The sequence below is a fragment of the Falsibacillus albus genome (assembly GCF_003668575.1).
Lineage (GTDB): Bacteria > Bacillota > Bacilli > Bacillales > DSM-25281 > Falsibacillus > Falsibacillus albus.
The window spans coordinates 1-115,343 of the sequence record NZ_RCVZ01000011.1 but is presented as its reverse complement, the minus strand read 5'-3'; the positions used below and the strand labels follow the sequence as shown (position 1 = coordinate 115,343).

At 40.9% G+C, this 115,343-nt stretch carries 98 protein-coding genes and 3 tRNA genes (1 of these 101 running past the window's edge); 20 read left to right on the top strand and 81 right to left on the bottom strand.

Annotated features, from left to right (window positions below; all coding sequences use genetic code 11):
* The 13 genes from thrB to D9X91_RS15480 form a co-directional block, all read right to left on the bottom strand.
* Positions 1 to 160: the start of a homoserine kinase gene (thrB, locus tag D9X91_RS15545; protein WP_121681564.1), read on the bottom strand. 764 nt of this gene lie to the left of the window's left edge; 160 of the gene's 924 nt are visible here — the first part of the coding sequence; it begins with the start codon at positions 158 to 160; its stop codon lies beyond the left edge, outside the window.
* A complete protein-coding gene (gene thrC / locus D9X91_RS15540) occupies positions 147 to 1,220 on the bottom strand; it encodes a threonine synthase (RefSeq protein ID WP_121681563.1) in 1,074 nt (357 codons plus the stop codon). The genes thrB and thrC overlap by 14 nt, the downstream gene beginning before the upstream one ends.
* A gap of 1 nt (position 1,221) precedes the next feature.
* A complete protein-coding gene (locus D9X91_RS15535) occupies positions 1,222 to 2,520 on the bottom strand; it encodes a homoserine dehydrogenase (protein ID WP_121681562.1) in 1,299 nt (432 codons plus the stop codon).
* A gap of 438 nt (positions 2,521 to 2,958) precedes the next feature.
* A complete protein-coding gene (locus D9X91_RS15530; protein ID WP_121681561.1) occupies positions 2,959 to 4,368 on the bottom strand; it encodes an MDR family MFS transporter in 1,410 nt (469 codons plus the stop codon).
* Positions 4,369 to 5,087: 719 nt separating this feature from the next.
* The gene (locus tag D9X91_RS15525; RefSeq protein WP_121681560.1) at positions 5,088 to 5,660 is read right to left on the bottom strand and encodes a hypothetical protein; all 573 of its coding nucleotides are present in this window, start codon (positions 5,658 to 5,660) and stop codon (positions 5,088 to 5,090) included.
* A gap of 13 nt (positions 5,661 to 5,673) precedes the next feature.
* A complete protein-coding gene (locus D9X91_RS15520; protein ID WP_121681559.1) occupies positions 5,674 to 6,864 on the bottom strand; it encodes a ParM/StbA family protein in 1,191 nt (396 codons plus the stop codon).
* Between the two features lie 853 nt (positions 6,865 to 7,717).
* Positions 7,718 to 8,197: a PaaI family thioesterase gene (locus tag D9X91_RS15510; RefSeq protein ID WP_121681557.1), complete on the bottom strand. Its 480-nt coding sequence runs from the start codon at positions 8,195 to 8,197 to the stop codon at positions 7,718 to 7,720.
* A 95-nt stretch (positions 8,198 to 8,292) separates the two neighbouring features.
* The gene (locus D9X91_RS15505; RefSeq protein WP_121681556.1) at positions 8,293 to 9,015 is read right to left on the bottom strand and encodes a glycerophosphodiester phosphodiesterase; all 723 of its coding nucleotides are present in this window, start codon (positions 9,013 to 9,015) and stop codon (positions 8,293 to 8,295) included.
* Between the two features lie 33 nt (positions 9,016 to 9,048).
* Positions 9,049 to 10,413, bottom strand: coding sequence for an ABC transporter substrate-binding protein (locus D9X91_RS15500; RefSeq protein ID WP_121681555.1), 1,365 nt, complete (start codon positions 10,411 to 10,413; stop codon positions 9,049 to 9,051).
* A gap of 50 nt (positions 10,414 to 10,463) precedes the next feature.
* Entirely contained in the window at positions 10,464 to 11,276 is an 813-nt protein-coding gene (locus D9X91_RS15495; protein WP_121681554.1) for a carbohydrate ABC transporter permease, read from the bottom strand.
* Positions 11,273 to 12,202 (bottom strand): carbohydrate ABC transporter permease, encoded by a 930-nt coding sequence (locus D9X91_RS15490; RefSeq protein WP_121681553.1) that lies wholly within the window; start codon positions 12,200 to 12,202, stop codon positions 11,273 to 11,275. The genes D9X91_RS15495 and D9X91_RS15490 overlap by 4 nt, the downstream gene beginning before the upstream one ends.
* The gene (locus D9X91_RS15485) at positions 12,199 to 13,308 is read right to left on the bottom strand and encodes an ABC transporter ATP-binding protein (RefSeq protein ID WP_121681552.1); all 1,110 of its coding nucleotides are present in this window, start codon (positions 13,306 to 13,308) and stop codon (positions 12,199 to 12,201) included. Before D9X91_RS15485 ends, D9X91_RS15490 begins: the two co-directional genes overlap by 4 nt.
* Positions 13,305 to 13,910, bottom strand: coding sequence for a glycerol-3-phosphate responsive antiterminator (locus D9X91_RS15480; RefSeq protein ID WP_121681551.1), 606 nt, complete (start codon positions 13,908 to 13,910; stop codon positions 13,305 to 13,307). The genes D9X91_RS15485 and D9X91_RS15480 overlap by 4 nt, the downstream gene beginning before the upstream one ends.
* A gap of 530 nt (positions 13,911 to 14,440) precedes the next feature.
* Here D9X91_RS15480 and D9X91_RS22375 point away from each other — a divergent pair.
* Both D9X91_RS22375 and D9X91_RS15470 read left to right on the top strand, forming a co-directional pair.
* Positions 14,441 to 14,902, top strand: a complete 462-nt coding sequence (locus tag D9X91_RS22375; RefSeq protein WP_158598342.1) for a hypothetical protein — start codon at positions 14,441 to 14,443, stop codon at positions 14,900 to 14,902.
* A 213-nt stretch (positions 14,903 to 15,115) separates the two neighbouring features.
* Positions 15,116 to 15,634, top strand: coding sequence for a DoxX family protein (locus tag D9X91_RS15470; protein ID WP_325050527.1), 519 nt, complete (start codon positions 15,116 to 15,118; stop codon positions 15,632 to 15,634).
* A gap of 61 nt (positions 15,635 to 15,695) precedes the next feature.
* On the opposite strand, the gene D9X91_RS15465 is transcribed toward D9X91_RS15470, so the two are convergent.
* Both D9X91_RS15465 and D9X91_RS15460 read right to left on the bottom strand, forming a co-directional pair.
* A complete protein-coding gene (locus tag D9X91_RS15465) occupies positions 15,696 to 16,031 on the bottom strand; it encodes a hypothetical protein (RefSeq protein WP_121681548.1) in 336 nt (111 codons plus the stop codon).
* Positions 16,032 to 16,190: 159 nt separating this feature from the next.
* A complete protein-coding gene (locus tag D9X91_RS15460) occupies positions 16,191 to 17,519 on the bottom strand; it encodes a DUF2252 domain-containing protein (RefSeq protein WP_121681547.1) in 1,329 nt (442 codons plus the stop codon).
* 159 nt (positions 17,520 to 17,678) lie between these two features.
* On the opposite strand from D9X91_RS15460, the gene D9X91_RS15455 reads away from it, so the two are divergent.
* Positions 17,679 to 18,239 carry a cysteine hydrolase family protein gene (locus D9X91_RS15455; RefSeq protein ID WP_121681546.1) on the top strand — a complete coding sequence of 187 codons (561 nt, stop codon included), beginning with the start codon at positions 17,679 to 17,681 and terminating at the stop codon, positions 18,237 to 18,239.
* A gap of 110 nt (positions 18,240 to 18,349) precedes the next feature.
* Here D9X91_RS15455 and D9X91_RS15450 read toward each other — a convergent pair whose 3' ends face one another.
* From D9X91_RS15450 to D9X91_RS15375, 16 genes are all read right to left on the bottom strand, one after another.
* Positions 18,350 to 19,768, bottom strand: a complete 1,419-nt coding sequence (locus tag D9X91_RS15450; protein WP_233569819.1) for an ATP-binding protein — start codon at positions 19,766 to 19,768, stop codon at positions 18,350 to 18,352.
* A gap of 228 nt (positions 19,769 to 19,996) precedes the next feature.
* The gene (locus D9X91_RS15445; RefSeq protein ID WP_148709081.1) at positions 19,997 to 21,460 is read right to left on the bottom strand and encodes a serine hydrolase domain-containing protein; all 1,464 of its coding nucleotides are present in this window, start codon (positions 21,458 to 21,460) and stop codon (positions 19,997 to 19,999) included.
* A gap of 338 nt (positions 21,461 to 21,798) precedes the next feature.
* Positions 21,799 to 24,141: a glycoside hydrolase family 2 TIM barrel-domain containing protein gene (locus D9X91_RS15440; RefSeq protein WP_121681543.1), complete on the bottom strand. Its 2,343-nt coding sequence runs from the start codon at positions 24,139 to 24,141 to the stop codon at positions 21,799 to 21,801.
* A gap of 84 nt (positions 24,142 to 24,225) precedes the next feature.
* Entirely contained in the window at positions 24,226 to 25,236 is a 1,011-nt protein-coding gene (locus D9X91_RS15435) for a Gfo/Idh/MocA family protein (RefSeq protein WP_121681542.1), read from the bottom strand.
* A gap of 41 nt (positions 25,237 to 25,277) precedes the next feature.
* A complete protein-coding gene (locus D9X91_RS15430; protein WP_121681541.1) occupies positions 25,278 to 26,612 on the bottom strand; it encodes a glycoside hydrolase family 30 protein in 1,335 nt (444 codons plus the stop codon).
* 24 nt (positions 26,613 to 26,636) lie between these two features.
* Positions 26,637 to 27,248, bottom strand: a complete 612-nt coding sequence (locus D9X91_RS15425; protein WP_121681540.1) for a YesL family protein — start codon at positions 27,246 to 27,248, stop codon at positions 26,637 to 26,639.
* An 87-nt stretch (positions 27,249 to 27,335) separates the two neighbouring features.
* Complete coding sequence (locus D9X91_RS15420) at positions 27,336 to 28,934, bottom strand: type 2 periplasmic-binding domain-containing protein (RefSeq protein WP_121681539.1); 1,599 nt, start codon at positions 28,932 to 28,934, stop codon at positions 27,336 to 27,338.
* 128 nt (positions 28,935 to 29,062) lie between these two features.
* A complete protein-coding gene (locus tag D9X91_RS15415; RefSeq protein ID WP_121681538.1) occupies positions 29,063 to 29,950 on the bottom strand; it encodes a carbohydrate ABC transporter permease in 888 nt (295 codons plus the stop codon).
* A gap of 15 nt (positions 29,951 to 29,965) precedes the next feature.
* Entirely contained in the window at positions 29,966 to 30,934 is a 969-nt protein-coding gene (locus D9X91_RS15410; protein WP_407644198.1) for an ABC transporter permease, read from the bottom strand.
* 46 nt (positions 30,935 to 30,980) lie between these two features.
* Positions 30,981 to 32,021, bottom strand: a complete 1,041-nt coding sequence (locus D9X91_RS15405) for a LacI family DNA-binding transcriptional regulator (RefSeq protein WP_121681537.1) — start codon at positions 32,019 to 32,021, stop codon at positions 30,981 to 30,983.
* Between the two features lie 394 nt (positions 32,022 to 32,415).
* The gene (locus D9X91_RS15400; RefSeq protein ID WP_121681536.1) at positions 32,416 to 34,536 is read right to left on the bottom strand and encodes a glycoside hydrolase family 3 N-terminal domain-containing protein; all 2,121 of its coding nucleotides are present in this window, start codon (positions 34,534 to 34,536) and stop codon (positions 32,416 to 32,418) included.
* 52 nt (positions 34,537 to 34,588) lie between these two features.
* A complete protein-coding gene (locus D9X91_RS15395; protein ID WP_121681535.1) occupies positions 34,589 to 35,974 on the bottom strand; it encodes a family 4 glycosyl hydrolase in 1,386 nt (461 codons plus the stop codon).
* Positions 35,971 to 36,897, bottom strand: coding sequence for an ROK family protein (locus tag D9X91_RS15390; protein WP_121681534.1), 927 nt, complete (start codon positions 36,895 to 36,897; stop codon positions 35,971 to 35,973). The genes D9X91_RS15395 and D9X91_RS15390 overlap by 4 nt, the downstream gene beginning before the upstream one ends.
* Positions 36,898 to 36,919: 22 nt before the next feature.
* Positions 36,920 to 37,633, bottom strand: coding sequence for a 6-phosphogluconolactonase (locus D9X91_RS15385; RefSeq protein WP_121681533.1), 714 nt, complete (start codon positions 37,631 to 37,633; stop codon positions 36,920 to 36,922).
* A 21-nt stretch (positions 37,634 to 37,654) separates the two neighbouring features.
* Positions 37,655 to 38,818: an ROK family protein gene (locus tag D9X91_RS15380; protein WP_233569818.1), complete on the bottom strand. Its 1,164-nt coding sequence runs from the start codon at positions 38,816 to 38,818 to the stop codon at positions 37,655 to 37,657.
* A 111-nt stretch (positions 38,819 to 38,929) separates the two neighbouring features.
* Positions 38,930 to 39,820, bottom strand: coding sequence for an endonuclease/exonuclease/phosphatase family protein (locus tag D9X91_RS15375; RefSeq protein WP_121681531.1), 891 nt, complete (start codon positions 39,818 to 39,820; stop codon positions 38,930 to 38,932).
* Positions 39,821 to 39,954: 134 nt separating this feature from the next.
* Here D9X91_RS15375 and D9X91_RS15370 point away from each other — a divergent pair, with 134 nt between their 5' ends.
* Positions 39,955 to 41,205 carry an Nramp family divalent metal transporter gene (locus D9X91_RS15370; RefSeq protein WP_121681530.1) on the top strand — a complete coding sequence of 417 codons (1,251 nt, stop codon included), beginning with the start codon at positions 39,955 to 39,957 and terminating at the stop codon, positions 41,203 to 41,205.
* A 128-nt stretch (positions 41,206 to 41,333) separates the two neighbouring features.
* Here D9X91_RS15370 and D9X91_RS15365 read toward each other — a convergent pair whose 3' ends face one another.
* The 4 genes from D9X91_RS15365 to D9X91_RS15350 all read right to left on the bottom strand — a co-directional run bounded on the left by D9X91_RS15365 (position 41,334) and on the right by D9X91_RS15350 (position 46,471).
* Positions 41,334 to 42,845, bottom strand: a complete 1,512-nt coding sequence (locus tag D9X91_RS15365) for a malate:quinone oxidoreductase (protein WP_267900818.1) — start codon at positions 42,843 to 42,845, stop codon at positions 41,334 to 41,336.
* A 281-nt stretch (positions 42,846 to 43,126) separates the two neighbouring features.
* Entirely contained in the window at positions 43,127 to 44,110 is a 984-nt protein-coding gene (locus tag D9X91_RS15360) for a Gfo/Idh/MocA family protein (RefSeq protein ID WP_121681528.1), read from the bottom strand.
* 90 nt (positions 44,111 to 44,200) lie between these two features.
* On the bottom strand, positions 44,201 to 45,319 hold the full coding sequence (locus D9X91_RS15355) for a hypothetical protein (RefSeq protein ID WP_233569817.1): 1,119 nt from the start codon (positions 45,317 to 45,319) through the stop codon (positions 44,201 to 44,203).
* 189 nt (positions 45,320 to 45,508) lie between these two features.
* Complete coding sequence (locus D9X91_RS15350; protein WP_121681527.1) at positions 45,509 to 46,471, bottom strand: helix-turn-helix transcriptional regulator; 963 nt, start codon at positions 46,469 to 46,471, stop codon at positions 45,509 to 45,511.
* Positions 46,472 to 46,577: 106 nt separating this feature from the next.
* Here D9X91_RS15350 and D9X91_RS15345 point away from each other — a divergent pair, with 106 nt between their 5' ends.
* Positions 46,578 to 47,057 (top strand): GyrI-like domain-containing protein, encoded by a 480-nt coding sequence (locus D9X91_RS15345; protein WP_121681526.1) that lies wholly within the window; start codon positions 46,578 to 46,580, stop codon positions 47,055 to 47,057.
* 14 nt (positions 47,058 to 47,071) lie between these two features.
* Positions 47,072 to 47,536, top strand: a complete 465-nt coding sequence (locus D9X91_RS15340; RefSeq protein WP_121681525.1) for a phage tail protein — start codon at positions 47,072 to 47,074, stop codon at positions 47,534 to 47,536.
* Between the two features lie 85 nt (positions 47,537 to 47,621).
* On the opposite strand, the gene yiaA is transcribed toward D9X91_RS15340, so the two are convergent.
* Positions 47,622 to 48,092, bottom strand: a complete 471-nt coding sequence (gene yiaA / locus D9X91_RS15335; RefSeq protein ID WP_121681524.1) for an inner membrane protein YiaA — start codon at positions 48,090 to 48,092, stop codon at positions 47,622 to 47,624.
* Positions 48,093 to 48,574: 482 nt separating this feature from the next.
* On the opposite strand from yiaA, the gene D9X91_RS15330 reads away from it, so the two are divergent.
* Positions 48,575 to 49,573 carry a tRNA dihydrouridine synthase gene (locus tag D9X91_RS15330; protein WP_121681523.1) on the top strand — a complete coding sequence of 333 codons (999 nt, stop codon included), beginning with the start codon at positions 48,575 to 48,577 and terminating at the stop codon, positions 49,571 to 49,573.
* Between the two features lie 108 nt (positions 49,574 to 49,681).
* On the opposite strand, the gene D9X91_RS15325 is transcribed toward D9X91_RS15330, so the two are convergent.
* Positions 49,682 to 50,806 (bottom strand): DUF2515 family protein, encoded by a 1,125-nt coding sequence (locus D9X91_RS15325; protein ID WP_233569816.1) that lies wholly within the window; start codon positions 50,804 to 50,806, stop codon positions 49,682 to 49,684.
* Positions 50,807 to 50,950: 144 nt separating this feature from the next.
* On the opposite strand from D9X91_RS15325, the gene shc reads away from it, so the two are divergent.
* Both shc and D9X91_RS15315 read left to right on the top strand, forming a co-directional pair.
* Complete coding sequence (shc, locus tag D9X91_RS15320; protein WP_233569815.1) at positions 50,951 to 52,837, top strand: squalene--hopene cyclase; 1,887 nt, start codon at positions 50,951 to 50,953, stop codon at positions 52,835 to 52,837.
* A gap of 55 nt (positions 52,838 to 52,892) precedes the next feature.
* Positions 52,893 to 53,468, top strand: coding sequence for an HXXEE domain-containing protein (locus tag D9X91_RS15315; protein ID WP_121681520.1), 576 nt, complete (start codon positions 52,893 to 52,895; stop codon positions 53,466 to 53,468).
* 536 nt (positions 53,469 to 54,004) lie between these two features.
* Here the strand turns inward: D9X91_RS15315 and D9X91_RS15305 are convergent.
* The 4 genes from D9X91_RS15305 to D9X91_RS15290 all read right to left on the bottom strand — a co-directional run bounded on the left by D9X91_RS15305 (position 54,005) and on the right by D9X91_RS15290 (position 59,289).
* Positions 54,005 to 55,597 (bottom strand): UvrD-helicase domain-containing protein, encoded by a 1,593-nt coding sequence (locus tag D9X91_RS15305; protein WP_121681518.1) that lies wholly within the window; start codon positions 55,595 to 55,597, stop codon positions 54,005 to 54,007.
* Positions 55,578 to 57,479 carry an ATP-dependent nuclease gene (locus D9X91_RS15300; RefSeq protein WP_121681617.1) on the bottom strand — a complete coding sequence of 634 codons (1,902 nt, stop codon included), beginning with the start codon at positions 57,477 to 57,479 and terminating at the stop codon, positions 55,578 to 55,580. Before D9X91_RS15300 ends, D9X91_RS15305 begins: the two co-directional genes overlap by 20 nt.
* Before the next feature lie 164 nt (positions 57,480 to 57,643).
* The gene (locus D9X91_RS15295; RefSeq protein ID WP_121681517.1) at positions 57,644 to 58,618 is read right to left on the bottom strand and encodes a hypothetical protein; all 975 of its coding nucleotides are present in this window, start codon (positions 58,616 to 58,618) and stop codon (positions 57,644 to 57,646) included.
* Positions 58,619 to 58,644: 26 nt separating this feature from the next.
* Positions 58,645 to 59,289 carry a hypothetical protein gene (locus D9X91_RS15290; protein ID WP_121681516.1) on the bottom strand — a complete coding sequence of 215 codons (645 nt, stop codon included), beginning with the start codon at positions 59,287 to 59,289 and terminating at the stop codon, positions 58,645 to 58,647.
* Between the two features lie 228 nt (positions 59,290 to 59,517).
* Between D9X91_RS15290 and D9X91_RS15285 the strand changes: the two genes are divergently transcribed.
* Entirely contained in the window at positions 59,518 to 60,603 is a 1,086-nt protein-coding gene (locus D9X91_RS15285; RefSeq protein ID WP_158598341.1) for a GTPase, read from the top strand.
* Between the two features lie 252 nt (positions 60,604 to 60,855).
* Here D9X91_RS15285 and D9X91_RS15280 read toward each other — a convergent pair whose 3' ends face one another.
* The 15 genes from D9X91_RS15280 to D9X91_RS15210 all read right to left on the bottom strand — a co-directional run bounded on the left by D9X91_RS15280 (position 60,856) and on the right by D9X91_RS15210 (position 74,670).
* Positions 60,856 to 61,713 (bottom strand): hypothetical protein, encoded by an 858-nt coding sequence (locus D9X91_RS15280; protein WP_121681514.1) that lies wholly within the window; start codon positions 61,711 to 61,713, stop codon positions 60,856 to 60,858.
* A gap of 4 nt (positions 61,714 to 61,717) precedes the next feature.
* Entirely contained in the window at positions 61,718 to 62,782 is a 1,065-nt protein-coding gene (locus tag D9X91_RS15275; protein ID WP_121681513.1) for a DUF3696 domain-containing protein, read from the bottom strand.
* Positions 62,766 to 63,926 carry a DUF262 domain-containing protein gene (locus D9X91_RS15270; protein ID WP_158598340.1) on the bottom strand — a complete coding sequence of 387 codons (1,161 nt, stop codon included), beginning with the start codon at positions 63,924 to 63,926 and terminating at the stop codon, positions 62,766 to 62,768. The genes D9X91_RS15275 and D9X91_RS15270 overlap by 17 nt, the downstream gene beginning before the upstream one ends.
* A 234-nt stretch (positions 63,927 to 64,160) precedes the next feature.
* Entirely contained in the window at positions 64,161 to 64,640 is a 480-nt protein-coding gene (rlmH, locus tag D9X91_RS15265; RefSeq protein WP_121681511.1) for a 23S rRNA (pseudouridine(1915)-N(3))-methyltransferase RlmH, read from the bottom strand.
* Between the two features lie 94 nt (positions 64,641 to 64,734).
* The gene (locus D9X91_RS15260) at positions 64,735 to 64,893 is read right to left on the bottom strand and encodes a CxxH/CxxC protein (RefSeq protein WP_121681510.1); all 159 of its coding nucleotides are present in this window, start codon (positions 64,891 to 64,893) and stop codon (positions 64,735 to 64,737) included.
* A 193-nt stretch (positions 64,894 to 65,086) separates the two neighbouring features.
* Positions 65,087 to 66,304, bottom strand: a complete 1,218-nt coding sequence (locus D9X91_RS15255; protein WP_121681509.1) for a S1C family serine protease — start codon at positions 66,302 to 66,304, stop codon at positions 65,087 to 65,089.
* Between the two features lie 405 nt (positions 66,305 to 66,709).
* Entirely contained in the window at positions 66,710 to 67,504 is a 795-nt protein-coding gene (locus tag D9X91_RS15250; RefSeq protein WP_121681508.1) for an MBL fold metallo-hydrolase, read from the bottom strand.
* Between the two features lie 8 nt (positions 67,505 to 67,512).
* Complete coding sequence (locus D9X91_RS15245; protein WP_121681507.1) at positions 67,513 to 68,307, bottom strand: two-component system regulatory protein YycI; 795 nt, start codon at positions 68,305 to 68,307, stop codon at positions 67,513 to 67,515.
* On the bottom strand, positions 68,294 to 69,628 hold the full coding sequence (locus tag D9X91_RS15240; RefSeq protein ID WP_121681506.1) for a YycH family regulatory protein: 1,335 nt from the start codon (positions 69,626 to 69,628) through the stop codon (positions 68,294 to 68,296). Before D9X91_RS15240 ends, D9X91_RS15245 begins: the two co-directional genes overlap by 14 nt.
* The gene (walK, locus tag D9X91_RS15235; RefSeq protein WP_121681505.1) at positions 69,625 to 71,442 is read right to left on the bottom strand and encodes a cell wall metabolism sensor histidine kinase WalK; all 1,818 of its coding nucleotides are present in this window, start codon (positions 71,440 to 71,442) and stop codon (positions 69,625 to 69,627) included. The genes D9X91_RS15240 and walK overlap by 4 nt, the downstream gene beginning before the upstream one ends.
* 3 nt (positions 71,443 to 71,445) lie before the next feature.
* Entirely contained in the window at positions 71,446 to 72,159 is a 714-nt protein-coding gene (gene yycF / locus D9X91_RS15230) for a response regulator YycF (protein ID WP_199738122.1), read from the bottom strand.
* Positions 72,160 to 72,381: 222 nt separating this feature from the next.
* Positions 72,382 to 73,860, bottom strand: coding sequence for a peptidoglycan DD-metalloendopeptidase family protein (locus D9X91_RS15225; protein WP_121681504.1), 1,479 nt, complete (start codon positions 73,858 to 73,860; stop codon positions 72,382 to 72,384).
* A gap of 361 nt (positions 73,861 to 74,221) precedes the next feature.
* Positions 74,222 to 74,294: transfer RNA gene (locus D9X91_RS15220), tRNA-Phe, on the bottom strand.
* Positions 74,295 to 74,465: 171 nt separating this feature from the next.
* Positions 74,466 to 74,542 (bottom strand) — tRNA-Asp (locus D9X91_RS15215).
* A gap of 53 nt (positions 74,543 to 74,595) precedes the next feature.
* A tRNA-Glu gene (locus tag D9X91_RS15210) sits at positions 74,596 to 74,670 on the bottom strand.
* 317 nt (positions 74,671 to 74,987) lie between these two features.
* Between D9X91_RS15210 and D9X91_RS15205 the strand changes: the two genes are divergently transcribed.
* Positions 74,988 to 76,004 carry a potassium channel family protein gene (locus tag D9X91_RS15205; protein ID WP_233569814.1) on the top strand — a complete coding sequence of 339 codons (1,017 nt, stop codon included), beginning with the start codon at positions 74,988 to 74,990 and terminating at the stop codon, positions 76,002 to 76,004.
* Positions 76,005 to 76,478: 474 nt separating this feature from the next.
* Here the strand turns inward: D9X91_RS15205 and D9X91_RS15200 are convergent, their stop codons facing one another.
* The 14 genes from D9X91_RS15200 to D9X91_RS15135 form a co-directional block, all read right to left on the bottom strand.
* Positions 76,479 to 77,765, bottom strand: coding sequence for an adenylosuccinate synthase (locus D9X91_RS15200; RefSeq protein WP_121681503.1), 1,287 nt, complete (start codon positions 77,763 to 77,765; stop codon positions 76,479 to 76,481).
* Between the two features lie 430 nt (positions 77,766 to 78,195).
* Positions 78,196 to 79,560 (bottom strand): replicative DNA helicase, encoded by a 1,365-nt coding sequence (dnaB, locus tag D9X91_RS15195; RefSeq protein WP_121681502.1) that lies wholly within the window; start codon positions 79,558 to 79,560, stop codon positions 78,196 to 78,198.
* Positions 79,561 to 79,720: 160 nt separating this feature from the next.
* On the bottom strand, positions 79,721 to 80,170 hold the full coding sequence (gene rplI / locus D9X91_RS15190; RefSeq protein ID WP_121681501.1) for a 50S ribosomal protein L9: 450 nt from the start codon (positions 80,168 to 80,170) through the stop codon (positions 79,721 to 79,723).
* On the bottom strand, positions 80,167 to 82,140 hold the full coding sequence (locus tag D9X91_RS15185) for a DHH family phosphoesterase (protein WP_121681500.1): 1,974 nt from the start codon (positions 82,138 to 82,140) through the stop codon (positions 80,167 to 80,169). The genes rplI and D9X91_RS15185 overlap by 4 nt, the downstream gene beginning before the upstream one ends.
* A 33-nt stretch (positions 82,141 to 82,173) precedes the next feature.
* Positions 82,174 to 83,118, bottom strand: coding sequence for a YybS family protein (locus tag D9X91_RS15180; protein ID WP_121681499.1), 945 nt, complete (start codon positions 83,116 to 83,118; stop codon positions 82,174 to 82,176).
* 179 nt (positions 83,119 to 83,297) lie between these two features.
* Entirely contained in the window at positions 83,298 to 85,310 is a 2,013-nt protein-coding gene (locus D9X91_RS15175; RefSeq protein WP_121681498.1) for a methyl-accepting chemotaxis protein, read from the bottom strand.
* A gap of 485 nt (positions 85,311 to 85,795) precedes the next feature.
* Positions 85,796 to 86,032, bottom strand: a complete 237-nt coding sequence (rpsR, locus tag D9X91_RS15170) for a 30S ribosomal protein S18 (protein ID WP_121681497.1) — start codon at positions 86,030 to 86,032, stop codon at positions 85,796 to 85,798.
* Positions 86,033 to 86,074: 42 nt separating this feature from the next.
* Positions 86,075 to 86,608: a single-stranded DNA-binding protein gene (gene ssb, locus D9X91_RS15165; RefSeq protein WP_121681496.1), complete on the bottom strand. Its 534-nt coding sequence runs from the start codon at positions 86,606 to 86,608 to the stop codon at positions 86,075 to 86,077.
* 74 nt (positions 86,609 to 86,682) lie between these two features.
* Positions 86,683 to 86,970, bottom strand: coding sequence for a 30S ribosomal protein S6 (gene rpsF, locus D9X91_RS15160; protein WP_121681495.1), 288 nt, complete (start codon positions 86,968 to 86,970; stop codon positions 86,683 to 86,685).
* A gap of 138 nt (positions 86,971 to 87,108) precedes the next feature.
* Complete coding sequence (locus tag D9X91_RS15155; protein ID WP_121681494.1) at positions 87,109 to 88,254, bottom strand: glycosyltransferase family 4 protein; 1,146 nt, start codon at positions 88,252 to 88,254, stop codon at positions 87,109 to 87,111.
* 21 nt (positions 88,255 to 88,275) lie between these two features.
* Complete coding sequence (locus tag D9X91_RS15150; RefSeq protein WP_121681493.1) at positions 88,276 to 88,794, bottom strand: phosphatase PAP2 family protein; 519 nt, start codon at positions 88,792 to 88,794, stop codon at positions 88,276 to 88,278.
* 679 nt (positions 88,795 to 89,473) lie between these two features.
* Positions 89,474 to 90,574, bottom strand: a complete 1,101-nt coding sequence (gene ychF / locus D9X91_RS15145) for a redox-regulated ATPase YchF (protein WP_121681492.1) — start codon at positions 90,572 to 90,574, stop codon at positions 89,474 to 89,476.
* A gap of 187 nt (positions 90,575 to 90,761) precedes the next feature.
* Complete coding sequence (locus D9X91_RS15140; RefSeq protein ID WP_121681491.1) at positions 90,762 to 90,962, bottom strand: DUF951 domain-containing protein; 201 nt, start codon at positions 90,960 to 90,962, stop codon at positions 90,762 to 90,764.
* Positions 90,963 to 90,973: 11 nt separating this feature from the next.
* Positions 90,974 to 91,885 carry a mechanosensitive ion channel family protein gene (locus tag D9X91_RS15135; RefSeq protein ID WP_121681490.1) on the bottom strand — a complete coding sequence of 304 codons (912 nt, stop codon included), beginning with the start codon at positions 91,883 to 91,885 and terminating at the stop codon, positions 90,974 to 90,976.
* A gap of 236 nt (positions 91,886 to 92,121) precedes the next feature.
* On the opposite strand from D9X91_RS15135, the gene yyaC reads away from it, so the two are divergent.
* Positions 92,122 to 92,742, top strand: a complete 621-nt coding sequence (gene yyaC, locus D9X91_RS15130; protein WP_121681489.1) for a spore protease YyaC — start codon at positions 92,122 to 92,124, stop codon at positions 92,740 to 92,742.
* Positions 92,743 to 92,868: 126 nt separating this feature from the next.
* Here yyaC and D9X91_RS15125 read toward each other — a convergent pair whose 3' ends face one another.
* From D9X91_RS15125 to rpmH, 11 genes are all read right to left on the bottom strand, one after another.
* On the bottom strand, positions 92,869 to 93,582 hold the full coding sequence (locus D9X91_RS15125) for a DUF554 domain-containing protein (RefSeq protein WP_121681488.1): 714 nt from the start codon (positions 93,580 to 93,582) through the stop codon (positions 92,869 to 92,871).
* Between the two features lie 132 nt (positions 93,583 to 93,714).
* Complete coding sequence (locus tag D9X91_RS15120; RefSeq protein ID WP_121681487.1) at positions 93,715 to 94,566, bottom strand: ParB/RepB/Spo0J family partition protein; 852 nt, start codon at positions 94,564 to 94,566, stop codon at positions 93,715 to 93,717.
* Positions 94,559 to 95,320 (bottom strand): ParA family protein, encoded by a 762-nt coding sequence (locus tag D9X91_RS15115; RefSeq protein ID WP_121681486.1) that lies wholly within the window; start codon positions 95,318 to 95,320, stop codon positions 94,559 to 94,561. The genes D9X91_RS15120 and D9X91_RS15115 overlap by 8 nt, the downstream gene beginning before the upstream one ends.
* 292 nt (positions 95,321 to 95,612) lie before the next feature.
* Positions 95,613 to 96,479, bottom strand: a complete 867-nt coding sequence (gene noc, locus D9X91_RS15110; protein ID WP_121681485.1) for a nucleoid occlusion protein — start codon at positions 96,477 to 96,479, stop codon at positions 95,613 to 95,615.
* A 118-nt stretch (positions 96,480 to 96,597) separates the two neighbouring features.
* The gene (rsmG, locus tag D9X91_RS15105) at positions 96,598 to 97,317 is read right to left on the bottom strand and encodes a 16S rRNA (guanine(527)-N(7))-methyltransferase RsmG (protein ID WP_121681484.1); all 720 of its coding nucleotides are present in this window, start codon (positions 97,315 to 97,317) and stop codon (positions 96,598 to 96,600) included.
* 21 nt (positions 97,318 to 97,338) lie between these two features.
* The gene (gene mnmG, locus D9X91_RS15100; RefSeq protein WP_121681483.1) at positions 97,339 to 99,228 is read right to left on the bottom strand and encodes a tRNA uridine-5-carboxymethylaminomethyl(34) synthesis enzyme MnmG; all 1,890 of its coding nucleotides are present in this window, start codon (positions 99,226 to 99,228) and stop codon (positions 97,339 to 97,341) included.
* 21 nt (positions 99,229 to 99,249) lie between these two features.
* Complete coding sequence (mnmE, locus tag D9X91_RS15095; protein WP_121681482.1) at positions 99,250 to 100,635, bottom strand: tRNA uridine-5-carboxymethylaminomethyl(34) synthesis GTPase MnmE; 1,386 nt, start codon at positions 100,633 to 100,635, stop codon at positions 99,250 to 99,252.
* 496 nt (positions 100,636 to 101,131) lie between these two features.
* Positions 101,132 to 101,767, bottom strand: coding sequence for an RNA-binding cell elongation regulator Jag/EloR (gene jag, locus D9X91_RS15090; protein ID WP_121681481.1), 636 nt, complete (start codon positions 101,765 to 101,767; stop codon positions 101,132 to 101,134).
* Complete coding sequence (gene spoIIIJ, locus D9X91_RS15085; protein ID WP_121681480.1) at positions 101,764 to 102,552, bottom strand: YidC family membrane integrase SpoIIIJ; 789 nt, start codon at positions 102,550 to 102,552, stop codon at positions 101,764 to 101,766. The genes jag and spoIIIJ overlap by 4 nt, the downstream gene beginning before the upstream one ends.
* A gap of 38 nt (positions 102,553 to 102,590) precedes the next feature.
* Positions 102,591 to 102,971, bottom strand: a complete 381-nt coding sequence (gene rnpA / locus D9X91_RS15080) for a ribonuclease P protein component (protein WP_121681479.1) — start codon at positions 102,969 to 102,971, stop codon at positions 102,591 to 102,593.
* 273 nt (positions 102,972 to 103,244) lie between these two features.
* The gene (gene rpmH, locus D9X91_RS15075; RefSeq protein ID WP_121681478.1) at positions 103,245 to 103,379 is read right to left on the bottom strand and encodes a 50S ribosomal protein L34; all 135 of its coding nucleotides are present in this window, start codon (positions 103,377 to 103,379) and stop codon (positions 103,245 to 103,247) included.
* Between the two features lie 1,324 nt (positions 103,380 to 104,703).
* On the opposite strand from rpmH, the gene dnaA reads away from it, so the two are divergent.
* The 8 genes from dnaA (at position 104,704) to D9X91_RS15030 (ending at position 115,091) form a co-directional block, all read left to right on the top strand.
* The gene (dnaA, locus tag D9X91_RS15065; protein WP_121681476.1) at positions 104,704 to 106,050 is read left to right on the top strand and encodes a chromosomal replication initiator protein DnaA; all 1,347 of its coding nucleotides are present in this window, start codon (positions 104,704 to 104,706) and stop codon (positions 106,048 to 106,050) included.
* A 203-nt stretch (positions 106,051 to 106,253) separates the two neighbouring features.
* A complete protein-coding gene (dnaN, locus tag D9X91_RS15060; RefSeq protein WP_121681475.1) occupies positions 106,254 to 107,390 on the top strand; it encodes a DNA polymerase III subunit beta in 1,137 nt (378 codons plus the stop codon).
* 216 nt (positions 107,391 to 107,606) lie between these two features.
* Positions 107,607 to 107,822 (top strand): S4 domain-containing protein YaaA, encoded by a 216-nt coding sequence (yaaA, locus tag D9X91_RS15055; RefSeq protein WP_121681474.1) that lies wholly within the window; start codon positions 107,607 to 107,609, stop codon positions 107,820 to 107,822.
* Positions 107,823 to 107,841: 19 nt separating this feature from the next.
* Complete coding sequence (gene recF, locus D9X91_RS15050) at positions 107,842 to 108,960, top strand: DNA replication/repair protein RecF (protein WP_121681473.1); 1,119 nt, start codon at positions 107,842 to 107,844, stop codon at positions 108,958 to 108,960.
* Between the two features lie 11 nt (positions 108,961 to 108,971).
* Positions 108,972 to 109,223: an extracellular matrix regulator RemB gene (gene remB / locus D9X91_RS15045; RefSeq protein ID WP_121681472.1), complete on the top strand. Its 252-nt coding sequence runs from the start codon at positions 108,972 to 108,974 to the stop codon at positions 109,221 to 109,223.
* 142 nt (positions 109,224 to 109,365) lie between these two features.
* Positions 109,366 to 111,291 carry a DNA topoisomerase (ATP-hydrolyzing) subunit B gene (gene gyrB, locus D9X91_RS15040; RefSeq protein ID WP_121681614.1) on the top strand — a complete coding sequence of 642 codons (1,926 nt, stop codon included), beginning with the start codon at positions 109,366 to 109,368 and terminating at the stop codon, positions 111,289 to 111,291.
* 107 nt (positions 111,292 to 111,398) lie between these two features.
* Positions 111,399 to 113,912, top strand: coding sequence for a DNA gyrase subunit A (gene gyrA / locus D9X91_RS15035; protein ID WP_121681471.1), 2,514 nt, complete (start codon positions 111,399 to 111,401; stop codon positions 113,910 to 113,912).
* Between the two features lie 78 nt (positions 113,913 to 113,990).
* Complete coding sequence (locus tag D9X91_RS15030; RefSeq protein ID WP_121681470.1) at positions 113,991 to 115,091, top strand: HD-GYP domain-containing protein; 1,101 nt, start codon at positions 113,991 to 113,993, stop codon at positions 115,089 to 115,091.
* Positions 115,092 to 115,343: the final 252 nt, after the last annotated feature.

Genomic DNA, 115,343 nt, shown 5'->3' with positions numbered 1-115,343 from the left:
TCCCGTTTAGATTCCCCCCTCTCAAATGAATGAAAGTCCTCTCAGCCCTTTTCATCTTGATGGTTGTATAAAGCTGCAGCGCCATCCCGATCGTATCGAATCCCGGTCCGAGGTTGGCCGTACTGCCCGGCACCTTGACTTCTACTTCAAACGACTCCATGGGAATCACCTGCCAATTGCCTGATGGCGTTCAATACTTCATCGTAATCATTGTTGACCTTCCATGGCTGAACTGCTGCCTTTTGTATGGCAGAATCAGGATCCTTCAAACCGTTTCCAGTCAGCACACAGACAACCTTTTTCCCGGCTTCAATCCTGCCCTGCTGCTTGAGCTTTATGATCCCTGCAAATGAAGCTGCAGAAGCTGGCTCAGCAAATATACCTTCCATTGATGCAAGCAGGTGATAAGCTTCCAAGATTTCTTCATCCGTAACTTCATCAATGAGGCCACGGGATGACTCGAGGGCTTCTTCCGCCTTCTCCCAGCTCGCCGGATTTCCAATTCTAATCGCAGTGGCTACCGTTTCAGGGTTTTGGACGATGCTTCCTCTTACAATCGGTGCCGCACCGGAGGCTTGAAAGCCGAACATTTGCGGCAGCTTATCAATCACGCCGCTTTGATAATATTCATTAAACCCTTTCCAATAAGCCGAAATATTTCCTGCATTTCCGACTGGGATCGCTAGAATATCAGGAGCCCCCATCAAATCATCACATACTTCAAATGCAGCCGTTTTTTGCCCTTCCAACCGATATGGGTTCAATGAATTGACGAGCGTGATGGATTCCTTGGATGTAATCTCCTTGACAATGGATAAGGCTTCATCGAAGTTCCCTTTGATCGCCATGATCTTTGCCCCATATATCATGGCCTGCGCCAATTTCCCAAGGGCGATATGGCCATCTGGAATCAGCACAAAGCAATTGATATTTGCCCGTGCCGCATATGCAGCAGCAGAAGCTGACGTATTCCCTGTGGAAGCACACATGATCGTGTGACTCCCCTCCTCCACCGCTTTGGCGACTGCCATCACCATCCCCCGATCTTTGAAGGACCCCGTGGGATTCAGCCCTTCATATTTGAAATGAAGCTCCAAATCCAGCCGTTCAGATAACCTTGGAGCAAATAATAAAGGTGTACTCCCCTCATGGAGCGTCAGCCCTGGAGTATTCTTGGTAACGGGTAAATAATCGGCATAATTCCTAAGGATTCCGGCCATATCAGTCACTTCCTTCCACGCGATAGCAGCTTTTGATTTCATCGACAAAATCCAGTTCCTTCAGCTGAGCCAAGATTCCGTTGATGCTCTTCTTGGAGGAGGAATGTGTCACCATGATCAGCTCTGCCTTCTCTCCGCTGTTATACGGCTGTTGGATGACCTGCTCCAAGCTGACTTCATACTCTGCGAGCTTGCTTGTCAGCTGCGCCAATACACCGCTTTTATCATCGACTATCAATCTCATAAAATATTTTGCCCAAATTTGCTCTTCTGATTTAAGTTTTTTCTCCTTGTAAGGGGCAACCATCCCTCTTCCATTCACGCCAAGCTTCAGGTTTTTCACAACCGTCACCAAATCGGAGACCACGGCTGTCGCAGTCGGGAGTTCCCCTGCCCCTGGACCATAGAACATCGTTTCCCCCACCGCTTCTCCGTACACATAGACGGCATTGAAAACTCCATTCACAGAAGCGAGTGGATGGGACTGCTTCACCATTGCCGGCTGGACACTCACTTCAATCAATCCATCATCCTGCTTGGCGATGCCGATCAGCTTCATCGTATACCCAAGCTTCTTCCCGAATAGAATGTCTTCCTTTGTAACTTCAGAGATCCCTTTGCACTCCACTTCCTCCAAATTCATGCCGACATGGAATCCAAGTGTACTGAGGATGGACATTTTCCTGGCCGCATCCAAGCCACCTACATCAGAGGATGGGTCAGCTTCCGCATAGCCCAGTTCTTGTGCTTCTTTTAAGACATCTTCATACGCTGCTCCCTCTTCCGTCATTTTCGTTAAAATATAGTTTGTTGTCCCATTGACGATTCCCATCATCTTCGTAATGCGGTCGGATGAGAAACCCTCTACTAGCGCCCTTAAAATGGGTATGCCGCCTGCAACACTGGCTTCATAAAACAAATCGCACTCTTTCTCCGCAGCTTTCTTCAGCAATTCTGCCCCGTGCAGCGCCACGAGGTCTTTATTGGCTGTAACGACATGCTTTCCGTGCTCAAGTGCTTCCAATATGTATGATTTGGTCGGTTCAATGCCTCCCATTACTTCAACGATTACATCGATTTCAGGATCATGAAGAAGCTGATATGGATCATCCGTGATCAACTCTGAATGAACAGACAGAGCCCTTTCTTTACTGGGATTCTGCACAAGAATGCGGGCAATATCCATTTCCATTCCTGTTTGATTGTGCAAGTCCTCTTTATGGCCATTTACGAGGCGGATGACCCCGGTGCCGACCGTACCCATGCCCATTAATCCAACCTTCACTTTCTTTCCACTCATCCTGATCACCCCTATGAATTAGTTATTTACCATTGTTGTTGATTAATAGTCTTTTTGAGAAAGACATTTGTTTGTTTATAGAGGACATTATAAGTGGAATTTTTACGTATTACAACCCCGAATTTTAAGGAAGCGTTTTCAATGAAAGAGAATGCTTTTCCCGTAATGGATCCTGCTATTGAATAAAAGTAGTGCAAAGTTGATTTCCGCGGCAGGATGCTCGCTTTCCGAGGGGCGGACGGTGAGCCTCTCGCTCCGCTGCGGGGTCTCACCCAGTCCGCTGATCCCTCCTGAGTCTCACACCTTCCGCTCCAATCAACCTCAAACTGTCAAAAGAAAAATAAAAACAGCCCCGGCGAGATAATCCGAGACTGTTTAAAATAACTGTACTAACCATTAACCATTAGTTTTTACAAAGCTTTATGATTTACCATAATATTATGCTGCTTCATTTTCTTCGGCAGGAGGGTACGTTCTTTTTATATAAAAGGACAAAATCAAGCCGATGAGGGTTAGGGCGGAAATGACCTGGAACCCTACATTGACCCCATGAATATACGGATGGGCAATTACCGCATGCACTTTTGCATGCTGCGCTGTCGTGGTCATGACTGTCACGATGATCGCTGTTCCGATTGATGCCGCTACTTGACGCATCGTATTGCTCATGGCAGCACCATGGGGAATCAACCGTTTCGGCAGCTGATTAAGCCCTGCCGTCGTTGCAGGCATCATTACCATCGATAACCCAAACATCCGGATCGAATACATGATCATGATGAACATGAATGACGTCGATGGGGTTAAAAAGGAGTAGCCCCAAGTGGTCGCCGTTACAATCGTCAAACCTGTAATGGCCAGCCAGCGTGCCCCCACTTTATCAAAGATGCGGCCGGTAATCGGCGACATCGCCCCCATCACCAATGCACCGGGAAGGATGGCTATTCCCGATTCCATGGCAGAGAAACTCCTCATATTTTGCATATAGAGAGGAACGAGGGTTTCCACACCAATCAATCCCATGAAACCGACCATTCCAATGATTGTCGAAATCGTAAAGATAAAGTACTTAAATACCCTGAATTCGAGCATCGGGCGCTCCATGGACAGTTGGCGAAGGATGAAAATGACCAGAGCAATTGTCCCTGCCGTTAAGGAGGCGATAGTCATGATGTCTCCCCAGCCATTATTGCCTGCACTGGTGAACCCATAAAGCAGACCGCCGAACCCGAATGAAGAAAGGATGATCGAAGGTACATCGACTTTCGGACGAGTCAATTCCGTAACATTCCGCATGGCAAAATAAGCAATGATCATATCGATGATGGCAATCGGCAAGATGATAAAGAATAATACCCGCCAAGAATAATGGAATAGGACCCATCCGGAAAAGGCTGGACCGATGGCTGGCGCGAATGAAATGACCAATCCGACCATCCCCATCGCCGCTCCTCTTTTGTTGACTGGAAAAATCAATAAAAAGACGGTTTGCATCAATGGTAGTAATATCCCTGCTCCACTTGACTGGATGATCCGTCCAATCAGAAGCACCCCAAAATTAGGGGCTAAACCAGCCACAATCGTCCCACCGATAAATATCCCCATCGCCGAAAGGAACAGCTGTCTGGAAGTGAAACGTTCAAGCAAAAAGGCGCTGATCGGGATCATGACGCCATTGACAAGCATAAATACCGTTGTCAGCCATTGCGCAGTATTGGCTGTAATATGCATTTCCTTCATAATTGGAGGGATTGCTGTAATCATCAATGTCTGATTCAAAATGGCAATAAACGTTCCTGCAATCAGGAGGGCTACGATTGAAGCTTTGTTGTAGGATTCGGGTTTCATGCATATCCTCCTCTCCGCATCCGCTGCATTCGCTAAGATTTTGTTTCTTGATATCCAAGGAACTATGATACTCTTATTGTTTTTATTTGGAAAGGAAAATGAATTGGAAATTTCAATAATCGGACTTTGGTCTAATAATTGATATTTTCACATGAGGCGGTGCTGATTTTATGGTGTTTTTGCTAGACAATGAGGATCATGAGCCTGTAAATTTTTGTCGAATAATGTAGAATAATCGATATATTGAATTTTTCGCAGATAAATACTGCTATTTCGAGGATATATTGAGCTTTTCGCTGATATATTGGTGAATTTCGTCGATATCAGCATCGAATATTCCATCGATAACTGCTCAATAGTTCTTTTTGTCATCATTTCCGTTCTTTCCTAACAACGTTTAACAGCCCAACAAAAAACGGGAAGCCCAGCCTCCCGTTTTACATTTATTTAAGCTGTTTTCGCATGGTTTACTGCTAAGTTGATTTCCGCGGAAGGATGCTCGCTTTCCGAGGGGCCTTACACGAAATGAGGTCGTTCGATGTTGGCACATGACGTGTCGAACTTAATCGAACATCCGCCTTACCTCTCCTCGCTCCGCTGCGGGGTCTCACCCTGCCCACGAATCCCTCCGGAGTCACGCACCTTCAGCTTCAATCAACAGCAATTGATCAATGATTTACAAGAAAAACGATCACAATAACAACTTTTGAAAAAATAATTTATTTATTCATTTTGGAAAGGAAATCGCCCAGTAAATCGTCGGCGTCTTCCTCTTCATCATTGTCTTCTTCCGTCGAAGCATGCCCATGTTTGGCTTGATCCCAATCAAAGTTCATCAAATCATCTTCGAAATCAGCGTTATCAACGGATGGTGAATCATCTACAATTTCTTCAAATTGCACGTCTTCATTTTCTTCAATTTCTTCCTGAAGATAAAGTGCCTCATCTATATCGATCGCACCGCTGTTCAATGACGCCAATACAGATGTCGCTCTCATCGGATCCGCCAATAATTGATAAATGATGCTGCCAAGCAATGCTTCAGAATGGGAATGGCGCAGCCAATTACGCTGCTCCTTGCTTAATTGCTTCGGCAGAGGGATGGTGACCGTCTCCCTCTCCTTTGATAGCGAATTATTGACCCCTTCCAAAATGAATTGGGCAATCGTACTCGAAAAGTTCCTTCTTTCTGTTTCCTTCAGCTTCTGTAATTGCTTCAGGATATGGTCTGGTGTGTCGGAAGGTAGGCGAAAAGTGATGGCCTGCCCCCTTTCAATTCCCTTTTTCGTCATGAAATCACCTTATTTATTTGGCTGCAGCCTGCTTTTCTTTTTCTTTAGGTTTAGGTTGTTCTTTATTGTTCTTCCTTACAAAATCCGAGATGAGTTTATAGTAGGCATTGGCCATCATCCAAATGCTTTCTTTTTCATCCTCAAAGAAATCGATGTTGTAGCCATCAAGGTTATTATTCAAGGTTTTGAGGTAATCCTTCAATACCATGGAACCTCCGCCGACAAAGTAGCAGATCTCCGTTTGGGAGTTCTTTTGCCATACATTGCGCAAGAAACGGTATTGTTTTTTCGCCAACTCAAGCAAAATGCGGTCGGTGATATCGTGGACGCTTGTCCGGCTTCCTTTCACCATGATATGATTTCGGTCATTTTTGCGTGTGATGATGTCAACGACATCCCTGCGGCTATCAAGTTCGACGCCATGCTTTGACCTGATTTCTTCACGGATTTGTTCAAGTGCTTCGGATACGCCGATGTTAAAGCCTTGTGCTTTGTCATCGTCGACATTGCGGTTTTTAATGACTGCCACATCTGTAGACAAACCGCCGATATCCTGGATCAAGATGCGTTTATCGATCAAATCGCGATTGATGATGTTTAAGTCGTTATCCATTACGAGGTTGATATAAGCTGCAAAGCCTTCCGGATACACTTTCACTTGGTCAAATTTAATATTTACTTTTAGCCCTTGATATTTTGGCGTCACCAAAAACTCTACCTGATGGACAGAGCTCAATAATTGAGCACGGTAGCCAACATCCTTTCCTTCCTTTACTTCACGAAGAGGAAGCCCCGTACCAAGCGTGTAGTTTGCATCGATTACATTATTTGACTTTTTGAAAATTTCCGAATTTTCTTCTCTGACTGCGTCCAACGCAAGAGAGGCAAAAAGCATAACCAATGTTTGATCTTCTTCGGATTTGCTGCTGCCAGGATCTAATTCTGTCGGATTATCACTTTTTGTTGCCAGATTTCCAACACGGTAAATGACATTATTTTCTTTTAAAGCAGGGGAGTGAACGCGGATATGAATACCATCGAGCGGATCCTTGTCATTTAACTCTTCGATTCCAATTACCGGACGGTCCTCTGTATCACGTGCGATTACATTAGGTATGTATAATTCATGGTCGAATTTCCCAAATATTGCTTTTACACAATCATTTCCTACATCAATTGCTGTAACTCTTGATTTGCTGCTCATTTTATCATTCCTTTCGAAAAATAAAGATCGAGAGTCTAATAGTTTCCTATCAGCCCGTTAATTCAAGATTATCGAAGGGGGAGGACGGTGTCAATGATTCTTAAGTTGTATTCAAAACGAATACTTGTAATCTTTTCTGTATACTTGTATTACATTTTGTACACATCCCTTAAAATCAACATGTGTACGCATTTGTATACATGTGTACATCATTGTACACTCAATGTTTTCTTTTTGTATTCTTGTGTACAAAATTGTATACATCCACTTTCATCCAAAAATATTCAACAAATATCCCCCCTTCTTCCGCAGTAAGGTGCTGCAATTTCGTAATTATTATTCTTTTTTTGCAAATTGAAATGAACGGATGTGAGAGGCTAAGTGAGGAAAATAGCACAAAAGGAGAAGGGAATTCTTTTGAAAAGGCTCTTTTCTCGAAGATTGTTGTTTTTAACAGTTTTTCTTTAAAATGACTCATCATACGAAGTTGATCGGAGCCGGAGGTGCAAGACTCCGATGGGAACAGCAGACCGGTTAGCTAGACAGATGCAACCACGCAGCGAAGCGAGGAGGTATTAGGAAGTTCGATTAAGTTCGGCAGCGACCCATCGCACGAAGTGTTCCTTGTCCTGTGCCAACATCGAATGACCTCACTTCGTGTGAGGCTCCTCAGAGAGCAAGCATCCTGAAGCGGAAATCAACCGTGCACAAACTCAATATATAAAACAGCTACTAAAAATAGTTTTAAAGAGGAAGGAAGCAAAATAGAAGAAAAGGAGAAGTGGGTAATTGACCATAGAACAGAAAAAAAAGACTGTTCAAATGAAAGGAACAGTCCAATTGTGAAAGTCTATCATTTTGTAAATGTGCTGGGCATGACGACCGCTACGACTTCACCCCGAGCACACAAATGATCGTTGGCATACACCTCAGTCATTACTTTAAATTTCTTCGGATGAATTTCTTCAACTTTTCCTATCGCCTTTAATGGTATGTCTTGAGGAGTGGGTTTTAAAAAGTCGACATGGAGAGAAGCGGTGACGAAACGAGGCGGCTCGGTGTCATCCCCGATTTCATGGCCATTTTTTTGATGGAGTGCAATCGCAGCTGAGCCTGTTCCATGACAGTCGATCAATGAAGCAATCATTCCGCCATAAACAAACCCTGGAAGGGCCATATGCTCCTTTTGAGGGGTATAAACCGTAATGGTCTGATTGCCTTGTATGCCTGTACGAAAATGATGGCCATGTTCATTTAGACGGCCACATCCATAACACCATGCAAAATCATCCGGATATTGATCTTGAATTGCCTTCGTAATATTTTCAGCCACTTTTTCATTCCCCCTTTTTCAGAATAGTATAACATATATCATGGTAAGAACTGATGAAAGAGGCTGACCACTATTTGGCCAGCCTCTTTTACCAACTATTCACGCACAATCTTTAATGCTTCCAACGGATAATCTGTAAAGACATCATATTGATCTTGAATTCCCCATTCACCTAGTTCTGTTGGGGAATTCATTGTATAAATTCGATAGTGCAGCCCTTTCCCCTCTTCTTTCATCAACATTTCCCGGTAAGCTTCCAATGGACAATGAATGGCTGCCGCGCCGATACTTGCCATTGATTCTTTCGGATTTTGAAGAGGGCTTTCTGAAAGAATGGCTAACTCCACCTCGGGGAACATCTTTGAAAATCTTGATAATGACCGGTGATTGAAAGAGGAAATCACCACTTGTTTTTCCAATCCAAATCGCTTCAAAGATTCATAGACATCTTGTTCAAGATCGGGATAGTCGATCAAGTCATTTTTCATCTCAACATTAAGGATGATGGATGTCCCTTTTAAAGCCTCTAATACTTCATCGAAGGCCGGGACCTTCTCTCCTTTGAATTTTGGAGAGAACCAGCCGCCGGCATCCAGGGAATTCAACTCGTCCCATGTTAAATCCTTGATAAGCCCCTTCCCATTGGTAGTCCGGTCGACTGCTTCATCATGCATGACCACCAACGTTCCGTCCTTCGCTTTTTGGACATCGATTTCAATCCCATCCACATCAGCCTCAATCGCTGCATGGATGGCAGCCATTGTATTTTCAGGATGTGTTCCACTGCACCCGCGATGGGCAAACACCATTTTCTTCATAAATTCTCCCGCCTACGTTATTATTCTAAAAAGTTACTTTTTCGTTTTGTTGGCAATCTCCATCGCCCGATCCGTATCTTTTGCTGCTTCATCAAGAAGCTGTTGAGGATCTCCGCCCTGATAGAGTTTTTCAAGGGCTGTCACCACTTTTTGGCGCGATTCAGGGAAAACGGAAATCAATGCGCCTTGAGTTGCCGGTGTACTCTTCGTATCATGGAGCTGGTTTACAGTTGTTTCAAGCTGAGGATACTTCTTATGCTGTTCCTTCACAATCTCGCTGTCATATGCTTTCGGATTGATGGCAAAATATCCGCTCTTCGTATGCCATTCTGCCTGCACTTCAGGAGAAGCAAGGTACTTCATGAATTCCCATGCTGCTTGCTGCTTCTTATCGCCGATTCCTTTTGACATCCATAGTGAAGCTCCTCCGATGACGACACCTTGAGGATCTTTACCGTCCGGGTGAGGCAGGTAGCCTGCTCCGACAGAAAACTTTGAGTTATCGACAATGCTGTTGATGCCAGAGGAAGAGTCAAGATACATGGCCACTTTTCCGGAAACGAATGCGGCACGGATATCATCCCAGTTGGAACCTACATTAAAGAATGAACCGTCTTTATTCATATTATTCAATAGATTGAATACTTTTACACCTTCAGGTCCGTTAAAGGCTGCTTTCGTCGCTTGTTTAGCACGGCCATTTTTATGATTTACATAGTATGCGCCCTGTTCTGCCAGCAGCTCTTCAAAAAACCAGCCATAGTTTAACATGGAGAATCCATATTGTGCTGTTTTGTTTCCACTTTTCACAGTCAGCTTTTTGGCATCTTCCATAAGCTCACTATACGTTTGAGGCGGCTTATTCGGATCTAGGCCAGCTTTTTTGAATGCATCTTTATTATAAACTAAAACCGGTGTAGAAGAGTTGAACGGCATAGAATACTGTTTTCCATTTACCTGGTAATATTTACGGATATTCGGTTCCCATTGATTGATATCATAATGGTCTTGATCAATGAATTTTTGAACAGGCTGTATGTACCCGCTGTCGATCATATATTTTGTTCCCACTTCAAAAGTCTGGATGATCGCTGGTGCATTTTTCGTACCACCGACACTGCGGTATTTAGTCAGCGCTTCTTCATATGTTCCTTGAAAAACAGGATCCACTTCAATATCAGGATGTTTTTCATTAAACTTTTTCACTATATTTTCAAGAACAGGCTTGAGGTCGCCGCCCATCGCATGCCAGAATACCACTTTGGTTTTGCCATTATCACTGCCATTTTTCGCATCACTGCCCTCACTATTCTGTCCGGATGTTTGATTTCCACACCCTGATAATACGGCTAATGACAACAAAAATAAAATCATGAAGACGTTTGTCATTTTTCTCATGTTTTCCACTCCTTAGATAAAAGTTTGACTGTTTTGTCCTATTGCAAGCACTACTTCAGTGCTCCGTCCATCAACCCTTTTTGCAGCTGTTTTTGACCAGCGAATAATAGAATTAATGTGGGCAGTATCACAATGATGACTGCCGCCATTACCACCCCCCATTGTGTTGCAACTTCTTGGGATTGCATTTCTTTTAACCCGATTTGAATCGTTCTCACCTTGTCATTGTTCGTGACCAGCAGCGGCCACAGATACATATTCCAGGTTGTAAGAAATCCATAAGCCCCCAATGATACCAGGCTTGTCTTCGAAATGGGCAAGACTACACGAATAAAGAATTGAAATCTATTCATTCCTGCAATTTGTGTCGCTTCATCCAGTTCCTTAGGGATCGTCTTGAAATTTTGCCTTAATAGGAATGTCCCAAATGCCAATGCAAAGAATGGAACGGTCAACCCAGCGATGGTATTGATCCAGCCAAAGTTGGAAACCGTGATGAAATTCGGGATCATTGTCGCTTCCCACGGAATCATCATCGTCGATAAAAAGAGAAGGAACATCGCATTCCTCCCTTTGAATGGAATGAAGACAAAAGCGAAGGCGGCCAAGCTGGACACGATCAGCTGTCCGACCATTACAACAAGAGAAACAATGAAACTATTGACTAAATAATGAAGGAGGGGAACCTTTTGAAAAGCGCTCCGATAGTTTTCCAACGTCATATGCTCCGGCAGAAAATGGCCTTGAAGCACTTCCCCCCCTGTCATGAAGCTGACCATTAACGTATATACAATAGGAAAAAGAATAAGACTTGCGCTGACCAACAGGAGGCTGTATACAATTATGCTTTTGACGATTCTCATTGGTAATGCACCTTCTTTTCACCTAACTTAAATTGAATGAACGTAATGAAGATCATACAGAAGAACAGTAATACAACTTGGGCGCTTGCTTCACCTAAACGATAATTGACAAATGCGTCCTGATAGATGGAATAGACGATCAGGTTGGTTGCATTGCTTGGGCCGCCCTTCGTCAAAATATCAATTTGTCCGAATGTCTGAAAAGCATTGATAAGTGTAACCGTTGAAATAAAGAATAATGTTGGAGAAAGCATGGGAATCGTGATTTTAAAGAGTTGATACCAATATCCCGTGCCAGTCACATTAGCCTGCTCATATAAATCAGCTGGGATATTCTGAAGTCCCCCAAGCAATATAAGATAGGCAAAACCAATGTTCATCCATACAGTCGTAATGGAAACCGCAATGATCGCAGAATCCGGGTCCTGAAGCCAATGAAACGTCGGAAGATGAAACATAGTCAAAATCTGATTCAGCATCCCGATGCTCGGATTGAATAGAAACAGCCAAATGACCGAGGAAGCTGCCACACTGATTCCCATCGTGGATGAAAATAGTGTTCGAAATAGACCGATGCCTTTCAACTTTTCATTGGTTAGCAATGCCAAAAAGAGCGCAATGATTATGCTCGACGGTACAGTATAGAGGACGAATAGAACCGTGGCCTTAAAGCTATGTAAAAAGCCTGGATCCGTCAGCAAATATCGATAGTTTTCAAGTCCAACATATGCAGCGGGATTCCCTTGCTGATCCGTTAAAAAAACACTTAAATAAAATGTCTTTATCATGGGGTAAAAGATGAAAATACCCAACAGCAATAAAGACGGGAGCAAATATAAAATCCCAATGAAAAAATCCTTGAATCCTCTTAAATTCAATGCTATTTTATTTTGAACGTTTAATTCAGCAGTATTTCCGGCCTTCATCCTACCCTCACCTTATTTCCTTCGTTTCTTTTTGCCTGAAGAGAATCGCCATTGCTATCGAAAAATTGAATATATTCCTCAGGAAATGAAACCGCAACCTCTTGTCCAGGTGAAAACAACTGTTGACCGGATTGGCGGACCAAACACTTTACTGGCCCTAATTCTACGTCTGTTATCGTTTCATTTCCCAGGATTTCAGAATGATAGACGATTCCACGAAGGGTATTCGGCGTATCATCTTCTGAAGCGAAGGTAATGTGTTCAGGACGGATACCAATGAAAACATCCATATCAGCCTTAAAATCATGAGAAAACGAAGTTAACGCCCTTTGTTCATCTATCAATAATTGATTTGATCCTTTATCATAGACAGCCGGCAGTATATTCATAGGTGGTGTCCCGATGAATTCTGCCACAAAACGATTGGCAGGACGGTTGTAAATATCAAGCGGCTTGCCGACTTGCTGAATCTTCCCATCCTTTAAAATCATCATGCGATCTGCCATTGTCATGGCCTCCACTTGATCGTGCGTGACATAAATAAGCGTCATTCCAAGCTTTTGTTGTAGATGTTTAATTTCTGAACGCATATGGGCACGCAGCTTCGCATCAAGGTTGGACAATGGCTCATCCATCAAGCATATCGGCGATTGACTGGCAATGGCCCTTGCCAAGGCCACCCGTTGCCTTTGTCCCCCTGATAGCTGCTTCGGTTTCCGTTTTAAATAGCTGGCAAGGCCGAGCATCTCTGCAACCTCTTCGCACCTATTCTTGCGTTCTATCTTATTTAATCCCTTAGTATGCAGACCAAATGCAATATTTTGCTCTACGGTTAAATGTGGATACAAGGCATAATTTTGAAAGACCATTGAGAGATCTCTCTTGCTTGGCGGCAAGTGGGTAGCCGTTTTTTCGCCAATCCTCAATTCACCTTCCGTGATGGTCTCAAGTCCGGCGATCATGCGCAGCATGGTGCTTTTCCCACACCCTGATGGACCGACCAATACAAAGAATTCCCCTGGTTCAATTGTCAGATTAATGTCAGAAACCGCTAGATGTTGATTATCATAGCGCTTCACAATATTTTGAAGCTCCACTTTCTTCATGTTTCTTCACAACCTCTCTTCTTGGACAAAATGTCCTTGCACAACTTTAAATTACTGGTTGAAACCGCGAATGCCCCGTGATCCAAGGCCGTTTGGATTTGTTCCTGATTTTGGATAAGGCCGCCGGTAATAAAGACTTGATCAACCTTTTCGGCAATCGCTTGGCACATCGATGGAATGATCCCAGGCATCGCTTCAATGAAATCGGGCTGATACTCCCTCGTGATTTCCAAACCATTACGGACCGCATCGGAATCTACCAGGAACAATCGTTGAACCGTCAAGAAACCAAGGTTTTTAGCCGAAATAATCAGCTGTTTTTTCGTCGTGATGATTCCATGCGGCTTTATATAATGTGATAAAAATTTCAATCCTTCAAGATCATTTCGGATCCCCTGGACCATATCCAAATGAAGGAAGACAAACTTATTCCTTCGTTTCATTTCCTGCACATATCCTTGCAAGTTATTGATATTGCCCATCAGCAAAAAAGCTGTGGAAATATCCGATTCCAGGAATTGATCCAAGGTTTTTGGATTTTTAATCGAAACGATCAATTGCTCCCATTTCAGTACTTTCAATAAGTCCTCTTTCACTCCCATTACTTTTCACTCCAAACAAAAAGAGAAATCTTCATGGCTAAAAAAATCTATAAGGATCCTCATAGAATTTTGTGCTGAAAGATTTCTCTAATATCTCCGAGTTCTACCTATTTACTTGGCAATTCTAATGTAACGCTCGAATATTAACGAAGTATTGAAACAAAGTTAATAGTTTGTATGGATCGTGTAAAGGGTGTCTTGAATTTTATACGAATTTCTATAATCCCTGCATCAAAAATTGTTTACAAACTAAATAAATTATACTATCATTCTTTATAAAGAACGTTTTTTTCTTCTTAACGAATGAAATGAGGGGGTCCGTGCGTATTTGAAAATAATAATTAGACTGGCAACATTGATAATAATCGTAAGTTTATTATTCTTCCCTTCTTCTGCGTATGCATCAAGTACTACTTCTCACTCAACTTCCAATAATGGACTCTTCCAAGCTTTTTCTTACCTCTTATCATTCACTTCTCAAAAGACAGCGAGCGATTATCAAAAATATGAAAAGCAAGAAGATAGTTATTATGGGAACTACGATGGTGGGAATAAGGATAATTGGTGGGATGACTTTTGGAATTGGTGCAATAATGGGGGAAAAGGTGGAGATGATAACGGGGGGCATGATGGCCACCATGGCGACGATGACTGTGGTGACAATAAATATCATTGGGGCAACGAAGATGGCTGCACAAGCTCCGCAGATATTTGGAAAAAATGGTATTGCCACTAAATTTCATGTGAGTTCAATAGTACCCTTTCAATCAATAGTTATTCTTTCAGCAGCAACAAAAACCTGTCCACAGCTGTCACCGTGGACAGGTTTTTGTTGCTTGCCAAGCTTGCCGTCAAGTACACTTACCCGCTTAATCCTCTTTTTTGTATTTTCTCGCACCTTCCGCTCCAATCACCTTCAAATGATGCATTCTTGTCCAGAAAAACTGTTAAAAGAATCGAGCTTTGAGAAAACAATCATTACATTAGAATAAATAATGGGCTCAAACTGTTTCTTTCTCACTATTTAAATTCTCCCCAATTATCCGATAGGCTGAAGTCTTGTAAATTTTCAATGGTTCTCATATAAAATTTCTTTTACAAAAAATGCGATGAATGAACTGGTATATAATGGGCATTTTGCATCTTTAATCCATGTAAATAAATCTTTTATAGTGGATTTGAAGTAAATAAAAGGAGGTGTCATGATGAAAAACACTATCTCATTTTCAGTTTTGGGGACAATCATTTTTACCGCTATTCGCTTATACTTGGGATATGATTGGATCGAAGCAGGATTCAATAAATTGGCCGGTAATAGCTTCAACGCAGCAGGATTCATTAAAGGTGCACTGAGCAAAACGACTGGAGTTCATCCAGATGTTCAATCCTGGTGGGCTCATTTTCTGCAGCATTTCGCTTTACCACATATCGAAATTTTCAACACTCTCGTACCTTGGGGAGAGTTTCTAGTAGGGCTTTCGTTGATTTTTGGCATATTCACTAGATTTGGTGTGTTGATGGGAATCGTAATGAATTTCTCTTACATGTTTTCTGGATCTATCAGTACGAACCCGGAAATGCTTCTTCTTGGATTCATCATTTTTATTTATTCTACTAAAACAACACAATTCGGACTGGATTATTGGATCATTCCAAAAACCCGCTCTGCCTTTGCCTTAATTAAACTGAAGGGCATCTTGGCGCATCAATCTGAATCTACCTGATGATTTGCAACATCAATACAGCCTGTCTACATAGAGACAGGCTGTATTGGCAAGCTTACCTTCAAACAGACAGACCCGCTTTCTCCTCTTCTTTTCCTTTGACCTTGTCGATTTTATCGACGAACATTTGGAAAACTTTCTTTTTTTCCTCTAAATCTTTGATATCCTCTTTGAGCTGATTAAACCGCTTCTCAAAAGGGGTATGATACAACTCACGGATGTCTCTGATCAAATCGCCGTTCACCGTCGATTGAATGACTTGCTTCGTGATGCTGAATTTATAAGAATACACTTGGAGCTCACGTTTGATTCCGTCATATTCACGGTCGATCTCATCTAAAAGATCGCAAATCTCATCCTTCCACTCTTCCAACGACTTCTTTACATGGTCCTCCATCGTCCAACCCCTCTTTCATTTAATCGATTCTTCTATTTTACCAATCGAACTTTGCAAGAAGGTTTCAGTAAAATTAAATTGAGGTGTTTAAGTATTTTTAGAGGACTTTTCTCCACTATTGAATGATCTGTTCTTTGCATTGCGGCGCAATCTGAAATGTTAATCCTTTCCTTCACCTAGAAATTCTTCCTCCAGCCACTCGTTGAATAGCTCATAGTCTTGTTTCACCCGTTGTTTATAAAACATAGAAAGGTTCGTGATATCCTCACAAAAGCGCTCAATATCACCGATTGCCTTCAATATGACCGCCTCACTATCATGAGGCAGGGACTCTTCGACATCACGGTCCGCCCGCGCATGGATCTTCGCCGTCACCTTGCCCATCGTTTCAACCGTTTCTACCATATCGTCACTTTGCTGCAGGGTTTCAGGATCCAACTCTTCATCAAAAGTGGAATTTTCCCTTACATAAAAGTGGCTATCGGCGATTGTAAAGAAACCAAGATATGGATCTTGAAGATAATGCATCGCCTTTTGGGTCCTGATAACGCGCCGGCCATGATGCATATCGGATTCATCGCTAAATAGATCGTCATAAGGAAAATAATATCCCGTTGCAGGGTATCTGGCTTCCTTCGCCTCTAAAATCACATCATCCATCTGATTGCTTCCTTCCCCTTCAATCAGGATGAAATAACGGTTAAGGCCAATGGAACCAGTCCCTGCCCCTATCAGTTTGACTGCATCCTTAATTTTAAAAAATCTGCCTGCGGATTGTTTGTTTTCATCGAGCGATTGAATGTATTCCGGCCATGCGGCTTCAAGACCCTGTCTTTCCTCATCGGAAAGCTCCTCGATTGCTCCTTCCACTTTAAAACGTCGTTTGCCATCCTCCACAACGGTCATTTGCTCCAGCTTTTCCACTGCATCACGTTCTTCAAAGCTGCTTAATGTGTCTGAAACAGGGCCAGCTGTGTTCTTTTTTGTAAATGATAGAGTGGCAGGATCAACTTCTTGCTCTGTAAATTTCTCAAGCTGCTGATGATATGCTTTTATATAGGCTTCAATGAATGACTTCTGCTGCTCGCTGTCAAAATCCAGCTGATCGCCATAAAGCCCGATGCTTGTCGCCATTCGAAAGACGTCATACAAGTATGACCCGAGATAGCCTTCGTCAAAGTCGTTCGAGTCAAACACCATCTCTCCACTCTCGTTGCGAAACCCACCAAAGTTATCGAAGTGAAGGTCGCCTTGAATCCAAGTAGGTTTGTCTTTCGGGGTATGATATGCAAGCGGGAGACTGGAGATATCGAAGTAAAATAAATAGGCGCTTCCTCGATAAAATTGGAATGGACTGTTTTTCATCTTTTTATATTTAATGGATCTTTTATTATGGTCAAGTCCGAGTATCTCACCATCATAATGATCGAATACTGACGTTATGGTATGTTTCCGCAGCGTAGATTTCAATGCATCGATACTTTGCATCCATTCTCCTCCTAATCAATCAAATAGAATTGTTCATATCATTTCTTTTCCCGCTGAAAAACGACCGCAAACTTGGGTGAACGAGGCGGATTTCTTGAACATGAACAGGACATATTGGACAATAAAAGTACTAGTAGATATCAGAGAGGATTGAATGTGATGAAATCAGCGAAGAAAGCATTATTGGTCATGGACCTTCAAAATGGGATCGTATCCCGTTATGCGGATAAGCCTGAGGTGCTGACTCCGTTTCAGAAGGCTGTTGAAGCCGCTCGTAAAGCGGAAATTCCTGTTGTGTTTGTCCGTGTCGCATTCCGTGAAGGCTATCCAGAAATCAGCGGGCAAAATAAAATGTTTTCTGCCATCGGAAAACACGGCGGCATGGTCCAATCAGAGGCATCCACACAGATCCATGAATCGTTGGCGCCGCGTGCGGATGAACCAATCGTAACGAAACGCCGGGTAAGCGCATTTAGCGGAAGCGATCTTGAAGTCGTCCTGCGGGGCCTTGGAGCCGATCAGCTGATCCTGACAGGCATTGCAACAAGCGGAGTGGTGTTGTCCACTTTAAGAGAAGCTGCGGATAAGGACTATGGCCTGAGCGTCCTTTCAGACGCATGCCTGGATGGCGACGAGGAAGTCCACCGCGTCCTGACTGAAAAGGTCTTCCCAAGGCAGGCTGATGTCATGACAGTGGATGAATGGTCAGCAGGGCTGTAATCACCATATCAATTGATTAGACTTCATAAAAGAATCCGCACATAGCATGGTGCTATGTGCGGATTCTTTTATTCTTTCAGGGAGGATATTAAGCCAGCTGGATAACACAATCAATTTGGAAGCCAGATGGTAAATGTTGTCCCCTTGCCTTTTTCACTATCTACGCTGATTTCTCCATCGTGCATTTGAATAATGTTTTTGCTCATTGATAAACCCAGTCCCGATCCATATTCTTTTGTAGAAAAAAGTGGAGTAAATAGGTTTTTTAATGTAGTTTCATCCATGCCAATTCCGTCATCTCTAATGCTTATTTCTATTCCGCTCTTTTTCATATCAGGATCGGTTGAAATGGATATTTGACCATACGAATCGATAGCATCAATGGCGTTCTGTAAAATATTAATGAACACCTGTTTGATTTTATCACGATCAATGAATATTTTTTCTTTATTGGTTGACTTGATTTCAACTGAAATCTTTTTATTCTCCAACTCATTTTCCATTAAAGTAATGATATCTTGGATAATTTCTTCGATGGCACAAAACGATTTCGAGATTCCATTTTGATCTGGCTTGGCCTTCAAAACTAATTGATGTACAAGATTTTTGATTCTTTCTAACTCACTGAAGATAATACGGAAATATGCTTCCTGCTTTTGTTCAGTCTGGAAGTTTCGTTTAACTAATCTCAACAATCCTATGATCGAGGTAAGCGGATTTCTAATTTCATGCGCAAGCCCCGCACTTATTTTACCAATTGCTGATAACTTTTCATTTTCCATTACACGCTTTTCTAACATCAATCGATCTGTAATATCTCTAAATTGGCCAATCGCTCCCATTAGTTCATGGGATTCATTATAAATAGGGAAGGAGTCAAAGAGAAAGATATTATCGGAAATCTTTATTTCAATATCTTCATATTTTCTGTTGAATTTTACCGTATCCTCCATATAGCTCTCTATTTTCTCAACAGTAGATATGGGTTTATGATAGAGATCTTCTTTTTGCCCTGATAGCACCTTCTCCGCATATGGGTTCAATTCAATGATCAATCCCGCATCATTCGTAATAATGATTCCATTTCGGCTATTCTCGATCAATACTTGATTAAGCACCATCAACTGCTTATTCTGCTGATTCACTCTTACTTCCCGTTCGATAGAATCTACCGCTGATTGTAGTAGTCCTAAATGGAATGAATTCGCATCATTGGAGCTCATCATCACAGAGATTGTACCTCCAGTTTGTCCTGAATAGAGGAAAGGTACAGAGAAACATGCACTTTGATGTAAGCTATGTTGGAAATGATCAGTGCCTTTTATCAGCACAGGCTGCTCCAAGTCCAATGCCATCGCAATGCTATTTGTCCCTACCTCTTCTTCCTTTAGTTTGATTCCAATCGATAGTCCCAAAGATTGAATATCACTTTTCATCTTTTCGTCGCCATACATTTCTAAGATATAGCCTTCAAGGTCCGTGACTACAATAAGCACTGCTTTCCCTTCCAGGTCAGAAATTAATTTCATCATAAATTTCCTTGCCGCTGACAGAAGTTCATTTATTCGTTCTTTCTTTTGTTCTAATCTATTTTTCGTAAGACAAACTCTAGGAAATGAAAGTTGATAAGGATCTAATTTATATACACTTAGACACCTCTGGTGAGAATCAAGTATATATCGATCTTTTATGTCGTTCATTGAATAATCCCTCTTTTAAAAACATTCTTTAAGATGTTCATTTTAACAAAAATGGAATTAATTAAATGATTTCTTCTCCATTCTCCCACCAATTGTATATTGACCATGATCTTGGACCATATTCATCTCTCTCTTTAGTTGAATATTTTTTCCGTCAAAACGGCAAGTCAGTTTGTCGGTAAAAGGTGTATCAATAAAACACCAAATCATCTCGAATTCTTTCTCATTCTTCCAACCTGCTTTAGCATATACCTTTACTTCTTCCGGCTGGTACAGGAAATGATACACATTGTCGAATAGTACCGTGGTGCCTTCCACCCATTCTTGATAACCACATTTAATATAATGTTTGCCTCTGCTATCCATAACCATGAATGTACAGGAATCTGAATCGAACATGATCGATACTTCTTTGATGTTGTGAATGTTAGAATCCATTTTATATATCTTGTTTGAGATTACCTTGGAAAGTGGAGAAATTTCCGCCAGTTCCGGTATTTCCAATCTCAAATTTTTCAATTGGTGTCTTAAAGTCGTTTGAGCTGAAAGGTCTTTAGGAAATGGATCTTTTCTCATTGCGGACAATAAACACTCCCATACGAGATTTAAAACACGTGCACCATTTTGAACCGCACCCGTCATTATGACGACCGCCTCTTGATCGGGCAGGATTATACAAAACTGACCATATGCCCCATCAGCACGGTAAGCCCCATGTCGACAAAGCCAGAACTGATAGCCATATCCCTGCTGCCAATCGTCATCCTTATTGTCTCCATTAAGAATTTGAAGGGATGAAGCTTCCTCGATCCAGCTCACCGGCAGCAATTGTCTGCCTTCCCAAAAACCTTTCTGTAATAAAAATTGACCGAATTTAGCAATATCATCTGTTTTTAGACTCATTCCATGGCCACCGGTGTTATGCCCATCAGGCGAGGTTTGCCAATTCGGCTTCGAGATCCCCAGCGGACCAAATAACCTAGGCTCTAAAAAATCAATTAGTTTTTTGCCTGTAACCTGCTGTACAATGGCCGAAAGCATATGAGAAGCACTTGTGTTATACAGGAATCGAGTACCTGGTTCATGATCCAGAGGAATATTTAAAAAGTGTTCTATCCAGCTCCCTTTAATTTGCTGTAGATCCCAGCCCATTGTCGCCTTTTCATGGCCGACGCTCAGCGTTAGTAGATCCCTGACTTGAATAGGTTTGAACCCATTGATTTGATTAATCTCTATATCAGGGAAAAAAGATGAAACGGTATCTTCCAAAGAGAAAAGACCTTCATTTATTGCAAACCCAACTGCTATAGACGTAAAACTCTTAGTCAAGGAAAATAGCGCATGCTCATTATCACTATTAAATGGATTCCACCATCCCTCTGTAATCACATGACCATGACGCAAAATCATCAAGCTATGAAGCTCGTGCTTTTCTTCCTGGATATTATCCAAGAATTGAGAAATAGCTTTTGAAGATACTCCTTGTTCCTCCGGAGAACTTCTTGGCAATTTACTTTTCATTTGCAATGCTTTTCCTCCTAACCACTAAAACTTCAATGTAAAAAGGCTTTTTTAAATACCGCTGTTGATTTCCGTGCAAGTCTTCGCTATCCGCGGGCCTCACAGGAAGTGAGGTCGTTCGATGTTGGCACCGGACGTGCCGAACTTAATGAACATCCGCCTATTGCCTATTCGGCTAACGCTTCCGGGGTCTCCCTGACTCCGCTTTTCCCGCCGGAGTCTACGACTTGCACTCCAATCAACAGCTGGAAACAGACTAATATCAACACCAAGGTTTAATATAGCCATTAAAAAAGAAGTGCTGCGTGCAGAGCCGCACTCATCACTTCTTTTCTCACTTACCTACCAGCCATCATGCATGCCAGTTCCAGAACTTTTAATTGTCGATTGGGATTATAGGTTAATTGAATCGATGCAGCATTGGCGATCACTTCATGACTTAATTTCCAGAGAGGAACAAATACTTCATAGACTCTGTTCACCTGAATTCCATATGTCTGAAACGAAGTTATATTCCCTTTCACATCTGCTATTTGGACATTAATGCCTTCCAAGGATTGTGAATCCATTAATTTCACTGTTAAGTAATTGAATATATTCATATTCTTTGGTTCTTCTAATATATATTCAACCATTCCGGAAGATAGTATTTCTTCTTTAAACTTCAACGTTATCATTGGTTCAGGACTTTGGTATTTTCCAAGCCCATTTGTCGTTTTCATTAAACGCTGATGGTCCTCAATAAAGCGATGATACAAAGGTTTTTTCGTTGTTCGATCCATATGATACATACCCATCGTTTGATAGAACTGGTTATGGTTGACATACCAATCAAAAGCTGTCCAGTAATCGATGCCCGCAATAAATCCTTTCTCATTTATAAAGCCTTGCGGTGATACGGTTGCCTTTTCCAACAAAGCCAACTGAACATCATTATAGATCGCAACTTGCTCTTGCAGGTTGCTTCCATCGGCATTGCTCCAGATTCCATACTCTGTATTGATAATGGGTTTATCCGGCCATTTCTGATGTGCTTTTTCAATGAAGTCCCTCGTTCCCTCATACGGGGTGCTTCCATGGAATATGCCAAAATACATTGTCCATCCCGCTACATCCAATGGCTCCATCGATTCATCGTCAAAGCCAGGCTGATCAGCTGCTGCGCTTTGCGTAATCAAACGGCCGTCATTATAAGCAGTCCGGACCTCATTTACTAATTTCTCATTGTATTTTTTTCGAAGCTTTACATCTTTGGATTCATTTTGAGTGCTCCACATGATGATCGATGGTCTATTGAAGTGGGAGAAAACCATTTCACGCCACATCTGATAAGAGATCCCTCTATTTTCCTGCACTTCGTAATGATGCGTCTCAAACTGCCACAACGGGATTTCGCTCATCGCCGTCAATCCCAGTCGGTCCAACATAATGAATGTATAAATATGGTTGGGATAATGTGCAGTTCTGACCATATTGACAGATAAGTCCGCAATTTGATGGAAATCACTCTTGATCCTATCCCAAGAGGCAGTTCTTCCATATCCTGGCCATTCTTCATGCCTTGCAACACCAGCAAGAAAAACCGATTCTTCATTCAAGCATATCTTTGCTTGATTTGTTTTGATCGTTCGGATTCCGAATTGAGAATAAAAAGAATCAACCTCAAGCTGCCCTTCAGACATTAAAACTTCCAGCACATATAAATTCGGCTCCCGGATGCTCCAAAGCTTAGGATTTTCTATAGACAGCCTATAGTTAAGCACCTTTGTTTCAAAAGGAGCAAGTTCTACCTTCATTTCTTTAAGACCCCTTACTTCAAGCCTTTGTTTGCAGAGGCTTTTCGCACAAGGTTCGGAAAGCCAGTCTTCAGATAAAAAGTCCGTTTCAAAGATATTCCCTTTTAAAGAAATATTTCTAGATTGCTCCGTACGGTTTTCAACTACTACTGTTATATCCAGATCGCCATCAACATTTTGGGGTACGATATCTGTCCTTGCGACGTGAACCCCACTAGTCGCTTCAAGAAAAATATCTTGGATGATTCCCGTATAGTTGAAGAAATCATTATCAACTGCAGGGATCGTATCGATACGGGAAGTCCAGGGAGGATTATCGACCCTGACTACGATGGTGTTTTCACCGTTGATCAAATAAGAAGTCACATCGAATGAAAAAGGCGTATAGCCACCTTCGTGATACCCGACATAGCTGCCATTGATCCAGAAGTCACCCACATAGGACAACCCCAAGCATTTTAGGGATATTGTTTTTCCAGACCAGTTTTCATCAAGGAAAACGCATCGCCTGTACCAAACCCCATTTTCATAAGTCTCGGCACCATTCACTTCTTCTTTTCCTGTTAGCTTATTTTCTGGCAGCGGAATATAATGCGTTTCCCAAGTACTATCATTAAATTCCACTCCGGTAATTCCGAATGAATCTTGTTCTGTTTTGGCTATCCAATTATCATCGCGCTTAGTCATCGTCCAATCATGATCTGCTTCAAAGCGCTTCTTTTTCCATTCTCCCTCAAGTGATTGGACCATACGGCTTTGAGGTTCAAATGATGGATATGGAATTCCATTTTGAAAAGGAATCATTTTTTCATCAATCTTCATTAATTTTAGAGTGGAACGCAAACTGTTAGTTAATGACGCTGGACCTGCTTTTGAATTGATCATTCTTCGGACACCTGCCAATCTGGACACCCTATAAAGCATCCGCAATTTATTATAATCTGTAGAGCTGCACTAATAATCATGCCTCTATGCTTTGAGAAAATCCGAGGGATGAACAGCCTTTCCTTCCGCTGAAGAAGCGCTTGTTGCCATAATGGCTGCCAATGTGTGAAGATTGTCTCTCCCGGAAGTTCTTGGATCCCTGTTCTTTCGAATACAATCTGCAAATTCACTAAGAATCCCATGAATATCGGCGAAGTCTGGAACAAAATTTTGTACTTTAGAAAGGGTATGACTTGAGTCCACCAAGTAAACCCCATAGCCTTTGCCCAGGTCGTCAAGATGAATGGACCCTTCTTGACATTGGATCCTCCATATTCCTTCCCAAGGGGTTTCATTGCCCTTGGAAAGCAAACTGCCCAGATAAAAAATTGGAATTCCTGTTTCCATTTCATAGACTGCATGAACATTCGGGTCTCCTTGATAACCGCTTTCCGGTGAATTCCAGGTCTTTCCCTGAACACTTGCAACATTACATTCAAATAAAAATCGCATCATATCAATATGATGTACTGCCATTTCCAGCAGCATATAGTCTTTCATTTCACGCTGGTATGGTTTTCCCACATGATGATAATAAAATTGAGAATTAACAAACAACGGCTGCCCCAAATTTCCATCCTGGATTGCCTTCTTTAAGGTAAGAACATTGGAATTGCAGCGGTAATTTTGGTTGACCATTATTTTCATGTTTTTTTGTGCGGCCAATTCTACCAGCTCTAATGCCTCATTTATATGTAATGTAAATGGCTTTTCTATAAGGACATGTAGGTTGTTATTTAGTGCTTCTTTACAAATTTCATAGTGGACATGCGACGCTGCTTCAATAAGTACTGCATCAGCTTGAAGATCCTTAAACCCTTTGTGATATTCGGTATACAATAGATCTTTCGGAACTTCTAATAACTCCGCTGCTTCTTTCAGACATTTTGGATCGGCATCAACCAATCCAGCATATTCGAAGTCCGTGGATGGGATGACAAACTGGCTGCCAACCCATTTTCCATGAGCTCCAAGACCCACTTGAATCAGCTTCATTTTGATCTCCTCCAGCGATTGCTTAAATATATTCGACTTGGTTAAATAACACCTGTAACAATAGAGGCAGCTGGTACCGAAAACTCTGTCACTTGACCAGCTATTCGAAGTGCAACAGGGACTGCTTCTTGTGAACGATTCAGCAATACAATCACAATGGAACCATTAGGGTTTTTCATACTGACAACATCCAGCTTATCGGTATATTTCGTTGAAGCAATACGTTTAGCGCCTGGCTCAATGTAACGGCTGAAATGTCCGATATACGTGTAAGACAGGTTTTCTTGAATGATATCGTTATCTGTGTCACACATGATGGGAGCATCACAGAAATTGTTTACATGATTCGGTCCGCCTTCTTTATTGAGAATGATGTTCCAATCGATAAAAGCATTCATCCCGGCATTGATATTCCCGATAATGTCATAAGCGTACATTTGAGCGTTTTCCAACTGCCCAGCTTCGCTAAATCGGCTGTATTCCACACAGCCTTCGGTGAAGATAAGCTTCTTATCGGGGAATTTTTCACGGACCAGTTTAATCGCATCGAAATGCTCGCCGGTATACCAATGAAAAGCCACTCCCTTTACCATTTTGTTTGTGTCCTCATCAATGATTTCACAGGCCCGTTCAAACATTCTCTCTTTATTGTGATCCCAAATGCAGACCTCAATATCTCCTAAACGATTAGCTTCGAGGGAGGGATATAAATAATCTCGTAAAAACTCCTTCTCCTGTTTACTAGTATATAAGCAGGAATCCCATGTTTGAGTAGCATTAGGCTCGTTTTGGATCGTGATCATGTCAATGGAGAAGCCTTTTTCTCGATATTGTTTGATATAATGACAGATGTAGTCTGCCCAGAATTGTCTATATTCAGGTTTTAAAGATCCTCCTCCAGCCCTTTGTCCATTCGTTTTCATAAAAGCCGGAGGGGACCATGGAGACAGCATCACACTTAGTTCTTTATTTGCTGTTTGCTGGGCTTTTTCTAAAAAAGGAATAATATATTGCTCATCTCTCTCTAGGCTAAATGAAGTTAATCCAGCATCAGACGGATCATTAATGGCAGCATATTGATTTACCGAAAAATCACAGCTATCTATGTGTGTGCGGACTAGATTATAACGGTTACCTTCACTTCCAAAATAAGCATCCAGTATTCTTTTTTGATTGTTTTCACCCATCAAAGAATAGGTATAGGATGCAGCCTCAGTTAAAGCCCCGCCAAACCCCTCAAATGTTTGATACTCCATTTCTGGATAAATATTGACTACATTCATTTCTACTCCGCAATCAGCAGAAAAGTCATTACTGCTCTCGCGAGTTTTTTTGATATTCTCATGATAGGTCGTAGTGATGAGTTTTATATTCATATATGTCTCCTTATTCGTTCAAAGTTAATGCTGCTTTTTGACATAGGTATTGAAAACCTTCTCTAATAAAAATGATTTTAAAAAAGCTGATACGGAAAAACCTAAAAACAACCAAATGAACAATAATTTTGGGATATAAATAGGAATGACAACTAAAAAGAAAAGCGTCATTATGAATAATAAAATCGAATAAGCCGTTGAGTGCAGGCAAATAAATAGTGCATTCTTCAAAATATGAAAACTGGAGTTTTTGAACTTGGCTATCATGGGAAATACATACATGAACGATAACAAGATTATTGTTGCCAGTAATAAAAGTGGAAATAGAATCAGAGAATTGACGGGAACAACAAAGTGTCCTATCGATATCAAAGCAGCGAAGAACAGCAAGGCAGCCACCCAAATGATGGAACTTTGTTTTAAATTCGATATGAAGCTGCTCCTAAACTCCCTGGCAACAAAAAGCTCTTCATTCCGCACCATTTTCAATGTAACCGAATAAAGAGCAGTCAATGAGGCGCCAATCGTCACAATGGGCACACAGCTGATTAAAAAAAGGATATTTAAAATCAGCAGGTCGAAAACCTTCGATAAAGTCGAAAAGATCCTGCCATCTACATTAAAGACTTTCTGCATAACGGTTTAACCCCTTCATCTAAACTGATGTAAATAAAGCTAACCAACAGTGGAGGATCTACAACCTCCACTGTTGGCATTTTCAAATTAGTCCTGACCTAATTTTTTTCGGTTTTCCGCCATTTTTTCGCTTCTGATTTTTGTGATCTTATCCCAGTTGTTTTGCTTTAGGAATGATTTGTAACTGTCTAAAACTTTATCAAATTGCTGGTCGTTCTTAGCTCGAACCATTTTGACCAATGAGGAATCCCAATATGTTTGAATTTCACTGACTGCACGGGCTTCAGGTGTTCCCTGATCCGGATCGATGCCTTCCAAGATGAAATGCGGTTTGAGCTTGCCTTTGCCCCAAGCGGTCAATTGTTTCGTAGCTTCTAGAGCCGTATCATCACTTAACGCATTATATTTATCGTGGCCAAAGAAGAAAAACTCTCCCATCCTATATTCTTTTTTGAATTGTTCAGGATTTTTTTGGCGCATTTCCTTTAATTCCGGTGTAAATGAATACTTCCCGTCCGCATTTACGGTATAGGTTTGTCCTTCAATTCCGAATGTGGTCAAGGTTTCACCCTTTTCACTTAGTAAATACGTGAAAAGCTGCATCGCTTTCGCAGGGTTTTTGCACTTTTTCGTAATGTAGTTCATCATCCAGCCCGTAATCCCGGATTGGCTTAATGTAGGCTCATGTCCAACAGTGCTCTGTGGTCCGTCCACCGCTATATATTCCTTGCCAGGGTTGCTTGTCATAAAGGTTTGTAAATCAGAGCCTTTTTGAGGGATGCCGCTGATTAACATAGAGGCATACTTACCAGACTTGATCTTATCGGATAACGCAGTGTCGTCATCTGCAAAACTATCATCGCTAATACCGCCGTTTCGATAAACAGTATTAAATGTTTTGATCCAAGTCAGATAATCCTCATCTAAATTACGATTATAGAATTCCCCGCTATCCGTTTGCAGTGGAACACCGATATAATCTTGCAAAATTTCCCCAAAGGCTTCTCCTGGACCAAATGGAATTAACTTTGGAAATTGAGTTTTGATTTTCTCCATGGCACTCACAAATTGCTCTGGAGTCTTCATTTCAGGCTTGCCAATTGCATCATAGACATCCTTGCGAATAACGAATGCAGTAGTTGAAGGAATAATGCCGCTATCATAATCGGCTTTCGTATTTGAGTAGTTTGAGTAGCCATATGTTTTGCCGTCGCTCAGCTTATGCCAATCCATTGTCTCTTTGGAAGCGACTTTATTAAAATATGGATCATATTTTTTGGCTAAATCGTCAAGTGGCAGCGCCCACGTATTTGCCTTTTGCGCCATTTGAGAATTCGCATCGAAAATGGAGATAATATCAGGTATCTGCCCGCTGGAAAAAAGGGCGTTTAACTTTGTATCATCACCAGTGATGAATTTGATATCGAGATTCAAATCCTTTTTGATCTGCTTCGTTACAAAGTCATGGCCATAATCGGTGTTCCACCAATCCGCATTAACATACCAGGTTAACGTCGTCGTTTTCTTTGTTTTATCCAATTTCCAAGCAGGTGTATTTTTATCAAGTTTATAATCTGTATTCCCTTTTACTGCGCTGCTGGATTTGGAAGTACATCCGGTCAACACAAGTGAAAGCGCCAACAATAATAGGAAACCTGCATTAAGAAAAGACTTTATTCTCATCATCATTCTTCCCCCTTTAATTAAGACGATCTAAAAACGCTACATCCATCACCCTAAAGCTAAACAGCATGACTCTGCTCTGCACCCCCTCCTTTATTGTCGAGTCGTTCGATAACACGCAATTTGTATGTTTATTCTTTTACTGCCCCCAACATCATTCCAGAGAGGAAGTGTTTTTGGAGTAATGGATAAATCAAAATGATCGGCAGTGTCGTAACGACAATTGTCGCTAATTGGACTCCTTTTGCCGTTGTTTCAAGCACAACAGAAGCACCGATGTTCTGCATGGTATGTGTTTGTGATTGCACAATGATTTCATAGATTTTCATTTGCAGCGGGTATAGTGCCTTGTTTGTGATATACAATTTCGTGGTGAAGAAGTCATTCCACTGTCCAACCCCATTAAATAAAGCAATGGTAGCCAAAGCAGGCTTGGATAACGGTAAATATATTTTCATGAAAATCTTCCAATCCCCCGCCCCATCAATTTTCGCAGAGTCTTCTAATGAGTCTGGGATGCTTCTAAAGAAGTTCATTAAAATGATGACATCAAAAAAGCTCAACAGTGCTGGAATGATATAGACCCAAAAACTATCTAATAGACCTAATGACTTCATCAGCAAATAGGTTGGCACCATTCCGCCACTGAAGAACATCGTCACAATTCCGATTGCGGAATATAACTTTCGGCCTTTAAGATGTTTTTTACTATAGCCATAAGCCACCATTGCACAGAATAATACATGGGTCGTCGCCCCAATGACTGTTTTTGCAACAGAAATGAAAAACGCCTGCCAGATTGAATCATCCCTGAAAACAGCACGATAATTTTCCAACGAAAAATCCCTCGGCCATAAAGCAAAGCCGCCTTCAGCTAATGATTTCCCTGAGCTAAACGAGGAGATCAGCACATTCCAGATGGGGATAATGATGATAGCGGTAAAAATGATCATCAAAAGAATGTTGAAAAAATTGAATACTTGGCTATCCACATCTTCTTTTACGATTTTTCTTTTCATGGATTCCTCTCCTTTCTATATGATCGATTCATTATCATTTAATCGCTTCGTTATTTTATGGGCTGTCAGCAGCAGGATAATTGAAACGATGGAAGTCCCTAAATCAACAGCTGTCGAATACGAGAAATCTCCTTGCGTCATCCCGATCCGGTATACATACGAACTCAGAACTTCAGCTTTCGCTTGGTTTTGAGAATTCATTAATACTAAGGTTTGATCGAGATTTGATCCTAATATGCCACTGATGGATAAGATTAGATTTAAATTGATAATATTTTTCATCATAGGAATAGTTATGTGCCAAATTTGCTTAAGGCGGGTCGCACCATCGATCTTGGCTGCTTCATAGTAGGTAGGATCAATTTTGGTCATGACCGCCAAGTATAAAATGGTCCCCCAACCAACTTCCTTCCATACGTCGGATAGTGTGGCGATCCACCAATATTTATCCTCATCCAACAGGAAATTTTGATGTTTTGATAATAATCCCACTGACATTAACAAATCATTAAATAATCCTGTAGTCGAAAACCACGTGATTAACATTCCGCCTAAAACAATCCAAGATAAGAAGTGAGGCAAATATGAAACGGTCTGCATCATTCTTTTGAATGGACCGTCTGCCAATTCATGAATCATAATGGCTAAAATAATGGGGGTAATGAACCCAAAAGCAAGTTTCAAAAAACTGATCCCTAATGTATTGACCATTGCACCCCAAAAATATTGATCAGTGAAGATAATCTTGAAGTTCTCCAGCCCGACCCAAGGTGCGGTGCTGAAGGTGTCCAAAACAGTGTAGTGTTTAAAGGCGATTAACACGCCATACATAGGTATGTAACTGAAGATGATCATAAAAATCACACCAGGGAGGATCATGGATTGAAGCTCCCATTGGTTTCTCCATCCAGAATAAAATTTCTTTTTTCGACGCTCCACAGCAATGTTGCTTTTAGATTGTAAAGTAATTGATGTCTTCACCACTTCACCCCTAGACTTGAATAATATTCATACAAAAATAAAAACGTTTTTATTTTTCCGCTGCCGCTGCCTTCCACACAAAATCCTTATCCAATTTCAAGCTGCTCGAATGACGAACAACAATTTCACCCTTCAGCATTTGAATCTTTCCTTTTTCTTCCCTTTGAATCATCTGAACAAGATGCTCTATTGCCAGCCTTCCTTGTCTCGCTATCTGATTTTTCACCGTTGTCAGGGGCGGAGAAAAGTATTGTGCCAGATTAATATCATCAAACCCCATGACACTAATATCATCAGGAACCTGGTACCCTTCAGATTTCAATGCCTTGATGCATCCTATTGCACTAAGATCATTTCCGGCTAAAAAGGCATCCGGCACCTTCTCCTGATGCAAATGAATAAATGTTTTTACAGCATTATAAGAACCTTCTTCTTCAAAATAACCTTGAAGGATATAATCTTCATCCACTTCAAAGTGATGTTCTTCCAATGCTGCCAAATATCCTTTTTGACGCTGAACACTGTCATACATTGTATCCACACCGGCTATGTAAGCAATCTTTTGGTGTCCTAGGCTGATTAAGTATTTGGCAGCTTCATAGCCTGAAAAGTACGAATCGAAGATGACGCTGCCCATCGTTTCTTTTTGAATCACACGGTCTAGAAAGACCGCATGTACTTGCTCTTTTTCCATGGTCGCAACATCATTATCATCAATCATTAACTCCTCGAAAATAATGACTCCGTCCACACGCCTGCCTAGTATATTGCTCAGAATGACTTGCTTATCTTTCGCAATGACGATACTGAATCCGTAGCCAAGTTTTTCACTCATCCGAGCCATTGCCTCGGCCAGCACATAAAAATACGGTCCGCTTATGCTTGTTGTCAGAAAGCCCAGCATCTTGCTTTCGCCTGATTTCAATAGCTTGCCATTGAGATTTGGGACGTAGTTTAAACGTTTGGCAACTTCTAAAATATGGTCTTTCGTGGCCGGGTTCAATACATCCACGCCATTGAGCGCATTGGAAACTGTAGAAATCGAAACCCCCGATTCTCTCGCTACATCTTTTATTGTTACTTTACTCATTTGGCTCTTCCTTTTTATAAAAACGTTTTTATATGGTCTTTCCACCAAAAATAATCGTGAACATGTTCCTGCCGGCAACATTTAAGATTTTAAATATTCCGACTTTTCTTGATAAAAAAATAAATCTCTTTCTTTTAATTGATTCATAAACCCAATAATCATTAATTTTATAAACCTATTAAACCTACAATCTTTGAGAAACAGCCTTTTATTTTTTCCTCTTGCATTCCCCCCCAATTTTATGTAAGCGTTATCTTTCTTGTTAATACAATCATACTAATCGAAAAATCTAATGTCAATTTAATTTTATTTAATTAATTAATGTTATTAAATAATATTCAAGCCACTGATATAAAGTCGAATCAGCGGCACGGCTTATTAAATGAAAACCGATTCAATATTCAATTGTAAAAATCGGCTTCGTTGTATCGTTGATGTAAATATTGAAATTTCCCCTTTCAATTGTTCGTTTCAATTTAGAGTTCACATATTTCAAATCGTCCATTTGAATCGTCATCGAAGCCTTCACGCTCTGTTTCGCAGCTATTGGGATCGTTTTAAACTTTTTCATTTCACGTTCTGGACGGATTGTCTGTGAAATAACATCTTCAATATATAAAATCACAATTTCCGAGTAATCATAGTCACTTGGGTTATGAATCTTAAAAGATATGATGATTTCGTTATTCTCGGTAATGTTTTCGTCGGACAGTTGGAAATCTGAATATGTCGTGTTCGTATACGTCAACCCATGTCCAAAGTTGAAAAGCGGTCCGATTTCACAATCCTGATAGCGATTACTGTAGCTGCTATCATTTGCCGGTCTGCCAGAACTATATTCATTATAATAGATTGGCACTTGTGCAGAATGACGCGGGAAGGACATCGTCAATTTTCCGGAAGGTGTATCCTTCCCCATGATTAATTCTGCGATGGCTGTACCTGCCTGCGTTCCAGGAAACCAAGACCATAGCAAAGCTGGGATATCGTCGACTATATTTTGCAGCGCCAGTGGCCGTCCGGAGAAACATATGCAAGCATAAGGAATACCCAGGGATTTTACATCTTTAATTAACTGTCTTTGTAAGGGCTCTAATTCTAACTGAACGCTGCTATGACCCTCGCCGCTTAGCTGCCAGTTTTCCCCTATGGCAACAAGGATAAAATCACAATTTCGCATTGCCTGTGCAGGGCATTCCTCCAAGGTTTCATATGCTTGAACTTCCAATTGCGGAGCGACATCGATCAATCCTTCTTTAAGAGAAATGACATCTTCGAATTTCCCTTTGCAATGCCAATTCCCCAGAAGTTGTCTCGTGCTGGAAAATGGCCCTACGATCAAAATTCTTTTAGTATTTTTATTGATGGGCAGTACTTGATTGTTTTTTAACAACACACAGCTTTTCTTGCTTGCTTCTTTCGCAAACCGGAGGGTCTCTTCTTTCAAGTGATGAGTTTTTTCCTTCTCCTCATCAACATATGGGTTCTCAAATAGACCAAGATCATTTTTCAGATGCAATATTTTTAATACAGCCCGATCCACATATTCCAGCAAAGCAGGATTTTCTTCTATCAACTCTTCCAAGTACTGCAGATAGGTTGTGGACACCATTTCAATCTCGATCCCAGCTTGAATGGCGAGATCTGCTGCCTCTTTCGGAGATGCAGCAACCCTATGATTTTGAAGCTCAGCAACGGAGCCCCAATCTGAAATGAGAATATCCTCAAAATGATATTTGGTCTGCAGGATATCCCGCAGCAATTCTTTGCTGGCACTTACCGGCACACCATTGAATGAATTAAAGGAACTCATCACAAAGCGGGGATTCTCTTCCAAGGCAATTTCATATGTCTTGCCATAGTATTCGAAGAACTCCCTCATCGACATATCTACAGCATTATAATCCTTTCCCGCAATGGCGCCCCCGTATGCTGCGAAATGTTTCAGACAAGAAGCAACACCATCTTGTGGAATCTGTCTTCCATCGGATTTTTGATATCCTCTAACCATTGCTTTCCCCAGGACTCCTGATAGGATAGGATCTTCTCCAAATGATTCCATGACTCGCCCCCATCTTGCATCACGGACTAAATCAACCATTGGTGAAAAATTGACATGGATCCCAGCCGCCCGCAATTCAGAGGCAATTTCTTCAGCTGTTTTCTGTACAACTTCTTCATCCCAAGAGCATGATAAGGCTAATGGGATTGGAAAAATGGTTTTGTAGCCATGAATGGCGTCATGCATAAATAATAAAGGAATTTTCAGCCTCGATTTTTTTAAATATTCAGCTTGAATCAAGTTGGTGATTTTCGCGCTGGAAACACCAATGATGCTGCCAATCGTATACAATGCCTCTTCCTTGATTGATAGGCTCGAAAAATCCGGCCCCGTTTCCACCATTTCTTCATTAACTTTTCCTACATAATGCTCCCCTGTTATTTGCGAAAGCTGGCCGACCTTTTCTTCCAATGTCATCCGACCTAATAGGTCTTTAATTTGTTCACTTTTCATATAAGCACCTCACAATCAAGATGAATTGGCTTTCTTGAATCCAACTCACCGCCTAAATCCATTCAAGTTCCGGCAAAACATCTTTTTGCAGTTTACACATTTCATCAATCATGGCACAAGCCTGGTAATAGCTTGGTGCCTGTGGGTCCAATAGTATTGCCTGAAGCAGCTTGGTCTTTGACTGTTCCAAAAACGCTTCGATTAATAATTGGTGAATGGTCCCTTGAATATGGATGGTTCCTACGATGGCTGCTGGAAGTTCCACCTCCATCGCCTTTAATGAAATGCCGCTTCCGTTCACAATTGCTTGGGTTTCTACAACCATGTCATCCGGCAGTCCTTTTATCGCACCTTTATTCTGCATATTGACGGCGTTTAAGGTAACCTCGTCATTGAAATAAATTGCTTCAATAATCGGAATAGCATATTCATTGCTGAACCCTACATGGTTTTTGTCAAAAATATAAGCTTCTTCTGTCCAAACCTCATGCGTTTTAACCTCTGAGAACATAGGCTTATCCAATGAATCCCCATTGGCACAATAAATAAATTCTGGTGTCCTTGCTCCTTTTTCCCACAGCTTTTCATGGATTGGATCATATCTATACTGCAGCGGCAAACCTGCATAGAAATCATCGGCATAGCTGATATACTCTCCAATGTGATTTGTCCCCGGATATGGATAATATCCATAGATATGGAACATGGTTCGAGATAGTGCGATATGGTCGAAATGAGCTAAACGATTGGCTTTCTTTTCTTTCTCACGGAATAAGGGATATAAATCTTCATTCGTCCGTTTGTCCCATATTTTCGTAAAGAAACCAAAGTGATTCAATCCGCCGCCCTCGACCCCAATATCTTCTCTATCCATCTCCAGAAATTCCGATATTTGATCAATTCCCATATCCAACCCGTGACATAAGCCCACAACTTTGATTGACGTCAATTTTGAAATGGCTTCGACAAGTTTTGCTTCTGGATTCGTATAATTAATGAACCAAGCCTCTGGGCAAACTTCTTCCATTGTTTTGGCGATTTCCAGCATCGGCCCTAAATTCCTCAATGTATGGAACATTGAACCAGGACCGCCGTTTTCCCCATAAATTTGTTTACTGCCAAACCGACGTGGAACATGGAAGTCCTGTGACCAATAAAAATATCGCTCCACTTCAATCGCCACAATGACAAAATCAGCATCTGCAACTGCAGACCTTAATTCCGTCGTTTTCCAAATCTTTGCGTGATGATTGAATTCGGAAAACATTTCATGGGCATAGTTATATGTCCGGTTTAAATTTTCTTCAACAATATCCATTAAAGCTATTTCCAAGTCCACTTGATTTTTAAGTCTTTCAGACAAAACCAAATCCTGTAAAGCACCTAATGCAAAAGAAATGCTTCCTGCACCGACTAATGAAACTTTCAATTTCTTCATATTATTTCACTCCTATAAAAAGATTGATTTTTTATCGCCATGTGCCCAGCACCGATCATACCGGCATCCAGACCATATTTCGCCAATTTGATATTCACTTTATCTTTTAATTGTTTTAATACCTTCTGTTTAGTGCTGATTATGATCCTTTCAATCAACCATTGATTATGAAAAATGACTGATCCGCCGAGAACAAATACTTCCGGGTCCACTATTTGCATAAGAGTCGCAATGGCACTTGAAAAATAATCCACCCATGCTTCGATTACAACAATTGCGTTCTTATCACCATTTTGGTAGTGTTCAAACAATAACTTTGCCGTCGAATTTTCACCGTATAGTTTGATGCTCTCTGCTTCCAATGATCTTCCGCTGCATAATGATTCCAAGGTCCCTTTGTAGAGCAAAAGATGATGTTTGTTTTCATCTGAAATAATCATGCTTCCGATTTCACCGGCGTAGCCATTTGTCCCTCTATAGATGGAATTGTTCAAGATCATGCCGCTTCCAATACCGGTACTCACTGTAATATATAAAGAATTTTCTGAATTTTTAGATGATCCGAAATTCGATTCCAACAAGGCGATGACATTAACATCATTTTCAAAATAGAGCTCATACTCGGGAAAGAAAGATCTTATCTCATTGACCTGCGTATTTTCTAAAAAAGGAAGATTGGAAGCATCTGAAATTTTCTGCATGCTCTCCTCCCAGGGGACGGGCAGTACCATGCCTATCTTAGAAGCTTCCCTCTGGAAATCTATCCTTTCAATCATTGTTTTAATATGTTGGAAGAAATCATTTGCTTGTGTAAATTTGGATGTTAAGGCTGTTTCTTTTCTTAGCAGCTGAAGGTCTTTGTTGATTAAACCAACTCTTATATTCGTGCCTCCAATATCAACTCCTATTACCATATCTCCCATAAACAAAAACTCCCCGTAAAATTCATTTATTCAAATATTTTGCAGCAGACCGATCTAAATAGAAATCGATGTGCGGGTATCCAAGCAATTCCTGTGCAGGTAATTTTGCTTCCGGATGTTCGAATATTTGTTTTACAATATCTGCTTTTCTTTCCCCGGTAATAGCCACAATAACTTTTGAACTCTTTTTGATTTGATTTAGGCTTAAGGTCATGCCTTTAGTTAAATCGGTCGGTGCATCGAAATATTTTTGGGCAACAACCTTAGTTGTTTCAGATAACGGAATGACGCTGCTTTGATCCAATATTGGCAATCCGGGTTCATTTAAGCCGATATGTCCATTCATCCCTACACCCATTAAACTGAAAGTGATTGGATGATTTTCGATAAATGCATCAATCCGCCTGCATTCCTTATGTAAATCTGCTGCCAATCCATCAAAAAATTCTATTTGGCCATCAGCGATTCCCGCCAATGAAAATAAATCTTCGTTTAGCATTTGGCAGCAGCTTCCCTTGGTGTTTCGATCAATTCCTACCCACTCGTCCAAGCTGACGATTTTTAATCTTTTCAAATCCGGGCTGTTTTCTACAGCCTTTGCAAACTGTAAATAGCTTCTCTTAGGGGTACTGCCTGAAGCTAGGCAAAAAACCGGGCTGCTTTTTTGTAATTCGTCTTTCATTTCTTTTGCAATTACAGCAGCCGTCATTTCTTCATTCTCAAAAATCTTTAGCATTAACTCACTTCCCTCATCCTATTATCCTGAAATTACTTTTGACATTTCTCTCTGCAAGGAAAGAATGGCGGCCCCAACAGCTGTTGATTGCTTGGAAAAGCTTGCTGAAATGTTAGGATCCCAGCCAGTAAGCCGGTTTACATATCCTTTGATCTTTTCAACTATTTTGTGATTAGAAAACAATATGATGGTTTTGCCGCTAACAATAATCTGATTAATATCTAACAAGCTGATAATATTGGTTATAGCTAATGCGATATGTTTTGAGATATAATCCACACACTTTTCAGCATCTGCGGGAGACATTTCTGGAATGTCAGCTACTTCAAAGCCAAAGTGTTTCGAGAGATAGTCGATATTCAGCCTGCTTTCCAGCCAGCCAACGGATAAAGGAGTATTGATATGTTCTGGATCAAAACACATATATTCCAATTCTCCTGCACTCGCGTTGTAGCCTCTATGCAATTTTTTATCGATCATTATCCCTGCCCCTATACCATCCCCAAGAGCAATTTGAACCAAATCACTTGGTCCATTCCCAAAACGATCCATGTTGGCAAACTCTGCAATGGTGGAAGCGTTCACATCATTTTCCAAGATGATTGGCAGGCCAATCTGCTCTTCCAACCCTTGTATAATATCCTCATAGGGGTAATCTTCTTCTTTACTTTCATCAATCTTCATCCTAATCGTTTTCTTTCGATTGTTGATTGCTCCATCTACCCCTACCCCTACACCTACAATCGTCGCATTCTTCGCTTCTGCTTCAGCCTTCATCTTATTAATAATATCGACAAAAACCTCAAAGAAAGCTTCGCTATGAAATGGAACGTTGGTATCCAGCGTATACGTACTGATGACCTCACTATGTAAATTGACAAGCACAGCCAGAATTTTTTTGCCGATATGCTGCACCCCGATCGTAACATAGCTATTCTCATTGAACCGGTAGACAGACCTTTTGCGTCCAAGCCCCCCACTACCATCACGACTTTCTCCGCTGACTGAGAGAAGTTTTATTTGCTCAAAGAAAGAGACAATTTTGCTGACGGTTACAAAGCTCATGGTTGTTTTCTCTGTGATTTCAACCTTTGCAAGTTCTGGATTTTGCAATAAAATTTCAAAAACAATCTTTCTATTTTCATCCTTTATGTCATTTGGTAAAAATGATTTCAATTCATCCACCCTCTACATTTAAAAACATAATTAATTAATTTTATTAAATAATTAACGAAAATAAACAGGTACAGTCGTACCCTATTTACATTATATCGATTGATTTTGTCTTTAGTCAATTCAAAACATCCGATCATGCTCTCTTGAATCACTGTTAGTAATGTGAAAATCTGAAATAACCGCAGCATGATCAGAGGGCCATTCATTATCTTCATGGCTTCCGTATCCCCTTGGTTTTCCTAAGAAGAACACATTGGAATTGACCACTTTCAAATTTCCATGAAAAAAAATAAAGTCGATGCGGTCCTGGGGTTCATATGGATTGCTACCCCAAGGAAACTCGGGGGTATGAACAGGAGACCAAGTATAGCCTGGCGAATCTACTGGATCAGGATGAATGGCGCGATACGAATCGATCAGTCCCATTTTTTCAACCATCAAGGTAACCGGCCAATCAATCTCCAACCCTTTATGAATCATGCTCATGTCTCGATTCCAATCCAAATGTGAAGGTGTATTAAAATCACCCATAAGAAAAACCGGAATGTCTGTGGCTATGTATGGGGAAAGTTCATAAAGCACCTTTGCCATCTCTGCCCCCCGTATCGCGTTCTCCATTGAAATTATTTCTTCTGGTGTTTTTCCATTGAACATCGCCCAATACGGACCATATGGATCATAGTACAAATGAGTGTTCACCACTACAATCACCTTTCCGGAAGGAAGTTGAATTTTCACCATCACCGCACTCACCCCTCCGATATCAACCCCTTCGATAATCGGATGTTTACTGATGATACTGCAATTCGCAAGACCGGCTTGATTTTGATGAAAATACCAACCCAGCTTAAGTGCAGTTTCCTTCCCGGGGTCAGGTGTTTCCTGAAAACCTACAATATCTGAACCTGACGCCTTTACAGCTTTTACTAACTTGCTTATGCCTTCTTTAACAACTGAACTGCCAAGCCAAGTATTCAAGGTCATCAATTTTATCTTTTCAAATTGATTCATTCTTAACTCCCCATTCTGTATTAAGTAGAAAGATGGATTGCAAACATTGTATAAAAAAGTTTAGTATAAGAAAAGTATTAATTTTCTAATTATTTGTAAAAATGTATTCGTTTACACCGAGAAAGGAGAAAAAAATGACACTAGAAGTCAACACAAGTGTAACCGCACCAACATCATTCAAAAAACGCATCCTCCTTATCGGACCGGGATTCGTTGCGGCGGCAACGGGGGTCGGGACTGGGGATTTGGTTGCGTCCTTAGTGGCCGGGGCGGGCTTTGGATTAGTCTTTATTTGGGCAATCATAGTCGGTGCCATTCTCAAGCATTTCCTGAATGAAGGAGTCGGGCGCTGGCATTTAGCTACCGGAAAGACCATTCTTGAAGGCTGGCAGGAAATGGGCAAATGGGCGACTGGGTATTTCGGAGCCTATACGGTCATCTGGGGATTTGTCTATGGGGCAGCGGCGACTTCCGCCTGCGCACTTGCCATGAGTACGATGTTTCCGATCATGCCGTTCTGGGCTTGGGCAATCATTCATGGCATTGTCGGTTTCTTATTGATTTGGACCGGACGCTACCAAATATTCGAAAAGGTCATGATGGTGTTGATTGGCTTGATGTTCGTCACGGTCATCGGTTCTGCGGCATTATTTCTGCCTCATCTTGGTGATTTCGCAAAAGGATTCGTGCCAACCATTCCAGAAGGTTCTTTCATGCTTGCCCTCGGGTTGATTGGAGGGGTTGGAGGCACCATCACGATGGCCTCATACGGCTATTGGCTAAAGGAAAAAGGGTGGAGCGGAAAAGAATGGATCCCGACCATGCGCCTGGATTCAAAGGCCGCTTACATCATGACCGCGGTCTTTACGCTATCCTTGCTGATTGTCGGTAGCCAGTTTTTATATGGTACAGGGATCAACGTCAAAGGGGAACAGGGTCTATTTCAGCTGACTGAACTGCTTGGACATAAATATGGACCCATCGTCTCCTGGCTGTTTTTAATCGGTTTTTGGTCTGCAGCCTTTTCTTCCCTATTAGGTGTATGGAATGGAGTTCCCTACTTATTTGCTGACTTTGTCCGGATCGTTAGAAAGCAAACAGACCGTTCTGGGACGGAAAAAGACCCGGCATATCGCATTTATCTGGCTTGGCTTACCTTCCCGCCGATGCTGCTGTTATTTTTCGGCAAGCCGGTTCAATTGATTATATTGTATGGTGCGTTAGGGGCACTATTTATGCCGTTCCTATCATTCAGTTTGATTTGGCTGTTAAATAAAAAAGTAGAAAAAGATTATCGAAGCAGCTTGGCATCGAATATCGTTTTGACCGCATGTATTTTGCTTTTTGCCATATTGGCGGTGAGCAAACTCATTTCTATTTTTTAACTAGATTTATTGTACATACCTTATGTAAAAGTGGATTACCGATGTAGAATGCTCGCTTTCCAAGGGGCAGGCGGTCAGCCCCTCATAAAGAAAAGACAGGCAATCACGCCTGTCTTTTCTTTATGTTATTAACTATATGCTCTCTCTTTCTCACTTAATCCAAGCGCCTCTGCCGTAAAGGTATGAACCTCATGCAGGAGTTCTGGATTGTCGACTAGCGAGATGCCAAAAGACGGGATCATTTCTTTTAGCTTCGGCTCCCACTCTGTCATACGTTCAGGGAAGCATTTTTCCAATACTTCGAGCATGACATGTACCGCTGTTGAAGCACCCGGAGATGCACCAAGCAATGCTGCGATCGAGCCGTCAGCAGCCGTGATGACTTCCGTACCGAATTGGAGTGTTCCCTTGCCGCCTGCTTCCGTATCCTTGATGACCTGTACACGCTGACCAGCAACGACTAAATCCCAATCCTCGCTTTTTGCATCCGGGATAAACTCGCGCAGCTCTTCCATGCGCTGTTCCTTCGATAACATGACTTGCTGGATCAAGTATTTGGTCAATGACATTTGTTTCGCACCTGCTGCTAACATCGTAAAGATATTATCCGGTTTGATCGAAGTGAATAGATCAAAGACGGAGCCGCTTTTTAAGAACTTAGGTGAGAAGCCGGCGAAGGGGCCAAACAACAATGATCTTTTATTATCAATATATCGTGTATCCAGATGCGGCACAGACATCGGCGGTGCGCCGACCTTTGCTTTTCCGTATACCTTCGCGCGGTGCTGCGCAACCACTTCTGGATTATTGCATACCATGAACAATCCGCTTACCGGGAAGCCGCCAATATGCTTTCCTTCAGGGATGCCTGTTTTTTGCAGTAAGTGCAGGCTTCCGCCTCCGCCCCCGATAAAGACGAATCTTGCCTGATGGCGCTCAACATTTCCACTGTCCACATTTCGAACTTTTAACTCCCATGATCCATCGCTGGTGCGCTGAATATTATCGACACTATGCTTATAGTTGATTTCTACGTTTTTAGACTCTAAGTGCTCAAATAACATGCGTGTTAAAGCACCAAAGTTAACATCCGTGCCAGTTTCGATCTTTGTCGCAGCGATCGCTTCATTCGATGGACGGTTCTTCATGATAAGCGGAATCCATTCCATCAGTTTTTCTGGATCATCTGAAAATTCCATTCCTTGAAACAGAGGATTGTTTGACAGCGCTTTAAATCGATTTTTTAAAAACGTGACATTGTCTTCACCTTGCACCATGCTCATATGAGGCAGCGGCATGATAAAGTCCTGCGGGTTTTGGATCAGCCCCCTCTTTACTAGATAAGACCAAAACTGCATGGAGAGCTGGAACTGTTCATTAATTTTAATCGCTTTGCTAATATCGATCGATCCGTCGGGCTTCTCGACAGTATAGTTAAGCTCGCACAAGGCGGCATGCCCCGTTCCAGCATTATTCCACTCGTTCGAACTTTCATCGCCTGATTTATCAAGCTTCTCGAATACTTTAATATTCATATCAGGCACTAGTTCTTTCAATAATGTCCCTAAAGTTGCACTCATGATACCGGCACCGATTAAGATAACGTCTGTTTTAGTTTCTCTGTTGCTCATTTTTACCATCCTTATACACTGAAATTTGCAGAAAAGATGTTGGCGAACCTAGTTACATACGTTTTCTGTCTTTATTTAACAAATTAACCGATTACAATTATTATTAGATTAAAAATTTCTTCTATTCTCTGATAATTATAAACTATTTGTGGCTGGTAAAAAAGGGAGAAGTCCTTCCATCTCGACTTTGGAATACAAAAAATGCCTTAACATATTTGATTAAGGCATTGCATACCAATAATTCCATTTTCGGCATTTATTCAGGAAGAAAATTTTCTTATAGAATCTACTTATTTTCTCTTCACCAGTGCATCCATGACCCGATTGGTTCTCGCACCGGTCACTCCAGTACTTGGGCATTGTGTGGTTTCCCCCGTTAATTCAGCAACGATTGTTTCGACAAGCGGCTGATGGACATGCTGCGGCCGTTCAAAACTCCATTCCTTTTTTCCATCAGCAGTCGTCAACACAATAGGGTCATCTCCAAACGTGGAAAATGTAATTTTTCCTTTACTGCCGATGATTTCGTTCACATCCTCATCTTCAAATGCAGAAAAACACCAGCTCCCTACTCCATGGATCCCTGATTCAAATCGATATGTGCCGGACACAATATCTTCTGCCTGGTAATGACCCGCTTGATTCGAAGCAAAACCTTCTGCCTCGGTGATCGGTCCCAGCAAATAATCTAAAATATCCAGCGTATGACTCGCCAAGTCAAAAAACAGTCCTCCTCCGGACAATTCAGGCTGGACCCTCCAAGGGAGATTGGTTGGATCCTTCACAGCTTCCCTGGCTTTTTGATACTGTTTGGTTGAAACGAAACGAACCTCACCGATCGCTCTCCTTTCCAGCAGCTCTTTTATTTTTAAAAATCTCGGCTGTGCCCTGCGGTAATAAGCAACATACAGAGGAACACCGGCAGCTTTGCAAGCAGCAATCATTTCCTGGCATTCGGCCCAATTACGCGCCATCGGCTTTTCTACATATACGGGTTTTCCTGCCTTTGCCGCTTTAATTGTATACTCCTTATGTGATCCTGGCGGGGTGGCAATATAAATGGCATCGACATCGGGATCATTGATAAGCGCATCGGCATCATCGTACCATTTCGGAACATGATGCCTTTTCGCATAGTCCTTTGCTTTTTCACTGCTTCTCCGCATAACGGCAGAGAGCTCCGAGTTTTTGATCTTTTGAAATGCAGGCCCGCTCTTCACTTCAGTCACATCACCGCATCCAATGATCCCCCAACGGACTTTTTCAAATTTCATCAAACGTTCTCCCCTTTTGGTTAAATTTTGGCAAGCCTTAAACAACCTTTTAAGTAAGCATGGGGAGAGTCCTCATGCTTTTTCGGTCCGTTATTGATAATTAATAAATGCTGGTGCTGGGTCCAGCCCTAATACATCTTTAGGAGTCATTAAAGGCTTATCATTTTTATAGAACAACTTGAACCCGCCGTACTGAATAGGTTGGTTATGTACAAGTTGATGATACCCTGTTCTTTTTAGAGCCGGAAATCCAAATCCATCATTATTTAAAACAACCTCTACATTTTTTTCGGGATGAATGGCGCTTTTGTTGTTAATAATTTTGTCGGCAAATTGATGGACGACTACGACTTTGTCCGGAAGTCCATTCTCCTCCACGAGGTTTGAAACATATTCGATCGCTTTCTGAATATTTTCGCCATCCACATGCCCGAGATCGACTCCTGGAACTTGCCCTTCTTTGACATGGAACTCGGTATCTATCGCTAAATGAACATATGGTAATTTTAAATATTTTTCTAGTGATTTTACTTGGTTCATAATGGTGTCGCGACCTAGTTGAACATCTAAAATTAATAAGGCATGATGTTCTTTTGCTAATTTCGCATACTCTTCGATGTCGACGGCGGGCGTAGGGTGAACATAAAGACCATTTTTTCCGGGATTGCGCTGTGCGATGGTTGTAATCAATTCAATTGCAGGAATAGCAGGTCTTTCAGGATCAAGTTCGGAATATGCACGGGTTTGTTCGATCAATTTATCCATTAACGTTTGTGGATTATATTCTCCTAGAATCCCCATGTGAACCGAATGAGGGTTTCCATAATAGGAAACGATCCTATTTTTTTGGAGCGGTCCATCTGATTGATCTGTCGCCCCTTTTTGTAATACTTGTCCTAAAGGGACACTTCTTTCCCGTTTATCTCCATGCGCTTCTGCTTTTGGTATTTGGGCCAACTGTTCATCTGTATATTTTGTTTCTAATGGCTGCGCCTTTTGGGAAGGTTCGATAGCCTGATAGTTTGCTTTAAGTGCGAATCTCGGAGACTTTGCCAATCCATCAGTGCCATAGTGCTTTTCTTCAAAGGTTAATTTCGACTTTTCATTCAGCTCCAGATCTTGCTGTTGTGAAGTCACTGCTTGTGAACAGCCAATTAACAATTGAGGGAGGGCCAATAGACAAGCTCCTGCCATTATTCTTTTTTTCACGGTATCCCGCCCTTTTCTATAGTAGTTCATTTGGTGAATATGATTTTTTTCATCACTCACTATGAAACGTTTGTATTATTAGTCTATCAGAATTAAAAATGTAATAAATAATAGAAAAGCACCGGGAAGGTACTACTGCTTCCTCATTTCAAGAAAAAAGCATGAGAACCGTCCGCCGCGATTTGCTGGTCATGGGCTGTATACGGTAAGTCTCTCTTGTAATCCTTCCAATACCTCTTTTGGCACTTCCCTTACCTTGATATCCCCTCCCAGGAACAGCAGCCAATTGGTCATTTCGGCCCGTTCTTCAGGATTATTGACATTGATAAAAGTCTTAAGGATGGCTGTCGTTTGGTACGGATCGGTATAGGCAATGGAAGCTTTTATTGGATGGTATTTTCTGAACTGTGCAATCGCCTTTGGACCAAGTTCAATGACTAGATTCATCACTTCTTCCTGCCTGCACAGTTTATCTAAAATCTTTTTCTTGCTCAATCGTTCCTTCGCAGGATACAGTTTGATATCGGTGAGATTATCGACTGGGATAATCCTCCTCTTATCATCCATAAAGTCAAAACCTTCAATCATCCAAATGCCTTTTTCGTGATAAAGGTGCAAAAGATAAATTGGATATGACTTTATGACATTCTCTTCATTGACGGTGATCAATAATTGATTGTCCAAAAGGATGATTCCGATGAGTTTTTCCAACATTGGATGGGGCAGGTCTGAAAGCTCAAGCAGATCTGGATTATTGGGGTTTGTCCCTTCAAACAGCAAGATTTGATTTAAATGGACTAGGTCCTCCTGCTGGTTCTCCGAGATGAGGCCCAGTAATTTTTCAGCTAAAGACTGGCGGCTTTTTAGATAAGGAAGCTGTTTATTTCTTGTCGCCATAAAGGCAATAAAGAGCGCTTTAATCTCATTATCTGTAAAGCGAACAGTCGGCAGGACGGAGTTGGTCAATACAGAATAACCCCCATCCCTCCCAACTTCAGCGACAAGCGGCATCCCCATGGCTTCGATTTCCCTGATATCGCGAATAGCCGTTGAACGTGAGATGTTGAATTCCCTCATGATTTCAGAAATGGTAAAGTAGGCGCGGTTGTTGATATACCGCATGATCGTATTGATCCGTTCAACTTTTTTCATCAGAGCCTCCTAAACAGTATCATTTTTTGACATGATTTAAAGCTATTATAAACTTATCAAATGAAAAAAACATTTGGTGAATCCAAAAAAGAGGATGGGATGAACGATGGCAGATTATACGTTGGAAGAAAAAGAAAGCTTCACCGTTGTCGGCATTGGAACAGAACTTAAGAGTGATTACAGAGACTTTGCCGCCATCAACAAGGAAAAGGCAGACTTTTGGTCGGACGTCAAAGAAGATGGCAGGCTTGATGCGTTAAAATCCGTTGCAAAAAATGATTACATTTTCACTGTGAACGAAGCTGTGAATAACAAGATGATGCATTATGCCGGCGTCATGACAGAGGAAACAGTCCCGAATGCAACAAGGATCATCCAATTCCCAAAGGGCGCCTATCTGGTGGTAAAAGGAGAAGCGGAAACAGATATTGAGTTAAGCACCATGCTTACAGGGATAGCCTTTGGCCAAGCCCTTCCGGAAGCAAAGGATGTCGCCTATGTCGGCGGACCGAATACAGCGGTTGAGATGGGTCGTCGCAACGGTTTGGTATATGGAGAAATGTGGATTCCTGTTGTCAGGAAATAATAGGAGGAATGAACATGTCCTATATCGTTGATTTTAAAGATGTGTCTACGACTGGTTTAGAATCCTCGCCTATTATAGAAAAGCTTGCAGGGCTGCGTGCGAATGAAGCCCGTTACTTCATGAATAAATACAAGCATGAGTTCACGGTTGTTCCCGCCGGCGAAAGCCAGGAGACAATTGATTATGTAAATCGGATTTTGAAAGAAGAACGCGATATTGAATTTGCGGCAAAGCCACTGGAAACGACCCGATTTCAAGTGGAAAACATCCAATTTGCCTACGTCATTTATGAAGACGGCCTCGTGCTCAACGTCATGTACACGGTTGATGACCCGAAGAAGCGGGCTGTCGGCTTTAAGCTGTCCGAAGGAATGGAAGTACCGAAGGAGCTTGAAGGAAAATTCAAATTCGCCAGGCAAAAATCCAAGCTGGCTGGTACCATCCGGGGCTCGTATTTTGTGATCAAGGGTGAGTATTAAAGTAGGAAAAAGAAGCTTCCCATACTTCTTTAAAACTTCATCCAGAACGACAAAGGACGGTACTACAGCAGTACCGTCCTTATTATTAATCTCTTTCTTTAGCCAGCTGTGTATCCCGAATATTTTTCTGAATGGTGATGGCTGCAAATAAACTAAGTACAAATGCCATGGCATAAAATCCTTTTTCACTTAAGATGATGCTTCCGGCATTATACAGTCCGATCGCCATCAAGGAACTGGCTACGATGAGGGCAAACCAACTGAGTCCGTAATAGATGCCAGAAACCGGGATATCCTCTTCCCTGTCCCTGGCCGCTTTTTGCAGAGATACTGCGGCATATTGGCCGAATACCAAAACGGCAAAGTAATACCCCTTCTCATTCAATTGCATTCCTGCATTGAACAGGCCAACTAGATAAGCAGATACACCCAACACCAAAGCTGCCCAACTTGCACCTTTAAAGGCAGTAGTCGATTCCCCTTGTTTTCTTTCCACCTTGATCTTCGGTTTCTTTTCCTCGCTCTTCAATAACGGATTTTCATTCATACCAGACATCATCCGATCGCCTTTACTGTCTTTCAGAATAAGTACCTAAACTGATTCTACAAATACATTATAGTAATTTTTTACATGTATGGATTTTTTAAAACGCTCTTTTAGTAAAGTTTGTTGCTATTTATTGAAGGTTATGTAAGGTTGATTTCCGCAGAAGGATGCTCGCTTTCCGAGGAGCCTCACTCGAAGTGAGGTCGTTCGATGCTGGCACACGGATGTGCCGAACTTAATCGAACATCCGCCCAACCTTTCCTCGCTCCAATCAACATCTAAGATTCAATGGATTACAAATCATACACTAGGATTCACACCTACACAGCGCATAATCCCGTAAGACGGCTTGTCCCCTTGCACTTTTCGTTTGTTCGTATTAAAGTATATACTGGTTGAAATCCAGGCAATATGTAATGGATCAGACAGATACATTCTCACTTTTAATTTTGGGAACGTGCCTTCCCTTAAGGAAAGGGTTTTGATATAAGATGAAAGATAATTTTTGGAATGAATTGCCGCGGCCGTTTTTTGTTCTGGCACCGATGGAAGATGTGACGGATGTCGTTTTTCGTCATGTCGTAAATGAAGCCGCGAGACCTGACGTGTTTTTCACAGAATTTACGAATACAGAAAGCTACTGTCATCCGAAAGGAAAAGACAGCGTACGTGGGCGTCTGACGTTCACGGAAGATGAACAGCCGATGGTCGCCCATATTTGGGGGGACAAGCCCGAATACTTCCGGGAAATGAGTATCGGTATGGCCGAAATGGGCTTCCGGGGAATCGATATCAATATGGGCTGCCCTGTGCACAATGTAGCAGCGAATGGGAAAGGATCCGGCCTGATCCGACGTCCGGATGTCGCAGCGGAACTCATCCAGGCAGCCAAAGCAGGGGGACTTCCCGTCAGTGTGAAGACCCGTCTCGGCTACACACAAGTGGATGAATGGTACGACTGGCTGAAGCACCTCCTGGAACAGGATATTGTCAATCTTTCCATCCATCTTCGTACAAAAAAGGAAATGAGTGACGTCGATGCTCACTGGGAACTGATTCCTGAGATCAAAAAACTTCGTGACGAAGTTGCCCCACATACATTACTGACGATCAACGGCGACATTCCGGACCGTCACAAGGGACTTGAACTCGTAGAAAAATACGGCGTCGATGGTGTGATGATCGGACGGGGGATCTTCCATAACCCATTCGCGTTCGAAACAGAGAAGAAAGATCATACGAGTGAAGAACTGCTTGATCTCCTAAGACTGCATCTCGATCTTTTTGATAAGTATTCCGATGATCTGGAACCTCGCCCATTCAAACCGCTTCGCCGCTTCTTTAAGATCTACGTCCGCGGATTCCGGGGAGCGAGTGAGCTGAGAAATCGTCTGATGGAAACAGTGACCACCGATGGAGTGCGTGCCCTGCTGGATGAATATACAGATAAAAATGGAGTGAAAGAAGATGAAGGCTTTTCTGTTTCTTAAGCAAAGCCCCTTTCTTCATCATTCTTAGATTTTTACAGGAGAGAAGAGCCGATGAGGCTTTTCTCTCTTTTTTGAAGATTCTTTCCAAGGATCACCGCGCAAGAATGATTAATCCCCTCCCCTCAGCAGGAGGGCTTCCTTTGCCATGACAGCCAGTTCAATGGTTTCAAAGGTTTTACAATAACTTTTGAAAATCTCTCCATCGAAAATTGCTTTTTCTTTGAGATACTCCAGGACGATCCAATCCTCAAACCAGTCTTCTTCGCACATGTCATCATGGACTGCAGCCGGCCAGGCGTATTTTAGAGGCGGACTGTACAATCGATTAGCCCCCTTTCTCAGCAAGCAATTCTTCACCCGCCGTTTATAGATGGCTCGAGGATAAGATTCATTTACATCATTAAACAGACCTGGCCAGTAATCTTTCCTTGAGCCGGTATGGGGCGATACTTGTGCCCATTTCAAGACCCCTTTCAAGATCTCTTCACGCTGAAAAAGAAGGGAGTACAGATTTTTACCGAATAAAATTCTTTTGTCGAGTGAAGTGAATTGCTTTGAAGTGGCGCCAACAAGGGAAGCTTTCTGCGCTTTTTCCCCAGGATAGTAGGGAAAAAGAATGTTATTCAGCCGCAAAAATTCATACATTTTAAAGCTGACCGTACCGGTTACATTCTTTTGGAAATGCTCATTTTGAATCAACCTTTTTTCCAAATAGCTTTGTTCATTTATCACCATTGCAATGGCCAGCGTATAACTGTCCCCACTGCGCCAAAAATACCTCCAAATCGTCTCCATGAATGTCGATGTATGAAAGAACGGCAAAAGGTGGAACATTTCTTTACCCCTCTTCACACTCAGGTCATAAATCAAGAATTGAGGATATACATCCTGGAAAATCAACCAGCTGCCGCGCTCCAAAAAAGTAAAAAATGTTAGCTGTTCCTTTTCAGATAACAGTTTCGTCAGCAATTCCCCTTTTAAATCGGTCATGTTCCAGCCAACATTCCGTGAGATCATATGTCCGAGCAGTGCCCATTGTATCGTAGGATATTGAAGGTAAAACTTATAATAAGCCTGCGTCCTTGTGACATTGTCTTGATTTAACTGCCTCGTCTTTTCTCTTATCGTTTCAATACATTTTTGATCTTTTTCTGATAGCGACGGAAGGCAGACTGATTTTTTCTTCATCTTCTTTTTCAATTCTTTTTTGACATCTGTTAAAGAGTCGAGCAAAACGGCATCACCCTTTTTACAGTAGTTCATGTGGCTCTATTCAATCCGCTCCATCAAAGGAACATATTCAACTCGCCGGCGGAATATGAATTTGAAAGATGAATTTTTGGGGAGAGGATCGGTCAAATGAGGGATGGGGTAAAGATGGAAATGAATAGAATCGCGAATCAGTTTGTCTTGGACCAGGCAGAGAACGGAGCTTGGCAGTATCCTTTCGAGACTGGGATCGCTTCAGACTGCAGCATGATTATTCTATTACGGACATTGGAGATAAACGATGAAGAGGAGCTCATTAAAGAATTGGTGGAGCGCATCGCCGGAAAGCAGGAGGAAGATGGATCCTGGAAGCTATTCCATGATCAGGAGAAAGGCAACGTAACTTCTACAGTGGAAGCGTATTATGCTCTTCTTTATTCCGGTTACCGGGATCCAAAAGACGAGAAAATCCAAGCTGCCAGAAGGTTTATCCTGGCCAACGGCGGTGCTTCAGAAGTCCATCTGTTTTTGAAAATCCTATTGGCCCTGACCGGACAATGCGCATGGCCGCACTTCCCCATCAATATTGAAGTGATGCTTTTGCCAGACTCCTTTCCAATCAATCTTTTTGATTTATCCGTGTACGGAAGAGCCAACTTGATCCCTTTTTTACTTCTTGCCAATTTGAATTTTCGCAGAAGGACGCCAAGGTCACCCGATCTCTCCGATTTGTTTCAACAAAGGGACGTTCGCTTTTTCACAGAGGATCAAGAAGAAGACGTTCGCTCAGTGATCCAATTCATTAAACAGGGAGTTAAGTCTCTGAAATACCATGGAAACCTGCGCGAATTGACATTATACCGCGCTGAAAAATATATGCTGGACCGAATCGAACCGGACGGCACCTATCTTAATTATTTCAGCTCAACGATTTTAATGATTTTTGCCTTATTGGCGAGGGGGTATTCGAATACCCATCCAGTGATTACCCGCGCCGTGAAAGGGTTAAAAGCAATGACATGCCGAATTGACGGCAAACTTCACTGCCAGTACACGACAGCTACTGTCTGGAATACGACTTTAATTGCGTACGCGCTGCAAGAAGCCGGGGTCCCCTATTCATCGGGCACGATTCAAAAAGCAAATCAATACATTCTCTCCCGGCAGCATCTCAAATACGGAGATTGGGCCATTCATGAACCGAACCTGCTGCCGGGCGGCTGGGGTTTTGCCGATATGAACACCATCCACCCCGATATTGACGATACCACCGCTGCACTGAGAGCCATCCGAACGCTGGCCATAGAGCAAGTGGTTTACCGGCAGGCATGGGATCGAGGAGTAAACTGGCTCCTTTCCATGCAAAACAGAGACGGCGGCTGGCCGGCGTTCGAAAAGAACGTGGATAAAAAACTGTTGAGCTTGATGCCTATTGAGGGAGGAAAAGATTTATTAATCGATCCATCGACGGTCGATTTAACAGGAAGGACTTTAGAATTCTTCGGGAACTATACCCATTTGGATCAACAACATCCCAAGATGAAGCGCGGGGTTCGCTGGCTGCTGAAACAGCAAAAGGCAGATGGATCCTGGGTGGGGCGCTGGGGAGTGTATATTTACGGCACATGGGCAGCTGTGACGGGGCTCCTTGCCGTCGGGGTTTCTAAGGAGCATCCAGCTATCCAAAAAGCTCTAACCTGGCTGCTGAAAAATCAAAACTCCGACGGCGGATGGGGAGAATCCTGTAAAAGTGATCTAGAGAATTCCTACGTGCCTCTCGGTGAAAGCAGCCGCACTCATACCGCTTGGGCCCTCGACACCCTCATCACAGCGGCAACGAGTGTCACACCCGAAATCGAAACCGGTGCGGCTTTTCTAGTAGAGCATAAAGAAAAGGAATGGACGACGACCTACACAAAAGGAAGGGGAATGGCCGGCTCCTTTTATATTCACTACCATTGTTATGAATATGTCTTTCCACTGCTTGCCCTTGCCCATTATCAAAAACTGGCTGGCGGGCAGCTCCTGAAGGATTTGGCACAAGAAAATATGTAGGCCTGCGGGATATTGGTATACTCTTACCTCTTGTCCCATACAATGGAGCAACCAGTTGAGAGAAATTCAGCTGAAAGGGGCAAATGAAAAGATGCTAGAAATTCTACAACCATTTCTCGATCTCAAAACAGTCATCTGGATGCTTCCCATCATTTTTATTTTCCATGACCTAGAAGAAATCATCACCATTGAATCTTCCATGGCTGCAAGCAACCATCCGAAAACCAAGTTCGTCCAACAAGCATTAAATGCAAGGAAGAAACTAGGCTCAACCGCTGCCCAGCTTGCTGTTTCAGCAGCATGGATCTTGCTGTTCATTTCCTTCATTGCATGGACGACCGCCCATTTTTCATCAAATGGAGGCAGCTTTCTTTTATTTACATCCATCCTAAATCTATTTGTGCTGCAGGCATTCGTGCATATTGTTCAAACCATCATGTTTAAGAGCTACACGCCTGGCATCCTAACCTCACTCGTCCTCCTTATCCCTTACTGCTTCATTGCCTACAATTATTTAATAGAAAAGGGATTGATAAACTGGCTGTTGATGTTCGCCAGTCTCCCGATTAGTCTGATCTTTATTCTGGTTTTTTTGGTAGGCAACCTATTGGGGCGGTATTTTATTCGATAAATAAGCGACACTTTATATAAGGCCACTTGAAAAGATTAATGCCTGACCCCCAATGTACTAAAGTGATAACACGTTGAGGGCAGGCACTGTATTAATAACCTTTTTTAGTTATGGTACGGTTCTGCTTAACTCATTCACTGGTAAAACTTCACCAAAAAAATTGAAGGAGTTGGAGGAGGAGTGTTTTCCTCCTCGAACCAAAAAGTTATTGATTTGATAGTTTTTCTATCATTCTCTAACTCTATCTTCCTAATTATCGTCTTAAGTAATAATTTTCTAGTTTTCTTATCTGCGATCTGAAACAATCCATCAAAATCTTTCAAAGCCTCTGATATTAATTCTTCATTAATATTCAAGGAAGCAGAATGGTTTCTTCACCTTATTCATCCGAAAGAAAGTGTAAACAAAAGAATTTAGGCCATTAGAGACTATTGAATTAAACACTAAGGGGAATTAAATCCTAACAAATCTATAGTTCAAAAAAAGTTAACCTATACCTTTTTTTCGTATTTATTTTTTTATAAATTCCAATGTTATTATAAAGTTTGAAGTGTAGTTTGTACTTGTTCTTCTAATGGAGAATAAATATTCACCTTAAATTTATTTAGCAATTGCAGTGTTGGTTTACTTATAGGTGTAAGACACGCAATACAGAGAAACTCTTTTGGTCGACTAAATGCTACATACCCCAATCTACACTTATCTTGTTGATCGTTTAGTCGTTTCTCTTTATCATTCTCTAGCCACATTAAAAGTTCTTTTTCATTTTTAGCGACAACTAATGCAGCATCAGCCTGTAAACCTTTTGATTTATGGATTGTTAGAAAAGAATCCCTGTACTCAGTTAATTCTATAGATAAATGCTCCTTATCAGGAGTGATTCTGTTTGAGAGTTCGTCTACTAATCTCTTAGTTCTCTCTTTAATTTTAAAACTAACCTTCTCTCCTGTTTCTACCCTTTTACGACTAAAAGTAGTTTCTATAAAGTTAGAAAAATCGTCTAAATCAATGTTTAAATTATAATTAATTTCATAAAACACTAATAGACATTTCTTCCTCAGTTCAATTTCTTCCATTTCTAGTATTTGATGTAACTTATCTTTTTTTATATTATAAAATGACGATAAATAATCATAAATACACGTAAACAATGGCAAATTCTCTTTAGACTTGTTGTCAAAATTACTTTTTCTATAATTGTTATAAACTTTATTTTCATGTGCTAAAAAAAATCTTGTTTTAGGAATAAATTCACAATATGCTTTGTTAATACATAAACTATTAAAATCAGAAATAATCGATTTCAATTTGGTAGATTGAATAAACATTACAGGGTTTTTAGAAGTAATTTTCTTATTTGCCCATTCTTGTTGGATACTAGAGTGAAATTGATTAATGAAGTTCACTATCGTTTCACTAGATCTATAATTGCTCATCAATTTACTAATAGTGTATGTTTTTTTCTTTTGTAATGTATCAATCGGGTGCAAAGGAACACTTTTTTCACCTGAAGGACTTTTCCCTTTTCTTGGCTTATTTTTAAAGTTCATAATGCGTTGTTCGGGGTCCCCAACTAGTATGACTTCAGAATTCTTCCCTTTTCTAAGGGTGTCAAAAATCTCAAACTGTGTTTTTGTAGAATCCTGAAATTCGTCTACAAATAGATATCTAATTCGGTTACAAAAGCGCTTTTTTACATTTTCGTTATCTAAAATTTTCTTTGAAAGAGTAATTATATAATCATATGTCAAAACACCTTTCTCCGAAAGTCGATTAACTATAATGTTTTTTTCCACAAACGGATTCGAGGAAGACTTACCAACATTAATTTCATAATCTGTGATAATTAGTTCATTTGGTACCAAACCTAAAACTTTTCCATAAGGCTTTATTAGAAATTTAATAAGAAAACTATGTATTGTTCCAACAAAGATATTCTGGTGTACTGAGATATTTTTTTGTAGCCTTTCTAAAATCTCATTGGTCGCAGAATTAGTATACGTTATCACTGCCAAGAACTTATCCGGCGGTAATTCCCTTGATTTTTCAATTATTTGCTTTATTAACTCGGTGGTCTTTCCTGATCCAGCAGCAGCAATTATCAATGTGCTATTTAGTTTTTTCTTCATTTTCTTCCCCCATAATAAACTTGAAGATAGCAACTATATAATCAGGAATAGTAATGCCTTCATTATCTTTTAGTAGTTCTTCATGTAAAGCGAAGGCAAAATCGGATTTATCATTTTCTATATTTTCAAAGTAACTACCTACATCTATTTGCTCCGTCCACTTTTTCTCAACTTCTTTATACTTTATTGGATGAAGTTGCTTAAATACCCTTAACAACAACTCTTTACCCTTGTCCTTATTGTTAAACTTAATTAATTCTTTTTCAAATGTGTCTTCGTTAATTTCAACAGCAATAACATTGTTATTAACCTTATAATGCTCTTTCAATTTTTCTGCTCTTTTTTCCGTTTTCTTACCCTCGTCCTTATCTGTTAATACACCGCATTTAATGAAGTATCCATTCTTTATTATTTCTAAAAAATGCTTAAAGGCTACTCCATTAACATTAATAATGTTAGCCCCAATACTTTCTAATGTTTGCTTGTATTGTATTTCAAAAAATAGTGGAACTAAAATTTGTTCAGAGATTCCCTCAACAAGTAAAAGTCTCCTTGCATAAAACATAGATGAATTTGTTGCATCGAGATATTTTTTTAAATATTTTATATGATCTTGTCCTTCCTTCTTATCGGAAAAACCATCTAGAATATAGTGATAATTTATCTTTCCTTTATCCTTGTAAAGGATAACTAGGTTATTTAAATCAATTGAGGTAGTAATATTGGTTGAATGTGAAGTAACGATGATTTGTGTATCTTTCTTAACAACCTTTTCATTCCCAGAATTATTAACCTTGCTTAAGTTCTTTGCTAGATGAGTTTGCAAATGTGGATGCAAATGTGCTTCAGGCTCCTCTATTCCTATAACTCTGAAGGCTAATTTCGTTTTATCATCAGTCTGTGAGGCTAAATGTGAGAGTACAAGTGATATAAACAATAGATTATTTTTACCTAAACCATTTCTTTCAATTGAAACTGGATTTTCCCCATAAACAATACTTAATTTCTTTAATATTTCATTAACCTCTGGAGAAGAAAAATTAAAGTCAATACTATTTAACTCTGACGGATTAGATAAAGACACTTTATCTAAATACGTAGTCAGTTCTTTTTTAATAGACTCTAACTTTTTGTTTTCACTTAATTTTTGGTTTAGTTCACCAAGTATCGTTTGTATTTCAATGAAATCATTTTCATAATTCTTATTTAAAATACGATACAATAATTTATATTCTCCATTTGCAACCAATTCCTTTTTTGCATCACGGAGAGCATCTAAAACCTCTAGTTTTAACATTTTTAGAAAGTATGGATCACATTTATTTGTAGGATTATTTCCCCCATAAATTACATATTCATATTGGTCAATTGGAAACTCCACATGTTTATATAAATCTTCCCTTTTCACCTTACCAGCGCTTTCAAGTTCCTTTAAATTAGAAACCTGCCTTTCAATCCATTCTTGCCGTTTAAATCCACCCCTTGGCTTAGACCAATAAGTTAACTTTGCCTTAGTAAGGGTGGTTTCAAAAAACCAATCTCCTACAACAGCAAGTTGATCTTCGTCTAAATCTTCTAAAATCAACTCTACCCTTACATCAGGAAACTTTATTTTTGATTCATCGATAATTTCATCCTCTATCAGTTTCACAATAGACTTTTTAAAATTTTCCTTGGTAATTGAATTTATATCATCAATGTCCAAAAACCTCTTCTTAAACATAGTAATATCTTGGCTCAATACCAAACCAATACAATCAATTAAATTGGACTTTCCGATATTATTCTCTCCGATAATAGCAGTAAAAGGTTTCAGTGGAATAGAAAATTTAGTTTCACCAAAATTCCTATAGTTTTTAACACTCAATTTTGATATATACACAACTAGACTCCTTAGTATCTTTATAAAATATATAAATAGGAATTCTACAATAACTGACAAAAAACCTCCATTTTTTTCAAATTGGCTTAATAAGATCACCTTTTATTGAATAATCTTAATGAAAAAAAATAAAGCAATGCCTCAAATCTATTAGAGGCATTGCTTTATTTTCTATATTCATATGCAAAGTTGATATACGGCTCTATTTGACTAAATTTGTCTACCCACTCAAGACGTATATATGCTTCATGAGGGTATTTAGTATATTCATAATCCTTTCTAGGATATTTAATACCCAGTTCATTGTCTATTTTATTTTGGATCTCTAACCCTAAATTCCATTCTTTTTCACCAATATGTAAAATTAAACATCTTTGTCTTGCAGTTGTTAAAGTAGCAAACTTTGATTTTCCTACCCTTTTATAACCTATTCCATTACTTGTTCCAGCGTCCAAGACATTAAAATCATTATTATTCCAAATATATGAATCAATTGTTCTAGCAAGTTCTCTGGCTTTCAACTTCTCAAATCTTAAAAAGAAATATTCTTTAGACTTTTGTTTGTCACCTATGCAATTAATTAAGCAAAATTCCTCAAATTGCCTTAATAAAAAACATGTAATAAGATCTTTCTTTTCTTCAAAATATTGGTACTGTTCATTGAGAAAGTTACGAACTTCTTTCCATGTTAAGATAATAGGTTTATCTTTTACTATTTGCCCATTTACAAAATTAATTCTATGTCTGTTTAATTGCTCATGTTCCAAATAAGAGTTAAAGCCAATTTTATTTTCAATCAAGAGTGATACTTCGTTTGAAATAATAGCGCCATCAGGTATTCCATATTGCTTAGATGCACCGGTTTTTATTTCCTTACTTTCAGCAATCCCTATAATTGCAGCAATAGGTGTAATTTTAGGAAGAGGTGAATTTACTTGATAACGGTATTCAAACCCTTTTTCCGTAGAGTTTATTCCTAGTATTTTTACAAAGGCTGTAGTCAACTCAGGGGAAGAATGCTGCAACACATTTAAAAAGGCTTTTGTTACATTATTTTCAACCTGAAGAATTTGAGTTTCTTCCGTACTACTTTTGGTTTGTCCCCTATAATAATGAAAGATGTTTTGATAAATTGACATTATTATAATTTCCTTTCCTAAATTCCTTAACTTCCTATTATTTCTGTAAACCAGTATTCACCATAGGACTTCCATAAAAATGAATAATTTTTATTTAGAGTAAAGTCAATTTCGTTTCCACCTATTGGAGTACAAAAATTGGTTCCAGAACTCACTTGTGCTCCATTAGAGATATCATATGCCCAACATTTTGCTGACTTATTTAATGGATTCACGGATGTTTGATAATTTGTCATCACTAAACTTATACCTAGGTCTGCATGATTATGATTACAATATTGTTCAAGTAAAAATAAATCACAATATACATCTTTCATAAATATATCATGTGCCCCTCTAGGGTTACCTGAGGAAGCCAATTTTTTGTAACACTTGAGTTCTATTGCAATTGTATAAGTTTCAGAAACACAATTAGTTCCTTTTAGTAGTATGTCTATTTCTCTAGTTTTTCCGTTTATAAAACAAGTAGACTCAAGTTCGATTTCAACTTTTTCCCTATTATCAAAAATAATAAGAGGAATGAACTGTTGGAGAATATAAGCGTATTTCAACTGCATGGATGCTTCCTTGTTTATCTGTATTAAACCACTACCAACTTTTTGGGAAAATATCTCCCATGAATAACTTACAATTCCTTTTAAACGTTCAAAAAAATCATTACTAAGTATCATTTATATCCACCTTTGAATTTTCAATCATAATGATATTATGGCATTTCCATAATATAGTAGGCAACAGGCTTATTAGTGATTAAGCTTTGTTTCTTACAAACGAAATATTAGCAGTTAAAGTGAGTACTCAAAAAAACAGAAAATTTATATGAAATCACTTACCTTAAAATGGTATATTTGAGAAAGATAAATACTTACAATCTTGTTAATTTGAGGAGGATACCCATGATGGATGAAAATGATATTTACGAATCTATTGAAGCCATTAAAGAAGAGTTAGATAAATTAAATCAAACACAGGTAAAAATTGCCCTCTTTGGTCAACCGGGCTCAGGTAAGTCCTCTTTAATCAATGCTCTCATTGGTGAAGAGGTAGCAAATGTGTCTCAAGAAACAGATACAACAATTACTGAAGATCCTTATAAATGGGAAGATTTAATCCTTACCGATTTACCGGGTTATGGTACAAAGAATTTCCCTGCAGAATCTTTTTTTGAAAAGTTTAATGTACTTAGTTACGATATCTTTATTTGTGTCTTTTCGGGGAAGTTCAGACAAGAAGATACAGAGTTTTTTAGAAGACTTCAACAGGAGGGTAAGAAATGTCTATTTGTGCGTAATTCCGTAGACAGCATGTTTGAAAAAGGGAAAACTACCGAACAATTAAAGGAGGACGTTTTAAACGATGTAAAAAAACAGGTAGGAACAGAAGTCAAAGTATATTTTACAAGTTGTCGAACTGAAGAGGGATTAGATGACCTTACCAAAGCCATATATGATAATCTAAACACAGTTAAGAAAATAAAATTTTCATTGGATGCAAAAGCGTATTCAGAAGATTTTTTGGAAACCAAGAAAAAGGCATGTTATAAATATATTTATTTAGGTTCAACTCTTGCTGCTGCTAACGGGGTAAATCCCATTCCGTTAGTTGATATATCAGTGGATCTCTCCATTCTGACAGGTGTATTTGACCGTATAAGAAAGTCTTTTGGATTAAGTCAACAAATCATTGAAGAGAATAAACCTTTATATAACGAAAGACTACTGACTATCGCAAATAAAATCTTAAAGTATACTACTAAAACTGCAATAACTAAACTACTCGAAAAAATTGCTAAGGATCAACTTGAGAAACAAGCAATTAAAACAACTTTAAAACAGATTGGTAAGAGAATACCTCTAATTGGTCAAGGTGTTTCAGCAACGACCTCTTTTGTTGTAACTTTTGCAGCAAGTAAGAGTTATTGCAATGATTGTGCAGAGATTGCTACTGCAATTCTAAAAGACAAACTTTACACCGGTACAAATTAATATAATCGCTAAATCTTTCAGATATGAAGAATCCCCCTTGCATTCTATAACTGGGAAGGATTCTTCTTATTTTTTTAGACAAAGGTCACACCGAGTTAGGATAGTGAGATTTTCAAAAAAGACTGTTTATTGTAGACCTAATAAAATTTCATGACCAATAATTAATTCCACTTTCTGTTTTACCACTAATTGTTACGGTTCACTATTAGTAAATCGGTAATTTGTGTTTTGTCTTTGAATTAAATCTTTAAATTACCCATAATCACTAATTTTATGGTCTGTTTCGAACCTTAGAATATAAAAAATATTTCCTTCTCGAAAACCAAAACATCTCAATTTTTGACTTGCACGGAACTTTAATATTTGCTTATCACTGTACTCTGAATTCCTAAACCAATCCTCATTAGGACTAGGTTGATACTGCTTATATTTAAGCCCCTCATGATTAGGTATATCATCCCAACTTAACTGGTCAAATAACTTCACTGCAGATATGAAAATCCTTTTTTCATGTTTCTGTAAAGAATTAAATCCGTATTCTTCTTCTAGTAGATCCAAAGATATTTTTGAATCTTTAAACCAGTATAGACAGTAAGAATATGAATCTATTAATTCTTTTTCATATAAAAAATCTAGTAAATCACGTGGATTATATATATTTATCAATGTTATTTCGTCTAGATTTTTTTTTATTATAATATCAGGATCTTTAAATTTATTATGTTGAAAAGATAATACTATTCTATCTCTTTCACACGCCTCTGCTAATGAATAACCATTTGTTTTTTCTGTATAATCGCAATAGTAATTATTATTACTACTATGCCGTTGATCATCATTCCAGTATGGGGGATCATTTATCAATGTACTTAAAAGTCTTTTAAACTTTCTTATCTCTGGTCTTGTTCTTATATTATTATCTAATAAAATTTCATGTAAAGTAAATTCCGTAGTTATCGGTGAGGAGTATAGTTCATAATGTTTCAACAGTTTTAATGAAGACTTTTTCATTATAGTTTCGATCTTTATAATATCAATTAATGAATCCAAGAAATCATCTACACTGTTAAAATGACCTTCTAGTGAAAACTCATTTATAATTAACTCCATATTATTACAATCCTAATAACTCATCTAAATCATCATCAAATTGATCGAATAAACCTGCCTCATGATTTTCCACATTACCATTATTATCAAATTTTATTAGTTTTGGATTAGAACATAAAGTTTTATCGTCTATTGCAAAAAAGTACGTATTTAGAGATTCAGTAGATATCACTTTTTTATTAATTGCCTTTCTCATCCCATTAAATATATGATCACTATGAGTCTCAATGATAAACTTGACTCCTTTGTCTGCAATAAAAGTTAAGAACTCGGTTAGTTTAGATTGTGCTCTTGGATGCAAATGTATTTCTGGATTCTCTATGATGTTTAAATCTCCTACTTTTGATGCTAATCCACTAATTAAAATTGATATTATATAACTTAAACCTGAACCAATATTTTTAGGTCTTACAAAGCGGTTGTTTACATATGAAAACTGTGCTCTTACAAGGTCCGTACCATGAATATCTTCAGTTGATAATTCACTATTCATAATATACTTTAACCAATAATTTAATTGATGTTCTAATGTAGAACCAATATTTTTATCTTTAATTAATAATATTTCAATAGGGGACGTTTTATTACTCTCATAATAATCTATTGCATACTCACCGAAAATCCCTATTTCATTGAAATTATCATAATTATTCGAATACAAATCTTGTGAACCTATTCTCTTTGATGATAGGTATCGTATTCTTTTATTTTTTTGGTGAAAAAACTCAACCAATTCTTCACTGCGATTATCTATAGTTAAAGATAGTTGATCATTTTCCTCTTCAAAATAAAGTTCTAAAGAGTTATTTAATTCACTATATAAGGTAATTGAAAAGTTTTTTGCATTTTTAACAAAATTCCTTACTTCTGAGAATTCACCTAACGATATTAGATTTCCATTTAGAGGATTTTTTCCTTCGCTAGATATATTTTGTATAGATAAAAGAATAGACTGTATGAATGTTGATTTACCTGCTGAGTTCATCCCTGCCAATAGGTTAAAATTACGGAGTTCTATTGTACTTTCATCAAAACACTTTAAGTTTTTTACTTTAATTTTTGATAGCATGTTGTATCTCCTCTTTAAGTGATTCAAAAAGTTTAAATACCTCGGGAATCACAATACCTCTTCCTCTATCAAGAGTTAATAACCGATTTAATTCTTGTTTTTGTAATAATCGATCGCACATTCTTCTAATTAATACTCTATGGCTTTGACATACCTCACTTTCAAAGTGAGTAAATAAGTATCCGAACGATTCAAATAAAATCATATTAATTGGTTTTTTTCTATCCCCATCAGAAAGACGTCTAAATGATTCTTCTCCAAAAATTATGTAATTGTTTTCCATCGTTTTGTAAAATATACTTTCTAATTGCTCAATACTACTATCATTTAATGAATTTAAAAATTCCATTGCCAATCCTAAAAATTCATCTATGTCTTTTTTATATTCTATTTGTACGCCATTAGCATCGAGTAACTGTCCTTTTTTCCATAGGTAAAAAGATATTGTTCTTAGAATTAAATACTTATCCTTCATTCTTGTAGAATTAATTGAATTACATGTTACTTTCTTAAATATCTTTGATTTAGAAATTCTATCTAATAACTTTGTTGACCTTCCTTGATATAAGGCATTTCTCATTTCTTGATTATTTAAAGGAGTGCCACCCCTGTTCACTCGGTCAAATATATCAAATTTAATTCTATCTGGAGTTGGAGGTTTAATAACCTGTGCTATTAATTGGAAGTCCTCTAAATTAGCCTGTAACATTTCATCTAAATCCTCAAAGAATTGGCCATTAAGATAAGGTAGAATTCTTAACTTTGTTAATTTAAAATCATTATTTAAGAAAGAAAAAAAAGTAGTAAGCCTTTGTCTTCCATCAACTACTACTAACTGACCATCTTTTGTTTCGTTCAAATAAAAAATTGGTAATGGAATTCCCATTAAGACTGATTCAATTAGTTCTGATTTTTGCCTATTGTCCCATACTTCTTCTCTTTGGAAATCAGGATCTAAAATAATTTGTTCACGATCATACTTTCTTTTTAGTTGAAAGATTGGATATTGTTCTCTTTCAACTTTGATATTTGCTTCAGGGTATATTTGTGTTAATTCGCTAAAATCATACTTATTGGGGCTTAATAAGTTTTTGTTGTCTTCATTTTCTAAATCTTCAAGTTCTAAAAAAAGTTCGTTAGCCAAATATTTCACCACCCTTTTCTTAACAATTATTTACTTAATAATAGCAAAAAGTCTGTACTTTGTAACTTAATATCAAATAGCAAAACAAACAAGACAGATTGCCCTGTCTTGTACTATATAAAGCATTCTATACTAAAAAAATTCACTTCATACTCAAAGAAACTTTAATAAGTTAAATATTTAACTTATCTAACCATTCTTTATCAAGTCTAATTTCAACTTTTTGCTTTACCACTATTTGTGGTACGGTTCCCCCCGATTAATCCGAAAAGCCCGATACACTTGCTCAACCAGGATCAGCCTCATCAGCTGGTGCGGGAAGGTCATCTTTGAAAAAGACAGGGTTTCGTTCGCCCTTTTCATGACGTCATCGGATAGTCCGAGCGAGCCGCCGATGACGAAGGCGACTTTGCTTTTGCCGTAGGTGGCGAGCTTGTCCAGTGTGTCGGCCAGTTCTTCGGAGGAGCGCATTTTGCCTTCGATGGCGAGCGCGATGACATGTGCATCCAGATTGATTTTTGCCAGGATCCGCTCTCCTTCCTTCTGCTTCACCTGTTCCATTTCGACAGCGCTTAATTCTTCCGGTGCTTTTTCATCTGGAACTTCGATGACGTCCATTTTTGCATAGGCAGACAAACGTTTGACGTATTCAGCAATTCCTTGCTTCAAATATTTTTCTTTCAACTTGCCGACGGTAACGATCGAGATATTCACAGCTCATCCTCACTTTACAAACAATTTACAAACAAGATATCCACATAATTTATCCACATATCCACATTGTTAATCCACATATGGTGGCCGAATATTAGTTCGCCACAAGATATGCAGCTTTATTTTCACAATATTCACACCCTGTGGATAACTTTTCTTCCTCGGAAAGCTCCTTCATCACTGGGGCTGTTTCATACTCATCCACGATGGTGTCCAAGGCAATTTCCACGTGTTCTTTGCAGCAATAAATCATTCTGAATCCCATCCTTATCTTATTTTTCAGCTAGTCATTTTTATACAAGACTTTGGTTGCATCAGTGCTATTTACGCCCTGTTATAGTCTTTATCATTCACTTATACAAATGATTAATTATCCACAGATTATATTAACACTAAAAGAAAATGCAGGAAAGGGACTTATCCCCTCCTGCATTTAGTTATCCACATTATAGCTGCGATTCACCCGTAAGCTTAATCGTCGTTTCTTCTTTCTTTCCGCCGCGATAATACGTAACCTTCATTTGATCGCCTATTTTCTTGTGGTCATACAAGTACTTTCTGAGCTCTAGGATGTTCTTGACCGGTTTTCCATCAAGTTCTGTGATGACATCGAGTTCTTTCAATCCTGCTTGGTCGGCAGGTGTATTCGGATAGACTTTCACAACGACGACTCCGTCTTTCACATCTTTTGGCAGCTTCAATGTTTCTTGCTGATGGTAGGCAGGTATTTCGCTGACATCGCGAAGTCCGACGCCCATGGCAGGTCGTTTTAGCTTGCCATATTTCTCAAGGTCGCTAATGATCGGCTTTGCATAGTTGATCGGAATGGAAAGACCGATTCCTTCAACCGCCGTTTGGGCGATTTTCATGGAGTTGATCCCGACGACTTGTCCATCAATGTTCACCAGTGCACCGCCTGAGTTTCCTGGGTTGATGGCAGCATCCGTTTGCAGGACCTGTGCCTGCCAATCAGGCTGTCCATCTTTATTGACATCGACCGGGATCGTTCTTTCCAAACCTGAAATGATTCCTTGGGTTACGGAACTGGCAAATTGCTCGCCCAGCGGGTTCCCGATCGCCATGACTGGTTCGCCTGGCTTCAATGCGTCTGAATTTCCGAATTCTGCTACTTGTTTCACTTTGCTTCCATCGATTTCAACGACGGCTAAATCCGTGAATGGATCGGCGCCGCGAAGCTTGGCCTTTTCCTTCGAACCATCGGTAAGGGTGACTTCCAATTGATCCGCACCTTCCACGACATGGTTGTTGGTTACGATATAGGCTTTGCCGCCCTCTTTCTTATAGATGACACCGGATCCTGTTGAAGCCGGCTGGTCTTCCTGCGACCAGAAGTCCGTCGTTTGAAGATTCGTGATCCCTACCACGGCAGGACTTGCTTTTTTCACGGCTTTCGTCACATCCGTCGTCACGTTCAGTGATACGTTTTCTTGTTTCCCATGAAATGCTTTATCTGTCTGGCTGAGTTGTTCGTCTGGTTGGATATTATATGGGAGTACGCCGACATCTGCCAGTTTCGGCAATGCCACCAATATGAGGATCGCTCCGAGAATGACACCGACGAGGCTTGCTAGAAAGATCCCGCCTTTATTCCCTTTTTGCTTTTCTTTATAGCGATTTTCACTATCTTGATCATAGTATCCCACTCGTTCACCAATCCTTTCTGTATTTCCTAATAAGTATTATTTTGTCTCTTTGTTATACATTATAGTCAGCAACTATTAAAATTTTATTAAAATCAATTAAGAAACGGCTCTTAATCTACTAAAAAAGGAATGAAAATACAAAAAACGCCGCAGCAGAATTTTGCTTTCATTCCTTATTTTCCATATAAAATTTAAATTTAAACCTATTTTTCCGTTTCACTCTTTTCGTAAAGTTTGTTGCTATTCATTAATGCTTGTGTAAGGCTGATTTCCGCTGCGGGGTCTCCCCTGGCCCGCTGATCCCTCCGGAGTCTCGCACCTTCCGCTCCAATCAACAACATATGATGAGTTATTTGAAAGAAAAACTGTTAAAAACAACAATCTTTGAGAAAAGAGCCTTCCCTTTTAGATCGCGACTAAAGGAGTAGGTATTTTCGGGTCTGTATCATAGAGCTCAAATTGTTCTCCGACGACCATTCCTTTATTTTTAAGCGTCTGCGTCACACTCATCCTTGCCAGATCCTTCATGTTGTTGTCCATGCTGAGATGAGCGAGGTAAAACCTTTTCGTACGGTCACCGGCTACTTCACTCATGGCTATGGCAGCATCCTCGTTGGAAACATGCCCGACATCGCTTAAAATGCGGCGTTTGATATTCCAAGGGTATCTTCCCATCCTGAGCATCTGAACATCGTGATTGCTTTCGAATACATATGCATCCGCGTTTGAAATGGTCCCTCTCATCCGATCGCTCACATATCCCGTATCTGTTATGAGCACTAGCTTTTTCTCGCCTTGATGGAAAACATAAAACATTGGCTCTGCCGCGTCATGGGAAACACCGAATGATTCAATGTCCAAAGACCCGAATGTCTTGACTGTTTCCATATCGAAGAGGAATTTTTGGTCCGTTGCCACTTCACCGATGAGTGGATTCATTGCGTTCCACGTTTTTTCATTTGCATAGATCGGAAGCTTGTACTTCCTTGCCAAAACACCGATTCCTTTAATATGGTCGCTATGTTCATGCGTCACAAGGATTCCGCTCAAATTTTCCACTTTACGATCGATTTGTTGAAAAAGCAATTCCATCTGCTTCCCGCTTAAACCCGCGTCCACTAAAAATGAGTGGCTCTCTGTTTCAACAAAAATCGCATTTCCTGTACTACCGCTCGCCAGTACACTAAAATGCATAGACATGTTATTCTTCACTCCAATTTCTTTTCTGTCGTGATGACAGAGCCTTCAAATGCATTGACAAACATGTTTTCCTTCTTATCCCCGTTTTCGACAATGAGGTGCCAAGTAGGCGTCAGCACCTGTGATTCAGCGTTCTGCACCAATGTATAATACCCCAGTTCAGGCTTCTTGATATTGCTGTCGGGCTTGATCATCCCTTTGTTGAACAAGGTGATGATCGCCTGGAAGCCAGTGATGATCTGCTCTTTATTATACTCATCGATGGAATCGAGCATCGTTTGCTCGTATCCAATCACTTCATTGTCGTCATCCAAATAAAGGGTCAACTGCCCGTTTACATTTTCAAAGATTTGATTATCCTTATACTGCTGGGAGTAGGTAATCTGTTTCAAATCCTTATCATACCGCCAAAAATGATACTTCGCACCATTTAATATATTACTTTTCACAAACGTATCCAATACGTCGGGCTCGAATTGAGCCCCTAATTTAAATGGCTTATCGAGTGTAGCCCTTAGTTTTGTTTTACCCTCGATTTTTACATCTTGATTCTCGAGCTTGGATACTTCTTCTTCAGTAAAATTCTTCGTTTTGGCGTAAAGCAGGTATTGTTTATTTTTCTCCTTGTCATCCTGGATCGGCTCATAATGAATGCCGGCAGCTTTTAACTGTTCTTCAATGGAAGCATCTCTTTTTAAAGGTGCCTTGCTGGCGGTGTTCTTCTTGATTAATTGAGATAATAGGAATACATCAAGGACTAAAAAGACAATGATGAAAATTGTTTTCGTTTTATTCCAATCCACCTTTTGATCCTCCTACTTCATCCAGTGATAACCGAATCCAATTCCCGCTGTCAAGGTAATACCACGACGGATTCAGAATTACTTGCTTCGGGGACTGAGGATCGATTGACAGCTTATAGCCAATCATAAAGCCTTGGAGCAATTCTGGTTTAATATCCGGATTGGATTGTAAATATTGCAGCACCTGAGTTCCATTCGGCAGCTCCACATCATGCTCCTCAAATGGCAATGGGACATCCAAAGAGAAATATGGGCGGATGTATTTATTGATTTCATCTTTTCCCCAATATTGAACGATTTCTGACATTCCATCCTCATTGAAAACCGGAATGCCATTTTTAATTAAAATATAAGACACTTTGCTTTGTTCGGGATTCATACTGAAGTACTCATACGTATCCGTCCAGCCTGCATGTTCATTGACAAAGTCAATGCTTTTGCGAATCAGCTCATTGGGGTTGTCAGAAATGTTTGTTTCAATTCCCGGATTGACGTAGTTTAATTCATTGAGAGTTTTATACACACGCATTAAACTAAAGCCTTCTGTATATTCATCCGTATTATTCAATTGCGTTTTCTTAACTGCACTCGGATCACTGAAAAGGGCATTTTTAAATTTAGAGATGTCCGAATCGCTGACGCTCATATAGTAACGATATTTAGGAATCTTCACATGACCCTTTGGTAAATAAATATAATCTTGGTCATTTATTTGTTCAGACAAATATTCATAATATTTTTTCGATGCACTATCGACAAACTCTGTTTTAAATGCTTGCAGATAATTGGAACGGATGGTGCATTCGTAAACTTTGTAACTATTCCCGCTTCCGCTGAGAAAGTATACAACAGGATTTTTAGAAGCATTGCTGTAATTGATGATAATTTTATTGAAATCGACAGCCGGGATTTTCGCTTCTTCGAAATTCAAGATGCTTTTATATAATGAAACCGGCACTTCATCAGGGTAATCAATTTCCGCCCTTCCATTTGAGTGCTGAATGCTCTCGAATTCCTGCCGTGAAATCGTAGAAGTGATATTGCGAAAATCATAGAACGTCCATTTCTTCATTTCATTGATAACCGCATCCATCTCTTTGTTGTTGAATGTCCCATAATGGGTATTATCTTGATGAAATAGGATCCTGATCGGTTTAACCAGGCTTTCCACCCCTACTTTATCGCTGATATTCGTCTTCCCGACAATGTCATTTGGCTTCAGCTCCACATCAGGCTGGTATGTCCAAAGATTCCACGTCACGATGATGCTCGTCAACACCAATCCTGTCAACAATATCGATTTTATTGTTTCATACCTCATGACCAATCATCCTCTTGAGAAGGGTCGTAAGGCAAGGTGAAGTAAATGGTTGTGCCCTTTCCTTCAATACTCGTTGCCCAAATGCGACCACAATGTGCTTCAATCATTTCTTTGGCTATGGCCAATCCAAGACCAGTGCCGCCCATTTGGCGGGAACGGGCTTTATCGACGCGGTAAAAGCGATCAAATACTTTTTCAAGGTTATCCTTCGGGATCCCCATTCCTTGATCAGAAATGCTGACTTCAATGAATTCATTCTTCTCCTTGACAGAGAAAGTGATTTCGCCGCCTTGTGGGGAGTATTTCAATGCATTTGAAATGATATTATCAAGGACCTGCGTCAGCTTGTCCGTATCAATTTCCACATAGATTTCCTTTTTAGGGAACGTCCGTGAAAACGTGATATTCTGACTGATCGTCATTTCAAAACGGTCAATGATTCGTTGGAAAAATTCAACGAAATTGACCCAATCCTTGTTCAATCGATAATCCTTGCTGTCCAATCGTGATAATTGGAGGAGGTCGTTGACAAGACGAATCATTCTTTCCGTTTCATTTTGCGTCACATGCAGGAACTGTGGAGCAATTTCATCATCCTGCCATGCTCCCTCTGCCAGTGCCTCCAAATAGCTTCTCATGGTGGTCAAAGGCGTCCTCAATTCATGCGATACATTTGCCACGAACTCCCGCCGCTCCATATCGATTTTTTCCTGCTCGGTAATATCATGCAGGACGGTGATCAACCCATTGACGAAACCTGTTTCCTTTTGGATAACAGAAAAATTCGCCCGTAAAATATAATGTTTATCATAAGTGCTGAAATCCAAGATAACCGAATTCTGTTCAACCAATAAATCATCAAACGTATAGTCCTCTTCCAGGCCGAGCAGCGAAATGATCGGCTGGGAGAGGACTGTTTCACGTGAAACATTCAATAATTTCGCAGCGGGGTCATTGATAAGAATGACCCTTCCTTTTCGATCCGTGGCGATGACGCCGTCCGTCATATAAGACAGAACAGAGGACAGTTTCCTTCGCTCCCCTTCAGTCGTTGCCTGTGCTTCCTGAAGCTTTTTAGTCAAATTATTAAAGGTCAGTGCCAGCTGTCCAATTTCATCATATCCGTACACTTTAACCTTCCTTGAAAAATTCCCTTTTGCCATTGCCAATGCCTGTTTCCGCATGTCGGAAATCGGCCTCGTAATCGTCTGAGCGAGAAGGACCCCGAGGACGGCGGTGATGGCCAAAGCGATCGCGGTCCCGGTGGTAAAAATGCTGTTGATCTCATTCATTTGTGTATAGACCGTATCCATCTTGGCAATTAAGTAGATGGCGCCGATGACCTCATTATTATTCTTTATGGGTGACGTGAGGATCCATATTCGATGTCCATTTTCTACATACGGATGAGATTCTTGCGATCCGATGGCAAGCACACGTTTGACAGAACCTTCCGTCGTTCTCTGTCCGACAATTCCTTGGTTATTCGGATCAGATGTCCCGATGATTTCCTTTTTGCTGTCAATGACCCGCACTTCAGAAATATCAGAAGCAACAAAATCCTGCAGAACTTTTCGGATTGCTTCCTTCTGCGTAGGATCCTCATCTTCACGCTGCTTGATAATCTCTTCTTTTGTCAGGAATTTCAACAGATCCGTCCGTTCATAAAGGGACTTTGTAAAGTTGCTCTTTAGATTAGCCTCGAGTCGATTCACAAAATATACACCGATGATCTGCATCGCTATTAGAATCAGAAGCATATAGATCAAGACGAACTTTAAATGGATGGAACGAAAAAAACCTACTTTTCTCATTGATTACTCCTGTTCTGGATTGCGCAGGTAATAACCTACTCCTCGGCGTGTCACAATCCAAGTTGGATGACTTGGATTATCTTCAATTTTTTCTCTGAGCCTTCTGACCGTTACATCGACTGTCCGAACATCGCCATAATAATCATATCCCCACACGGTCTGAAGGAGGTGTTCCCTGGTCATGACTTGTCCGATATGTTTCGCCAAATAATGAAGGAGCTCGAATTCACGATGGGTCAACTCAATCGTCTCCCCGCGTTTCGAAACGACATAAGCATCTGGATGAATCGTAAGAGATCCGATGGCAATTTCATTGTTTTCATCCTCTTCATCCACCTGGTTCGCAATGTGTTGATGCCTTCTGAGGTTTGCCTTTACACGTGCAATCAATTCGCGTGTACTGAATGGCTTCGTTACATAGTCATCCGCACCGAGCTCCAACCCCAATACTTTATCGATCTCAGAATCTTTGGCTGTCAGCATAATAATCGGCATTTCATATTTTTTGCGGACTTCACGGCAAACTTCCATCCCATCGCGGTTCGGAAGCATGATATCGAGCAAGATTAAATCAGGCTTAAATTCCTCTGCCATCTTCACCGCTTCATCGCCATCATAGGCACAGTAAACTTCATAGCCTTCCTTTTTTAAATTGAACTGCAGAATATCTGCAATCGGCTTTTCATCATCAACAACTAATATTTTTTTATCCATCATATTAGATCTCCTTTATTATTCAGTCATCTATCGAATATTTGCGGTTATTTCTTAATTTTGACCTTTCCCCTTTAATTTATCATTTTCTTGCTTTGAAATCATCTTTTCACTCATTGATCACATTTTTTCCGGGGAAATAATTCATCGAAACTCGTCGAATATAGAAAAAATGAGGCTGCCCCAATAGTGCCAGGCACTCTGTTCATTGGACAGCCTCTTACTTTATTTATGAATTTTAGTCAATGGGTCGATCAATTTGCCATTGTGGCGTACCTCGAAATGTAAATGAACGCCCGTTGCATCTCCTGTTTGGCCCATTACTCCGATTTTTGTACCTTTAGGAACTGTTTCCCCTGAGCTTACAGAAAGGGAGTTCATATGAGCATAAAGGGTTTGATAACCGTTTTTATGATTGATGACGACTTTATTTCCGTAGCCGTCATGGCTGTTCCCTGCAGAAACGACAACCCCATTGTCTGCAGCCTTGATCGTACGGTCGCTTGGTCTAGCAATGTCGATTCCCTTATGCATCTTGCCCCAGCGCATTCCCATTTTACTTGAGATGTAGCCGCCTACCGCTGGCCATGCAAACTTGCCGGTACCACGGGAAGGCACTACTTTCGTCCCTTTATGGACGATATATTTGACAGGTTTTTTCATCACTTTTTCATCTTTGACGTCTTTCATGATTCTCCTGCCATTTTCTTCAGCGATGGTGTATGTGAACGCACTCTTTCCATCTTCACCTTCTTGGATGACTTTTGTATCACCTTTATACATGGAATCGTCTTCCACAACCTCTTTTTCGAAAGGAACGGACTCGACCTTATGAACTTCCCTTTTCATGATGACGTGCAGAAGCGGTTCATGTACGGTTACATTCAACTCCTCGCCGATGTGAAGAACCGAATCTTCTTTGAGGCCTGGGTTCAGGTTGATCAATTGGTCGGATGTAAGGTTGTGTGCAGAAGCAATCCCGCCAAGTACATCCCCTTCTTCAACCTTATATTTCTTCTCTTCCAGCGTTCCTTTTTGAAGATATTTCACAGCCTCGTCAGCCGTTAAAATCTTTCCTGGTTCAACGGACGTCTCATCAGTTGAAATATGTTCTTTCAGACTCATATCCACTAAACGTGTTTCATCATCCTTCAATGGGGGTAAAGAATCAATAGAATCTTTATTCGCTTCATATTGATCTAGTTCATCTTGAGTGGCATATGAAAGTTCAAGCTTTTTCATGACCTGTTCTGCTGCATCATGATCCTTTACATACACAGCAGGTTTACCGTCAATCGAAATGGCCGTAGCATCTGCTTCAACATCCAATTGGCTTCTTACCTTTTGAACTGCCGCATCATCGTTTGCCGTGGATTGGAATACTTGCTCCGGTATGAATTTTAAATCATCTCCAACTTCGATTTTATAGTTGGAAAACTCATTCTCGCCGATTTTTTCTTTTTCATCTATGATTTTTTCAATGATGGACTTATCTGATACTGTTCCTATGTATTGATCTTTAATATATACATGGTACACCTTATCCAACTCAGATTTGTCATCGTTGGCAGACACCGAGTGAATGGAGAAGGCAGAAACGACAAGTGCCGTAATGGCAGCTTTTTTTATAAGATTAGTAGATAAGTTTATATTCAGTTTTGGAAAATTGGATGATACGTTAGACAATTTCTGTCTCCAATTCATTGCTTTTCCTCCCTAAAACAAGGCAACACAAGTCGACAAACAAACATTTGGTACTTCTTGCCTAAAAGTAAATATTCTCACAATTTGACACTTCTATACTCTAACACAATTTAAAATCAATAGGTCCTTCGTCGTCATATTGTAATATAATTGTATAAATACTGACATTTTATGACACGATTCTCATCTTTAAAAGGTATCATCCGACGCCGCCATGAACAGGGATAACACTAATGAATAGGTACTTTAACCTACTATATCTCCCTTTTATAACAGATCAGCTTGGTTCGAAACATTACAAATTTATGACAAAATAAAAAAGCACTGCGAGAGTCGTGGTCATCGCAGTGCTTTTTGGTGATGGCTCGGGACGGAATCGAACCGCCGACACATGGATTTTCAGTCCATTGCTCTACCGACTGAGCTACCGAGCCATAATGGTTTACGGTTTACGCTAGGCGGCGAATTTCTTTGTCAGCTTCACTCACTCAAGTCCTCACGTGCCTTAAGCACGCTCCGGCTTTCGCTCGTTCGCTTCCTCGAACTTCTTGCCTATCCTAAACCTTTCAATCTTTAATGGTACTTGCTTTTACTTTGTGAAAAAGTGGCGGTCCGGACGGGACTCGAACCCGCGACCTCCTGCGTGACAGGCAGGCATTCTAACCAACTGAACTACCGGACCAATTTTTTTGCGAAGCAAAATAAATTTCATTATTATGCGTTAGCAAAAATAAGTGGTGACCCGTACGGGATTCGAACCCGTGTTACCGCCGTGAAAGGGCGGTGTCTTAACCGCTTGACCAACGGGCCTTTTATATAGGAACGTCTTGAAGACTGTCATTTTTGTAATCTATTTGTTTTTATTGTGACAACGAAAATTATAATATCATAGAAATTTGACATAAGGCAACACTTTTCGTCAAATTTCTTACTCTTCTCAAAAAAAGAGTCTTTTCTGAAAAATCGGTAATATTAATCATAGCCTTGTTTCTACACTTAATAAAATATTATGCGGTTATTTCTGTCCTACTATTTCACGGTTAGGGTCATTCGACAAGAGATCTCCAATAATAGAATGATTCCCATTTCCCATGTTACCATAGAGAAAAACATCAGGAGGATAGAGGATGACTATCTTTTTACATTTATGGAAACACATCCGCAAGATGGAGTTTGGATTTATCATGTTTATGTCGGTGATCATCGTATTGGTGGGAACCTTCGGGATTTGTTACCTGGAGCCGGAAAAGTTTCCAAGTCTTTTTGATGGATTTTGGTGGACGATGACCACTGTCACCACGGTAGGCTACGGAGATTATTATCCTACAACGATACTGGGTCGTTTGCTGGGGATATTCCTTTTCATTTTTGGAATCGGGATAATCGGCGTCCTGATCAGCAAAACCGTCGACTCCATCACTACGTATAACAAGTTGAAAACAGAGGGGATGCTCATGTATAAAAACAAAGAACATTATATTTATATCGGCTATTCCGCTAAGACTGAGAATGCCATCAGGGAAGTACTCGTCCATAATCCTGAAGCGGAAATCGTTTTAATCGATACACTTCCCAACTGTCCTTATATGCATAATCAGGTACATTATATCCAAGGCGATCCTTCAGAGGAGGAAATACTGCTAAAAGCCAATATTCTGGAATCCAAAAGGGTTGCTATTTTTGCGGACTCCTCCATCACAGATCCCATTTTGGCAGATGGCAAGACGCTGCTCATTGCATCTGCAGTCGAGTCCTTATCGGAACAGACAGAAAATGAAATACATACCATTGTAGAAATTTGCGAAGAAAGCCATATCTCTAAATTTCGACATATCCGCGTGGATGATTTCGTACTCTCAAACGATTCGGTATCACTATTAATCGCAAAAGCCACACTGCAGCCTGGCACTACGCAATTATTCAGGCAGCTTCTGAGCAAGCGATACGGGAACAATATCCATGTCCTCAAGCCATCTTCCCAATGGTCGACATACAGGGACGCTCATTTGGCGCTGTTTGACAAAGGGGCGGTCTTGATTGCCATCAACGATGAAATGGATTTCAAGGATGCTAAGTCCAAAAAATTAAAATCCACGGATACCCTTTACATTGTCTGCAGCGATGAGATTTATAGCACTTTATAAATGCGGATGTAGAAACAAAATTGAAAAGATGGAGTTTCCGCTCAGAGTGTTTGCAGGGCGGTGGATGGAAGCCCAGGCTCTACTTGCCCCCGTTTGGCGAGTTCTCCTTAAACGGGCGTAAATAACGCGGATCTACTCCCGTTTTCCGTCCGATGCTCCACAAACCGGCGCTAACAGCCCACTTTTGCTACCGTTACATGCACCTTTATTCCAAAACGGGCCCTATTCACCCGAGAGGCTGCCTTTGGAAATGCCTAAAATAAAAAAGGAATGTTCGCGATGAACATTCCTTTTTTATAATCAAGCCGCTTTCACTTTCGTTATCTTCCAGTTCCAACGGCTAGAGGCTCGCTTACTTCCCTCATCTCGTCTACGAAAAGTCATCATCGAAAGTCTATGGACTTTCGTGATTCCTTTATCTCACTCGATTCGGTCCAGTCTGCTTCGCCTCTAATCAAGCCGCTTTCACTTTCGTTATCTCCAGACGCTTTGTACGACGTTTGTCTGGGATCTGTCCGGTCCGACCGAGAAGATGGACAATGGGATTCCCGTAAGCTGAGATACGCGTTCAAGATAATGTCTCGCATTGTCAGGCAGTTCACTGAGAGTTTTGCAACCGGTGATGTCTTCAGTCCAGCCTGGAAGCTCTTCATAAACAGGTTCACATTCTGCAAGGATATTCAGGTTGGCAGGAAACTCTTCCATAACTTTGCCTTTGTATTGATATGCAACGCATATTTTCAATGTTTCAATGCCTGTAAGTACATCGATGGAGTTCAATGATAGGTCAGTCAGCCCGCTTACTCGGCGAGCATGGCGAACGACGACGCTATCGAACCAGCCGACACGGCGCGGACGGCCAGTTGTCGTACCGTATTCACGGCCCACTTCACGGATTTGATGGCCGATTTCATCAGTAAGCTCCGTTGGGAATGGGCCATCTCCTACACGTGTGGTATACGCTTTTGAGACACCTACGACATGATTGATTTTCGTTGGACCTACTCCGGAACCGATTGTGACGCCGCCGGCGACCGGATTGGATGATGTGACGAATGGGTAGGTTCCTTGATCGATATCAAGCATGACCCCTTGGGCACCTTCGAATAATACGCGGCGGCCTTCATCAAGTGCATCATTCAGCACAACGGAAGTGTCGCAAACATATTTCGCAATTTGCTGTCCATACTCATAATATTCGTCCAAAATTTCTTCGATCGTGAACCCTTCTGTTTCATAGAAACGCTCCAGAAGACGATTCTTTTCTTCCAGGTTGCGTGCCAATTTCTCTTCGAATGATTGTCGGTCAAGCAAATCGGCGATGCGGATGCCGTTCCTTGCTGCTTTATCCATGTATGCAGGACCGATTCCCTTTTTGGTTGTACCGATTTTGTTGACGCCTTTTCTTTCCTCTTCCACTTCATCCAATTTCAAGTGATATGGAAGGATCACGTGCGCACGGTTGCTGATGCGCAGGTTATCTGTTGATACTCCTTTATCATGCAAATACTTTAGTTCTTGTACAAGCGCCTTTGGGTCAACGACCATTCCGTTGCCGATGACTGAAGTTTTATCTTTATAAAAAATGCCGGAAGGAATTAAATGTAGTTTATACGTTACACCGTTGAATTTAATTGTATGTCCTGCGTTATTTCCACCTTGATAACGGGATATCACCTCTGCGTTTTCTGAAAGAAAATCAGTGATTTTCCCCTTTCCTTCATCTCCCCATTGAGTTCCAACAACTACTACTGAAGACAATATGAAGCACCTCCGCTTGAACTACTTATGTAGCTCTCTTTTATCAAACAACCTCATTTTAACAGTGTAGACATACGTAAGTCAATCAAAACACGAACATTTTTGTGATATTGATAAAATTTCGTTCGTAATTCATTCGTTATTTAAACGACTTTTTTGTAACAGGCCAAAGTATTGGGGGATAAAGGACCACCGTGAAGAAATACCAATCTCTATTGCAAGTTGGATGTTAAGTGTTTTATTTTGCCGTTAGTTCTTAAAAACAGAATACGGTTGATTTCAATATTCATGGTTTGATTTAAAAAACTGTTAAAAACAAAAAGGACTGTCCAATGAGTACATCCTCTCCATACTTTTAGAATCGCAAAAAACGAATTTTTCATACGATAAATTGGAGAAGCTGAAACCCGATGGACAGCCCTTTGATCATCTAAGCTCCAGGCGGGACTGAAGCATCATCAAAGCGTCGTTCAAGATTGACGAACTTATTGTATTCTTTTACAAACGCCAAGGAAACCGTGCCGACAGGTCCGTTACGCTGCTTGGCGATGATGATTTCAATGATGTTTTTATTCTCTGTTTCTTTTTCATAGTAATCCTCACGATAAAGGAAGGCAACGATGTCGGCATCCTGCTCGATACTCCCTGATTCACGAATATCGGACATCATCGGCCGCTTGTCCTGACGCTGCTCCACACCACGGGAGAGCTGTGATAGGGCGATGACCGGCACCTGAAGTTCACGTGCGAGTTCCTTCAAGGATCTGGATATTTCAGAAACCTCCTGCTGCCTGTTTTCCTTTGACCTTCCGCTGCCCTGGATCAATTGCAAATAATCGATCAGGATCATTCCAAGGCCGTGTTCTTGCTTCAATCGCCTGCATTTTGAACGGATTTCCGTAATTCTGATCCCTGGTGTGTCATCGATGAAAATCCCGGCATTCGATAGGCTCCCCATGGCCATTGTCAGTTTGCGCCAGTCTTCATCGGTCAAGGAACCTGTACGCAGGTTTTGAGCATTGATGTTGCCTTCTGCACAAAGCATACGCATGACGAGCTGCTCGGCTCCCATCTCCAAACTGAAGATGGCAACGTTTTCACCTGTTTTCGTGGCGACATTCTGGGCTATATTCAAGGCAAAGGCTGTTTTACCAACCGATGGACGGGCAGCGACGATGATCAGGTCGTTGCGCTGGAAACCTGCCGTCATATGATCCAATTCAGCAAACCCTGTAGCAATTCCCGTTACATCACCTTTTCTATTGTGAAGCAGTTCGATATTATCGTATGTCCGCACCAGTACATCTTTAATGTTATGGAATGCCCCTGCATTTTTCCTTTGGGCGACTTCCATGATGCTTTTCTCGGCCTCGCTTAGCAGGGCCTCGACTTCATCCTCGCGTCCATAACCATCCTGGGCAATGGTGGTGGCAGTGCGAATCAGTCTGCGAAGAAGCGATTTTTCTTCTACGATTCTTGCATAATATTCGATATTCGCTGCAGTTGGTACAGAAGCTGCGAGTTCGCTTAAATACGAAACACCGCCTACATCTTCCAATTCCTTGACGGCGGCCAATTCCTCCGTCACCGTAATTAAGTCGATCGCTTTTCCTTCGTCACTCAGCTTCAGTATGACGTTGAAGATTTTTTGATGCGAGCTGCGATAAAAATCTTCCGGTATGAGAATTTCTGACGCCATTGTCAGCGAAGAAGGCTCCATGAAAATCGCACCAAGGACCGCCTGTTCAGCTTCCACGTTCTGAGGCGGAATTCGATCTGTGAATAAATCGCTCATATTTATTAAAACCTCCTTATTTAGAAGGGATTCATGTTTAAAATGCATAAAAAATGTGATCAAGTAAATGGCTTGGCCAGCCGACTGTCTAATTCCTACCTGATCACATTTTTTTCTTATTCTATTGTATCATGAAGTTCGGTCCGTGAGATTGGAAAAATTAGTTTTCTTCTTTGACAGAAACTGTAAGGGTTGCCGTCACATCTGTATGAAGCTTCACTGGAACTTTTGTAAATCCTAATGTACGGATGGCATCGTCCATCTCGATTTTCCTTTTATCCAGCTTGATTCCATGAACTTTTTTCATGGCTTCGGCAATTTGTTTGCTTGTGATTGAACCAAACAAACGACCGCCTTCTCCTGATTTTGCCTTTAATTCAACTGTCAGCTTTTCCAGCTGTTCTTTTAATTTTTTTGCATCTTCCAGCTCTTCGGCAGCCATTTTTTTCTCTTTATTTTTTTGGGCTTCCAATGCTTTTTGGTTGCCTGACGTTGCTTCCACTGCCAAATTATTTTTTATAAGGAAGTTATGGGCATAGCCATCTGCTACGTTTTTCAATTCCCCTTTTTTCCCTTTACCCTTTACATCTTGCAAGAAAATCACTTTCATGAATTATTTCTCCCTTCCAAATAATCTTCTATGACTTCTCTAAGTCTCTCTTCCGCTTCCATAACGGACACTCCGCTAAGCTGAGTGGCGGCATTTGTCAAATGTCCACCGCCATTGAGCCCTTCCATGATCACCTGAACATTGATATCGCCAAGGGATCTGGCACTGATCCCCACGACATCTTCCTCACGCTTGGAAATGACGAACGATGCCAGGACTTCATCCATGGTAAGCAGGGTATCGGCGGCTTGGGCGATGAGCACGGGATCATAGATGACATCGTCTGCTCCTTTTGCTATCGCAATTCCGTCATGAACAAACTCAACGGACTCTATTAATTTTGAGCGCTTGATATACGTGTCCACGTCCTCCTTCAAGAACTTCTGGACCAGCACGGTATCAGCACCTTGGGATCTAAGGTAAGAAGCAGCATCAAACGTCCTCGAGCCCGTTCTCAGCGTGAAGCTTTTCGTATCTACAATTATACCAGCCAACAATGCGGTCGATTCAAGCATATTGATCTTTTCATTCTTAGGCTGATATTCAAGGAGCTCCGTCACCAGCTCGGAAGTCGATGAAGCATATGGCTCCATATAAACGAGGAGAGGATTTTTAATGAAGTCTTCCCCGCGGCGGTGATGGTCGATTACTACCTTGTTTTCCACCTTATTCAATAGCCTTTCTTCTATGACAAGCGAAGGCTTATGTGTATCCACGACGACCAGCAGCGTATCCTCTGTCGCCATTTCCATCGCCTCTTCAGGTGTAATGAACCTAGAATATAGTTCCGGATGCTGCTTCATTTCCTTCAGCATCCTTTTCACACCCGTATCGATATCCGTGAAATCCAAGACGACATAGCCTTCACGCTGATTCATTTTGGCCACTTTTTGAATTCCGACGGCCGCACCAATAGCGTCCATATCAGGATGCTTATGACCCATGACAATCACTTTGTCGCTTTCGAGGATCAACTCTTTCAATGCCAGGGAAATGACGCGGGCCCTTACTCTTGTCCGTTTTTCCATCGGATTCGTCTTGCCGCCGTAAAACTTCACTTTTCCATTTGTCTGTTTAATGGCGACCTGATCCCCTCCCCTTCCAAGCGCCAGGTCAAGGCTCGACTGGGCCAGTGCACCGAGCTCTGGAAGCGAAGATACATTTGCACCCACCCCGATACTTAAGGTAAGGGGGACATTTTGTTTGGATGTGATTTCGCGCACTTCATCCAAGATGGAGAATTTATCTTTTTCCAATACATGTAGAATTTTTTCGTTAAAAACGCCTATGAAACGCTCTGATGAGACACGCTTTAAAAAGACGCCATATTCGTTTGCCCATTTATTCAACGTGGCAGTCACCATGCTGTTCAGACTGCTTCTCGTCTGATCATCCATGCCCTGAGTCAGGTCGTCGTAATTATCAAGAAAAATAATCGACAATACCGTTCGTTCTTCTTCATACTTCTTCTCAATTTCCGTTTGTTCGGTCACATCGAAAAAGTACAATAGCCGTTCTTCCAGCTTCAAGATGACGCGATATTTCCGTTCGTTGATCATGACGACTTCGGTATTGACTTCCTGCTTGATCAGCGGCACGAGCAATTCCGCCACATCGTATAAGGAACGGCCCACCAGAGTATCCTCGTTTAAACAGGATGCCAAAAATGGATTTGTCCATTCAATATAATAATCATCATTGAAAAGCATGATCCCGATCGGCATTTCCATCAGCGCTTCTTCCCCGACGCGCTTTACGCGGTAGGACAACGTGGATATGTATTCCTCCGTCGCATCATGGGACTTTTGCTCCAAGAAAAAGAAAAAATAAAACAATGCGCCAAAAACAGTGACTCCAATGATACTGAGCCACCAATTATAAAATACGAGAATGCCTATTAACACTAGAGACACGGCCATCAAGCCGTACAGCGGGTATCGGATCATCCGCTTTTTTAAATATGAAGGCATGATTTCAGCTCCTAAAACTTGAAATATACGCCATTATGGTTTTTGTTGAAAACGTTGCCTGATATTAAACCCTAAGTCTAAAACCCCTAAAACGCTGACCATATATAAGGCAGGGAAAAATAAAATGGCAATGATGATAAGTCCAGCAATGGGCACTGGCTTCGGTATGTTTCTGGAATGGCTTATGAACAATACTAAGGAAATTCCTTGGAGCAGCATTAGAAACTGCAGCATAAAAGCTATATTTAACAGGGCCGTGTTGACAAAATTCCCATTCAATTTACCTAAAGTCAGTGTGAAAATTACCGTAATTAAATAATACCACAATAAGCTTTTCGGTAGTTGCATTTGTCTGAAAGGACGGAATGCAGGCACATCGATTTTAAACCTTCTGGCAATGGGAAAATTAATCTGTATGAAAATGAACACCAAGATAAAACTTGTTGATACAAGCAATGATGGCATTAAGATCTTTACCAGGGAGATCATCGTATCGAAACTATCAAGAAGCCTCGAATCGACGGGCTGCCCGAGTTTGCTCATTAAATCCACGGACTGTTGAAATGATTTTCGAGTCATTTTTAAGAAATCATCAATGAAATTCATATTAAAAAATACAGAAGCACCTATATATTCAATCAGCAGTGATGCTAAAAAAACAAAACTGGAAACGATATATGTATAGACTTTGCTTTTGTGCAAATTGATGCAGATCCCCATGGCCAATCCAGTCGCCCCATATAGGATGGTCAACGGAATCGATACGATGGTCCCTACAACCGCGGTCAAAATAATGGAACTGAAGAATAAAAGAATGGATTTTTTTATCGGAAATTTAGCACTGTACAACAAAAATGGCAGCACCAAAAATAAATTGGCGATGATCGATAGCACGGGAATATAAATGGTGATGAGCAATAACACCAGATATATAGAAAGCATCAATGCACCTTGCGTTAAACTTCGTGCGTTATTCACAACTTGCCTCCTATCTATTACAGGGTCCCTCTTATTTTAGCCCCTTATGAAACTCTGTTCAACTTTCCGCTATTATTTTACCCTAAAAATGAAAATACTTTAATTCAGATAGACATAAAAGACTGTCCTCAGGAAAAATACACTGGGGACAGTCTTTTATATTCATTATTAAATCATTATTAAATTTCAAACTTCTTAACTACACCTTGCAGTTCCTGACTTAAGGATGTCAATTGTTCAGCTGATTCCGAAACAGTTTGGATGGCTCTCAGCTGTTCATCTGTCGATGCACTAACTTCCTGGCAGGCCGCTGCGGTTTGCTCAGCAAGTGCCGCCATATTTTGAATGACTTCTACAACTTCTTCTTTGCTTTTCGTGACATCTTCAACATCTGCATAGACCTTAAGAATGGATTGTTCCATTTTTTTAATAAATGAAGCTAGTTGTTCAAAAGTTTGATCTGTCAGTTTCACAGCTTCAGTTTGGTGTTTGGCGATCTCCTTAGTCTGAAGCATCGACTCGACCGCTTTTCGGGAACCTTCTTGAATATCTGCAATCGTATGCTGGACATCATTTGTCGCTTCAAAGGATTGTTCCGCAAGTTTCCTCACTTCCTCGGCCACAACGGCAAATCCTTTACCGTGTTCCCCTGCCCTTGCAGCTTCAATGCTCGCATTTAACGCCAAAAGATTAGTTTGAGAGGACACATCCGTAATCGTCTCCATGACCACCCCAATTTTCTCTACCTTTTGCCCAAGATCAGTGATCACTTGTTCCATCGATTCCATAAATTCCTGTGAACGGTCATACGCATCGTTCAGTTGATGAATTTGTTCGCTTCCTTTTTTGTTGGCCGTTTCTGCTTGTTGGGCAATTGCTGCCAAGGTCGTTGCTTTACTATGAATGGAATTAATTTGATCACTCAATTCACCTGATTTTAAACTTGCAGACTCTGCATCTTGAGCAGACTTTGAAGCTCCAGAGGCGATTTCGTTTACGGCAAAGGCAATTTGTTCACTTGAAGCATTGGTCTCTTCCGAAACAGCGCTTAACTCTTCAGAGGACTCTCGTACTCCTGAAACCGAACGTGTTAAAAGGGCAATCATTTCTCTCATACTGTGGATCATTTGGTTGAAATTCTTCGAAAGCTCTCCCATTTCATCCTTTGAGGTAACCGGCACTTCTCCGGTTAAATCCCCCTTCGCCACCAAATTTAACTGATTCTTCAAAATCTCTATCGGTTTCGTAATTCGCATTGATATAAAAGTCAAAATAAAGATGGCGAGTATGACAATGATTATACCCATGATAATCAGCATTTTTTGAACATCTGCAGCCAATTCCAATAAATTCTTTTTCTTATAAGATGCACCTATTTTCCAACTAGTGGATGGTACAGTGTTATAAACCAGGATTTTTCCTTCACCATCCAACTTGTATTCAATCGTCCCCGTTTTTTTATTGCTTTTAAGCATATTTTTTATGAAAGGTTGTTTGGAAAGGTCTTTTCCTTGTTCAGTGGGGTGTACGATGGCTGTTCCTTTGTTGGTCATCATAAACGGATATCCATCATAGCCAACATCCAGCTTTTTCATTTTGGATGTTAAGTCAGACAATTTGATGTCCGATCCAACAACACCCAATACCTGTTCTCCATCCATCACTGCCACCGAGGCAGTGATTACATACTCTTTTGTCGCCTGATCCATATAAGGTTCGCTCCAAGTCACTGTACCCGGAGATTTCAGGGCGTCTTGATACCATGGCCTTGATGTCGGGTCGAAATCTTTCGGTAAATCGACATGTGGGACAATCTGAAGCTCTTTAGTCGGAGATGCTAAATAGATAGAAGAAACATCATCATAAGTTTTGACATATTTCGTAAGAAAATCATCAATTTGGTTATGTAGACTTGAAAGAGCATCTTTATTGCGTTTTTCAGCAAGCATGCCTTTGCTGTAGTCTTGAATAGTGGGAGAAGATGCTATTTGTTCAACACTTCTTTGATATTCATTCAAAAATGTTTCTGTTGAATTATTCAAAACTTGCACAATACCATTTGCTTGTATAATAACATTATCTTCTGTTTTCGTATTAATTTGCCACCCAGCAATTGATATCATGATTACAAATGAAAAAATAAAAAGCGTAGTAATAGTTATGATTAATTTTGTTTTGATGCTGCGAAACATGTGTGCAAAATCCCCCTAAAATTTATTAAGTACCTCCTTACTATGTCGACAATGATAAGAAATTTTTAACATATTTACGTATATTAGGATTAAAAATAAGCATATAGAAGTAGGTAATATGTAATTTATTCCAAAAGAGCAATGGGGTTTTGATGAAAGGGGGAACATAGCAAAAGTCAATCTCAAAAAGTTGTTTTTTTAGTAAAACACTATTTGATGTTGATTGGATTGGAGAAGAAGGTTCGAGACAGGGAGACAAGGAGACCCCTCAGGCTAGGCCGAGGAGATATAAGGCGGATGTTCGATTAAGTTCGGCACATCTCACGAAGCATTCCTTGTCCTCTGCAAACATCGAACGACCTCACTTCATGTGAGACCCCTCGGAAAGCGAGTATCCTGCAGCAGAAAACAACCTTGCGAAACCTTTCGAACAATGCCAAATAAAAAGACAGCAGAATGATTCTGCTGTCTTTCATTTATAATTATTATTCACCAGTTACGTATGGTAGCAATGCCATAGTACGAGCGCGTTTAACTGCAGCAGTTAATTTACGTTGGTACTTTGCACTTGTGCCAGTCACACGGCGTGGAAGAATTTTTCCACGTTCAGAGATGAATTTTTTCAAAAGATCTACATCTTTATAGTCGATGTGCGTAATGCCGTTGGATGTGAAGAAACACACCTTTTTACGCTTACGACCGCCTCTGCGTCCACCTGCCATGAGTATTTCCCTCCTTTATTTTTATTTGTTTTTAAAAGCTATTTAGAATGGAAGATCATCGTCTGAAATATCGATAGGTTGTCCGTCATTTGCAAACGGATCTTCATCCAAGCGTGTATAGCCTTTATTATTATTGTTGTTGTTATTGTTATTGTTATTGCTGCGTTGATTCTGATTCTGATTTTGATTGAAAGAATAGTCTTGGCTGCGCTGACCGCCGGCATTATAGCTGCCGCCACGCTCTTGGCTGTTAGAATTCTTCGGCTCAAGGAACTGTACGCTCTCTGCCACTACTTCTGTAATGTAGACTCGCTTACCATCCTGGCCTTCAAAATTACGGGTTTGAATTCGCCCGTCCACACCTGCTAAGCTACCTTTTTTCAAGAAATTCGCTACATTTTCTGCAGGACGACGCCATACAACACAGTTGATGAAGTCAGCCTCCCGATCACCTTGCTGATTCGTAAAACTACGATTAACAGCCAAAGTGAATGTCGCGACCGCTACCCCATTTGGAGTGAAACGCAATTCGGGATCCTTTGTAAGGCGACCCACTAAAACGACACGATTCATCATCAGAATCAACCCCTTCCCCTAAAAATAATGTTCAATAAGAACGTATTAAAAGGATTTATTATTGTAAAATTCGATTATTGTTCGTTTCTTACTGCGATATGACGGATAATATCGTCGCTGATCTTCGCAAGACGGTCAAATTCTTGAACCGCTTCAGTACCAGCATTAATGTTTACGATTTGGTAGAACCCATCACGGAAATCATTAATCTCGTACGCAAGACGACGTTTACCCCAATCTTTTGACTCGATGATTTCCGCACCATTTGAAGTTAGGATGTTAGCGAAACGCTCAACAACTGCCTTCTTTGATTCATCATCAACATTTGGGCGGATAATGTACATTAGTTCGTACTTTCTCATCAGTATGTCACCTCCTTATGGACTATGCGGCCCTTCAAAAAGGGCAAGGAGCAATGTCTTCATTACTCACAAGTTGTAATTATAGCATAAGAGTGCTAATTGTGCAATATAGTAGAACCTTGTAAAATAAACAGCCAATCATGCATCTCTCTTAAGTTTTTGATTAATATCAACCACTTCTTTGAATTCCGTTACCAGTTTCTCGAAAATCTCGCTCCATGACTGAAGTTCTGCATATTTTCTGGCAGAATACCTTAAATACTCAACTTTCTCTTCTCTCAGTAGGAACATTTCTATTTTTCGAATGAAGTCGTGCTCATCTTTTTCTTTGCACATGAACCCATTTTGCCCATCGCTGACAATGTTCGTGACGCCTCCGCGATTGGATGTAATCACCAGAAGCCCAGATGACATGGCTTCAAGTACGACATTTCCGAATGTTTCCGAAGCGGATGGAAAGACAAAGAGGTCCGCTGAAGCATATACTTTTGCCAGCTCTTCCCCTTCCAAATACCCTGTAAATGTTACAGGCTCATTCAATAAATCTGTTTCCAGTTGTGCTTTGGATGGACCATCCCCGACAATGAGCCAATGCACCTTATGTCGAAGTTTTTCCGGGAAAGTAAGGATGATTTTCTTTAATGTCTCGACATCCTTTTCTGGGGAAATCCTCCCGACATATAACAGCAGCATTTTATCCTTCACATTCAAATTTTCCTTAACGGCTATGGACCTTTTCCGTGGATGAAAAAGCTCGCTGTCCACACCACGGGACCAAATGGAAACATTATTAAATCCTTTTTCATTTAAATGGGTTTGCGTTTCTTGGGAGGGGACAAATATTTTTTCAAATGGAGCATGGAACCATTTCATGTATTTCCACATCAAGGGGGATAGCCAGGTCAGCTTATAATACTCGAGATATTGATCGAAATGGGTATGGTAGGATGCAACACAAGGAATTCCTCTTTTCTTGGCAATCCTTGCCCCATAAAGCCCCATTGTCAAAGGGGTCGCCACATGGATCAAGTCCGGGGCAAATGCCAATAGGCGTTCTTCTATTTTCTTCGGATGGACGACAGCCGTTCGGCATTCTGGATAAAAGAAAAACGGATAACTGGTGAATTGGTGAATATTCGGATAGGATGGACAGCTGTCAAAAGTCGGGAGAAATATCTGACATTCGATCTGTTTGCTCTCCATGTAATCCAAGTACCTTTTGAGCGTTCGAGCTACGCCATTTACCTGTGGAAAGAAGGTATCAGAAAATAACGCAATTCTCATCCTAAAACAACCCCCTATTTTTTATATCCATACAAACATGACGATTGACGAGATGACTCCAAGACAGACTCCACACACGACATCGGACGGGTAATGAACACCGAGGACAATCCGGGAAATGGCCACTATGGAAGCAATCGGCAGCAGCAAAGCCGAAATCATTGGAAATTGAAGCATGAAAGGTGTCGCGACCGAAAATACCGCCGTCGAATGCCCAGAAGGAAATGAATGGTCTTTCAACGGAGGGATATGATTCATGGCATCTGGCAGCTGAACGTATGGACGGATCCTTTTGACGATCCTCTTGATCACCGAAACAATCAAATGGCTTGAAGCTAAGGAAAACGCTGTAAGTTTTGCTGTTTCATGAATGCTCCCTTCACCGAAAATCAACAAAATTAAGGGGATGGAAATGGTCATGACCGCACCACCCAGATGTGTGATGAATTGAAAAAATTTGATTATGGCCTGTGGTCGCTGGTTAAACAAATAAAACCAGTTCATTTCCTGCTGAATCAACCAAGATTTTGTTTTATCCATCATGAATCCCCCTTTCTTATTCTTACTCTTGATTGTAATCAATCTTTATTTTGCTCATGAAAATTATTTGTAAAGAATTAGTAAAGAACAGGAAGAAGGTTCTGCAAGGGTTGGATAGGGTGGAATGGAGCCAGAGACGCATCTGCGGATTTTATCATTTTTTGTCGATTGGCCGATATTGTGATGATTTTGACCGATATATTCATTTTTGGACCGATAAATGGCCAGATTGGACCGATATATGGAAATTCAGACCGATATCTACGTTCATTTGCCCGATATTTTGCTTTAGTGCTGAAAGCAAGTGATGTTTCAGGAGTGCTATCGGCCATTTTTGCTAGGATATCAGCCGGAAACCTGATATATCAGCGGATTTTTTGAATATATCAACCAAATTTTTATTTTATCAGCCAATTCCATAGATATATCGACCATTCGACAACTTTCTACAAAATATGCACCACCCCTGCCTGCTCCATTTTTCAAAATAAAAAAAGAAACACGTTCGGCTTCCGCCTTTCGTGTTTCTTTTCTACTCTTATCGATTCCTTACGCTCTTCGTGTTTCCTTTATCTTCGACGTACAGGATGTACGAGCAAAGGCGTTGCCACACGACGTGGCGAACTTAGCCTTTGTTCCTTATCTCTTCGCCTCTGATCTAGCCGCTTCCACTTTTCTATTAAACGTTAAATCTGAAGTGGATGACGTCTCCGTCTTTTACGATGTATTCTTTTCCTTCCAGTCTAACCTTGCCGGCTTCTTTTGCAGCGTTCATGTTTCCACCAGCTACCAGGTCGTCGTAGGATACCGTTTCGGCGCGGATGAATCCCCGTTCGAAGTCGGTATGGATGATTCCCGCACACTCAGGTGCTTTCATACCGCGGCGGAATGTCCATGCACGCACTTCCTGGACGCCTGCCGTGAAATAAGTCGCTAATCCCAATAAGCTGTAAGCAGCGCGAATCAGCTGATCCAAGCCTGATTCTTCGATTCCAAGCTCGTCAAGGAACATTGCTTTTTCCTCTTCATCCAGTTCAGCGATTTCTTCTTCGATCTTCGCACAAACCACGATTACTTCAGCATTGTCCTTCTCAGCGAATTCACGGACTTGCTGGACGTATTCGTTATTGTCCGGCTCGGCAATTTCATCTTCACCGACATTCGCCACATAAAGGACTGGTTTCGTCGTCAACAAATGAAGCCCTTTTACGATCTTCATTTGCTCATCTGTAAATTCTACCGCTCTCGCAGGTTTTTCATTTTCAAACGCATCTTTTAACTTCACTAAAATATCGTGCTCGATTAAAGCTTCCTTATCTTTTTGCTTTGCCAGCTTTTGTACGCGGACAATGCGTTTTTCTACCGATTCCAAATCAGCCAGGATCAATTCCAGGTTGATGGTTTCGATGTCGGCAATCGGATCGACTTTCCCGGAAACGTGTGTGATGTTGTCATCTGCAAAACAGCGGACCACTTGGCAGATGGCGTCCACTTGGCGAATATGTGATAAGAACTTGTTGCCCAATCCTTCACCTTTGCTCGCACCTTTTACGATACCGGCGATATCAGTGAATTCAAAAGTTGTTGGAACCGTTTTTTTCGGCTGTACAAGTTCTGTCAGCTTGTCCAAACGATGATCCGGCACCTCAACAATTCCCACGTTCGGATCGATCGTACAGAATGGGTAGTTGGCAGATTCCGCACCCGCTTTCGTAATCGCGTTGAACAAAGTTGATTTCCCTACATTTGGTAACCCTACAATTCCAGCTGTAAGAGCCATTTACGTCACTCCTCTATGACAATTCTATTATTCAGGCTGTTTATAAACAAAAAGCCCCTATTGAACATATAAAAAACTCTCGCATTGACTATTAAAATAAGAAAAAAATAAACAATAAACCCTTCCCAATTATAGGGATAACATAGAAAAAAGACAAGCAGCATAACAAATTAAAACACGAGGGATATTACTCCTCGTGCTTTACCAAAACTTTTTTCATTTTACGGGTAAATTCTTTCCTAGGAAGCAATACACTATGGTCGCAGCCTTCACACTTAATGCGAATATCCATGCCCATTCGGATGATTTTCCAGCGATTCACACCGCACGGATGGGGCTTTTTCATTTCCACCACATCATTGATTCCGAATACTTTTTGCTGATCCATACGACTTCCTCCTATTCACCTTCTAATTTCTTCTTCTCCAAGGAATGCTTGATTTCGCTTTCCTCTTGACGCGAATATAGTACCATTCTCGGAAATGGGATTTCAATTCCGCGAGCGTCGAGCGCCATTTTCACTTCTTTCCGAATCATTCTGGCGATATACCAGTGACGGACAGGGATCGTTTCGGCGACAATTCGCATCACAACTTCGGATGCGGCAAGATTCTGGACACCCAAAAGCTCAGGTGGCTGCACAAGTTCTTCGTATTTATGCGGCAGCTTGGCAAGGAGTTCTTGAATGACCTCTTCTGCTTCATCGATATTTTCTTCATATGCGATGCTGACATCGACGACCGCGATGCTGTTGTGCATGGAATAGTTGGTAACTTCAGAAATATTTCCATTCGGAAAAATATGCAGCTCGCCTGTCCAACTTTTTATTTTCGTCGTCCTCAGTCCGATTTCCTCCACAAATCCTTCAGAACCTCCGATCCGGACGTAATCCCCCACGGAAAATTGATCTTCAAAGATGATGAAGAAGCCAGTGATAATATCCCGTACAAGGTTTTGAGCACCGAAACCGATGGCAAGTCCCACAATCCCTGCACCAGCCAACAATCCAGTAACATTAATGGTCAACGTGGAAAGGATCATGATGAAGGATACAAAATAAATCACGTATACAAGGACGTTTTCCAGTAACTTAAGCAGGGTCGCTTCCCTGCGTTCAGTGAAACGCAAAGGTGATTTTGCCCTTACTTTGAACACATTTTGGATGGCTGCCTTGCCTATGCGGATGACCAAAGCAGAAATTAAGATGATGGCAATGATCTTTAATGTCCTGCCTCCTAAAGTCATCCACATTTGTTCATTAGATATCCATTTATACCAACTATTTATCGATTGATCTACGTTTTCTTTCATTTTTTTCACCTGCCGGCCCTTTTTTATCAAAGTTTAATGTTTATTTTAACAATATTCACGGATTTTTGGTACAAATAAGTGATTTATGGGGAATAGATAGAATAACGTGAATGATTTAACATTTTCGATGAGCATTTTTTACTAAATTTATAATTTTCACAATTGTGGATTTAAATACGTATAGAACTTTTTATTTATCCGTATACTGATACTACGATGACAAAGGAGTGGAGCCGATGAATCTGAAAAAAGGTTTCTTTGAACGTAAAACAGATCCCATTAAAATATTGCATGACGATGAGCAGGCTTCTGCCAATATCGCTTCTGAGATTCTTACCCTGCTTCCTGTTGCCGGCATCCAGCCGATCGTGATTGCGTGCATTGGGACAGATCGGTCAACAGGTGATTCATTGGGGCCACTAGTCGGTACATTTCTGGAAGAAAAGAACCTTCCCAACTTTCATATATACGGGACACTCGACGACCCGATTCATGCCGTCAATCTCTCGGATAAATTACAAATGATCCAAGAAAGCCACCATCAGCCTTTTATCATTGGGATTGATGCATGTTTAGGAAGAATAAAAAGTGTTGGATCGATTCAAATCGGAGATGGGCCTGTCAAACCTGGTGCAGGCGTCAATAAAGAGCTTCCTTCGGTAGGCGATATGCATATTACCGGCATTGTCAATGTCAGTGGATTCATGGAGTTCTTTGTCTTGCAGAACACACGGTTGAACTTAGTGCTGAAGATGGCGCGGACGATGGCTGAAGGGATCTATCAGTCGAGTCAGCAATATTCACGGAAGCAATTATGGTTCCAAATGAAGCTGAATGAAGAAGAGAGGACTCCTTAAACCAGGGAGCCCTCTCTTTTTTATGTTTTTAAAATGAAAGCTCTTTAAGTAGGGTTTGTTGCTATTGAGCAATATCAAGTAAAGTTGATTTCCGCTCCGATCAACTCTATTTTTCAAAACGATTTGTCAGAAAATCTGCTCCCAATAATAAATACCTGTCACAATCACTGCCACGACCAGGATGCCTGGCAGGAGATTGGCGACGCGGATTTTTGTCACGCCCAAAAGATTGAGCCCGATGGCAAAAATCATGATTCCCCCAGTTGATGTCATTTCGACAATAAATTTATTCATCAATGCATTAGGGACGATTCGATCGATTTGCGTCGCGAATAGTGCAATGCCACCTTCATATAGGACGACAGGGATCGCCGAGAAAATGACGCCGATGCCTAACGTCGTCGTTAAAATCAATGAAGTGAATCCATCGATGATCGACTTCGTATATAGCACATCATGATTGTGCCTGATCCCGCTGTCCAAAGCCCCGAGTACAGCCATGGCCCCTATGACGAATATCAACGTAGCCGTCACGAAGCCTTGGGATACGCTGCCTTTTTCTTTGGATCCAATTTTTTGCTCGAGCCAAGCCCCTAGCGCGTTCAATTTGTCTTCCAAACCGAAGTATTCTCCAATGGCTGCCCCCACCACTAAAGAAATGATGACGATTAAGTAGTTTTCGCTTTTAAAGCCCATTTGCAGCCCCAAAACGATGACAGCCAATCCGATGGCCTGCATAACCGTTCCTTTTACACCATCCGGTATCTTATGAAGCAGCTTTCCTATCAATGTTCCGACAATGATCGTTAGTCCGTTTACCAGAGTACCGAGCAATACCATGTGTTATTCCATCACCTTTAATTAAATTCTGCTATTTTAATAATTACTTTCACCATGATTTAGAAATGAAAGGAGCCTCCTTCATCGCATTCAGTCCGATGAAGGAGGCAGGAGTTTTTTAACGATTGCTCATTATGCTTTTTGTTGATCTAAAAGTTCCAATATCCGTTCGAGATCATCTGATGAGAAAAACTCAATTTCTATTTTTCCTTTTTTCTTCGACTGCTTAATGGAAACCGTTGTCCCGAAGCGTTCCCTTAATCTGCTTTCTTGCTCTTTAATAAAAATGTTTTTGGATTCCTTGGATTTATTTGTTTCACGTGAAACATTTTCATTCAATTGGTGGATCAGCTTTTCCAATTGCCGTACATTCAGGCCTTCTTGGATGATTTTATCGACAAGCACTTTGATTTTTTCTTTCTTTCGCAGTCCAAGCAAAGCACGGCCATGTCCCATTGAAATCTTCCCATCCGAAATCAGCTCTTGAATATGGGATGGCAATGACAGCAGCCGAATGTGGTTGGCAATGTGAGGACGGCTTTTTCCTAGTCTCTTCGCCAATTGTTCTTGTGTGATGCTTAACTTATCCATTAACGTTTGATATGCCATTGCCTCTTCTATCGGAGTTAAATCTTCACGCTGCAGGTTCTCAAGGATGGCAAGTTCCATCATCTGTTGTTCTGTCAGCTCGCGTACAACGACAGGGACTTTTTCAAGTCCAGCTTCCTGAGCTGCCCGGAAACGTCTCTCCCCGACGACAATTTCAAATCCTTTAATGCTTTTCCGCACAATGATCGGCTGAAGGATCCCATGCTCGATGATGGATTTTTTCAGTTCATCGATTGCCTCCTGCTGAAAAATCTTGCGCGGCTGATAAGGGTTTGGTCGAAGCTCCTTTATTTTAACTTCCTGAACGACTTCTTCCTTATTTGAATCTACATTTGTAAATAGTGCATTAATGCCTTTCCCTAGACCTTTAGCCACTCGTCACCACTTCCTTTGCGAGATCTAAGTATACTTCAGCACCTCTTGATTTAGGATCGTAGATAATGATCGGCTCCCCATGGCTCGGCGCTTCGCTTAACCTTACATTGCGGGGAATGATCGTTTGATAAACTTTATCCTGGAAGTATTTTTTCACTTCTTCAATTACTTGGATTCCCAAATTGGTCCGTGCGTCCAACATCGTCAACAATACGCCTTCGATCATCAAATCATGATTCAAATGTTTTTGAACCAGTCTGACGGTATTCAGCAGCTGGCTCAATCCTTCCAATGCATAATATTCACATTGTACCGGGATCAATACAGCATCTGAAGCCGTCAAAGCATTTATGGTCAACAGTCCTAAAGATGGAGGACAGTCGATGATGATATAATCATAATCGTCTTTAACCGCCTCTAACGATCGTTTAAGGCGAACCTCACGGGAAATGGTCGGCACTAACTCTATTTCTGCTCCTGCCAGTTGAATGGTTGCCGGAATCGAATCGAGATTTTCAACCGCAGTGGTTTTAATGATTTCTTTAACGTCTGCATCATCTACGAGCACATCATAGATACACTGATGGACGTCTCCTTTTTCAATGCCTACACCACTTGTGGCATTTCCTTGAGGGTCGATATCCACCAATAGTACTTTTTTGCCTATGTATGCTAAGCAGGCTCCCAAATTTACAGAGGTAGTTGTTTTGCCAACGCCCCCTTTTTGGTTGGCAATGGTCAAAATTTTGCCCAACGATGTCACCTACCTTCAACTTCCTATTAATATTGCAATCATGTATTCTATTTTATCAAAAAATTCACCCAACAATGGTGTTTGCTCCAAAAAAAATATAATTTCCAGATTTTATTATTTTTTTGCGCTGTTGATTGCCGCTGCAGGATGCTCTGTAGGTGAGCCCTACGGAGTCTAGAACCTTGCGCACCCACTCAATGATTTTGAAAAAAGCCTTGAAATAATATCCTTTAAATATGAAAAAGCTGCCCTTCAGCGATAGTCACCAAAAGACAGCTTTTTTTTTATATGTTTATTTCTTTTTAGGAATCTTGATCGTAAACTGATAGTATTCCTCGAATTCTTCTTCCTCTGAATCCAGGGAGATCCCATTATCGGATACCATCGACAAAGATTGACGGATCGTATTGACGGCAATCCTCATATCCTTGCTGAAGGCACGGCGTTTTGGCTTCGGTTTTTTTTCTGTATTGTCTAGAAGCTTGACGACACGTTCCTCCGTCTGTTTCACGTTTAGGTTTTTCTCAATGATTTCATTCATGATTTGGACCTGTTTGACAGGATCCTTCAAAGGAATCAAGGCTCTTGCATGGCGCTCAGTCAACGCTTTCTGCAGCAGCGCATCCTGAACCTCCTGGGGAAGCTTCAGAAGCCTGAGCTTATTCGCCACAGTTGATTGACCTTTGCCCAGCCGCTGTGCCAGTGCTTCCTGGGTCAGGTTATGCAGTTCAAGCAATTTCCCGTAGGCCATCGCCTCTTCGATCGGGGAAAGCTCCTCGCGCTGAAGATTTTCGATCAATGCGACAGAGGCCGTTTCTGTATCACTAAAGTTTTTGACAATAACCGGAACAGTTTCCCAGCCCAGCGTCTGGACTGCACGCCAACGTCTTTCCCCGGCAATAATTTCATATTGTTCTTCATCGAATTCGCGTACGACGATCGGTTGAATGATGCCATGTATGTGAATGGTACGAGCCAATTCTTCTATTTTTTCTTCATCGAAAACAGTTCTCGGTTGAAAACGATTGGGGACAATTTTTGAAACGGGAATTTTCTTCACTTCTTCTTGATCTGGATCAACCGCTACTTCTACTTCTCTCTCTTGTTGTTCTTCTTCTTTATCGCCTAAGCCGAATAAACGAGAGAAAGGATGCTTCATGTCCTACACCACCTTTAAGAAACTCCCTTATTAAGTATTCTCTATCCCTAGATAAGTTCCTGCAAACAAAATGACATTTTCAAACATTTCACCTTACCAATTTCACAGGACCCATCACCTATTCCAACGGGGTTTTGTTTGGTGTCCCAGGTTTCCGAGGATACTTTTTGGGAGTGTTTTTTAGTTTTCGAACAACGATTATGTTTCTTTCGCTTTTTTCAATGGGAAGCTCAAATGAATGAACCTTTTCAAGTTTTCCTCCAAGGATATGAATCGCCTTTTTAGCAGCGTCCAACTCCTCATTGGCACTGGAGGCCTTCATGGCGATAAAATGTCCTTCAGGTTTCACTAATGGCAGACATAGCTCACTCAACACCGACATTCTGGCTACCGCACGGGCCGTAACGAGGTCGTATGTTTCCCGGTGTTCTTCCTTTTTCCCGAATGTTTCAGCCCGGTCATGGTAAAAATATGTTCCTTCAAGCCCAAGCTCTTTCGCTAAATTTTCAAGAAACGTGATTCTCTTATTGAGTGAATCGACAATGGACACTTTGATGTTCGGGAAGCATATTTTCAATGGGATGCTGGGAAATCCGGCTCCTGCCCCCACATCGCAAATATGTAATTCTTTTTGGAAATCATCCACGTAGAAAGCAGCTGATATGGAATCAAAAAAATGCTTTAAGTAGACTTCTTCCTTATCGGTGATCGCTGTTAAATTCATTTTTTCATTCCACTCGACAAGCAAGTGATAATATTTTTCAAACTGTGAAAGCTGTTGAGAGGAAAGGGAAATCCCCTTTTCCTCCAACATCTCAGTAAATTGCTCGATATTCATCGGTCAATCCTTCCTTAACTATTAATTTCCAGATACTTTGGCAATTTTCCCTTGTTCGATGTAGACCAATAGGATGGAGACATCAGCAGGATTCACCCCAGATATCCTTGAGGCTTGTGCAATCGAAAGCGGACGCACTTCCTTCAGCTTCTGGCGTGCTTCGGATGCAAGACCGTTGATGGCATCATAATCAATATTGTCAGGGATTTTCTTATTGTCCATTTTCTTCATTTTATCCACTTGCTGAAGCGACTTCTCGATGTATCCTTCATATTTAACCTGAATTTCCACTTGCTCCTCCACATCTGCGGACAACTCTTCATCTGCGGGAACGAGCTTATTAATGTGGGAATAATTCATTTCAGGCCGCTTCAATAAGTCAGAAGCACGGATTCCATCCTTTAGCAAGCTTCCTCCTGCTTCTTGGATGACTGCCTGCGTTTCATCATTCGGCTTAATGATGATTGACTTGAGGCGGTTTTTCTCTTCTTCGATCTTTGCCTTTTTCAATTGGAATCGCTCATATCGTTCTTCCTTGATCAAACCGATTCGATGCCCGATTTCTGTGAGGCGCAAATCGGCATTATCATGGCGCAGAAGCAAGCGGTACTCAGCCCTTGAAGTCAATAGACGGTATGGTTCATTTGTTCCTTTGGTGACAAGGTCATCTATCAATACACCGATATAGGCATCTGAGCGGCTTAAAATGACTTCATCTTTCCCTAATGCCCGGCATGCTGCGTTGATTCCAGCCATCAACCCCTGGCCTGCTGCTTCTTCGTATCCTGATGTCCCATTAATTTGGCCTGCGGTATAAAGGCTGCGAACTTTTTTCGTTTCCAAAGTCGGCCATAGCTGGGTTGGAACGATTGAATCATATTCTATGGCATATCCCGCACGCATCATTTGAACCTTTTCCAAACCAGGAATCGTTTCAAGGATCTTCCTTTGCACTTCTTCTGGAAGGCTTGTCGAAAGTCCCTGTACATATACTTCCTGTGTATTCCTTCCTTCAGGCTCTAAAAAGATTTGGTGGCGGGGTTTGTCATGGAATCTGACAACTTTATCCTCAATCGATGGACAGTAGCGTGGCCCCGTCCCTTTGATCATACCCGAATACATCGGTGAGCGATGAAGATTGTCGTCGATGATCGCATGGGTCTGATCATTTGTATAGGTCAGCCAGCATGGAAGCTGATCTGTTATATATTTAGTCGTTTCATAGCTAAAAGCCCTTGGTACATCATCACCGGGCTGAATTTCCGTCTTGCTGTAGTCGATGGATTGGCTGTTGACCCTTGGAGGGGTGCCTGTTTTGAAGCGCACCATATCAAATCCAAGCTTCTGCAAATTCTCGGACAATTTAATGGACGGCTGCTGGTTATTCGGACCGCTTGAATATTTCAAATCACCAAGGATGATTTCCCCGCGAAGGAAGGTTCCAGTCGTAATGACAACCGTTTTCGCCTTATAGACCGCTCCGGTTTGTGTGATGACACCTTTCACTTCGCTGTCTTCCACGATCAATTCCTCGACCATCCCTTGAAGAAGGGTAGCATTCGGTTCATTCTCAATCGTTTTCTTCATTTCATGCTGATAAGTAAATTTATCGGCCTGCGCACGCAATGCCCGCACTGCCGGTCCTTTTCCTGTATTCAGCATACGCATCTGGATATGGGTCTTATCGATATTCCTCCCCATTTCTCCGCCAAGCGCATCAATTTCCCTTACGACGATTCCTTTTGCCGGACCTCCTACGGAAGGATTGCAAGGCATAAAAGCAACCATGTCCAAGTTAATGGTAACGATCAACGTTTTCGCTCCCATCCTGGCAGAGGCCAATCCAGCTTCCACACCAGCATGTCCAGCGCCAATAACAATCACATCATATTGACCTGCCTCATAATGCATGTTCGTGTTCCTCCTTAAATCTTATTTCCCTAGGCAGAATTGAGAAAATAGTTGATCAATCAGACTTTCATGAACGGAATCACCGGTGATTTCACCAAGCAATTCCCATGTACGCGTCAAATCGATTTGAACGATATCAATAGGAGTCCCCATCTCGACTCCATGTATGGCTTCCTCAATCGCTTGCAATGCTTGATTCAATAGTGCTATATGGCGGCTGTTGGATACATAGGTCATATCACTTGCCTCAATCTCACCTTCAAAGAACAGCGAAGAAATGGCCTCTTCCAATTCATCGACTCCCTGTTCCTGAAGCAAAGAAGTGGTCACGACCTTATGCTCTTTGGCGAGTTCTTCCACTCGATCCATGTCAATCTGCTGCGGCAGGTCCGTTTTATTGATGATGACAATGACGTCCATCCCTTCAACGGCCTTGAAGAGGTTCTCGTCTTCCTGGGTCAGTTCATCCGAATAATTCAATACTAAAAGAATCAAATCAGCTTCTTTCAATACTTTCCGCGACCGCTCCACACCGATTCTTTCAACGATATCTTCCGTTTCACGAATCCCGGCAGTATCGACCAACCTTAATGGTACGCCGCGTACGTTTACATATTCTTCAATGACATCCCTTGTCGTGCCGGGAATATCCGTTACGATGGCTTTGTTTTCATGTACCAGGCTATTTAATAGAGAAGATTTCCCAACATTCGGCCTGCCGACAATGACGGTCGATAATCCTTCTCTTAATATTTTCCCTTGTTGAGAGGTTCTAATCAGTTTTTCAATTTCCGTTTTCACATGCGCCGCTTTTTCAACCAGGATCTGATGTGTCATTTCTTCGACATCATCGTACTCTGGATAGTCAATATTGACCTCCACATGCGCCAAAGTCTCAAGGATTTCCTGTCGAAGCCCTTGGATAAGCTTGGACAGCCTTCCTTCCATTTGTCCGATGGCAACATTCATGGCCCGATCCGTCTTCGCCCTGATCAAATCCATGACGGCTTCCGCCTGTGATAAATCAATCCGTCCATTAAGAAAAGCCCTTTTCGTAAATTCACCAGGCTCTGCCAAGCGCGCCCCATGATTCAACACAAGCTGCAAGACTCGATTAACGGATACTAATCCTCCATGGCAATTGATCTCTACAACATCTTCCCTCGTAAAAGTTTTCGGACCTTTCATCAGGGAAACCATGACTTCTTCCACTACTTGTTCTGTCTTCGTATCTATAATATGGCCATAATGGATGGTGTGCGAGGTTTGGTCCACAAGTCTTTTATTGCCGACGCCCTTGAATACTGCATCTGCTATTTGGACGGCTTGTTCCCCGCTCAATCGTACAATCGCGATCGCTCCTTCTCCCATCGGAGTTGAAATCGCTGCAATCGTATCAAATTCCATGCATCTCACCTCGTTTCCTTTATCATGATCGATTTTGACTGCCTTCCATCTTTCAAAAGCAGTCTTTATATATAAGAGATTTTTTCTATCCTTTTTGTCCTCTAAATTAATAGAATATCACAGACAAACTTGATTAAAAAGAAGATAAACCCGAAAGTTATCCACAAATCGCCGTACATCGTATATTTTCTTGTTTTATTTTAACTTATCCACATGTGAATAACAATCTCGGTCGGCTTTGCACATATTTTTCTGTTGATTTTTAACAATGTATCATTTCGAAAAGTTTGCTTCTATTCATCAAAGTATGTGCAAAGTTGATTTGCGCCTATATATGAAAAAATCTGAAATGGTTGTTTTCCAGAAAGATGTTTGAATTCCGAGAGGGAGCCAAAATGAATGCAACCACCATTAACTTTAGAAATTAAAAAAGACTATAGGCAAATTCAAATTTCTTCGAATTTGCCTATAGTCTGAACCTTTGAGGTTTGTTCCCTCAAAGATTTTTTCTGCCATTCGCAGGGTTGATCACTAGATAACGGCTTGGTTCGGAACCTTCCGAATGGGTTTTGACCTGATTATTTTTCATAAGTGCGGCATGAATGATTTTTCGTTCGAAAGATGGCATCGGCTCCAATTTGACCGACCTTTTTGTTCGGATAGCTTTTGAAGCCATTTTTTGCGCAAGATCTTCCAGCGTCTCTTTTCTTCGTTCTCGATAGTCTTCTGCATTTAACATGATCGTAATGAATTGTTCTCCATGACGATTTACCACCAGCTGGGTTAAATACTGAAGGGAATTTAATGTCTGTCCCCTTTTTCCTATCAATAACGCCATTTTCTCCCCGCTGAAATAGATTTCAACGACCCGACCGTCCTGTTTCGTTTCAATTTCAGCATCAATGCCCATTTTTGCTGTAATATCCTGAAGGAATTGTTTCGCTTCTTCAATGGGATCGAACTTGACTTTCATGTTTACGATGGCTGGACGAGCTCCGAATATTCCTAAAAAACCTTTTTTCCCCTCATCAATCACTCGAAGTTCAGTGCGTTCTTTCGTTGTATTAAGCTGAGCAAGAGCTGATTCCACTGCTTCTTCAATAGTTTGACCAGTCGCAGTTACTTCCTTCACCTTTTCGCTCCTCCTGATGGACCAGTAGATGATGTTGTCTGTATCTTACTCAACTCCGGTCCTTTTATAAAATAGGTTTGCACAATCATGAAAATATTGCCCACTACCCAATACAGCGATAATGCTGCTGGGAAGTTAAAGGCAAAAATGATGATCATGATCGGCATGATCCATACCATCATCGCCATTTGCGGATTTTGATTCTCCGTTCCCTTCGTCATCAATTTCTGTTGAATGAACGTCGTGACTCCAGCTAGTAGAGGCAATATATAAAGATGATCTGGCGCTCCTAAATCGAACCATAGGAAACTATGCTCCCCTATTGCTTTTGTCCTGCTGATGGCATGATAAAAACCAATCAATATCGGCATTTGGATGATCAAAGGCAAACACCCTGCCAATGGATTGACCCCATATTGCTGATAAAGCTCCATGGTTTCCCGCTGCAATTGCTGCTGGGTTTTCGCATCCTTGGAGCTATACTTGCTTTTAAGCTTTTCGATTTCCGGCTGAACCTGCTGCATCGCTTTCGTATTTTGGGTTTGCTTGATCATCAGCGGAAAAATAGCCAGCCGGATGAGAATGGTCACGATGATAATCGACAGCCCATAGCTGCCGCCAGTCCATTTCGCCACCATTATGATGAAGCTAGATAATGGATAAACTATGTATTCATTCCAAAATCCTTGACTGTTCGCATCGATCGGTTCCTTTATTTGCGAGCATCCTGCGAAAACAGCCATTACTCCGACAATAGCAATTAAAAGAAATATTCTTTTTTTCAATCACTATTTCCTCCCTTTCTCAATAAATTCAATAAAATTTATTTCTTGTCCGGGTTTGCAATTCTATCCCTATTACTATCAATCTTGACCATATTTGCTCTTTTAAAAACGTGCAGCATGCTTTTTTTCACTTCATGAAAATTCATTTCGGCCGCCGGTTTCCTGGCGATGATAATATAATCGTTCCCTGGTTTGACTGCATCTTTATATTCAAGGAAGACTTGACGCACATAACGCTTTATCTCATTGCGCTTGACCGCATTCCCGATCTTCTTGCTAACGGATAATCCAATTCGAAAATTCGATTGCCCTTCTCTCCTCATGACATAAATCACGAATTGACGATTGGCAAATGACTTTCCTTTTTTAAATACTGCTTGAAATTCATCATTTTTCTTAATGCGATAAGATTTTTTCATGTATCCACCATCCTAATTCGATAGCTCTTTTCTTAAAGCTTGTTGGCATTTATTAATTATTTTGGTTGTGCAAGGTTGATTTCCGATGAAGGACGCTCGATTTACGAGGGATAAGCGGAGGCTCGCACCTTCCGCTCCAATCAACTCAAGAGGATGTAATATTTCCAAGAAAAGCTATAAAATACAACAATCTATTTTAAAAAAACTTTGTGATAAAAACCTTCTTGAAAACAGCCATATCTAAAAAAAAGACCACTGAGACGTTTCAGTGGTCTATGCTGATAATACTTTTCTTCCTCTACGACGACGAGCAGCTAGAACTTTACGTCCAGTCTTTGAACTCATGCGAGCGCGGAAACCATGTACTTTACTTCTTTTACGCTTATTTGGTTGGTACGTTCTTTTCATATATGACACCTCCCTGAGGATTTAAAAAAATTTCGGTATTAGACAGTCTTTTCAATTATATAGAGGGGGATTCCCAATTGTCAACTCCATTCTCAAATTTCCAATTTTGTTCAGAAGATTTTTGCAGGTTTTTTTTGGATCGCTGGCAATCTTCCATTTTCTACTGATGCGCTGCGGATTTTCTTCCTCTCCCACTGAATCTCCTTATACTTCCGCGTATTCGCAAAGTTTTTATTGCAAATAAGCAAATTCGAAATGACCCAGGGAACATTTTTAAGACGGGAGCAACGATTAATTTATGATCAGTCATTTCAAGCATGCGAAGGGAATTGATAATAGAGAAGAATTTGTCGAGAAATGAAGAAGAATCGATATATGGGGTTTTTCGCAGATAAATGAAGCAAATTCGAAGATAAAATGAAATTTTCGCAGATATCTTGGTGCTTTTCGCAGATAACATTTACTACATGAAAAGTTTTATAGGTAATTAACCGCTTATTCCTATTATTTTCATTCTCCTTTGGGGCAATGACGCTTGATGATCCAATTTATATGAGCTTTTTTCAGACAATGTTTATGTTTTATAATTATTCCCTCCATTTTGTCTGTTTTTTTGTTATTTTTGCAAGTTTTCATCTTACTGGCTGTTTTCTTCCTAAGTGCAGGATGCTTGCTATTCTCCTGTCCCACTAATCCCGCCGGAGGCTCGCACCTCTGTTCCAATTCACATTCTATGAATAGATCTTTTACAACACAGCCTTCTCAAAACACCAAATCGATATCGATATTTTTAAATTTACACAGCTCGAAGCAAATTTTGAAGATTAATTCTCGAATCACCATGAAATTTGTGTTTCTGTTTTCTCGAACGCTTCAGTTCAATCTCATCGCCCCTGTACAGTCGACTCCGCTTTTCTTTTTGTGGATAGTTTTCGACACGTTTTTCACTATCCACAGCACATATTGACAAGTTTTTCACATATCAATAACTTGTGGAAAAGTTTTTTGCACAGCGGAAGGGAGTTGTGGATAATGATTAAAAAACATTGCACCTGCTAGGATAATTTGATATGATTATTGTGTTTTCACTCTGAATATAAAGTTCTGGATAACTCATTTATCCACAAATTGTGGATATCTTGTGGACAGTTTATCAACTCCCTTTGGAAAAAGTTGTCCACAAGTGGTGGAAGATGTCGAAAATCTATTACTTTCCTTATTATATAGTTTTCCACATTTATATTATTGTATTTTTATACGTCTAGACATTTCGCTATTGTACAAAGGTTGTACAATTTATTTTTATGTAAAGGAGGGTTTGATATTGGAGAATATTGCGGATCTTTGGAACAAAGCGCTGGCAGACATAGAGAAAAAAATCAGCAAACCAAGTTTTGATACATGGCTGAAATCGACAAAGGCTCATTCACTCCAGGGTGATTCCTTAGTGATTACAGCGCCAAACGAGTTTGCAAGAGATTGGCTGGAAGGGCGCTATTCGCAATTGATTGCCGGTGTTCTTTACGACATTACCGGAGAGGAACTGGAGATAAAATTCATTATTCCTCAAAATCAGGATGAAGAAGAATTTGATATTCCATTGCCTCCAAAAAAGGTGAAAAAAGATGAAGACCAAGCTGATTTGCCTCTGAACATGCTCAATCCGAAATATACGTTTGACACCTTTGTCATCGGTTCCGGAAACCGTTTTGCCCATGCAGCCTCGCTGGCTGTAGCTGAAGCGCCTGCAAAAGCCTATAATCCACTATTCATTTATGGGGGAGTAGGACTGGGAAAAACCCACTTGATGCATGCCATCGGACATTACGTCGTTGAACATAACCCGTCGGCTAAAGTGGTTTACCTTTCATCAGAGAAATTCACAAATGAATTCATTAACTCGATCCGAGATAACAAAGCGGTTGATTTTCGCAATAAATATCGGAATGTTGATGTGCTGCTTATAGACGATATTCAATTCTTGGCTGGAAAAGAACAGACCCAGGAAGAATTTTTCCATACATTTAATACATTGCATGAAGAAAGTAAGCAAATTGTCATTTCAAGTGACCGGCCGCCTAAAGAAATCCCCACGCTGGAGGACCGTCTGCGTTCACGTTTTGAATGGGGCTTGATTACAGACATAACGCCGCCGGATTTAGAGACCCGGATCGCGATTTTGCGTAAAAAAGCAAAAGCTGAAGGACTGGATATCCCGAATGAAGTAATGCTGTATATAGCTAACCAAATCGATACGAATATTCGAGAACTTGAAGGTGCACTTATACGTGTTGTTGCTTATTCATCCTTAATTAATAAAGATATCAATGCCGATTTGGCAGCAGAAGCTCTTAAGGATATCATTCCAAGCGCAAAGCCAAGGGTAATCACGATCCACGATATTCAAAAGATTGTTGGAGAACAATATAGCGTGAGGCTGGAAGATTTCAAGGCAAAGAAACGAACAAAATCAGTTGCTTTTCCAAGGCAAATTGCCATGTATCTTTCTCGTGAACTGACCGATTTTTCTTTGCCCAAGATCGGTGAAGAATTTGGTGGGCGCGACCATACGACTGTTATTCATGCACATGAAAAGATATCGAAATTGATTCAATCAGATTCCCAAATGGAAAAGAGAATTAAAGAATTGCAGGAACTTCTGAAAAGTTAATTCATTTTTTATCATGTGGGAAACTGTGAATAATTTTGATTGACTTACACACAGTCTGTCCACATGTGGATAGACTGTGTTTGCGTTCGTTTTCTGTAGTTATCCACATATCTACAGGCCCTACTAGTACTTCTACTATTTTTTTATAAATTATTAATATATGATTCATGTTTCGTGAATATGCATAAACGGGAGGAAAAAACATGAAATTTATCATTCAAAGAGATCGGTTGGTAGAAAGTGTCCAAGATGTTTTAAAAGCTGTCACTTCCAGAACAACGATTCCCATTTTGACAGGAATCAAAGTCGTCGCTACAAATGAAGGTGTCACTTTGACAGGAAGCGACTCAGATATTTCCATTGAATCTTTCATTCCGAAAGAGGAAGAAGGAGATGAAATTGTTGAAATCAAACAAACTGGCGGAATCGTTTTGCAAGCGAAATTCTTTAGTGAAATCGTAAAGAAGCTGCCAAAGGATGTAGTTGAAATCGAAGTGATCAATCATTTTCAAACTGTGATTCGATCAGGGAAAGCAGAATTTAATTTAAATGGTTTAGATCCTGAAGAATATCCACACCTTCCGCAAATCTCGGAAGAAAATATTTTCAAAGTCCCTACAGATCTTTTGAAAACATTGATTCGTCAAACCGTTTTTGCAGTGTCCACCTCAGAAACACGCCCAATCTTGACAGGTGTAAACTGGAAGGTTGAAAATGGCAAACTTTCCTGTATTGCAACAGACAGCCACCGTCTGGCAATGAGGAGTGCGGTCATCGAAACAGAAAACGAAGCACACTATAATGTGGTAATCCCAGGGAAAAGCTTAAATGAATTAAGTAAAATCCTTGATGATACAAATGAAGCGGTTGAAATTGTCATCACTGACAATCAAGTTCTCTTTAAAGCAAAACATCTGCTATTCTTCTCCAGATTGCTGGAAGGAAACTATCCCGATACGAGCCGCTTGATCCCGAATGAAAGCAAGACTGAATTGGTGCTTAACTCGAAGGAATTCTTGCAGGCAATCGATCGTGCCTCATTGCTTGCGCGTGAAGGAAGAAACAATGTCGTAAAATTCAGCACGCTGGAAGCGGGAGTCGTGGAGATTTCCTCTAATTCCCCAGAAATCGGAAAGGTAATAGAAGAGGTTCAAAGCCAATCCATCAATGGCGAAGATTTGAAGATTTCATTCAGTGCAAAATATATGATGGATGCTTTAAAGGCATTGGAAGGCACTGAAATCAGAATCGATTTCACAGGTGCGATGAGACCATTCATCATCCGTCCTGTACATGATGACTCCATCTTGCAGCTAATCTTACCTGTAAGGACTTACTAGAAGAAAAAGACTGACTCAGCCATGACGAGCTCCAATGAGTCAGTCTTTTTTATTTTATGCTGCCAATCCAATAAAGCTGGATGATCAAAAATTGTTATTTTTACTGTGGATAAATAAGATTTTTACGAAAAGATCCTTATTTCAGGAATGCTTTGTATTAGGTATAAACATTTAGTAAAATAAAATATTAGAGACTATAAAAGAAAGAGTGAGAACGTGAAACAGAACGTAAAGATCGAAACGGAAATCATTACGCTCGGCCAATTCCTTAAACTGGCGGAAATCATTCAATCAGGCGGAATGGCAAAGTGGTTCTTGAGTGAATATGAAGTGTTTATTAACGGCGAACAGGATCAGCGAAGAGGAAGAAAACTAAAGGTCGGGGACGAAGTATACATTCCCGATGCCGGAACGTTTGTAATCACTGAGTAAATCTAAAGGATGTTACCTCATGTATATTAAAGATTTACAGCTGAAAAATTATCGAAACTATGAAAGCCTCGATGCAACCTTCGAGAACAAAGTCAATGTCATATTGGGAGAAAATGCTCAAGGAAAGACGAACGTGATGGAAGCCATCTATGTCTTGGCGATGGCAAAATCCCACAGGACATCAAATGACAAAGATTTAATCCGCTGGGATGAGGAATATGCTAAAATAAAAGGGAGGATCCAAAAAAACAACAACTCCCTCCCTTTGGAACTAGTCATTTCAAAAAAAGGGAAAAAAGCAAAATGCAATCATATTGAACAGCAGAAATTAAGCCAATATGTCGGGAATATGAACGTCGTGATGTTTGCTCCCGAGGACCTCCATTTAGTAAAAGGCAGCCCTCAAGTGAGACGCCGGTTTATTGATATGGAAATTGGCCAGGTTTCCCCTGTTTATTTACACGATATCAGTCAGTATCAAAAAATCCTTCAGCAGCGGAACCATTATTTAAAAGCTCTTCAAATGCAAAAGCAGAAGGATGAAACGATGCTGGATGTATTGACCGACCAATTCATCCAAGTGGCGGCAAAAATTATATTAAAGCGGTTTGAGTTCATCCAGATGCTGGAAAATTGGGCGAAACCGATTCATTCCGGGATTTCAAGGAACCTCGAAACGCTGAAAATCCAATATAAACCTTCACTTGATGTATCAGAAGAGAGTGATTGGTCGACAATGGTAAGAGTATTTGAAGAGAAATTTTCTGCCGTCCGGAAAAGGGAAATCGATCGCGGAGTTACACTGGTCGGCCCGCATCGGGACGATTTGCAGTTTTTTGTGAATGACCGAGATGTGCAAACTTTCGGTTCACAGGGGCAGCAGCGAACGACTGCCTTATCTGTGAAGCTTGCTGAAATTGAACTTATTCATGAAGAAATCAGGGAGTACCCGATTCTTTTATTGGATGATGTGTTATCCGAACTGGATGATTTCAGACAATCACATTTATTGAATACCATCCAAGGAAGGGTGCAAACCTTCGTCACGACTACAAGTGTAGATGGAATCGATCACCAGACCCTAAAGGAAGCGGCAACTTATTCAGTTGAAACCGGTGTGATGGAGCAGGTGAAATGAGGTGAAAGACTATGTATGTTCATGTTGGCGAGGATGTTATGGTTCGGACGGATGAAATCATTGCCATACTTGATAAAGATTCTGTACAGGCATCTGAAGATATCAAACAATTTCTTGAAGAAAAAGGACAGGCGGTCCAAAATCTTGCGAAGAAATCCTATAAATCTTTAGTGATCACGAGTAAAGAAATTTACCTTTCACCGTTGGCTTCAGGCACATTGAAAAAAAGATCGCTCAAATGGAGCGAACAGCATATTCGATAAGTTTGATGTGCTGCGTCCCATTCACTATTTACCAAATTAACCATAGAAGCAAACATTTATTCCTGATAAAGGATTCATATATAGATTCGACAGAAGAACATGGTGGACATGTTTAGAAAGTGTAGGTGAAAAGATAGTGGCCATGGATCAAAAAGAAATGCAGGAACAATCCTATGATGAAAATCAGATACAGGTGCTTGAAGGCCTTGAAGCGGTCCGGAAACGTCCTGGTATGTATATTGGATCTACTAGTGGAAGAGGTCTTCACCATCTTGTTTGGGAGATCGTCGATAACAGTATCGATGAAGCACTGGCTGGCTATTGTGATGATATAAAAGTAACGATTGAAGAGGACAATTCCATTACAGTCACTGATAATGGACGCGGGATTCCAGTCGGGATCCATGAAAAAATGGGAAGGCCGGCCGTAGAGGTAATCATGACCGTCCTCCATGCAGGCGGAAAATTCGGCGGCGGCGGATATAAGGTATCAGGAGGGCTGCATGGTGTAGGTGCATCTGTCGTAAATGCATTATCCACAGTCCTTGAGGTCTACGTACATCGAGATGGGAAGATTCACTATCAAAAATTCGAAAAAGGTGTTCCATCCTTCGATTTGAAAATTATCGGTGAAACGGACAAGACTGGTACGATCACTCATTTTAAGCCAGACCCTGAAATCTTTACGGAAACGACAGAATATGATTTTGATACATTAGCAAACCGTATCCGTGAACTGGCATTCCTGAACAGGGGAATTAAAATATCCATTGAAGATAAACGCGGTGAAGAAACGCGTAAAAATGAATACCATTACGAAGGCGGGATTAAATCCTATGTAGAGCATTTAAACCGTTCGAAAGATGTCATCCATGAAGAACCAATCTACATGGAAGGTGAAAAAGAAGGGATCACGGTTGAAATTGCCATGCAGTACAATGATGGCTTCTCAAGTAATATCTACTCTTTTGCCAATAACATTCATACGTATGAAGGCGGGACGCATGAATCCGGGTTCAAGACGGCTTTGACCCGCGTCATTAATGATTATGCCCGCAAGAACGGAATATATAAGGATAGTGATTCGAATCTTTCCGGCGAAGATGTACGTGAAGGGATCACCGCCATTGTTTCCATCAAGCATCCAGACCCTCAATTTGAAGGCCAAACGAAGACGAAGCTTGGAAACTCCGAAGTGCGGACCATAACAGATGCAATCTTCTCGGAACGTTTCGAAACCTTCATGCTTGAAAATCCAACCGTCGCTCGGAAGGTTGTGGACAAAGGATTAATGGCTGCACGTGCAAGACTCGCTGCCAAAAAAGCCCGTGAATTGACGCGCCGTAAGAGTGCATTGGAGATTTCAAGCTTGCCCGGCAAGCTTGCGGACTGCTCATCACGCGACCCATCCATCAGTGAACTATATGTCGTTGAGGGCGACTCTGCGGGCGGCTCTGCCAAACAAGGACGCAGCCGCCATTTCCAGGCGATTTTGCCTTTAAGAGGTAAAATCATTAACGTGGAAAAGGCACGCCTCGATAAAATCCTGTCCAACAATGAGGTCAGGGCGATCATTACGGCCCTTGGGACCGGGATTGGCGAAGACTTTGATATTTCAAAGGCAAGGTATCATAAAGTCGTCATCATGACTGATGCTGATGTCGATGGAGCCCATATCCGTACGCTCTTATTAACGTTCTTCTATCGTTATATGAGGCAAATCATCGAAGCAGGCTATATTTATATCGCACAGCCGCCTTTATATAAGATTCAGCAAGGTAAAAAGGTGGAATATGCCTATAATGACCGTCAGCTCGATCAGATTTTGGGCGAGCTGCCTGCACAGCCGAAACCAGGCATCCAACGCTACAAAGGTCTTGGTGAAATGAATCCTGAGCAGCTTTGGGAAACGACGATGGATCCAGAAACAAGAACCTTGCTGCAAGTGAGTCTTGAGGATGCGATCGAAGCGGATGAAACCTTTGAGATTTTGATGGGGGATAAAGTCGAGCCCCGCAGAAATTTCATTGAAGAAAATGCTTTATACGTCAAGAATCTAGATATTTAAAAATGTTAACAGGATAGATGATGAAATCAGGTTGATGCTGAGAATCTATCCTGTGTTTACATATTATTGCAGAATGCTTATTTTCTTAAGCAAAGGAGGTCACAACTATGGCTGAAACGCCTAATTCTAGAGTAAACGAGATTAATATAAGCCAGGAAATGCGTTCATCCTTCTTGGATTACGCAATGAGCGTCATCGTTTCTCGTGCACTGCCGGACGTACGTGATGGTTTGAAGCCTGTTCACCGCCGTATTTTATATGCAATGAACGATTTGGGCATGACATCGGATAAGCCTTATAAAAAATCAGCCCGTATCGTCGGTGAAGTCATCGGGAAATACCATCCACATGGAGATTCCGCGGTTTATGACACGATGGTTCGGATGGCGCAGGATTTCAACTATCGCTACATGCTGGTGGACGGACATGGGAACTTTGGTTCGGTCGATGGCGACGCAGCTGCTGCTATGCGTTACACGGAAGCAAGAATGTCCAAAATCGCTATGGAATTGATCCGTGACATCAACAAGGACACAATCGACTATAAAGATAACTATGATGGTTCGGAACGTGAACCGGTTGTGCTTCCTTCTCGATTCCCAAACCTTTTGGTGAATGGATCATCCGGAATCGCGGTGGGAATGGCGACGAATATCCCTCCGCACCAGCTAGGTGAAGTCATCGACGGTGTTCTGGCAGTCAGCAAGGATCCGGAAATGACCATTCAGGAACTGATGGATATCATTCCTGGCCCTGATTTCCCGACGGCCGGTTTGATCATGGGACGCAGCGGGATCCGCCGTGCCTATGAGTCAGGAAAGGGATCGATTACACTTCGCGCCAAAGTAGAAATTGAACAAAAAGCGAATGGAAAAGAAACCATTCTGATTCATGAACTTCCATACCAAGTCAATAAAGCGAAGCTCATTGAAAAGATCGCAGAGCTTGTACGCGATAAAAAAATCGACGGCATCACCGATTTACGCGATGAATCAGACCGCAACGGGATGCGCGTCGTAATCGAGGTCCGCAAGGATGCGAATGCCAATGTCCTTTTAAATAATCTATATAAACAGACGGCACTTCAAACAAGCTTCGGGATCAACCTTCTTGCCCTGGTCGATGGTCAGCCGAAGGTTTTGAACCTCAAGCAATGTTTAGTGCATTACTTGGATCATCAAAAAGTGATCATCCGCAGAAGAACCGAATTCGAATTAAAGAAAGCAGAAGCAAGGGCTCATATTTTGGAAGGGCTGCGAATCGCCCTGGACCATATCGACGAGATCATTGCCTTGATCAGGGGCTCTCAAACAACCGAGATAGCCCGTGAAGGATTGATGGAACGCTTCTCACTTTCAGAAAAACAAGCACAGGCCATCCTTGATATGCGACTTCAGCGCTTGACAGGTTTGGAAAGGGAAAAGATTGAAGAAGAATATAACGCCCTTGTCCAATTGATTGCTGAATTAAGAGCAATCTTGGCTGATGAAGAAAAAGTCCTTGAAATCATCCGTGAAGAATTAATTGAAATCAAGGATCGTTTCGATGACAAGCGCAGGACTGAAATTACAGCTGCCGGCCTTGATCAAATTGAAGATGAGGATCTGATCCCTCGTGAAAATATTGTGGTGACCCTCACGCATAATGGCTACATCAAAAGGCTGCCATTATCGACTTACCGCAGCCAAAAACGCGGCGGCCGCGGTGTACAGGGCATGGGGACGAACGAGAATGACTTCGTCGAACATCTCTTGACAACATCAACCCATGACACCATTCTCTTCTTTACGAATAAAGGGAAAGTATACAAGGCAAAAGGATATGAAATTCCTGAATACAGCCGTACGGCAAAAGGAATTCCGATTATCAATATGCTTGGCGTCGATCAGGATGAATGGGTGAACACCATTATCCGCGTTGAAGAATTTGTAGAGGATTGGTTCTTGTTCTTCACGACGAAGCAAGGGATTTCAAAACGTACTCCTGTTACGGACTTTGCCAATATCAGGACGAACGGATTGATCGCGATCAATATCCGTGAAGAAGATGAATTGATTTCCGTCAAGCTGACCGATGGCGAAAAGGATATGATCATCGGAACGAAAAACGGATTGCTCATTCGATTCCCTGAAACGAATGTCCGCTCGATGGGCCGTACTGCAACGGGCGTCAAAGGGATTACATTGACCGATGATGATGAAGTCGTCGGCATGGAAATCCTTGAAGAGGAAAACGATGTCCTTATCGTCACACGAAATGGCTATGGTAAGCGGACACCTGCAGGTGAATACCGAATCCAAACACGAGGTGGAAAAGGTCTGAAAACCTGTAACATCACTGAGAAAAATGGAGCAGTCGTCGCTGTAAAAACTGTCTCCGGCGAAGAAGACTTGATGCTGATTACAGCAAATGGAGTACTGATCCGCATGGCAGTAAGCGATATTTCCCAAATGGGAAGAAACACGCAAGGTGTGCGTCTGATCCGTTTGGACGAAGAAGGCTACGTCGCAACAGTGGCGAAAGTCGAAAAAGAGGAAGAAATGGATCAAGCCGATGAAGAAGAGGACGGCTTCGATCAAAACGAAGAAACAATTGAAAATGACAATGAATCCGAAGAATAAAAAAAAGAGGCGCCATTGGCGCCTCTTTTTTGGTAATATAAAGAAAAATATAAGTCATTTTTCACAGGGGTGGACAATTTGCGGGTCAATGTAAACGAACTGAAAGAAGGGTGCATTCTCGAAAAAGAAGTATTTGGCATGACAAGCTTCCCGATCATCGCCAAAAAAACGATATTATCTGAACTTCATATCAATGTGTTAAAAGATTTCTCCATTGAAGAAGTACATATAGAAAGAACTTTGGTCAATGGCGATTTATTCAAACCAAGGAACGGCACTGAAGAGCCGAACAATCAATCCTCTTCCACTTCACGAGATGGAAAGGAAGCACAGCCTGAATTTATCGAGCTCTATTTAAAATCCATCCAAGAATTCAAAATTGAATTTACGAAATGGCAATCCGGAGGCAGTGTGGATATTGCAAATATACGCTCCATAGTCATGCCGCTCCTGGAGAAAGTAATCGAAGATACTGACAAACTATATGAAATTCACCACTATTCCTCACAGGAAGAATATTTCTATCACCATTCCATTGCGGTTGGTTTATTGAGTGCCGTATTGGCCAAAAAACTAGGCTATGAAAAAGGCGTATATAATCAAGTTGCCCTCGGGGGTGTTTTGAGTGATTGTGGAATGTCCAAAATCAGCCCCACCATCCTTTTCAAAAAAACAACATTATTACAGCGTGAGTATGAAGAGATCAAGCAGCACACGCTGAACAGCTATAAAATGATCAAAGACACCCCGTTGCTTAAGCAGGAAATCAAACTGGCCATTTATCAGCACCATGAACGCCTGGACGGAACCGGATACCCTGCAGGAGAAAAAATAGATAAGATACATGAAATTTCTAGAATTATAGCAGTGGCTGATGTTTATCATGCTATGACCTCCCAACGGGTCTATCGAAGTAAGCAATCCCCTTTTAAAGTACTGGAGATGATCAAGGAGGACAGCTTCGGGCAATTTGATATATCTGTCGTTAAAAGTCTACTATCCATCATCGGAAATCTTTCCATCGGGACAAGGGTGGTTTTGTCCAACGGGGAAATAGGAAGTGTATTATTTACGAAATCAGATTCGTTGACAAGGCCGTTGGTAAAGCTAGAGCAGAACGGAGACATTGTGGACCTTGTAAAGCAAAGAAGCCTTCATATCGAAGATATCCTTCATTGACCGTATGACAGTCCCTTGCTGGGCTGTTTTTCAATTTTGAAAACTACTGTATCGGTATTTCAAAGCCTTATTATTAGTAGATTTAAATAAGTCTAAAACTCTATGAAAAATAAAATGAAATTAATTTAGGAAAAACGTTGACACCTTTATTGGGACCGTGTTATATTATTAAAGTCGCAGATGAGCGACAGCGAAATTGATCTTTGAAAACTGAACAAAACAAACGTCAACGTTAATTCAATTTTTATTTTA

Bases quoted from the DNA above. Each gene is read 5' to 3' on its own strand.
- thrC (WP_121681563.1), bottom strand. From the start codon at position 1,220: ATGGCCGGAATCCTTAGGAATTATGCCGATTATTTACCCGTTACCAAG.
- D9X91_RS15535 (WP_121681562.1), bottom strand. From the start codon at position 2,520: ATGAGTGGAAAGAAAGTGAAGGTTGGATTAATGGGCATGGGTACGGTC.
- D9X91_RS15530 (WP_121681561.1), bottom strand. From the start codon at position 4,368: ATGAAACCCGAATCCTACAACAAAGCTTCAATCGTAGCCCTCCTGATT.
- D9X91_RS15525 (WP_121681560.1), bottom strand. From the start codon at position 5,660: ATGACGAAAAAGGGAATTGAAAGGGGGCAGGCCATCACTTTTCGCCTA.
- D9X91_RS15520 (WP_121681559.1), bottom strand. From the start codon at position 6,864: ATGAGCAGCAAATCAAGAGTTACAGCAATTGATGTAGGAAATGATTGT.
- D9X91_RS15505 (WP_121681556.1), bottom strand. From the start codon at position 9,015: ATGAAGAAAATGGTGTTTGCCCATCGCGGGTGCAGTGGAACACATCCT.
- D9X91_RS15500 (WP_121681555.1), bottom strand. From the start codon at position 10,413: ATGAGAAAAATGACAAACGTCTTCATGATTTTATTTTTGTTGTCATTA.
- D9X91_RS15495 (WP_121681554.1), bottom strand. From the start codon at position 11,276: ATGAGAATCGTCAAAAGCATAATTGTATACAGCCTCCTGTTGGTCAGC.
- D9X91_RS15490 (WP_121681553.1), bottom strand. From the start codon at position 12,202: ATGAAGGCCGGAAATACTGCTGAATTAAACGTTCAAAATAAAATAGCA.
- D9X91_RS15485 (WP_121681552.1), bottom strand. From the start codon at position 13,308: ATGAAGAAAGTGGAGCTTCAAAATATTGTGAAGCGCTATGATAATCAA.
- D9X91_RS15480 (WP_121681551.1), bottom strand. From the start codon at position 13,910: ATGGGAGTGAAAGAGGACTTATTGAAAGTACTGAAATGGGAGCAATTG.
- D9X91_RS22375 (WP_158598342.1), top strand. From the start codon at position 14,441: ATGGGAACTACGATGGTGGGAATAAGGATAATTGGTGGGATGACTTTT.
- D9X91_RS15470 (WP_325050527.1), top strand. From the start codon at position 15,116: ATGAAAAACACTATCTCATTTTCAGTTTTGGGGACAATCATTTTTACC.
- D9X91_RS15465 (WP_121681548.1), bottom strand. From the start codon at position 16,031: ATGGAGGACCATGTAAAGAAGTCGTTGGAAGAGTGGAAGGATGAGATT.
- D9X91_RS15460 (WP_121681547.1), bottom strand. From the start codon at position 17,519: ATGCAAAGTATCGATGCATTGAAATCTACGCTGCGGAAACATACCATA.
- D9X91_RS15455 (WP_121681546.1), top strand. From the start codon at position 17,679: ATGAAATCAGCGAAGAAAGCATTATTGGTCATGGACCTTCAAAATGGG.
- D9X91_RS15450 (WP_233569819.1), bottom strand. From the start codon at position 19,768: ATGAAATTAATTTCTGACCTGGAAGGGAAAGCAGTGCTTATTGTAGTC.
- D9X91_RS15445 (WP_148709081.1), bottom strand. From the start codon at position 21,460: ATGAAAAGTAAATTGCCAAGAAGTTCTCCGGAGGAACAAGGAGTATCT.
- D9X91_RS15440 (WP_121681543.1), bottom strand. From the start codon at position 24,141: ATGATCAATTCAAAAGCAGGTCCAGCGTCATTAACTAACAGTTTGCGT.
- D9X91_RS15435 (WP_121681542.1), bottom strand. From the start codon at position 25,236: ATGAAGCTGATTCAAGTGGGTCTTGGAGCTCATGGAAAATGGGTTGGC.
- D9X91_RS15430 (WP_121681541.1), bottom strand. From the start codon at position 26,612: ATGAATATAAAACTCATCACTACGACCTATCATGAGAATATCAAAAAA.
- D9X91_RS15425 (WP_121681540.1), bottom strand. From the start codon at position 27,248: ATGCAGAAAGTCTTTAATGTAGATGGCAGGATCTTTTCGACTTTATCG.
- D9X91_RS15420 (WP_121681539.1), bottom strand. From the start codon at position 28,934: ATGATGAGAATAAAGTCTTTTCTTAATGCAGGTTTCCTATTATTGTTG.
- D9X91_RS15415 (WP_121681538.1), bottom strand. From the start codon at position 29,950: ATGAAAAGAAAAATCGTAAAAGAAGATGTGGATAGCCAAGTATTCAAT.
- D9X91_RS15405 (WP_121681537.1), bottom strand. From the start codon at position 32,021: ATGAGTAAAGTAACAATAAAAGATGTAGCGAGAGAATCGGGGGTTTCG.
- D9X91_RS15400 (WP_121681536.1), bottom strand. From the start codon at position 34,536: ATGAAAAGTGAACAAATTAAAGACCTATTAGGTCGGATGACATTGGAA.
- D9X91_RS15395 (WP_121681535.1), bottom strand. From the start codon at position 35,974: ATGAAGAAATTGAAAGTTTCATTAGTCGGTGCAGGAAGCATTTCTTTT.
- D9X91_RS15390 (WP_121681534.1), bottom strand. From the start codon at position 36,897: ATGGGAGATATGGTAATAGGAGTTGATATTGGAGGCACGAATATAAGA.
- D9X91_RS15385 (WP_121681533.1), bottom strand. From the start codon at position 37,633: ATGCTAAAGATTTTTGAGAATGAAGAAATGACGGCTGCTGTAATTGCA.
- D9X91_RS15375 (WP_121681531.1), bottom strand. From the start codon at position 39,820: ATGAATCAATTTGAAAAGATAAAATTGATGACCTTGAATACTTGGCTT.
- D9X91_RS15370 (WP_121681530.1), top strand. From the start codon at position 39,955: ATGACACTAGAAGTCAACACAAGTGTAACCGCACCAACATCATTCAAA.
- D9X91_RS15365 (WP_267900818.1), bottom strand. From the start codon at position 42,845: ATGGTAAAAATGAGCAACAGAGAAACTAAAACAGACGTTATCTTAATC.
- D9X91_RS15360 (WP_121681528.1), bottom strand. From the start codon at position 44,110: ATGAAATTTGAAAAAGTCCGTTGGGGGATCATTGGATGCGGTGATGTG.
- D9X91_RS15350 (WP_121681527.1), bottom strand. From the start codon at position 46,471: ATGAAAAAAGTTGAACGGATCAATACGATCATGCGGTATATCAACAAC.
- D9X91_RS15345 (WP_121681526.1), top strand. From the start codon at position 46,578: ATGGCAGATTATACGTTGGAAGAAAAAGAAAGCTTCACCGTTGTCGGC.
- D9X91_RS15340 (WP_121681525.1), top strand. From the start codon at position 47,072: ATGTCCTATATCGTTGATTTTAAAGATGTGTCTACGACTGGTTTAGAA.
- yiaA (WP_121681524.1), bottom strand. From the start codon at position 48,092: ATGTCTGGTATGAATGAAAATCCGTTATTGAAGAGCGAGGAAAAGAAA.
- D9X91_RS15330 (WP_121681523.1), top strand. From the start codon at position 48,575: ATGAAAGATAATTTTTGGAATGAATTGCCGCGGCCGTTTTTTGTTCTG.
- shc (WP_233569815.1), top strand. From the start codon at position 50,951: ATGGAAATGAATAGAATCGCGAATCAGTTTGTCTTGGACCAGGCAGAG.
- D9X91_RS15305 (WP_121681518.1), bottom strand. From the start codon at position 55,597: ATGAAGAAAAAACTAAATAGCACATTGATAATTGCTGCTGCTGGATCA.
- D9X91_RS15295 (WP_121681517.1), bottom strand. From the start codon at position 58,618: ATGTCAATTTATCAAAACATCTTTCATTATTATAGGGGACAAACCAAA.
- D9X91_RS15290 (WP_121681516.1), bottom strand. From the start codon at position 59,289: ATGATACTTAGTAATGATTTTTTTGAACGTTTAAAAGGAATTGTAAGT.
- D9X91_RS15285 (WP_158598341.1), top strand. From the start codon at position 59,518: ATGGATGAAAATGATATTTACGAATCTATTGAAGCCATTAAAGAAGAG.
- D9X91_RS15280 (WP_121681514.1), bottom strand. From the start codon at position 61,713: ATGGAGTTAATTATAAATGAGTTTTCACTAGAAGGTCATTTTAACAGT.
- D9X91_RS15275 (WP_121681513.1), bottom strand. From the start codon at position 62,782: ATGCTATCAAAAATTAAAGTAAAAAACTTAAAGTGTTTTGATGAAAGT.
- D9X91_RS15260 (WP_121681510.1), bottom strand. From the start codon at position 64,893: ATGATTTATTGCTGCAAAGAACACGTGGAAATTGCCTTGGACACCATC.
- D9X91_RS15250 (WP_121681508.1), bottom strand. From the start codon at position 67,504: ATGTCTATGCATTTTAGTGTACTGGCGAGCGGTAGTACAGGAAATGCG.
- D9X91_RS15240 (WP_121681506.1), bottom strand. From the start codon at position 69,628: ATGAGGTATGAAACAATAAAATCGATATTGTTGACAGGATTGGTGTTG.
- walK (WP_121681505.1), bottom strand. From the start codon at position 71,442: ATGAGAAAAGTAGGTTTTTTTCGTTCCATCCATTTAAAGTTCGTCTTG.
- yycF (WP_199738122.1), bottom strand. From the start codon at position 72,159: ATGATGGATAAAAAAATATTAGTTGTTGATGATGAAAAGCCGATTGCA.
- D9X91_RS15225 (WP_121681504.1), bottom strand. From the start codon at position 73,860: ATGAATTGGAGACAGAAATTGTCTAACGTATCATCCAATTTTCCAAAA.
- D9X91_RS15205 (WP_233569814.1), top strand. From the start codon at position 74,988: ATGACTATCTTTTTACATTTATGGAAACACATCCGCAAGATGGAGTTT.
- dnaB (WP_121681502.1), bottom strand. From the start codon at position 79,560: ATGAGCGATTTATTCACAGATCGAATTCCGCCTCAGAACGTGGAAGCT.
- rplI (WP_121681501.1), bottom strand. From the start codon at position 80,170: ATGAAAGTGATTTTCTTGCAAGATGTAAAGGGTAAAGGGAAAAAAGGG.
- D9X91_RS15185 (WP_121681500.1), bottom strand. From the start codon at position 82,140: ATGCCTTCATATTTAAAAAAGCGGATGATCCGATACCCGCTGTACGGC.
- D9X91_RS15175 (WP_121681498.1), bottom strand. From the start codon at position 85,310: ATGTTTCGCAGCATCAAAACAAAATTAATCATAACTATTACTACGCTT.
- rpsR (WP_121681497.1), bottom strand. From the start codon at position 86,032: ATGGCAGGTGGACGCAGAGGCGGTCGTAAGCGTAAAAAGGTGTGTTTC.
- ssb (WP_121681496.1), bottom strand. From the start codon at position 86,608: ATGATGAATCGTGTCGTTTTAGTGGGTCGCCTTACAAAGGATCCCGAA.
- rpsF (WP_121681495.1), bottom strand. From the start codon at position 86,970: ATGAGAAAGTACGAACTAATGTACATTATCCGCCCAAATGTTGATGAT.
- D9X91_RS15155 (WP_121681494.1), bottom strand. From the start codon at position 88,254: ATGAGAATTGCGTTATTTTCTGATACCTTCTTTCCACAGGTAAATGGC.
- D9X91_RS15150 (WP_121681493.1), bottom strand. From the start codon at position 88,794: ATGGATAAAACAAAATCTTGGTTGATTCAGCAGGAAATGAACTGGTTT.
- ychF (WP_121681492.1), bottom strand. From the start codon at position 90,574: ATGGCTCTTACAGCTGGAATTGTAGGGTTACCAAATGTAGGGAAATCA.
- D9X91_RS15140 (WP_121681491.1), bottom strand. From the start codon at position 90,962: ATGGATCAGCAAAAAGTATTCGGAATCAATGATGTGGTGGAAATGAAA.
- D9X91_RS15135 (WP_121681490.1), bottom strand. From the start codon at position 91,885: ATGAAAGAAAACGTAGATCAATCGATAAATAGTTGGTATAAATGGATA.
- yyaC (WP_121681489.1), top strand. From the start codon at position 92,122: ATGAATCTGAAAAAAGGTTTCTTTGAACGTAAAACAGATCCCATTAAA.
- D9X91_RS15125 (WP_121681488.1), bottom strand. From the start codon at position 93,582: ATGGTATTGCTCGGTACTCTGGTAAACGGACTAACGATCATTGTCGGA.
- noc (WP_121681485.1), bottom strand. From the start codon at position 96,479: ATGAAGCATCCTTTCTCTCGTTTATTCGGCTTAGGCGATAAAGAAGAA.
- rsmG (WP_121681484.1), bottom strand. From the start codon at position 97,317: ATGAATATCGAGCAATTTACTGAGATGTTGGAGGAAAAGGGGATTTCC.
- mnmG (WP_121681483.1), bottom strand. From the start codon at position 99,228: ATGCATTATGAGGCAGGTCAATATGATGTGATTGTTATTGGCGCTGGA.
- mnmE (WP_121681482.1), bottom strand. From the start codon at position 100,635: ATGGAATTTGATACGATTGCAGCGATTTCAACTCCGATGGGAGAAGGA.
- rnpA (WP_121681479.1), bottom strand. From the start codon at position 102,971: ATGAAAAAATCTTATCGCATTAAGAAAAATGATGAATTTCAAGCAGTA.
- rpmH (WP_121681478.1), bottom strand. From the start codon at position 103,379: ATGAAAAGAACGTACCAACCAAATAAGCGTAAAAGAAGTAAAGTACAT.
- dnaN (WP_121681475.1), top strand. From the start codon at position 106,254: ATGAAATTTATCATTCAAAGAGATCGGTTGGTAGAAAGTGTCCAAGAT.
- recF (WP_121681473.1), top strand. From the start codon at position 107,842: ATGTATATTAAAGATTTACAGCTGAAAAATTATCGAAACTATGAAAGC.
- remB (WP_121681472.1), top strand. From the start codon at position 108,972: ATGTATGTTCATGTTGGCGAGGATGTTATGGTTCGGACGGATGAAATC.
- gyrB (WP_121681614.1), top strand. From the start codon at position 109,366: ATGGATCAAAAAGAAATGCAGGAACAATCCTATGATGAAAATCAGATA.
- gyrA (WP_121681471.1), top strand. From the start codon at position 111,399: ATGGCTGAAACGCCTAATTCTAGAGTAAACGAGATTAATATAAGCCAG.